This window comes from Sediminitomix flava (assembly GCF_003149185.1).
In the GTDB taxonomy this organism is placed as follows: Bacteria; Bacteroidota; Bacteroidia; order Cytophagales; family Flammeovirgaceae; genus Sediminitomix; species Sediminitomix flava.
Window position 1 is genome coordinate 461,371 of sequence record NZ_QGDO01000001.1, and the last position, 115,343, is coordinate 576,713.

A 115,343-nucleotide genomic window follows, 5' to 3' on the forward strand; every position below is an offset into this window, starting at 1 on the left:
AAACTCAGAGTTAAATCAAGTTGAAGATTTTTTACCTCTGAAAGGTACAGACCACATCGAATTCTATGTAGGTAACGCAAAACAAGCAGCCTACTTTTATCAATCTGCTTTCGGATTTAAGCTCGTTGCGTACGCTGGTCCTGAAACAGGTGTGAGAGATAAAGCTTCTTATGTATTAGAACAAGGGAAATTACGATTTGTATTTACGACAGCTATGCACCCCGAATCAGAAATTTCTGATCATGTAAGAAGACATAGCGATGGTGTGAAAGTTTTAGCACTTTGGGTAGATGATGCTAAAAAGTCTTTCGAAGAAACTGTTAAACGTGGGGCTACCCCTATCTCTGAACCTGAAATCTATACAGATTCAAATGGTGAAGTAGTTATTTCAGCAATTGCTACTTACGGTGAAACAGTTCATAAGTTTGTAGAAAGAGAACAATACGATGGTCCTTTCTTACCTGGTTATGAGGCTAGATCATCCACTTTCGAAACAACTCCTGTAGGTTTCAAATATGTTGATCACTGTGTAGGGAATGTTGAGCTAGGAAGAATGGATGAATGGGTTAAATTCTATGAAGATGTTATGGGATTTAAGCTACTCCTCACTTTTGACGATGAAGACATTTCGACTGAATATACAGCACTAATGTCTAAAGTTGTGACTAATGGCAATGGTTTTGTAAAATTCCCAATCAATGAACCTGCTGAAGGAAAGAGAAAATCTCAGATTGATGAGTATTTAGAATTTTATCACGGAGCTGGTGTGCAACATATTGCTATTGCTACTGACGATATTCTTTTTACTGTGGCTGAACTTCGAAAAAGAGGTATTGAATTCCTTCACGTACCTAATGAATATTATGAAGATTTAAAGGACCGTGTAGGTGCTATTGATGAAGATATTGAAGCTTTAAAAGACTTGAACATCTTGGTTGATAGAGATGAAGAGGGATACCTTCTTCAAATCTTCACAAAACCCGTTGAAGATAGACCAACACTATTCTTCGAGATCATTCAAAGAAAAGGCGCTAACTCTTTTGGTAAAGGAAACTTCAAAGCATTATTTGAAGCAATTGAAAGAGAACAAGCAAGACGAGGAAATCTGTAAATTATTTCGGTTACAGTCTGTAAATACCGAAAAGACTGTGTATGTTTTATATTCATCTGTATTTGAAAAATGGTTCTAGTATCTGCTAGAACCTTTTTTTATTCCCTGTATTCTAATTTCAAATACAAAAAAAAGCGACCCAGAAAGGATCGCTTTCAAAATTATAAGAATTGATATTTCTTACAATTCTTCGTGGTCATGATCGCCATGCTCAATATGAATATCTTTAAATTCGATAGTTTCGTTACCAAACTCATCAAATACGAAAAGAATAGCGTGATACTCTCCTTCTGGAATCTCTACAACAGAACCATCAACTGGTAGATCTGCTTCATCTCCTTCCCAAGCTTTACCAGCCATAGCTCCTGTTTTATAGATATATTCAGGGATATCGAAGTGGTAATGCTCTAAGCTCACACTTGATGAAGGATTATCGAAAGTTCCAATGAAATCCTCATTCCAACCGAAGTTATCCTCATCCTCATCTGTTGAAGCAGCTGATCTATGGTTATGTCCATGGTCATGTCCATCAAAGTTCGGGTGGATGTTCAATTTCCATGATACGATATCAGAGTCATCAATTGCTGAGAACTCTAAGATAGCTTCTTCACCTGCATGTAGCTCTACGTGCTCATGTTCATGGTCTTCAGAACTTGATCTGTGATTATGATCATGTTCTTCATCAGCCATAAAAATCTCGAATTCTGTAACTTCTGGTCCAGTTTTGTCAACACTGTCCTCAGAATCGTCACATGATGTCATAAATGCAGTAAGTGCAAAAGAAGCAGCAAAAATAATCGACTTTTTCATTTGTAAAGATTTGTATACTATTAAGTTAAACTAAAACCAAAGGCGAACACTAGCAGTCACATTACGTCCCTGCTCTGGTAGCCCTAATATTCTATATCTACTCAGATGATCCATGTAATAGGTATCCAAGAGATTATCTATTCTAAAATTGAAAGATCCATGTAAATGCTCACTCACATCAAAGAAACAGCCCAAGTGTAAATTGACTAATTGAAAGCCTTCTGTCATTGGCTCATTTCTGTCTACTCGATCTTGGTCAGCAGTAATTCTGTATTCTAGATTTATAAAAGGTCTATTAAATACACCGACATTACTCTGATACTCATATGAGAGTGTAGTCAAGGTAGAAATAGGAGGAGTAAACGGGAATGCGATAGGTTCTTCCAACCTTCTGTTATATAGATACTCTCCTACATGTTCTATTTTCCAAGATTGATTAAAGTTGAAGAATGTCTCCCATTCAAAACCTGTATGAATACCATCATCTTGTTTATATTGATAGATTTGACCTGCATCAGGTAAATTTGAAGGAGTAGAAGAAGGTGATAAATAAATGTAATTCTTAAATAAGTAGAAGTAAGGACTTAATGTAAGTCCAAATCGCTCATTCTTAAAGGAAGCGACAAACTCAGCTTGATAACCAATCTCCTCATCTAAATCTGCATTACCCTTTTCATGCCTAAATGTACCATGATGCACTCCATTCATAGCCAACTCTGGTACATTAGGAGCTCTAAAAGACTTCGCAAAATTCAACTTAAAATCTAGTTCAGAAATAGGCGTATAATTCAGTCCGATGGCATAAGATAGATTTGAAAAATTCTTCTCCATTGCCTCATTTCTGTACCATGGTTTTTCAGGATCTTCAGGATTTGGGAAAATTTCATCGACATATTCATCCACTTCTATTTGAATCAGATCATATCTAATTCCACCATCCAATTTCAGCTTATCAGAAAATGTATAAGCTCCAACCCAAAATGCACCCAACGCATCTTGACGGTAACTTGGAAGTAGGTGATCAAAACCCATCTCAGTATTTTGCTGATGTTCGCTGCTGATCCCTAAAGACTGTACAAAATTACTCCCCTCTCCGATTACAAGGAGGATGTTAGAGGTATATGTCTCTAAATCTAAACCAAGTGCTAAGTATTCGTACTCTCCAAGAGGTCTTCCGTGCCTAGTAGGGTCTGAAAGTTCTCTTCTTTTATTTTGCTGATAACCTAAGTCTATATGCAAGTGGTTTTCACCAAGTAAAAACTCTGAATTCAGAATCGTTTTAAAGTGATTTACTTCTTGCCTTGGTACTTCTGGTGTTCTACTCTTTAAGTCAAAAGTAGACAACCAATTAGAGGAAGGTATTCCGATAGCTCCAGGGAAAAAGCCCGAAATCTGATTATAATTGTTTACCGTCAGAGCAATATTTCCCCAACTCTTATCGATACCAAATGTTCCTCCAATATTATATTCACTCCCTGAGGTATTTGCCAATGTTCTGTCTTCAATTGGAAATCGATAAGTCAGATAGACAAAATCATCTGCAGGAACACGATAATTCCCATAGTCTTGATATGAAGCATTTAGTTTCAAAAACTGATCATTGTTCATCTTAAGACCAAGGTTAAAAGCCGAACCTATACTTTGGTTATTACTTTTATAAACAGTATTTAGACTTACCTGTAAAGAATCTTCTGGTATTTTCCCTTCTTCCACATTTATAACTCCTCCCATAGCATCTGAGCCATACAAAAGAGAGGATGCTCCTTTAGCAATCTCAATGCCTTCTACACTCTCTTGGCTAATTGCCAATCCGTGATCTGAGCCCCATTGCTGATCCTGTTGCTTAATTCCGTTTGTATTTACAACAATACGGTTAGCCGATAAACCTCGAATAACAGGCTTACTAACTCCCACACCTACTTTTTGAGTATTAATACCAGCTCGTTGAGCCAATGCATGACCAAGAGTGTTGGCTTGTTGCTTATATAGGTATTCGCTATTTAAATACTCGGTTACTTTGGACTGCTTGAAAATATCTTCTTTATGTTCTTCAATACTTACTTCATTCAATTCTACTAAAGAAGACTTGAGATAAATATGATAGGCTTGACTTTCGGATAAATCAACATCAATAGTTTGACTGATAAAGCCCAATGATGATATTTCAAACTGAAACTTTTCCCCAGTTATGTCATAGAAGTCTACAATACCTTCCGCATTTGTAATACCTCCTAACTGATCATCAGCAGATTTTATAGTTGCCCCTATGATTGGCAACATGGTACTTTCCTCTAGTACGTGTAAATGAATATCTTGGGCAAAAGAATTTCTAGCCAAAAAGGCTATAATTAATATTAGTAAGTTTCTAACCATATTTAAATGCAATACAGTTGCAAACTTAGAAACCAAATTCACTATTTGCAACTGTATTGCATTTAAATTGTCTAATAATCACGAACTAAAATGAAAAAAGTTCCTTCTGAATAAGATTTATTTTATATGAAGTTTTAATATTCTAAATCTTTACTTCTTCGAAAAGGATTTATCGTAAGTGTTTATCCAATCTTCTGGAGTAATTTTGCGGACTAGTTCAGCGATCAGATCATATGGAATATGATCGACTTTTTTAAATCGAATACAGCTTTTCCCCATATCCAATTTGTATTTGCTATGCTTCGGAAATTCTGTTACAAACCAATCCAACAGATCTGTATCAGCGTAAATTCCCATATGATAAAAACCAATGAAGTTTTTTTGAGAAGCAATATTTAGAAATGGAAGTGGAAGTTCTGGATTGCAATGGTAGCCTTTAGGGTACAATGAATGAGGCACAACATAACCGATCATTCCATAATTCATTGTTTCTTCAAAGCCTTCTGGTAAGTTTTCAAGAATAACATCTCTTAATTTCTCAAAAAATTCCTTCCGATCAGATGGAACCTGCTCTAGGTATTCTAAAGGAGTAGCTGCTTCAATTTTCATCTGTATGCTTATTTTGTTCTTCCCTCAACTAATTTCTCGTATTCAATATCATTTGGCTCCCAAAGCTGAACCTTACTTCCTTCAGAATCCAAAATATGTACAAACTTACCGTAAGGAAATTCCTGTATTTCATCTAAGACTTGGACTCCTTCAGATTTTAAAACCTCTACCAATTTCTCTAAATTCTCGACTCTGTAATTGATCATAAAGTCCTTCTCTGAAGGTTCAAAATACTTCGAATCTTCTTTAAAGGGGCTCCATTGTGAAAAACCTTTCTTTTCTGGTGTATCGGAATTTCGCCATTCAAAGTTTGTCCCATAAGGATCGGTATCTAAACCAAGATGTGTTTTATACCAATTCTTAGTCTTTTCAGGGTCTTTACACTTGAAAAAAATACCTCCTATACCTGTTACTCTTTTCATAAGTTTTAATGATTATTGAATTACATGTTTCCAATGTAAAAAGGCACATTGTCACGAATAAGGTAATCTCTTCTAAAACCTTGTTTTTTTAGTTTAAGCGTAAGTGAAGAAACTTCTAAATCACCCTTAAACCCATCGTTACAATCAACGATCATATGCAATCGCTTTAGTTTTCCTTTATCCGTAAAAGTAGATTTAGAGAAGTCTAGATCAATGTCCTTATCTTTTTTAAAAATTTCTTTCAACTGCTCTAAATCTGATTTTGAGTTTGAGGAGCTCAACACTAAACTAGCTTCATCATCATTGATTACATATACCAAACTAGATTGAACAGCATCCTTTTCTTCTTCCCCTTTGTTTTTAGCCGATTCGGTAGAACAAGAAGTAATTAGAAGCAAGAATAGAATTAGATTAAAGAATAAATAAGATTTCATCTCGTCATTAATTATATCAAAATTTAGATATGAAAAATACTAATTTTTAGAAGATATAAAAAAGCCCTAGCAGTACAGAGACTGCTAGGGCTGTGTTTATCATGACTTAAACTAAACTATTGTACAAGCTCAATTGAGAAATCATCAAAACGAGCATCAACTGCACTGTTTGTCATATAAATCGCAATATGATCATTGTCTCCAGTTTCAAAATTCACAGTTGCTCTCACATATTCGTTTGCATCTGTCTGGTCATTGAAGTCTGAAGCAGTAATTGTAGCACCTTCTACACCTGCCAAGTCCTCTACGTGACCACCAAGAATAGCGACATTCAAATTACCGCCATCTCCAGCTTTCAAGGTATAATAGAATGTTACATTGTATTCTGAATTTGGTCTAACTTCTACTAGCTGATACGCCATTCTTGAACCATCACCAGGTAGTTTACCTGCTTTGTTACCACTTTTCACAGGGCTAGAAGAACTTTGAATTTTACCACCCAAATTCGGTGACATATGCCATGAAGCATACAATTCGTCATTATCAGCTGACTCGAAACTAGGTAAAGAAATCTCAGCAATTACACCTTCACTTACAGAAACTACCATTTCTTTCATTTCTGTTTCTCCTAGAATATCAGTAGCTGTCAATGTTACTGTATAATCTCCACCTGTAGCGTACTCATGAACTGGTGATTCTTCCGTAGATGTATTTTCATCACCAAAATCCCATGCATATGATACTGCATTTTCTGAAATATTACTGAAAGAAACTTCAAGTGGTTTTGTTTCACTATAAGTAACTGTAAAGTCAGCAATCAACATAATCTCTAAAACAGTTACACTAACGATCTTTGAATTTGATTGATCTGTTTCATCAGCTGCCGTTAATTTCACGTCATAAATCCCTGGATCAGTATACGTATGAACAGGAGATTCATCTGTTGAAGTATTTCCATCACCAAAATCCCATGCATAAGAAGAAGCATCAGAAGAAGCATTTGCGAAAGTTACTTCATATGGAGAATCTGGATTTTCATTTGAAAACGTAAAGTTTGCGATTGGCTTAACAACTCTATCGCTCTCCACTACTTCATTAATACTATCTTCTGTTTCTTCACATGCCGTGAATGAAAGTCCTGAAAGGAATAATGCGGCTATTGAAATCTTCAATAAGTAAGAAGTATTAAATATGTTGCTACTGGTCAATTTCTTTCTCATTGCTATAATCTTAAGTTGAATAATCAGACTGATTAGTCCATTAAAAAATCATTTACATCAAATAATCTTTACGATTAGGTGAGTCGCGAACTCGAAAATAAAGGTAGTTAATACACTTAGTATCAAATACCATTTTCAGCTAGAATAATACCATATTTGAATTTGTCAGTTTAATCTTAAAAAAAAGCCTAAAACAACCCGTTAAGGGCTATTCTAGGCTACAACACATTCATAACATTAACCAAATCTTATAGCTCAAAAAGCTATTTTTTCATTCCGAAACAGACCGTCAACTTAATCCAAATGCTCAGTAACAACTTTATACAAAACTACTTGAGCAGATTTTTCATAATCTTTATTGTATTTAAAATAATTTCCTGTTTTGAAATAATTTTGATAGGCGTATCCATTCCCTACATAGTCATAAAGTTCAGTAAATGGAATATCAATATCTTTAGCTTCACATTCTATTCCGTAATAGAACTTCCCTCCTTCAACCTTCAGTTTCATTGTAAAGATTTCATTATCCACTGTCGCAATTGTGATCTTCTCATCATCATCACTCGTCCAAACACCATCAGAAGGTTTTACATAATATTCCACTACAATATCTCCATCTTTCCATTGTATTTTAATTGTGGCTGGTGAACCTTCCAATCCTTCAGTTTCTTTACCATGAATCTGAGCTACGTAAGTTTGACCAGAACCTTCGCAGTAGTCTACCTTTAGGGTTGTTTCTAACACATGAGTTCCTGTTTGCATATACCAGTTGTCATTAGTATCAGGATTACCTTTCCAAAATTCGCGAAGTTCAGTTCTACAATACTTTCCTCCTCCTAAGTCTGAATAACCAGAAGTTGTATATCCTGTAAACTTGGTATACATCGTATAACTCCCATCTTCATTTTGGTAGAAAAACTCATTCTGCTCATCAGTTAATCCATCAGCAGTAATAATATCTGGGTAGATTGAGGTTGCTTTTCCATTTTCCTTTTCAAGTGGCACAGATAAATACCAATTTTCCCATTTGATATTTACTTCTTCCTCTACAGGATCATCGACAGGAGTCTCAACAGGATCCTTATCATCATCAATTGGCTCAAATTCTTTCGATTCTTCAAAACAAGAAGAAAGCGAGAACACTAATGCAAAAAGTAAAGTCAAAGTCTGTAAGCTATATTTTTTCATACTAAAAATCCGATTGTTCGATGGTCAAAATAGCATGTACCAAAACATCCTCATAATTGAAAAAATGATCTTAACAGAAAATGAACAATTTTGATATTAATAAATCTCGGATTTTCATAAAATAGATGGACACATTAAACGATTGAGCATAAAAAAACTCAAACATTCCTGCTTGAGTTTTCAGTTTCTTAGTTTAATCTGACAGTGACTCCCGATTGTTGGAGTTGCTTTTTTAAGTCAGGAATTAAGACTTCTCCATAATGGAAAATACTTGCAGCAAGTGCGGCATCTGCGCCATTATCTTTGAAGATTTCCTCAAAATGATCTGCATTTCCAGCACCACCAGAGGCGATCACAGGTATATTTAAAGTTTTGGTAAGCTGAGATGTCAATTCTAAAGCAAATCCATTTTTTGTTCCGTCATGATCCATAGATGTTAGAAGGATTTCGCCAGCACCTCTCTCTTGCACCTCATTCGCCCACGGAATTGTACGAACTTCAGTAGCTTCTCTACCTCCTTTCACATGAACAATATGTTCTCCATTTACCCAACGAGTATCTATAGCAACTACGACACATTGAGCACCAAATTCATTAGATAATTCATTGATGAGTTCTGGTCTTCTGATTGCCGAGGAATTGATAGATACTTTATCTGCACCAGCTTTTAAAAGTGCGTAGACATCTTCTTTTGAAGAAATTCCGCCACCCACAGTAAATGGAATATTAATCTTTTGAGCAACCTTTTTAACCAACTCTGTTAGTGTTTTTCGTTTCTCAACCGTTGCGGTGATATCCAAAAACACCAATTCATCTGCACCTTGTTGGCTATACTTCTCTGCAAGCTCTACAGGATCACCAGCCGAACGGAGATTCACAAAGTTGACTCCTTTTACAGTTTCTCCATCCTTTATATCCAAACAAGGAATAATTCTTTTTGTAAGCATAAGTTTTCGGATTAAAAAATTAGCTATTTATTTTCTTAGCAAGCTGATCGATAGTCAATCTTCCCTCGTAGAATGCTTTCCCGACTACAACACCATAAATTCCAGCTTCATCCAATGCAATAAGGTCTTCAATTCCACTCACACCACCACTAGCAATCAGTTCTAGGTCAGGAAATTCAGATTGGATTTCTTTGTAAAGATCAACAGATGTTCCTTGAAGCATTCCATCTTTGCTAATATCTGTACACAAAACAGAATTGACACCAAGCTTTTTATATGATCGGATAAACTCCGTCACTTCTAAATCTGAAGTTTCCATCCAACCATGAATAGCAATTTTACGGTCTTTCGCATCTGCTGCCAGAATAAATTTATCACTTCCAAATTTATTGAGCCAAGACTCAAATGTCGGACGATCTTTAACGGCAATACTTCCACAAGTCAAGAAATGTGCGCCATGGTCAAAAGCTTTTTGTAAATCTTCTTCCGCTTGAATACCTCCACCAAAATCTACGATCAGATTGGTATTGGCCGTAATTTCTTCTAATACTTTATGATTGGTTACTTTCTTGATTTTAGCTCCTTCAAGGTCAACTAAGTGAAGACGTTTGATACCTGCATCTTCAAATTGCTTGGCTAGGTCTAAAGGGCTTGCATCATAAACTTTCTTTGTCCCATAATCCCCTTGTGAAAGGCGAACACACTTGCCTTCTATTAAATCTATGGCTGGAATAACTTCTAATTTCATATTGGAAACCGTACGTAATGAACTGAAAAATAAGTTTAAAGTATTGTTAGTTGATTGGAAACTGGCGCTTCCGAATTAGCAATGATGAATGAAGTTCTCTAGTATTTTACTACCTACAGTACTGCTTTTTTCTGGGTGAAATTGTACTGCATGGAAATTGTCTTTAGACAGAGAAGCACTGAAGTTTGTAGCGTAGTCTGTTTGAGCAATGGTATTATCTGACATTGCAGCATAAAAACTGTGTACAAAATAGACATAGCTATTTTCATCCACATCTTTAAACAATGGACTTTTTAGGTCAAATACTCTATTCCACCCAATTTGAGGTACTTTCAAGTCAGAAGAAGGAAAACGTTTCACTTCTACATCAAAAATACCCAGACATTCTGTATCTCTTTCTTCAGAGTGTTTACACAATAGCTGCAAACCTAAGCAAATCCCTAAAACAGGTTGCGTTAGCTCTTTAATAACAGTATCAAGATTCTTTTCTTTAAGATACTTCATTGCAGAAGCAGCTTCTCCAACACCAGGAAAAATAACTTTATCAGCTGATTTCAACTCATCTGGATCATCCGTTACAATTGGATCAATTCCCAAACGGTTCAAGGCATAAATCACTGACTGTACATTTCCTGCATTGTATTTTACAATAGCAACTTTCATAAATGAATGATTAGAAATGAAAAAACCACGCTCATACCTGAGTGTGGGTAGCTACACAAACTTACAGAATAAGAAGATTATTTAAAAAAAATCCAATTCAATAAAATAATTAAGCACTTACACATTCTTTTTAAAGAAGAATACATAAGTGCTTATCTATTTTCAAAAGTAATCAACTTTAATCTTTGATCTCTCTTACTTTCAGTGAAGTTCCTTCTTGAGAAATTACTTCAACACGAGTTCCTTTTTCTACATAAGTTCCTCTTGTATATGCATCATAAATTTCTCCATCAACTTCAATTTTACCAGATGGTCTAAGTACCGTATCTGCAACTCCTATTCTACCGACCATTTCTTCATCATTGAAAGATGAAGTATAACCATCTGCTCTATCCATGGTTTCTGGCAAACCGACCTTCTTGATAATTGCTGAATCGCCTAAACGGGAAGCGCCATAGAAAAAGAGTGCTATGGTACCTAAAAGCCCGATACCAACTACCATTAGTGCTTCTTGTATTGAAGATGTATCCACGAAAGTAAAATCAAATGAATTATTATTTAACATGACAAGTACCATTCCTGTCAGACTCAAAAAGATTCCTGAAATACCTGCTATTCCAAAACCAGGAATGACAAAGACCTCCAAGCCTATCAAAATAAGACCAATTAAGAAAATCATGATTTCCCAATTGGCTGCGAGTCCATTCAGATAATAAGGAACAAAGTAAAGAATAGCTGCTATAAAAGATGCTGCTATTGGGAAGCCTACACCAGGAGTTTGTAACTCGAAATAGATTCCTCCTAAAATAATAAGAATCAAAATTCCACTTACAAATGGATTTAGGAATAATGAAATAGCTTTCTCTGTTTGAGAAAGTTCAAAGCGTTCTATTGTAATATTTTCATTTCCTTGTCTTTCCAAGATTTCATCTATGCTACTGACCTTGGCATCACAAAATCCATTTTTCTTTGCTTCTTCAACAGAAAATGTCAAAACTTTCCCTTCTTCAGAAACACCTTCAACTACCAAATCTTGGTCCACCATAGCTTCTGCTATTTGAGGATTACGCCCTTTAGCCTCAGCTGTAGATCGCATCATCGATCGCATATAAGATTGGTATTTGTCTGGTGCTGCTTCACCTGTATTACCTGTCACAACTGTAGCAGCCCCAATACTTGATCCTGGTTCCATATAAATAGAGTCGCAAGCAATCGAAATCAGAGCTCCAGCAGATGCTGCATCATGATTGATAAAAACATAAACAGGTTTATCAAATTCTAGGATGGCAGAACGAATCAGATCGGCATCGGTAACTGCTCCACCATACGTATCCATATCAATGATCACAAACTCGTATTTGTCGTTTTCAGCTTCTTCCAAAGCCAAATCAACATATCTACTCATTCTCGGATCAATTTCAGCCCTAATTTCCATCACTAATGCACTTTGAGCAAAAAGTGACATTGGAAGAATAAAGAGAGCGAAAAGAAATATTTTTGAAATTACCTTATGCATAAATCTATGTATTTAGTGTCTAGTCTATTTTATAACAAATAAAAAGTCTTTTTGTGGTCAATTAAAAAATGTAGTTGAATCTCAATTTGAATATACGATTTAAAATGAAAAAAGTGTTCGTTGATAAAGCTTTCAAAGAACGAATGATAGTTTTATTAACTTTACCTTTAATAGATAACGAAGACTTAGATAAATGAATATTTTATTCCAAAACCAAAAAATTGATCAAAATACGATTCTAAATAAAGATTGGGATCAACAACTCCCCTCTTTTTTAAATAGCGCTCTTGAATTTTGCCATGATTGGTATAATGGAAAAAAAGAATTCACCTTACACACTTCTGGTTCTACAGGTACACCAAAGCCAATTCAACTCAAAAGAGAACAGTTAGAAATTTCTGCCACAAATACCGTAAATGTACTCAACCTACAGGCCACTGATCATGCATTATTATGTATGAATACTGATTTTGTGGCTGGAAAAATGATGCTGGTTAGAGCAATGGTTGCAGATATGGATATCACTATTGTTCAACCTACTAAAAATCCTTTTGAGAATCTTTCTGAAGCTATTCATTTTGATTTTACGGCAATGATTCCTATGCAAATAGAAGCTTGCCTGAATGACTCTAAAGCCAGTAAAGCTCTAAATCAGATGAAAGCGATTCTGATTGGAGGAGCACCTCTTACTTATGCTCAAATAGAATTATGTAATGAAAAGCTGACTGCTCCTACTTTCCTAACTTACGGAATGACTGAAACAGTTTCGCATATTGCATTAAAAGTTATCAATGGTGAGGATATTAAGGAAGACTTCAAAGTTTTTGATGATGTAGAAATTGGAGTTGATGAAAGAGAATGCCTTCACATAAAAGCTCCCGTTACTTTAGATCAAAAAATTCAAACCAACGATATTGTAAAACTGACTTCTGATAAATCTTTCATTTGGTTAGGCAGAGCTGACAACATCGTGAACTCTGGAGGAATCAAAATTCAGATAGAGGAAGTAGAAAAAGAAATGGCTGTCATTTTATTTGACCTCGATATTCCGAATCCATTTTTTATTACTGCAATAGAAGATGAAGTGTTAGGAGAGAAAATAATAGGTCTGATTGAAGAAGGAGATCGGGAAATTCATTCAGATCAGCTTTTGGAAAAGCTAAAAACTCGCCTTCCAAAATATCATGCTCCAAAAGAATTATACCTTGTTTCAGCATTTGAACGAACACCGACTCATAAAATCCAAAGAAAACAAACGGTAGATAAACTAATAAAGCCTTCCAACTAATGGAAGGCTTCATTTTCTAATTTCAAAAGTTAATAATTGATTAAGTAAATAGTTAAGCCATTACTAGCGCTTCTTGTTCGCGCTCTTTTTGAGTTTTTACAGGTTTAGCTAAATGGTTTCTTGGTTTTTGTGGTCTTCTCGCACCGAAAGAGCCCTTTTTAATCTTGCCTCGTTTAGTTTTTTTGTCTCCTTTTCCCATAAATCAGAAAAATTTTAAGTAAAACAACGATTAAGAAAAAATTGATTTAGTTCGAATCAATTCATATTTAATTAATATAATAAATTCATTTATAGGCTACAAGGCCAAGTAATAATCTAAATGCATTAATATGTTTGAAAACGATTGCTTATTTCTCCTTTTTCTACAACTCTGAAATTGCTAATTTTGCAGAACTCAATTTTACAAAAAGAGAAAGATGAATAAAGCAGCGCTATTCGAGCAAATTCAAAAGAAAAAATCATTTTTGTGTGTTGGTTTGGATACTGATCCTTCAAAAATCCCTGCACATTTATTAGATACAGAAGATCCGATCTTCGAATTCAACAAAGCTATCATCGATGCTACCAAAGATTATTGTGTGGCTTATAAGCCGAATATCGCTTTCTATGAAGCTCTTGGCGTAAAAGGATGGGAAAGCCTTCAAAAGACTTTAGACTACATTCCTTCTGAGATTTTCACGATTGCCGATGCAAAACGTGGGGATATCGGAAATACTTCAAAAATGTATGCGAAAGCTTTCTTCGAATCTATGAATTTCGATTCGATTACTGTTGCTCCTTACATGGGTGAAGATTCTGTTACTCCTTTCTTAGAGTTTGATAATAAATGGGTAATTCTTCTTGCTGCTACCTCAAACAAAGGTGGACTAGACTTCCAATATCAGAAAATTGAAAACGGTCAGATGGTTTTTGAGAAGGTATTGGAGAAAAGTCTGGAATGGGGAAATGAAAAAAACCTAATGTACGTTGTTGGAGCTACTCGTGCTGATTTCTTGGAAAAAGTAAGAAAGATTGTTCCTAACAGTTTCTTACTTGTGCCTGGTGTTGGTGCTCAAGGAGGAAGTTTAGAAGAAGTTGCAAAGTATGGTATGAATGATACTTGTGGCTTGCTTGTAAACTCTTCAAGAGGAATTATTTATGCTTCAAATAGTGAAGATTTTGCTGAAGTAGCAAGTGCTGAAGCTAAGAAATTGCAAGAACAGATGGCTGTAATGCTAGAAAAATATAGCTAAGAATAGATTTCATATTCTTTTTTAAAAAACACCTTTTTCGCTTCAAGAAAAGGTGTTTTTTATTTTATATCAACCGAACTTACATCAACTTGGGAATTGGGAACTTAGATTGTAGTTTTCATTAAAACATCCGCTGATTATTTTCCCATGTCACAAAGAACTGCTTTCTCACTATTCCTCTTCGTATTAATTCCTTTAGTTTCTTTTGCCCAACATCATGAAGAAACTAAAACAGCATCTCACTCATCACATACAGGTACACACACTCATGGAAGACATCAGTTTGGTGTAACAATAGGGCAAACACATATTCCTGATGGACTAGACTTTGGCTTTAATTTGGTGGATATCGACAAAGATGTGTTTGTTACTACTCTTGGGTTGAATTACTTCTATCTTCTCCCTAAAAATTTTGGTATTGGTATCATTGCAGATATCGAGTTAGAAAAATACTTCATCGACCTCCCTGAAAGAGAATTACTAAGGGAAAATGTTTTCATTATTGCTGCAATTGCATCATACAATATTGTGGGAAGTGGTGTATTTATACGCTTTGGTCCTGGTATTGAGATCGAAAAAAATGAAAATTTCGGATTACTAAAATTTGAAGCCGAATGGGAATTTATAAAAGGGGATAATTGGGGTATTGCCCCTTTCGTTGCATACGATGTAAAGAAAGAATACAATACTTGGGAAGCCGGACTTAGTTTTATCCGCTTTTTTGGAAAATCAAATTAGTCTCAAAAAAGTTAGACCCATCCTAAAAATTAGGACAGGTCTCTTTCATATTTACTTTCTCAAAACAAACAGAATAGTTAAGGAGACATCATAGTTATGGATATCAGACAAAATTAGGAATGCCTCCTTGTTAGTTATAATCGCTAGTATGTTGTATTTATAGACGTTTAAGTCCTTTTAATTCACTCTTATCTTTTACTTCCATGATGCTAATCGCATAACCTCCACCAGGAGCACAGTACTGAGATAATTTAGATTTAGAAGTAACAATCACCTTCTTAATCTCATATGCCTGCGGATTAGTTTCATAATGTGCATCTTTTGCATCGCTATAAATTGTTGCGATATATTTTTTATCGGCATCTAAGAAATCAAATTTGATTTTTGATGTACGTCCAATTTCATCATTCGTACGACCAACAAACCAGTTCTCAGTACCTTTCGCCTTTCTTGCATAAGTGATGAAATCACCTGGCTCGGCTTCTAATACTTTTGTATCATCCCAATCAATGGCCACATCTTTTATGAACTGGAATGCATCCATATGTTGCTCATAATGTTCTGGCAAGTCAGCAGCCATTTGCAGTGGACTATACATTGTAACATAAAGAGCCAATTGTCTTGCTAATGTAGTATGTACAAAAGTATCTCTATCAGGATTGATTTTGCTGATATCCGTTTGGAAAATACCTGGTGTATAATCCATTGGCCCACCAATCAATCTTGTAAATGGAAGGATTGTAGTATGCTCAGCTTTTGTTCCTACAAATGCCTCATACTCTGTTCCTCTTGCAGACTCATTTGCGATCAAGTTAGGGTAAGTTCTGCTCAAACCAGTAGGACGTACTGCTTCGTGAGCATTTACCATAATCTTGTATTCGGCAGCTTTTTCAACAGCGTATTGATAGTGATTTACCAACCACTGACCGTAGTGGTGCTCACCTCTAGGAATGATATTTCCTACATAACCACTTTTCACAGAATTATAGCCATTGTCTACCATAAATTGGTAAGCTTTATCCATGTGACGCTCATAGTTTCTAACTGCTCCTGAAGTTTCGTGGTGCATCATCATTTTCACACCTTTAGCTTTCGCATATTCCCTTACTTCATCTACATCAAAATCAGGGTACGGAGTCAAGAAATCAAATACATAGTCCTTAGACTTACCAATCCAATCTTCCCATCCTTCGTTCCAACCTTCTACCAATACAGCATCAAAACCATGCTCTGCGGCAAAATCAATATATCTTTTTACATTTTCTGTAGTTGCTCCATGACGACCACTAGGTGTTGTTTCTGAAAAATCAGTTTTTCCCAATTGAACCGCAGGAAGGCTCGTATATGCCCAATCACTTTTTCCTGTGATCATTTCCCACCAAACACCAACGTATTTTACAGGCTTAATCCAAGATGTATCGTCATAAGCACAAGGTTCATTCAAGTTCAATGTAATATGAGACATCAAAATATCTCCAGCATTCTTACTTGCAATTACCGTTCTCCAAGGAGTTACTCTAGGAGCTTGCATATATCCTTTATTTCCTACTGCATCTGGTGTCAAATAAGATTCGAAAATCATATTTTCATCATCCAATTCTAAGTGCATACAAGAATACTCAATCAATGCAGCTTCGTGTAGGTTAATAAATGTTCCGTTATCTGTTTTCAACAACAATGACGTTTGTACACCAGTATCTGAGAAAGTAGTTGTAGAAGCATTACCTCTCATAGCGCCAGCCATCAAAGCTCTGATTTCAGACATTTTTGATGTATTGTACTCATATTCCTGTGTATCGAAATCACCCGGAATCCAATAAGCAGTATGATCACCTGTCATCGCGAACTGAGTACGTTCCTCTTTAATTACAAAATAAATTAGGTTATCCTGTTCAGGAAATTCATATCTGAATCCAAGACCGTCATCAAATACACGGAAACGGATAATCATTTTACGAGCTGTCTCTTTTTGATTAAGCGTTACAGCCAACTCATTATAATGGTTTCTGATGTCTTTTACTTCTCCCCATACAGGTTGCCAAGTTTCATCGAAAGTTGACTCTTCTGTATTTTCAATTGTAAAGCCACCCAAAAGTGAAGGGGTATCTTTAAGCTCTAATCCTAGTTTACTTTCTTTTACAATAGGTTCTCCACCCATTGAAAGTTGATAAACTGGAACACCATCTTTTAATTCAAAAGTTAAATTGAAGTTGCCATTCGGAGACTTAATGCTTTGCGCAGATAAGCCTAATGTGAATAGCATGATTGCTAGTGTTAGTATGTTCTTTTTCATCAGAAGTTCGTTTCATTTTTGTTGATGCAAATATGTGTGTTCAATACACCAGAAAAAAGACTTAGTAGCTCAAAAGTAGACAACCAAAAAACATAAACACCTAATAATCAATTCATTTAATGATTTATTTGTAATGTAAAAAGTAGATCTCATTTCATGAGAAAAGCATAATAAATATACTTTTCATGCATAAAAACTAGTCTCATATACTATGAAATGTAAAAAAGAGTAATCAAATACTCTGATTTAATTACTCTTTTTTACTTTCAGATATTATCTGCTTAGAAGAAACTGTAAGTTAATTTTATGCTACATGATAAATTCCCCCCTTTACTTCCATAAGTATAAGAAGAATTAGAAATAGAGGTAACTGTATTTACCGGATGATTAAAGTCAATTGGAATATAATTCTCGGAATCCATCCATTGATAATCAGCTACTGAAATCACACTTAATTTCAACTCTGGACTTAAAAAGTAATTAAAGTTAGCAAATATCCGAGCTTGTACTCCTTCTTCATTAAAATCTAGTCTATTTTTTTCATCTAACTCACTACTTGGAATAAACTTTATATAGTCTGCACTATATCCAAGTTCAAAATAAGCCCTTAGATTAGGATAATAAGCGTATTTTTGAGCAAAATGGAGTGAAATATTGGGTTGGGTTATTTGACTATAATTATCTCCATCAAAAGTAAAATATTCTTTCTTTCCATTAAGAATGGAACCTCGAATTTTGGCTTCGATAATATTTTGCCAATTAAGATTTATTGGATGCTCATAAGTAACTTCAGCCCCGAAATTCAATAATAAATAATTTGCTTTTAGAGTATATGGAGGGCCGTCATATCTGCCTGCTTGGTATTCCTCTTGATAATTGTAACCAGGAGTCACAAATAAGGCATATCCAAGTCCATTTTTTCTTACTGGTAAATTCCCATAAGACCACATATCCTTTAGAATATAGTAATATTTCATTGTATCATTTTTTGAAATATCTTTTGATTCTAAAAAAGAGTCTATTATCTCTAGTTCATCTAATTCATTTTTTCTATGGTTTAGAAGTCTTTTATTCTTTAATCCTGTCAAAAGTGTTGCGAACTCTTGTACATGATTTTCCCCAAAATTGCTAGAAACCCCAACTTCAGATAAAGCTTTAAGAATAAAGGCTGCATGACTCACATCTTGTATTTGTTCTATTCTCCCTTTTCCAATTTTCAAAGGAATATAAATGTAAGTATTAACTTTTCGAATGAAATTTTCATCTTCACTACCTCCATAAATCCACAAATTATCATATATATTTATGTTTGAAGTAAAGTTCAGTTCATAGAATGTTTTGGCATTTAGAAAAAATCTATTGACTAAATAGAGATTGAAATCTGCATTATACAATCGATCTTTATTTATCGACTCCTCAAAATTGCCTTCACTATACTCCCATTTATTATTTAAAAAATCTAATTTTTGGTTGAAAAAAATATCAAGTTGTTGCTGTCTAGAAGATGTATTATGGGAATAGCTGTACTTTGTTTTGTTATCTAATGTAAAACGTCTTAGAGAAAACTCAGTATAGTCCTCACTATCATACTTTTTCAAGTAGCGATTATTAAAGTCAATTTCAGTATCCAACGTCCTTCGTTTCAAGTTAGGATACTGATAATCTGAAAGTTTGAGATTACTCTCTTGAGCAAGAATCACTTCTGAAAGTACTAAGGAAAGAATAATAGTGCCAAGTAAAGTTTTAAGGTTCATTTCGATGAAAAATGTTAAGTAAAAAAAGAACAAATAGAATTGGGTTCGAACTTGAAATGAAACTATATAAATGATTGATATATAAACTTACTGATTAAGATTCTAAAAGAATATTTAACTTAAAAAACTTACTATTTAACTTAAGTTTAAACTTATCTTTGAAGTATTTAAGGTTTATAAAATAGAAATCCTCTCTCAAAATCAGCTAATTACTGAATTGAGAGAGGATTTATTTTATATTAAAAACGAAGATTATCAAACTACAATATTGATAATACGCTTTGGTACTACGATGATTTTCTTAGGTGTTTTTCCTTCAACCCACTTCTGTACAATCTCGTTTTTCAATACGTCTTCAGCAATAGCATCTTTGTCCATATCCAAAGCATAAACTACTTTTGTACGCATTTTACCATTGATCGATACAGGATATTCATGCGTTGATTCTACCAAGTATTTCTCATCATGAACAGGGAACTCAGCCTTAAAGATAGATTCCGTATTTCCGATCTTGTGCCATAATTCTTCAGCAATATGAGGAGCATAAGGAGCCAAAAGAATCAACATTGGTTCTAATACCTCACGCTTGTCACATTTTGCCAACTCACGAGAAGCTACCATAAATTGAGATACTGAAGTGTTGAACGATAAGTTTTCTACATCTTCAGCAGCTTTCTTGATCGTTTGGTGAAGAATCTTCATCTCAGCAGGAGTCGCTTTATCGTCTGAAACAATGCTTTCTCCATTCTCATTGATGTACAATTTCCAGAAACGTTTCAAGAATTTAGCAACACCTTCTATTCCGTCAGTTTTCCAAGGTTTCGCATCTTGAAGTGGCCCTAAGAACATTTCGTACATACGAAGTGTATCTGCACCGTATTTCTCGATGATTACATCAGGATTTACAACATTGTATTTCGATTTAGACATTTTCTCTACCAAGCTACCACAGATGTATTTTCCATCTTCTAAAATGAATTCTGCATCAGCATAGTCTTGTCTCCACTCTTTGAAAGCTTCTGTATCCAAAACATCTTTTTCTACGATATTCACATCTACATAAAGTGTTTGTGTTTCGTAGTTGTCTTTCAAGCCATGAGAAACGAACTGATTCGTTCCTTTTACTTTATAAACCAAGCTAGAACGTCCTTGGATCATTCCTTGGTTTACCAATTTCTTGAATGGCTCTTCATGACCGATGAAGCCCATATCGTACAAGAACATATTCCAGAAACGAGAGTACAATAAGTGACCTGTTGCGTGCTCTGTTCCTCCTAAGTAGAAGTCAACTTCTTTCCAGTATTTTACTGCTTCTTTGCTTGCGAATGCCTCAGCATTGTTCGCATCCATATATCTTAAGAAGTACCAGCTAGACCCTGCCCAACCTGGCATTGTAGTCAATTCGTAGTGGTACTGATCTTCGTATTTCCAATCTGTCGCACGTCCTAGTGGCGGCTCACCTTCAGCAGTTGGTAAATATTCATCTACCGCAGGAAGCTCCAATGGCATTTCAGATTCTTTGATCAAATGAGGGATTTCATTTTCATCAAAATAAACCGGAACTGGCTCACCCCAATAACGTTGACGACTAAATACCGCATCACGAATACGGAAGTTTACTTTTGCATCACCTACGCCCAATTCAACTGCTTTATTGATTGCGGCCAAAATAGCTTCATCTGAGTGCATTCCGTCCAAGAAACCAGAATTGATCATTTTTCCTTTCTTGATTTCTGTTGGATCTTCCAAATCTTCTGTTCCTTCAATCACTCGAATGATTGGTAGATCAAAATGATTTGCAAAACGGAAATCTCTATCATCTGAAGAAGGAACTGCCATAACAACTCCTGTACCGTAGCCTGCCAATACATAATCAGCAATCCAAAGTGGTACATCTTCTCCAGTCAATGGGTTCTTCACGTATGAACCTGTAAATACACCAGAAACGGTTTTAACATCCGCTTGACGTTCTCTTTCCGAACGGTTCTTCGCTTTTTCAACATACTCTTCTACTGCAGCTTTTTGCTCTGGAGTAGTCAATTCTGTGATAGCCTCATGTTCGGGTGCCAAAACAACGTAAGTAACCCCAAAGATTGTATCAGGACGAGTAGTGAAAGCTGTAAGGTGAATATCTTTATCTACTACTTTGAAATCCAACTCACAACCGTTCGATTTACCGATCCAGTTACGTTGCATTTCTTTTACAGAGTCAGACCAATCTAAGTCATCTAAGTTTCTCAAAAGACGATCTGCGTAAGCTGTGATACGCATCATCCATTGTTTCATTTTCTTACGCTCAACAGGATGTCCTCCACGCTCAGAAACACCATCTTTCACTTCGTCATTGGCAAGTACAGTACCCAATGCAGGACACCAGTTTACCATTGCCTCTGACAAGAAAGTCAAACGATACTGCAATAAGATGGTAGCTTTCTCAATTTCTGAGAACCCTTTCCATTCTTCAGCAGTAAACACTGTAGCATCTTCATCTTTTTCAGCATTGATTCCCTCAGAACCATTAGCTTCAAAATGAGCTACAAGATCATTGATATGACGAGCTTTATCCGCATCTTTATCATACCAAGCATCAAATAATTGTGCAAAAATCCATTGTGTCCATTTGTAGAAAGAAGGATCAGAAGTACGAAGCTCACGTCCCCAATCATAACAAAAACCAATCTTGTTCATTTGGCTTTTGAATGTAGCAATGTTTTGCTCTGTAGTGATTGCAGGGTGCTGCCCTGTCTCAATTGCATATTGTTCAGCAGGTAAACCAAAAGAGTCAAAACCCATTGGATGCAGTACATTGAATCCTTTGAGCATCTTATAACGGCTCACGATATCTGAAGCAATATACCCCAGTGGGTGCCCTACGTGAAGACCCGCTCCAGATGGATAAGGGAACATATCCAATGCATAAAATTTCGGTTTCGATTCATCTACTTCTACTTTATAGATGTCGTTTTCGCTCCAATAGCTTTGCCACTTGGCTTCAAACTCTTTGTGATTATACTCAGCCATTTTGCTTATTTATAATTTATCATCTAACGATTACTAATCAAAAGCATATTCTGCTTCAAGTTGGCAAAAGTACTATTTTTTCAAAAAAATCACTATGTAAACAGAAGAGAATCCAGTTCTTTTAAAGAAGGTGACGAATTAAAAGAGGTAGACTGATTTATCATTGTAAAAGTTTTTCAAAAAAAGATACCTAAACAATAAGCTCTTAACATGGCATTACAGTAGCTGTTTCTATTTTAGGTATTGAACCTAGCTTTATACTTTATATATCGCTTATTGACTTTGACTTTTTTTATTCAGAATACTAATATCTCCTACTGTTTGTGCATTTACTTTTTCATGAAAAAGACTTTCTAGAGCAAAACACATATTTTCGTAAACATTGCACCAGCTTATATTAGATTCATTTGATCAAGGCAATTCCAAAAGTATATATAGAAAGTATTTTAGGCGATAGCAGCTTTCCTTTTGAGCATCGTATCCAGAACCTTGCGTTTTTTATAGGTCTTTCTGGGACATTGGTCTTTAACTTTTTACTTTTTTTTATAGAAATAGACCTGCCTTACCGTCTAATGATGATGTTTTTGGGACTTATTTTTGCTGTATGCTTTTACTTTAGTAGGGTACATAGAAAGTATATTCTCACCCTATGTATAGAATCCGCATGTGAAGTTGTTATCATACTCTACGAATGGAAGAATTTAGGCGGATTTGACTCTTCATTAATCTCTTTAATCTTAGTCTTATTTATAATAAAACCCCTTCTAGTCAATTTTAGGTATCATCTATACGTCAGTGGTTTCTATGCTTTAGTTTTATTTGCCATATTTTACCTTGATATCTATTATCAGCATCTACTAGTTATTCCTTATCAACCATCTGATGTAGACCGCTTACAAGTCATCGTCAATTTTGGTATTATAGGTCTAGTTATTTTCTTTTTTAAAAGAGAGTATGAGAAAAGATTAGAGGAAAAGGGAGCAATTCAATCCCAACTTGAAAATGCATTGGTTAAGGAGAAAGAACTGAATCAGATCAAGACAGAGTTTATCCAAATGGTTTCACACCAATTTAGGACACCTCTGACAAGCATTTACAGCTCTACGGAACTTTTGGATTTGTCTCTCCAAAATGAGGGTTTAGCGACAGAAAAGAATAAACTGAAAATTGATAGAATATATGATGCTGTAAACTTATTGACGGGAATGCTAGAGAAACTCTTAGCTTTTGAAAAAGTAGATTCTGAAGCTATTCGAGTTAGAAAAATAAACTCCAACTGTATTCTATTAGTAAAAGACTGTGTTGATAAATTTAACTTCAAAAATGAATCGAAAATCAATGTATCTGTCAGTTACATCAATAGTCCTAAACCTGTATCTGTAGACCCTACATTATTTAAGGAAGTCATACACCAGCTCTTAGAAAATGCTATAAAGTTTTCAGAAAATGACGCTAAAATTAATATAGATTTAGGATTCACTGATACCTATTTTAAACTGAAAATTTCAGATAAAGGGATTGGCATTCCCGAAACAGATATTGAACATATTTTTGACCCATTTTTCAGAAGTCAAAATGCCAAAAATATAAAGGGTAATGGTATCGGACTTGTTTTCGCTAAAAAGTTTGTCAGTTTACACGATGGAATAATATCTGTTGAAAGTAAAGAAGGTATTGGAACTGTATTTAAACTTTCATTTCCTTACTAGCTTAGAACTTTACTTTATTTGGGTTCAAGAATTTTTCTGGCGAATCTCGAAACTCCTTTCCCACATTCAAACCTGCTTGATAATACAATTCCATTCCTTTAAAGTCTAGAGCTCCTACATGTGGCATATTAGGCTCAATGATATAATCACAGTACTGCTTACTGATTTCTGTATTTCCTCTGATGCTCATCATAAATATTTTTTCAGCAAAAACACGGAGACTATGATAGTTTTCAGGGTAATACATCTTATTGATATCCACACCAATGATCTTATCCGTTTGATTTATCAATACATTAGCTGGTAAATTCATTAGAACACCTCCATCCACACATTCTTTTCCTTGAATTTGAACGGGCTTAAAAAGTATTGGGATAGAACATGAGGCAATAACTGCTTCATGAAGATTACCATTATCGATAACTAAAACTTTTTCGGACTCTAGCTCGGTAGCAATTGCTGTAAATGGTTTCTCTAATTCTGAAAAATCTTTGGGTAGATACTTTTCTAAAATCTTTTGTAGCCCACTCATCTCCATCAATCCCACTTGATTAGTAAAACCAGACCAACCAACTATTGAAAATAAAGACTGTTGTTTGAATAGATTTAGCATTTGTTGAGACGTATAACCAGCAGCATAAAAAGCACCAATTATAGAACCTATACTAGTACCTGCTACGGCTGAAATTTGAGGTCTAAACTTTTCAGTAGCTTCTAAAAAGCCAATATGCATCGCCCCTCTAATTCCTCCGCCACTCAAAGCTAAGCCAATATTGTTGCTATCCATTTTGTAATATTTAGTAGTCCCACTTATAGGGTTATACTAAATGCTACAAAAATAGTTTCTAGTCATCCTAATTTTCTATAATTTTCCTTGAGGCTTAAATTCTTTCTTGGTGAATAAGGTAGGATTTTTCACAAAGTCTCGTCCTGTTTTTACTCCTATATGGTAAAGTCTTTCAATCTTATCAAAGTCTAAAACAGAAGTATGTTCTATTTCGGGAGAAACAAAATAATCACAGTACTTGAGGTTTCGCTTTACATTATGACGAACAGACATTAAAAATACTTTTTCTGCCAAGACCAATAAATTATCCTGCTTACTGCTCGGGTAACGCATGTTATTCAAATGCACCCCTATCACTTGATCCACTCTTCCATGAAGTACATCAGCTGGCAAACTATTTAGAACACCTCCATCTACACAAGCTCGGCCGTTTATCTCAACAGTTTGAAAAATGATTGGAATAGAACAAGAAGCTAAAACAGCTTGATGTAAATCCCCCTCTTCAATCACAAGCAACTCCTCCTCATCCAATGCACAAGCGGTGACCGCAAAAGGTTTTTCTAATTCACTGAAATCTTTTGGTATATGCTGTTCTAAAAGTTTCTTCAGACCTGACATTTCCATCAAACCTTTTCGGAATCCATTCCAACTCACGAATGAACGTAAGCTAGTTCCTTTGAATAATGCCATTATTTCTTTCGAGGTAAATCCAGCACAATAAAATGCGCCTACTATTGAACCTGCACTTGTTCCTGCTACAGCCTTTACATTGGGTCTATAACTTTCAAAGGCATCCAGAAAACCTACATGAATTGCCCCTCTAATTCCACCTCCACTTAAAGCCAACCCTATCTCTTTACTTTCAATCATTTACGAACTAATTAGAAGATTTTTATTTCAGCTAATCGAGTATAGCTGTTCTTAGAAGTTAACAAAAAGACAATGAAAAAAAGGGAATTGGCATAAGGTCATTTCATGAAAATATAGACATAAAAAGTGCTTTATTTCTTTAATTAATCTTCTTCTTGAAATCTTAAAATATTTCAAGAAGACACTAAAATTTAATAGCTCAAAAAGACAGCATAAGACACTTTTCTTTATTCTTATTCAGAAAAGTACAAGTACATGAAAAATTAATAGCCGATTGCAACTTTAAGTTTATAACTAGACTTATTTACAAACTATTCATACAGTAAATAAACTCAAACTCGTAAACGCTAAACTAACTATGGACTATAAAAAGCTAAGAAAAAACGCCCACAGAAAAGTGAACAAATTCATCGATCAGCTTGAGACACTTGAAAAGAAAGACAAAAAAGTAGCGAAAGATCTCAAGTCTGATTACAAAAAAAATGTAAAGAACCTTAAAGTTCAGAAAAGTGAACTTGAGAAAAAATTTCAGAAGTTCGAAAAGTCAGTAGAAAACAAGAACAAGGAAAAAAGAGATAAACTGCATCAAGAATTTGAGATTGCATCTAAAAAGTTCAAAAAGAAACTGAACAAGGTAAAAGATCAAGTGAAAAGCGCAGCATAAAGAACTAGAATACACAGTAAATCTGAAGAGAAGTCTTCAGATTTACTGTTTTATTTTAATGCATTTTCACTTTAGTTGACTCATTCCTTTTTCTTAGATATATTCAAAGTTAAATTTGCAGTATTCTAAGGTGTGAAATAAGGATTATGAAGTCACTATTGCTCTGTTTTATTTTAATATCATTTTCAACTTCTATTTTTGCTCAATCTGATTGTGAAAATGGATTTGAATCTAAGCTTAAGTCATATTCTCAAAAAGAACTTGAGCTAAAGATTGATTCTTTAATTGGGGTTTGTCCCGAATGGAGTGAAGCCTACCTTTATAAAGCAAGTACTTTCAGACTTGATTGGAAAAAACAGCTAGAGTTTACGCAATTAGCAATTTCTAAAGACAGTGCGGCTCATGCTTATCTCTACAGAGCATATGTTCGTAAAAAAGGGTACGAAGATAAATTGAGTACGTCATTATTCAATACACTTTACACCGAAGGATATTCTAGTAACTACCAAAATTCTGTACATTCTCGCCAACGTTTTGTACTTGAAAAAAGGCTAGAAAATGAATACAAAATCATGCAATCTGCATTTTCTGATGACCTTAAGAAAGTAGAGACTTTAGAACATCAAAAGACATCATTTTACTACTTCTTAAGTGGTATCAGATATCAATTTGAAGAGAACTTTCAACTTATGGAAGAAGCTTTTCAGACTGGTATTGAGACTTATAATTCAGAAACAAGTCGAAAGAGCTATCAAGATTTCCCTGATTTAGAAGCTCAACTTTATAATGGTCTTTTTCAGTCAAAAGCTAGATTAGCCAAATACGATGAATTAGAAAGCCTTTACGATAAAATTCCAGAATATTTAAAAGAGGAAGAAAGTATAAAAATCAGTGTAGCTGAAGCCTATTTTGTAAAAAATGATTACGAAAAAGTAAATGAAATATTGGAAGAAGGACTTTTCAGTGAAATGACTGAACTGAAAGCTTTCAGATGGCTAAACGATCTTTATAATGGGAATTGGGCTGAAGGAAAGAATCTAGCTCGTTTATTCCGAAATTCCTTTGCCAATTTCATGCTCAGAGATAAACTTATGAATTGGGTTCTACAAAACCCTGAAACTCCTCATAATACAAAAGAGGCTAAGCTCATCTTTGAGACACTTTTTGTAAAGCAAGAAATCTTTCAGCTAGAAGGGCTACAACCTTTTCAACTCGATGTTCCACTCGCTAGAGAAGAGGCTATTGTGTTCTGTGACCGATTCTTATCTAAGAAACCCAATGATATTTATTTCAGAGCTTACCGTCTAAAATACCTTGGTCTTCTTGGTAAAATGGTGAGTCTAGAAGATGAGTTTTCTCCACTTTGGAAACAAATTAAGAATAAGGAAGACCTTCTCTTAAATGTTGGTTATGATCTTTTTGATGCCATGTTCTATGCAGGGAAATACAACAAAGCTTATCTAGTTCATTACAAACTGAAAATCTATGATGAGAAAGCGCTGATCATGCGTTCAAAAGCTAGAGAAGCTCTTTTAAATTACACTAGAAGTGGAAATGTAAAATCTTTTATAGAACCCCTAAATATTGGCTACCAAAAATTATTGAAAGCCAATAATACAATGCTTTGGTACGACAATGGTAGTTTTCTAAAATACCTAACGGCATACCTTTGTCTATACGGATATGATGTAGAAGGACTTACAATGCTGCCGTTCACGCATTCTTTTGATACATTACAGGAAAGTATTCCTGATACAGACTGGTTAACAGCATATTTCTTATCGACTACTTCTGAAGATCGTGCTTTGTATCAACGAAAAATAAAGCAAGTACCTGCCATGCAATATTTTCTGAACAAAGTCTTGAATAAAAACTTATAAGGCTTCTTGCTGTCTGATGGATTCTACAATTTTGACTTTATCTTTTAAAATTGAAAAATCATAGACTGTTCGACCTTCTTGATCGACATTTACATCAGCCTCAAGATCTAATGCGACTTCTTCTACCACATCTTCAATAAAAGATTCAGAGAGGTCTTCTCCTGCTATTTCTGCATTTTTGATTAGGTAAGAACGCTCAATAACTGCATCTGATTCTGTGAAAATGATTTGAAATAGCTCCTTTCTGACAGCATCTTTCTGCTCTTTGTGTTTTTTCTTTTTCATAGACCAATATCGAAGCCCTGGAACTGCAAAAAATACAAAGGAAAAGGCCATTGGAATCCATCCCAAGAAAACTCGAACAGTATTAACCTGCTCTCCTATAGCTTGATATAACTCAGGATCATAACTCGCATTCAGAATATAAACAGATGCTAAAAGGTTAAAAAGATTTATACCAACTATCCATGTATTTGTCGAAGAACTATTTCCTGTCAAGTTCGGAATTTTAGAAGATTGATCCCAAAACCACTGATATGCCTCATCATAAGCTTGAGAAGAACTCAATTTTAATTCTTCAAACTTAGCAAACAAGACTCCTTTATCGTGAATTTGAGGCTCTCCTCCAAATCTCACAATCACATCAGAATAAAAATCAGCAGCCCTTTCCCCTGTAAAACCAGTCAGAGCAGTTGCTTCTGTTTCAATAGCCACTCCTTTATTCTCTCTTATGAAGTTTGCCATTTTTTTATGTTGAAGAAGTGGGTCTTTTGGAGCGGAAGGAGGGCCAAACACAAAATCATAAACGGACTGTAAGAAACTCTTTTTATTCTTTACTTTATGCTCACGATGTGTTTGTTCATAACGATACCTTTCCCCTCTGAACATCGTCATCAAATTAAACCCTCGAAGTAAATCCGTCATAAAAAACATCATTGTTGGGCTGATTGAAACTCCCTGTCCAGACGAACCTCTATCATCATCATCCGAACTACCAGAAAACTGTAATACGATACTTGCAACCAATAATGCTAAAAAAATCACGAAGTAAACAACTAACATTAGGGCTATCCAAACTTTAAAAAACAGGACAAAAAACTCCCATAAGTAGCCTTTTACATCTTCCCATTTTTCTTTCAGAGTTTTACTATTTCTTAGTCGGAGTGCATCTCCAAAATTATAGATTAATCCCCCTTCATCGGTCACTTGCAATTGACAATGATACTTTTCGAGCATTTTATCTAACGCATATTTTGCTTCATCAGTATTATTCCCCGTAAAACTCACCACATCTCCAAGCGTAATTTTTTTAGACTTCCCCTTAGAAATTGACGACTCGATTTTCTTTACGATTTGATTTGTACTTTCCTGATGCGACATAAGCTAGATAATTTGGCCCGAATTTGTATCTAAAAAACGTAGACTCAAACTGAAAAGTTGAAGAATATCAATGCATTAAAAGCTTTTATTACTTAAGTAATATCTTATTCAGACTTATTTCAAAACTAGCTTCAAGTACATCTCCAAATGAGCTTATAAGCGTATTAGTTACGATTTTTTACTTTACATAAGCTAATTGTAGTAAGTAAATGATCACCTAATTTTGCCACTCAAACTTCAAATAGAACAAGAACTAAAGAATGAAATTAAGTCAATCATCACTCATCCTATTATTAAGTGCTATTGTAGCAATTACTCCATTGAGTATTGATATGTACTTACCTGCCATGCCAAGTATTGCTGAGGCATTTGGAGTTAGTTTACATATGGCTGAAGCTACGGTTAGTATCTTTTTTCTAGGCTTTGGTTTAGGACAATTATTTGGTGGATTTATTTCTGACCAATACGGTCGTAAACAAACTACTTTACTTGGACTCATTATTTTTACCTTCGCTACATTAGGCATCTTAAATGTCCCTTCTATTGAAGGAATGCTGATTTGTAGATTTATTGAAGCTTTTGGTGGTGGATTTGTAGCCGTAAATGCTGCGGCTATTGTACGAGATCGCTTTGAACCTAAAGATAGCGCACGTATTTTATCGACTGTAGCAAGTATCATGATGATAGCACCAATGGTTGCACCACTTATCGGTTCATTTATTATAAAATTTGGGGAATGGGATTACATTTTCTATTTCTTATCAGGTTATGCATTATTCCTTTTTGTAGCTGTAGCATCATTACTTGATCAGAAAAAAGTGAAAAGAGAAAAAGTATCCTTCAAACAAGTACTTCAAAGTTATACAACTGTCTTCAAACACAGACAAGGTTTTGGGTATTTGCTTACAGGTTCATTCGCTACAGCAGGAATGTTTACTTTCATAACGAAAGCATCATTTATTTATATGGAACATTTCAAAATTTCTGAATCAATGTTCCCTATTTATTTTGGTGCAAATGTGTGCTTTATGATCGTGTTAAGTAAAACGAGTAGTCATTTGGTAAAGAAATGGCAGCCCAAAAGATTACTTAAAATCGGCTTGCTTCAAATGCTTACGGCAGGAAGTTTACTGTTTTTATACACTGCTTTCGAAAGCCAACCGAACCTCTATGTTATTTTACCTTTAAATGTAATCTATGTAGCATCATTAGGCTTTGTTTTCGGAAATGTAGATGCTTGTTGTTTAGCATTTTTCCCTAAAAACGCAGGTGTTGCAAATGCACTTTTTGGTGTTACAAAGTTTGGGTTTGGAGCAGTAATGGGGCTTATCGTAGGTTTATTTGAAGGCTATGGTTTTGCTGCACCATTTATGGTCATGTTCATTACAAGTGTCTTAGCTAACTTTACATTCACAACGATGACACCAGAACCTAAGAAAGACTTATCTTTTGCTAGCTAAATCATTCAGACATAAAAAGGACAATAGAATTAAAAACTCTATTGTCCTCAGCGATTTCAAGTTATTACAATTATTCTATTATACTTATGCTTTATCAGCGATCAACTGCTTATAAGAGTATTTGACTAAACATTGAGATTTCTCATATACCTTAGCTACTTTACTTGCAGAAAATGCTCCCATCATCAAAACGAAAGGTACTGCAATTGGCTTTATACCAATAAGTACTAGAGAAGAGATTATCGTTATCTTAAATATTGATTTAATCCTATCTAAAGTTTCCCCAAACTCATCTTGGTCTGCCAAGAAGATATCTTTCTGGCAATGTTCACATTCAAAGTTTGTGTTAGTTGTTTTATAGATATCAGTCACTTTAATCAATTTGCTTTCAGAGCCACAATGTGGACATTTTGCCATGAGTTTGTAAAATTAAGTTGTCGTGTGTTTAGAATAACACAAAGGTATTGTACGCTTTACTCTGAAAAACTGACCAATATTCCTCTAAAGAAAAGATCTTACTCAATTCTACGATTTGTTAAAAAATTTCTCATAAAAAGCCCTAAAATATTTATAATGTGAAATAATTTACACTTATTCACGTAATAATCTATTGAAATCAATGATGTTTGTAGACAACTATTTGCTAAATGGCAAATATGCGAACATTTATTAGGCCATTATTCTAATCGGGAAATGAAATGAAAGTTGCACTTTTCCTTTAAGAAACTACAAAACCTTATAGCTAAGGTTGATTTGGATTAGATAAAAAACCAATTCCTTAATTAGAGTCGATATGAATAAAGAAGTACTGTTTGAAAGAGGGGGGATGTCGTTAGTAAGAACTGAAGAACCCGAGCAAGATATAGTAGATTTAGTTTCATCCACGTTATTTGGTACACCAGGCTCTATTCAGTATAAACATCTAGACACTCCTGATTATATTCATCAAGTTGCCAATCCATATTTTCTTGCACTACGAAGAAATGGGAATTTGATGGGAACAATCACCATTTGCGAACGTCCTATTTTACATGCTCCAAGTCCTACTTCAGCTTATCATGTCCGTTATTTTTCTTTTAATGAGAAGTTCAGAAGAAAAGGAAGAGAGTCTCAAAAAAGACAAAAATCGAATGTTTTATTGGACATGATTTTCAACAAACTAGAGCATGACAGTTTCCCTGAAGAAGGAAATGCTGTTTTCTATGCTTATGTTGAAATGGAGAATGTACGTTCAGCTGAAATGTGTGAGCGATTTGGTTTTCAACCTGTAGGCGAATTCACTACCTCTATTTTCAGTAGATTCTATCCTAAAAGAGATAAGAATGTAGATGTTTTAGCAAAAGAAGATGAAGCGCAAATGACAGGCCTTCTTCAAGATTACTATAAGGATTATGGTTTTTATACCCTTGAAAATACCTTTAGAAACAATCAGTATTTTGTTCTAAAAGAAAAAGGAGAAATCATAGCTGGTATTCAAGTAACTCCTGCACATTGGGTTATGGAAGAAATGAATGGATTAACGGGTAAATTTATCCTTAACTTTGGTGCTAAATTGCCTTTTCTTTCAAAATTATTCAATCCAGAAAAATATAGTTTCTTAGCTTCAGACAGTATTTATTGTAAAAAAGGTTATGAAGATCGTTTCTCAACTTTATTAGAATCAGTTTGTGCGATTACTGGATACCACAGTATAAATATGTGGGCAGATATCACTTCTTCATTACATGATTTGATCGATACAATACCAAGTAAAGGCTTACTTGATAAGTTTGCGGGTAATAACAAAGCTACAGTAATCGTCAAAAATTCAGAAGTTGGTGAAGATGTCTATAAAGAAATTGAAAGAAGACCAACCTACATTTCAGGCTTCGATTTAGCTTAAAATTTCGATATAAATAATATGAAGTGTTTATCTCAAATTCTAGTAGGTAAACACTTTTTTTAGCCCCAAAGGTAAACCCGTTAGAATAAGCAAACACAATTAAGAAGGAATAATACTTTCTTCACTTTTTACTTTTTTCAGTTCTTCCCTTACCACATTGTATTCTGGCTCAAAGAGTTTGCAAGACTTCAAGTAATAGAAAAGAATTTCTGAGAGTAATAATTCATCAAATTCAGCTCTGAGCTTCTTAGCCTTGGAAGAAAAATAGACTTCTTTTAGTAATTGACCAATCCATAAAATCTTTGTAGTCTTGATCATTCTTGCCTCTGCAAGATTGCGCAATTGATAAATAGCCACTTCAAAGCATTCATTAGCAATCAGCTTTTTACAATTATCCTTTATAAAAAGAATTGCCTCAGTGTTGTATCCCCCTGCCTTCACTTCCTTTAATCCTTCATTGATTTTATTTAGTCCTTGCTGATGCGAAAAGAGTGTAGACCTCAAATTCCCTTCAGTTATTGCCTCCCGAATTCCAAGTTCAGCAGCTGCTACGGCTTCTCGTATATCCCCCATTCCAAAATAGCAATCACTCAGTAATTCAAAAATCTTAGGTGAATGCTTTTGATCTGCCTTCAAAACATTGATCAAAATTTCTTGGGCTTCTTTATAGTTGTGCTTTCTGATTTTGCTAACAACAGTATTGATCACGATTTAAAAATTTGGGTTCAAAAAAATATTACATTATATAATTTCTAAAAAAATTGTTAATAACTCAATAGTTAAGGCCATTATTATCAATGATTAATGATTGAATATCAGTTTTTTGTAAATGTATTTTTCAAGAAGGTAATTTTGGGCATAATTCCTTTTACTGATTTCTACTAACTTGTATTAGAATTAACAAGCAGTAAAATATCTATGCTTTGTTACAGGAGTGTAGAAGCTTTACAATAAAAGATAAACACAATCTATTCACACATTACTAAGGATGAAGACAGATATTCAAATAGCAAGAGAAACCACATTATTACCTATTTCGGCTATTGCTGAAAAGATCGGGATTCAAAATGATGACCTTATTCCTTACGGAAAATATATAGCTAAAGTACCACATCAATTAGCTGAGAAGAAAGATAAAAAAGGCAAACTAATCTTAGTATCTGCTATCACTCCTACCAAAGCTGGTATTGGCAAAACGACCGTCTCTATTGGGCTTTCGTTAGGGTTAGAAAAGATAGGAAAGAAAACAGTTGTTGCTTTAAGAGAACCATCTTTAGGCCCTTGCTTCGGAATGAAGGGCGGAGCTGCAGGAGGAGGATACGCACAAGTGCTTCCAATGGAAAATATCAATCTTCACTTTACGGGTGATTTCCATGCGATCACTTCTGCACACAATATGATTTCTGCCTTGCTTGACAATTATCAATTTCAAAACAAAGGAACAGATAAACAACTCAAGCAAATTGTATGGAAAAGAGTTTTAGATGTCAATGATCGATCTTTAAGAAACATCGTGACAGGTATGGGAGGTATTTCAAATGGTATTCCTACCGAATCAGGGTTTGACATCACCCCTGCCTCTGAAATCATGGCGATCTTCTGTCTTTCGAAAGATATTGAAGATTTAAGAAACAGAATTGATAACATCTTATTAGGTTATACTCATTCCAATGATGCTTTCTACGTAAAAGACCTCAACATAAGTGGAGCTATCACTGTACTTCTGAAAGATGCCCTTGATCCTAACTTGGTACAAACAACAGAACATTCTGCGGCCTTTGTACACGGAGGGCCTTTCGCCAATATTGCTCATGGTTGTAATTCTGTCATCGCCACAAAAGTAGCTCTCAATCATGGAGACTACGTCATTACTGAAGCTGGTTTTGGTGCTGACCTTGGTGCTGAAAAATTCTTGAATATCAAATGTAGAGCTGCAGGTATTTCTCCATCAGCTTCAGTACTTGTAGCAACATCTCAAGCATTAAAAATGCACGGAGGAGTTGATGAAAAAGAAATTAAACAGCCTAATGCCGAAGGACTAAGAAAAGGTTTGGAGAATGTAAAAGTTCATGTAGAAAACCTTAAGAATTTCGGACAAACAGTTATTCTTACCTTCAATAAATACTATTTCGATACTGAGGAAGAAATCCAACTTGTGAAAGATTGGGCAACTGATATGGGAATCCGTTTTGCCATCAATAATAGTTTTGTAGAAGGTGGAGAAGGAGCCGTTAATCTTGCACAAACTGTTGTAGATGCCATTGAAGAAGATGAGTCTAAACCACTTTCTTTTACATACGAACTAGAAGACAGTATCGAAACTAAAATTGAGAAAGTTGCTAAAAGTATCTATAGAGCAAAGGATATAGAATTGAGCAATACAGCACAGCTTCGCTTGAAACGTATCAAACGTTTAGGATTTGAAAACTTACCGATCTGTATCGCCAAAACTCAGTATTCATTCTCAGACGATGCTAAAGCATACGGCGCTGTGAAAGATCACACACTGCATATCGAAGACTTTGTAATTAATAGTGGAGCAGGCTTCATTGTAGTGATTGCTGGTAATATTATGAGAATGCCAGGTCTCCCAAAAGAACCACAAGCTTTACACATTGACTTAGTAGATGGTCAGATTGAAGGATTGAGCTAACAGCTCCACTCCTATTTATTAAGACTACAATAATGAAAGAGGTGACTTCAAAAGAGGTCACCTCTTTCATTATCATACACCCTCCGTTATTCACAAGCGTTAAAATATTTAACTTAATGACTGCTATTTGTTCACAGCTATTTCCATATAAGCTTTAATGAGCACGAACAAACTTTAAAGGAATCACTTATTTCTCAGTTGAGGCGGTTTTGCTGATGTATTTCAAATCATGAAAATCATGAGAATTTGAAAAATCAAGAAACAAGAATCTGAAATACAACAACAAACAGTCTTATCTATGAGAAATGTACTAAGAAATACAAGAGCGTTGTTTACGAATTCTAAAATTAGAATTGCTGGTATCGGACTCTGTTCTATGTTAGCATTAGCCTCTTGTCAGGACGATGAAGATGAAGCCTTATACGACCAAGTTACTACGAGTGCTTCAACTTCTGTACAGTACGACTATCTCGTACCTGCAGGTACTGCCTCTATTAATGGAGACAGTGAAAATGCAGACAAAAATGATTTTGTAGTTGATGCAAAGCCAGGTACAGTGATAGCACTGGAAGCTGGTGATTATCCCGATTTGAACTTGAAAAACCTTCATGGTAGTTCGGGAAATCCTGTTACAATTATCAACTATGGAGGAAAAGTAAATATTGGTACTAATGCTTACAGTACAGTAGTAAAAGTGATTGACTGTACAAACTTCCGATTTACAGGTAGTGGTAGTGGCGATTCTTATGGTATTTCTATTGACGGTAGTAATGCCAAAACAGGAGAACACACCATGGAAGTTTATGGTGTTTCATCCGACTTTGAAATTGACCACATTGAAGCTTTTAGAAGTACCTTTGCTGGATTGGTAATTAAATCTGACCCTAAATCATTTAACCCAGAAGTTTGGAGAGAAAACTTCGAAATGAAAAATATCTCAGTTCATGATAACTATTTCCATGATACAGGAGGGGAAGGTATTTATATTGGATACACTGGAGACGGTGTTGCTGTTGAAGGTGGAGGAACTGCAATGCCTCACTTGATTTCAGGTCTAAGAGTTTATAATAATAAGGTTGAAAACTCTCAGTGGGATGGTATTCAGATTAACAGAGCACATAGTGATGTAGAAGTTTACAATAACAGTATCTCGAATTATGGTTTGGAGAAAAACTCAAATCAAAATACAGGACTTGATATTGGTTATGAAACAGTGGGTAGATTCTACAATAACAAAGTAGATGGTGGTGATGGTATCGGTATCCAAGTAAAAGGTATTGGTGATGTATTCTTATACAATAACGTTGTCTTGAATGCAGGTTATGATGGTATTTATGCCAATGACTACAATGCAGAAAATGGGCGTCCAGGTTACAAGATTGTCAATAATACTGTCGTAAATTCTGGCCACTTCGGGATTCGTTTAGTGAACTTCAAAAGTACCTACGGAGACGATAATACCAGAGACTGGGTTGTAAATAATGTTGTTGCAAAGGTTGTAGGTGAAGGTTTAGGGGATAGAGACTTTATTCACCTTGCAAATGATGAAACAAAAGCTATGCTTTACAACAACAATAACCTTACATACCAATCTGTTGACGAAGCCAGCTTTACAAATGGCTATGAATTATCTGACGGTGCTGAAGGTGTAGATGGCGGTATGGATGTAGCTTCACTTGGTATTAGGTCTGACTTCAACGGTAATGCAAGACCACAAGGAAATGGTTATGATGTTGGTGCTTATGAGTCTGGTCATAGTGGTAACCCAACTGACCCAGATGATGGAACCACTCCCGACCCTGATAATGGTGTAATTGGTAATCCTGATATTACTCAAACACAACTTACTGCCAATGAGTGTGGACGAATGGACGGTAGTATGGAAGATATGCTTTGGGCTGATGAAGTAGAAGGTGCTACATCGTATGAGTTTTTAGTTTCAAATACAGATGAAGGATATAGTCAATCAAAAGTAACAACTGCAAGGTTTGTAAAACTGAAAGATTTCCAAGGAACTAAGGCTAATGTAGTATACACGATCGTAGTTAGAGCTATTATTGGAGAAGACAGAGGTGTATATGGAAATACTTGTGAGTTCCAAGTGGGTGGTGATGCTGAAAATGATCCAGAAAACGATCCAAACTTAGATACTAGTTTACCAATCACTCAACTTTCAGCAGATGAATGTGGCAGATTAGACGGTAAAATGGAAGATATGCTTTGGGCTGATAAAGTAAAAGATGTAGACAGTTATGAATTTACAATCATTAATCCAGATACAGAAGAGGAAGAGTCTGTAATTTCTGAATCAGCCTTCGTGAAATTGAAAGATTTCAAGACAGCACAAACGAATGTAACCTATGAAATAAAAATAAGAACAGTAAAAGGTGAAAAACATTCGGCTTACGGAGACTCTTGTGAGTTCCAAGCAAATAAATAATTGAATTCTGAAAAAATAAGTATATAGATAAGCTCATTAAAAAGGCTAGCTCCAACTGGAGTTAGCTTTTTTTCTTTTACAGAAATTCTATTCAAATGCACTTTTGAGCTTGAGCTTCCATAATAGCCTCCGAACATACAAACCACTCGTTATTCACAATCATTCAACACATTTATTTAATTTTCACTAGAAATTAACAGCCATTTCTATACAAGATTTAACAGAGGCTAACAAGCATAAATAGATGTATCAATTACGTGAAAGTCCAAGTTTATAGTGGTGTATTCCAAATCTTGAAAACAAGTTAAGCACTCAGAAACAATAGCTTACCTCAATCAAGACACAGTAGACAAAAAGTGATAACTAACAGACATAACATGATATTTAAAACTTTTACCGCAAAAAACTTATTCGCAAATTCAAGGACAAAAATTAGTGCCTTAGGAATCTTAGCTTTATTGTCATTTACTGCATGTGACGATAAAGAAGACGAAAACTTAATTGATACGGTATCAGTAAGTGCATCAACAATAAACTATGATTATTTGGTACCAGCAGGTACTGCTACTATAAACGGAGATGCTGAAACAGCAGGCGATAATGAATTTGTAGTAGATGCAAAAGGTGGAACAGTCATCGCGCTAGAAGCTGGTGATTATCCTGACCTTAACATTAAAAATATCCATGGTAACAGTGGAAACCCTGTTACAATTATCAACTACGGAGGAAAAGTAAATATTGGTACTAACGCTTATAGTACTGTTGTAAAAATTATAGATAGTTCAAACTTCCGCTTTACAGGTAGTGGTAGCGGAGATAATTACGGTATTGCTGTAGATGGTAGCAATGCTAGCCGTGGAGAGCATGCGGTAGAAGTTTATGGTGTTTCTACAGATTTTGAAATAGATCATATCGAAGTATTTAAAAGTACTCACTCGGGTATTGTAATTAAATCTGACCCTAAGACTTTTAACCCAGAAGTTTGGAGAGAGAACTTTGAGATGAAGAATGTTTCTGTACATGATAACTATGTACATGACGTAGGAGGAGAAGGATTGTATATTGGTTATACCGGAGATGGTATCCCTGTAGAGGGTGGAGTGGCTATGCCTCACCTTATAGCTGGACTTAAAGTTTATAACAACAGAGTTGAGAATACACTTTGGGATGGTATCCAAGTGAACAGAGCATACCGCGACGTAGAAGTTTATAACAACACAATTACAAACTACGGTACTGAAAAGAATCCTAACCAAAACTCAGGAATGGATATTGGTTACGAAACGGTAGGTAAATTCTACAACAACCATATCAAAACAGGTGATGGTATCGGTATTCAAGTGAAAGGTGATGGTGATGTAGCTCTTTTCAACAACCTAATTGAAAATCCTGGTTATGATGGTATTTATGTAAATGACTTTAATGCTGATGAAGGACGTACAGGATATCAAATTGTAAATAACACAGTAGTTAACACGGGTCACTTTGGTATTCGTTTAGTAAACTTCAAAAGTACACTAGGTAATGAAGATACTCGTGACTGGGTTGCCAATAACATTGTAGCAAAAGTAGTAGGTGAAGGACTTGGAGATAGAGATTACATTCACTTGGCAAACAATGAAGATGCTGCCATGCTGACAAATAGTAACAACCTTACTTACGAAACAGTAGATCAAGCAGGTTTCTCAAGTGGATACAGACTTTCTGATGGTGCTGAGGCAATTGACGCTGGTTTAGACGTTGCTCATCTTGGTATCAGAACAGACTTAGATGGTAATCCAAGACCTCAAGGTAACGGATATGACGTAGGAGCATTCGAGTCAGGTTATGAAGGTGAAAATCCTCCAACTGATCCAGGAGATGGCGATATCAACCCAGATATTCCATTGACAAAAGTTTCTGATAACGAATGTGGCCGTATGGACGGTAGTATGGAAGACATGATTTGGGCTAATGAAGTAGACGGAGCAACAGCTTATGAATTTAAAGTGGAAAGTTCAGAAACTGGATATTCGGAGACTTTAATTAAAAGTGGAAGATTCATGAAGTTGAAAGACTTTGCTGGGGCTCAAGAAAATGTGGTTTACCAAATCTCAGTTAGAGCAATCATTGGTGATGAAAGAGGTGGATATGGCGAAGTTTGTGAATTCCAAGTTGGAGGAGAAGAATCAAATGATCCGAAAGAAGACCCAAATTTAGATCCAAGTTTACCAACAACTCAAGTATCTAACAACGAATGTGGTCGTATGGACGGTAGCATGGAAGATATGATTTGGGCTGACGCAGCTGATGGAGTTGATAGCTACGAATTTATCATCACAGATGAAGCAAATGATTTTACAGCTACAGTGAAAACAACTTCTAGATTTGTAAAATTGAAGAACTTCCAAGGCGCTCAAACAGATGTTGTTTATAATATTCAAGTAAGAACTGTAAAAGGTGATATGCACTCAAATTATGGCGATACTTGTGAATTCCAAGCAACAAAATAAGGAATTTAAGAACGATAGTTTTAAGTAATCAACAGAATACATTTTCAATGACCACGCCATTTCGGTGTGGTCATTTTATTTTTTAGATAAAATGAAGATTAACTACAATCATTAAAAAAATCAATTGCAAACTATATTCGAGAAACGAAATAGCACTCCTCCACTTCAAGCACATACATTGAGAGTACCATAGCTCAAAAGGATAAAAACTAAGATTCGTAGATGAAAAACTCCAATTCATTGATCTTAATCGTATCCTTAGCTCTAATTTTTTAATTTAGAATCATCAAAATAATACAATAGTTATACTCGTTACTAAAAAGAATTGATCATAACATTATACATTATCAAAAATAACTCAGAGATAGAAAGATTACTGAAAGAAGATAAAAACCAAAGATCATTAACGAACTCAAGTTTATCTTTCTGCTCTTCAAAATTTTTCAACCAAAGCTATACGAGTCAATACATCATCGTTCCGACTCATTCAACTAAAACTATTTACTCAAAATTTTACAAAATGAAGAATTGCTTTAAACTAGTACTATGCTTAGCAATAGGATTTTTTACAAGTTGTGCTACTGAAGAAACAGAACAAGAAGAATCAACTATTTCATATCAAATGTCGATTTCTTCATCAAAATCTAAGATTGAAGAAAATGGCGGCATTGCAAACCTTACTGTAAAACTCGATAAGATTAATCAAGGTGAAGCGATTCCTTTCGAACTGAAAACATCAAGTACTGCTACACTTGATTCTGATTATGAAATATCTGAAACAAGAGTAATAGAAAACGGGCAACAATCAGCATCTATTACACTTTCAGCAATCGATGATAATGAAGTTGAAGGAGAAGAAACTATTGTAATCACGCTTCAAGCTGATCAAGAAAACTTAAGTATTTCTAATGCATCAATCAATTTGAGTATTTTGGATAACGACTCTGAACAAGTTGCAGAATGTTCAACTTCAGATACTTATTCGATAGACTTAGACCCGACCAATTGTACCATAGACATTCAAAATGTATTAGGAGTTGCATCTATTTACGAAGAAGAAGTATCTGGTAAATTTAGAACAATCAACACCAACGCTATCCCAAATCATGATGTTGGGCAATTTCCGAACAAAGGAAACCCACATACGATAACTGAAGTAAACAGTACTTATTCAATCGCAGTCAATCCAGAAGTAAACCAAGATGTAACTCTACTTACAAATGAAAATGGTGCTCCTCAATACAGATTCGGAGTTTTATACAATGGAATATTATTGGCACCGATAGCCGCAGAATTCTTTATCAATACAGAAACAGGCCTAGATAATACTGAGTGGAATGAAAATGCATTAAGTTCTGAGATCAACCTTGGTACTGACTGTAACAATTCACACGTATTTCCTTCGGGGATGTACCACCATCATGCTACTCCATCTGCATTTATTGCAAGTATGAATATTGATGGTTCTAGCCCTGTTCAGATCGGTTGGGCGGCAGATGGTTATCCTATTTATTACAAGTATGCTAATAAAAATGGTGCTGTGGTAGCTTTATCATCAAGTTACAGATTGAAAACTGAGGAAAGAGGTGGAGATGGTATTTCTGCTCCAAATGGTTGTCCAGATGGCACATACACACAAGATTATGAATATGTTTCTTCTTTAGGAGATTTAGATGAATGTAACGGCTATCAAGACCCTGAACTTGGCTACATCTATGTGATGACCGATACTTATCCATCAATACCTAGATGCTTCACCGCTACTCCAAGTAATGATTTCGGGAATAAATAATCAAATGATGAAGATATTCTACGACAAAGTAAAAGCGTTTCCTTTTATTCTGATCATTTCATTGTTCAGTTTATTTGTTTCTACTGAAAGTAAAGCACATACTGTAGTCTTATCTACATATAAACTAAAATATGAAGATCATGCTTGGAAACTATTTTTTAGTCAGAAAACTCGTCCACTCAGAGATGCTATTTATGCTTCAAATCCAGAATTAAAAGGTATCAACTTGAATTCCTTAAAGTTCTTGGAAGAAACAAGTAGACATATAAAAGGTAACTTTGTACTTGAAAATGAAGGAACGCTACTGAACCTTAAAGCCGAAAGATTACAATTTGATGGCTTGCAGTTTGAAGGAAAATTTACAATTGAAAACCTTGATGAACTACCAGAATTTTTAAGCATTAGAAACACTGGTTTTGATACTCATAAACATTCCGTAAAAGTTGTAAGCATCGCATCACAAGGTCAAGAGTATATCCACAACTTTAATCTAACTCAAAAAGAGGCTGTATTCTCATTTGAAACGAATGAATTTATTTCACCAGAAGGAAAACCTTTGAAGAGTTTTAAATGGTATTTCATCGTCGTAGGATCATTTCTTATTCTTATCATCTTAAGATTGATGCTCTCAAGAATAAACAAGCGAAAGTTGAGCTTTGCTTAAAACTATTCTTTCATTTTCATAAATCCCAATTCAGTAAAATGGATTGGGATTTTTTATTTTTTACCGCTCTACATTTTAAGTGAAAAGAACTTCATTTATCCTTATTATAATTAGTGTATAATTAACATTATTATTAAATTATAATACCCACATACCTAATTCATCATTCTCAACCCTTATTTTATGAGTGACTTTGCGACTAACGTCTATATTATCAGTGCACCGATCATTCTCGGATTACTTATACTAGAAATTGTTTATTGTCTTTGGAAAAAAAATGGTTACTACAAATTCCAAGATACTGTTGCTAATATTGGAACAGCTATCGGAAATCAATCTGTAAACCTTGTTGTGGCAGCCGTTATCCTAAAATCATTTGAATGGCTACATTCCAATTACGCTTATTTCAAAATTGAGAACACATGGTGGAGTTTAGCTCTGCTCCTACTTCTGATAGATTTCCTATTTTACTGGTTTCATAGACTCGGACATACCATCAACCTTTTTTGGGCTGCACATATGCCACATCATTCTTCTGAAGAAATGAACTTAGGCGTCGGGCTTAGAGCGAGTGTAACTCAACGTATTTTTGCCTTTACTTTCTTTTGGCCTCTACCACTCATCGGATGGGATGCAAGTACAATTTATGCAATGGTAGGACTTCATCTTTTGGCTTCCTATTGGCATCATACAAGAGTGATCCCAAAACTTGGTTGGTTTGAAAAATGCTTTAATAGCCCTTCCCATCACAGAGTACACCATGGAGTTAATCCTCAATACTTAGATAAAAACTTTGGCGAATTTCTTATTATCTGGGATAAAATGTTCGGAACGTTTGAAGAAGAGAACAAAGAAGTTTGCTACGGAGTCACACATCCTCCAAGAACATGGGATCCTACGAATATTTACTTTCAATATTGGTTACAAATATGGAGAGATGCAGTAGCCGCTCCGCATTGGATAGATAAAATTAAAGTGTGGTTTATGCCTCTCGGGTGGAGACCTAGAGGACTAGATAGCACGAAAGATTATCAAGGAAGCCCAGGTTATACACTTCATGAGCAAGTCAAATTTAGGAGTAAACAATTCAAAGGGACAAAGCCATATCTCGTTTTCCAAGTATTTCTAGGTTTATTCTTCATGTACATTACTGTAAATACCAACATAAAAGGAATTGATGGAGAAGTACTTCTCAGTACACAAGAACGGTGGTTTTATAGTGTTGCCCTCTTTTTAATGATTACAGCTTGGGGTGGAATTTTAGAAGCAAAAAAATGGTCTGTTCCACTTGAAATATTTAGACTACTAATTTGGGGATATCTAGGAGGTTATGTCTTTATTAAAATGGGAATTAGTGAGGATTGGTTTGCGTATCCAAATCTTGGTTTAGGATTACTCGTAGCAGGCTCCATTCTCTATGTTTCTAAATTCTTTAGGGTTCAAAACACTGAAGGCATTCAAACTTCTGGAATGCCGATTAGAAATCAAACCTCAACAGAGAGTTCATAAAGCAAAACGACTATTTCAGCGAATTGATAATTACTTGAGCTAAGCCAAAACGATGATTTTTAGTTTAAGTAATTATCATTTAAATACTACTTTAAATTTCTAAGATTTGATTTCTACAAATGTTTCAAACTATAAAGTAAAAAACTTAACATACGATTAAAACCCTTACAACATCTTAATATCACAAAATAAATCACCCTAAAATATCACATACACAGAATTAACATTCACATAATGCTATAAAAACGAATTCCAACTATTCAATTCCAATGTTAAGTTTTTCATCGGCGCTTCCATATACTTAATACTAAAGTTATATTTGCACACCGAATATGAACAAATAGTAAAGCGCACGACAATTCAACATTTTAAAGACTACTAACAGACTTTTACCAAAAACATTGATTTCTATGAAGACTTTCGAATTACCTAGTCTTGGAACAATTTCCTCTTACGAACACTTTAGAGGTTGGTGGAAAAGCAACAAAACCTTTGTTCCTTTACTACAAAGAGACATTACTTTTAGTTTTATGAATCTGCGCCCAAAAGTAGATACTAACTTTCTTGAAAAGGCTGACCGTGCCATTCATGACTTTTTGAATTTGAATGATCGAACACCTTTAAACACCCAACTCTGTGCTTATTTTAAAGAATACTGTCAAACGATCAATAATGAAAGTATTATAAATAATGCTATTTCAACTAACTGCTCTACTAAACTTTGGGAAGTAATTCACCCTTACAAGGTTTTTGTAAGCCAAAGAACGAAAGACGAAAATGATATCTATATCATTGTATCATGTGAGTGTGATTGGGAAGAGGAAGATGGAATTCAACTTGTATTTAAAAAAGGGACAGAACTAACTCGAATCAGCTTACAAGATGGTTATTTAACTGATAATGATGCCCTTTGTATCCCTGACTCAGATTTCCTGCCAACCACAGAATTAGAATAAAAATAAACCCAAGTAAATTACTTGGGCATATCGTGAACTATTAACCTTATTTACTAAAATTATATTTTAAGACCTTTTTATTTCGTGAATTTAAGGATCGTACTATTCGTTGAATTTCTAAGTTCAACAATGTACATTCCATAGTTTAATCCAGAGACATCAAGTTTTTGAAAGTCTTGATCAAGACTTTGTACCTCTAATAATTTACCTTCTGTATTGTACAGGTAAAGTTCTCCATCTCCCAACAAGAATTTATCTATCTGACTAAAATTCAATACTTCAGAAGCAGGGTTAGGATAAAGAATTGGCTCATCTATTTCTGTGATCTTATTGAAGTATGCTCTAGTTGGAGAATACTCATAACTTCCATCTTTATCTACCTGCTTGATTCTGTAGTACGAGTAACCCGCTAATGGCTCTTCATCTAAAAACTCATAGCGATAAATTCTCTCTGAGTTTCCTAAGGCTTCAATTTCAATTAACTTTTCAAAATTGACTCCATGCTGACTGCGTTGCACTTCAAAATGACTACTATTTATTTCTGATGCTGTTTCCCAACTAATCAATGCATCAGACTGATAGCTGTCCACATCAAAAGACACAAGCTGAACAGGAGTTACGATATCATCACATTCATCATCATAAAATAAACATTCCCAATCACAGCCAATACGTATAAAACCATTGCTATCTCCACTAGATTTAGATTTAATTTTCAGATCAAAATCCTTCCAATATTCTTTAAAATCTAGATTTTCATCGGCATCTACTTCAAGACAAAGTGTTAAGGTCTTCAGCTCTTGTACTCGGTTACATTTCTCATAAATGATATTATCTATAGCTCCAGAGCCTTCAAAAACAACCTCCATTGTTCTCACTGCTGTACTACTCGAATTGATTATCACCTCAGAAACATCACCATCTACACCCGAACCTGTTACTGTCTGATTTAAGATTTCAACATTATCTTTATCCTTTAAAATAATCGTCAGATCATCCTCTTGATCAATCCAAGTCAGTTTTTCAATTTTAACATCACAATCAAAATTAAATATGAGACTACCTGGTCCTGCATTATCATCAGGGTTTGTAGCATCACCATCCTCAGAAATGATCAACACTTTACCATCACCATTAGCCAAATCTCCATCATCACCTGTAGGAGGCACTGCATCCGTATCATAAATCATCGCAACATTTTTGCTTGGAAGATCAAAGCTTGAAGTGATAAAACCGTCTTTAAAATCTATTTGATTTCCGCCCGAATACCCCGCATTATACTCCTCAAAATCAATAGTTATCGATTCACAATCTTCTCCACCTTTTTCAGAACCCGTCAAATAATTGATATTCTCTATTTTATAGCCCTTGTAGTTTGATGATGTTTTTCGGTCTACTGTAAATTGAATATCTGGACATTCTGCACTCATAGCAGCCAAAGTAGTCGGCGTTGTCAGATCATCAGTAATCTTGAGCATTTCTCCAGAGTAAAAATCTTCAATCTCAAAATCTGGATCATCATAACTGATACCTAAAGCTTTTAGGTCATAACTTGAAGGTACTTTAAACTCATAAGATGATAATTCGAGGTCTGCACCGCATTGCATAATATCTAGACAGATCACTCTTTCATTACACTTATTACTACTTGGTATATAAATATCTTTAATTCTTGATTCAATAATTACCCTCTCATCCCCTTCTTTTAAAGTCTGTTTTCTAAACTTTCTCACGAAATTATCCTCCAAAAGATCATCAAGTTCTGCAATTTCAGAGTCTGCAGACTGATAGACTGAAATGATATCTTTATAAGTCGGGTGGATTTCAACAGCTGCAATAACTGTTGATGGAATAAAATCTCCTGGATCATAAATTGAAACACATGTATTTGCAGTATTCGAATTATCAATTAATCCGATTAGAGAAGGGTCGATCACATTAGGCTTTCCAATCAGTTCATCAGAAGTTGGTGTTTTATATTCTTCTACCGAAAAAATCTTTTCTACATTAGAACTATTATCTAAATCTTTTTTGAAGACCGCTTGCTGACATACCACACAAGCAGAACCATCTACGTTAAGACTACCCGAATAAGTCGCCAAACTTGGCGTGATAAACTTAGAACAAGATTGTAGATTTAATGTCGGACCTGAAGGAACGACAGTTAATGCTTGATTTTCTTCTCCTAGCGTGAAATTACAGGCGATAACCGTCCCGTAATTATCAAAGAGTGCAGAATTTCCAGTTAGCACAAAGCTTCCATCAGCAACAAGTGTACAACAATTTTTGACTGTCCCTTGAATACTCGCTGAAGTATGAAAACGCATTCTTCCACAATTGTTGAGCGTTCCTTCTGCGTTTATGATTAATGAATTTTCCGTGGTCAAATCTTCCCCCCCTAATACAGTCCCATCTGTAATTAATGTGGCATCTGAGAGGGATAATGACTTCTCAGATTCTATTCTACACGAGTTGTAAACCAAAGATTCGTTATCAAAAGTCACATCTTTCTTAAAAACCAATTTCCCATCATTGAAAACCTTTACCTCTGCTCCCGAAAAAGGGTCTTCATCTTGGAAAATCAGCTTTGCATCTTTTTTGATGTAAATGGTATAACTGTCATTTGCCCCTCCTTCAAAATTCAAATCACTGAACTTTACAGTTTCAGCATCAATGATCAGTATACTATTTGCTTCAAAAGCGACTCCCTTATACACACCGCTAGTCTGAATTAGACTAGTCTCTGAGCTTTTAAAACGGATTGCTTCAGGACTAGACTGATATACGACAAGCCCTCCCTCTATCTTTATTTCTCCATTATTTTTTATTTTGAGTTGTGCCGTCGGAATGACAGCTCCAGAGATTGATGGTTTACCAGAAGGTTCTTCACAATTACACCTTTCTAGTTTCCTTTGTGCAAAAACGTTAGATTCACTCAACAACAGCAGAAATGCCATCATTGACAAAGTTGTTAGTAAAGGTCGTTTCATTAGGTTGTTTCTTATTAGGTTAATAGATAGTTTGAGAGAGTATTAAGTATGCTCAATGGTTTTAAATTTTTGGCTCTCTCTTAATCAATTAGGTTATATATCAGACTTAGTTGGTTAAATTAAGTCCCTTATTTGTAAGTAGGTTATTGCATTTTTTACTTTCAGCTTAGTTAATCAGCTTTTCTCTCTTTTTCTTACCTACACCTACAAGTAGATAAAATGATTTTTAGTTCTGAAAACTGCTCTAGGCAATCTAAAAAATGAGAATCTCTATAAAACTCCTTTATGAAGTATAATCCATAATCTTGAAACTTTTGATGCTCAATTCCTTTCATTACTTAAAGCTCAAAACCTCACTTAGGTATGAGGAGCATGAAGTAAGACATTGAAAGAAGATTCAAAAGATGATTTTTTATAGTTTTTAGCTATAAAGTATAAATTATAGTTGCTAAGAGTTTGATTTTATGAGCGATTGTAATAGTTTTAGTTCGGTTTATGACTAAAGTATTTCTTTAGTATTTTTTAAAGGCGATTAGCTGAAAAGCCTACAAGAGAGTAAGCAAGTAACCCTATAATTTTTTCTAATGGCAAAAATTTATATTACCGCCATTATCAATACAAAAGTATTGTTAGATGACTATCCTCAAGGGGGCGAGGTACCAGATCATTTGATATCAATGTATGATACTGCACGTAGAACAAAAGAAAATGGCTACGGTACTGCACAATTAACCACAAAAGTTTCACCGGGAGATCACATTGTAAATATTGCAATGTCTACTGAACCACTTGACCGCATTCAGATCATTGATATTCAGTCTGAGGCAACTAAAAAAGGTGGGCTTTTTTCAAAAAATGGAGGTAAGAAACCTAATCTCCAAGATGATGGTACTTGGTTATCTAAGGTTTCCCCTATTTCTTCTGCAGGGGCTGCAGATAAGTACACTGTGCGTTTTACAATAAATGGTAGTGAAATAGAATACTTCTGGGATCCTAAATATGAGGATGATGAAGAAGGTGGTATATAATTATCTTTCCTATTTATTAAAGGTCTCTATAAAATCATAGAGACCCTTTACATAAAAACTAATGAGACTGCAACTTATTATATTTTTTTTAGTCCAATGTTTTTTTTTAAAATCAACTTATGCTCAAATGAAATTTGAGTATATACATCTCTATCATAAATATTACAAAGAAGCAGGAAAAACATCAAACGGTTTAGAGAAGATAAGTTTAGGCCATAAGATTTTGGAACTTTCGAATCATATTAATTCTGATACGACGTTTATATTACAAGGTTATGGTAATCTAGTTATTGGTAGAGGCAATGCCAAACTAGGAAAGTTAGTTGATGCATTTCATTATCATAATGATGCTTTAAAATATTTTAGGGCAGTTAATCATCTAAAAGGACAAGCTAATACCCTTCATTCTTTAAGCTTTATTTATTCTTCTCAAAAAGATTATAAAAAAGCATTGGAATGTGACCTACAGACAAGACGTCTTTATCAAAAACTCAAAGATAAAAAAAGAGAAAGTATTGCGACTAGTAATATTGGTGACAACTTTTACTTATTACTTCAATATGACTCCGCTCTTCATTACTCTCACTTAGGTCTTAAACTTGCACAAGAAGTAGGTAAAGAACGCCTATCTTATTATAACCTAGGCAATATTGGTTTATCTCACCTTAAACTTCAAAACCTAGACTCAGCCTATTTATACCTCAATCAAGCCATAGAAGGCTTAGATAAATACAAAGATAATTATGCCCTTTCCTTTTATACCGTAGGACTAGGGGAATACCATTTGCTCAAAAAGAATTACACTGAAGCTGAAACTTGGACAATCAAAGGTTTGGCTTTAGCAGAAGAATCTAACCTTTTAGAACAAGAACTAGATGCTAGCAAAGCCCTTGCAGAAGTTTACCAACACTTAGGCAATTATGAAAAAGCATTTCAATTTGAAAAGCAAGCCAACCTATTTCAAGACTCCTTACTTAACCTAGAAAAACTTCAAGAACTTGAACGTTTGAAAGTTCAACAAGAGCTCGAACAAAAAGACCACGAAATAGCTCAACTCGAAAAAGAGAAAGAAGAAATTGTAAAAGAAGGTGTATCTGAAGCCATGATAAAAGGCTATGGTTTTACACTCTTCAAAACAGAAGTTTACTTAAGCCTTTTCATCACATCTTTTATCGTCTTTTTTGGCTTTGCATTCACTTGGCGTTTTTGGCAACGAAAATTCCAATTGCAGGAAGAAAGCCAACAACAAGCGGGTGATAAAGTGGTGGAATATGAACAAACTATCAGTTCCATGAGTCAAGCAGGGGATTTCCAACAACAGGTTTTCCCTAGTAAAGAAATTTTGGAAACGGTAGGAAATGGCAGTTTTGTGTTCTTCAAACCACTCGAATACATTTCGGGTGATTTCTACTATGTAGGTGAATGTAAAGACTATAAAATTGCAGTAGTTGGCGATGCCACGGGACATGGCGCACAAGGTGGGCTTATTTCTATGTTAGGTTTTAGTCTTTTGGAAGAAGTAATTGTTCGTCAAGAAATATGTGATCCTGGTGAAATTTTGGAATACTTGGATAAGCAATTCAAAGACCTTTTACGCTCCAATGTTATTGCCGATTTCAATGGAATGAGTATTTCCATTGTCGCTCACAACCCTAAGAAGAACATCTTCAAATTTGCAGGGGCAAAACATGACCTCACTATGGTCAGAAAAGATGAAAAAGGACATCCTCAACTTGAATATATCAGAGGTAATCGTCGTTTTGTTGGAGATTCTTCTACCCATAACCTTAAACCTTTCGATTCTGTCATCTTCTCACTAACTGATGAAGAGACCATGATTTACTTGTACAGTGACGGGTACAAAGACCAGTTGGGAGGAGCTAGAAACAAAAAATACAACTATAAAAAGTTCAGAGATTTCTTATACAAAATTCATCATTACTCTTTGGGTGAACAGCAAGAACTTTTAAAATTTGAAATGGAAAATTGGATGAGTAGAGGTGTTTTCCAAGTTGATGATTTTCTTGTAATGGGAATAAATTTGAGTGCAACAGTAGCCGAAGAAATTGAATATATATAAAGTAAAAAGAAAGCCAATGGTACTAAAACCATTGGCTTTTTATATTTAAAACTGTGACGTCTCGTTTTTCCTTACTTTCACTTCACTCTTATGATAGACAATAGAATAGGGTTCTACACTGTCCGTCAACCACACATTACCTCCAATAATGGTATCATGTCCTACAATGGTTTTTCCTCCTAAGATGGTACTACCCGCATAAATCACAACATTATCTTCAATAGTTGGATGACGTTTCGACTTCGCAAACTTTTTCTCCACACTCAAAGCGCCAAGTGTAACCCCTTGGTAAACTTTAACATTATTACCGATCACAGTCGTTTCTCCAATTACAACTCCAGTACCATGATCTATGCAAAAATAATCTCCAATAGTGGCTCCTGGGTGAATATCAATTCCAGTTTTAGAATGTGCATACTCAGAGAACAATCGAGGAATTAAAGGTACCTCCTGTTTGTAAAGTTGATTTGCAATTCGGTGAACGACAATCGCAAAGAAGCCAGGATAACCCAACACAATTTCTTCAATAGAATAAGCAGCAGGGTCACCTTCCAATATTGCTTTTGCATCGTCTATCAAACGAATGTAGATTTCGGGTAAATCCTCAAAGAAAGCACAGCATACTTGTTTTATATCCAATTTGAAATGATCTCGCATAGGGAGCAATAGCTCTGTCATTTTTCCTTGAAGCTTACTAAGCTCTACTTCTCCTTCCAACTGATCCATTTCAGTTCCTTTGATCACCGGGAAAAGAAAAGAGAATATATCATCTATGAATTCATGAGTCTTGCTCAGTGAAGGCATCTTATTCGGAAAATTGCACTTATTCTTCTTAATGTGGTGAAGAATGATTTGTTCGTTGTTAATATTGCAATCCAAAATATTTGTGTTTAGAAATGAAAATAAAAATGATGGTTATTGAGAATTTGGGTTAACTCAATAACAACAATACGGACAACAATATTTTTTGGACACAAAAATCTGCATTTTCTCTAATGGGATTGTTTTTTAGAATTTATACAAATGTAATCTGTATTTTCTTGTTTAAGCAAATAAAGATAAAGTTTGTTTCACTTCTTCAAAGTAATGTTTGCCAAAAAGGTTTGTATGTACCATCAAAGCGTACATATTATAAATACTCATCCGATCTTCCCAGTTCGATTCCAAAGGGTAAACTTCATGATATGCTTCAAAACAACTCGCATCGAACCCTCCAAATAGTTTCATAAAGGAAAGCTCTATTTCTCTATGTCCATAATAAACGGCAGGATCAATCAAGGCTGCTTTTTCATCAAGGCTGGCTAAGGTATTTCCATACCACAAATCGCCATGTAGCAAAGAAGACTTTTCTTTCGGAAAATAATCTTCCAACTTAAGTTTTAGCCTTTCCAATTGCCCTAAGTATGAACTTGAAATTAACTGGTTTCGAATTGCTAATTCAAACTGAGGCTGTAAACGCTGTTCAAAAAAGAAATCTAACCACAATTCTGTTTCTTTATTTTTCTGAACTAACTCACCGATATAATTATCTTCTTTCCAACCATAATTCTTATTGCTTACCTGATGTAATTCAGCCAATCCTGTACCCAAATGTTCAAAGTACTTTTTTGAAGCTTGTCCTCTTTCTATGAACTCCGAAATAAAGTAAGCATAATTCTCAAACTGACCGACTGTAACTACTTGAGGGATTATCAAGCCTGAATTACTACGAAGTGCATCCAACGAATGTTCTTCTTTTTGGAACATATCAAGTTTATTTTTCTCATTCAACTTGATGAAAAATGCTCCTTGATTGGTACGTACGCTATAAGCCTGATGGATACAACCGCCACTCAAACTTTGAAAACTTTGTACGTTTACATTCTTACCAATTACTTCCGAAAAGATATTTTGAAATAAGGTTTTCATACGAATCATTCCTCAGATCGTGCAAATCCAAAAATTCCTTCTAATTTTGTCTTTTAAAGAAAAAAGAAAGATACATTAGCGATTACTAATGAAAAAACTTCTAATTGTTTTTGGACTATTAATTTCATCATTGAGTGTACAAGCTCAGTTGTATATAGGCGGTAAAGGAACTGTTGTACTTCCTTCAGTCATTTTTTCACCAACTGTTTCCACACAAATTGAAAATACTGTAGGTGGGCAGTTTGCCATTAAATACCTTTACAATGACTTTTCTGGTTTGGTATTGGAAGCGGGGTATGCCGAAAAAGGTTTTACTGAAACTTCAGGTGGTGCCGAGCTTTACAGAAGACAATTGGATTACTTTCAATTGAATGCATTAGGTGATTTGCACACGCACTTAGGCCCTTTAAATGCCTTCTTAAACATAGGAGTTTATGCCGAATTTTTACTTGGAGAAACACTCGATGAAAATGAGACTCCGATTACAAACACAGGAGTTCAACTCCCTCCCGGTCTAGAAGCCCAAGCCTTTGATTATGCCACTCGAAAAGCCAATGATTTTAGATTTGGAATCGTAGGAGGCGGAGGTTTATTCTTCCCAACTAAAATAGGGGCATTTCAATTGGAAGGACGCGTTTATTTTGGAGTAACTAACACCTTGGAACGTGTTGTCCAACAGTCTGCTTACATTTCTAATGACCTTTCTTTCGATATTTCGGTGGGTTATTATATTCCAATTTTTGATCCTGAGAAAAGAAAAAAATAGCTACAATAGCTTCTTAATATTATACAAAGCATTAGTTCTGAATCGGGCTGATGCTTTTTTGTATTAATACGTTACTTAACTTTCAAAAATGCTTACTAAGACTGTTTCCCTTTTCATTAATCAATTAGAATACAACTAAAAGTTGGAGATCACAAACAACTTTTTTTAATAAAAATTGATCTTAAGCACTTTATCAAACGAAAATTATAAATTCCTAATCTAGCGTTTACCAAAACCCTTAGAACCTTTCTTTTTAAGAAAAATGTTCTATTGTCATGAAACTGTAATACAGATGAAAAAGATGTGGATTTATCGGATTTATACGAGTATTGAAGAAATACTCTCTCTTCATATAGAAGATTTGTGGGAAGAATTTCTGACCAATGAAAACCAAATAAAAAGGCACAAAAAGTAGCCTGTCTAGCATTTCATTTTTTATGGTTTGTGATGTTTCCCAAACATTGTGAATAAATGTTTCTTTTAAGATTTGTTTGTAATTTCTAGTTAAGGCGAATTACGAAGTGACTTTAACAGATTTTATATTTGTGGACTAATAACAATTAATCCATCTGTAATAACAAACAAGCTTCATGAGAACAATTAGCCTATTCTATGTAGCGCTTTTTTCTCTGATTCCGACCCTACTTTTTGCAGGAGATCGAGACAAAGACAAAAAGCAGAGTACCAACAAAGTTGAAGAAGCAGATCATCAAGAACACCACTTTGAACTAGAAATGTCTTACAACGATGCAAACCATTTTGAGTTTACTGGTTCAGTTTATTTTGCTCATTTAACGAAGTTTCAAGGTACTGTAGAATTTACAGGACACCACTATGCTGCTGTTCTAGTCCGCGAATTACCATTTAGACATTCTAAGTTTGGGACATTTTTTGGAGTAGGTACGAGCTTTGGTTTTGAGAAAGAACACATGAATTCAGAAATCGGTGTTCACGAAAGTAAAATGGCGCCTTCTGAAGAAGGTGAAAATGAATGGGAAACAAACCTAATTGTTCAGTCTGGTCTGGCTTACTCTATTGATTCGCATTGGAGTACAGGATTTACTGTGTCACCAGGTTACTGTTTTCAAACGCACGACCCTATTGTAGGTATGACCTTAGATTTGGTCTTTGCTTTTTAACTAAAAAAATAGAGGGCTTCCAGAATTTTCAATTCTCTAAGCCCCCTATTCATTTTATAACTTTAAGTAATTTTATAGCCCTAGCTTTTCCATTACTCCTTCCTTATCGATATACCCAAGGTGTTCCCACGTTTTTTCTTTCTTATCATATAATTGCAAAACAGGAAGAGCTGTAATATTAAACTCTTTACAAAGCTCAGGATTTGCATCTGCATCTATTTTTACCACAACAACCTTGTCTGCGTGGTCTTTTTTAATTTCTGCTAAATATGGAGCCATTTTCTTACAAGGTCCACACCACTCCGCATAAAAATCAACAAGAACCAATTTATCGCTGTCAATCATTTTTTGGAAATCAGCCATTGACAAAGCATCTTTTTGGGCTGGTCTTACTACTGGAAAATCTGCAGCCATCCATTTCCCAAGACCTCCATCAAGTTCATAAACTTCCTCAAAACCTAAAGAGACTAAACGTTTGGCAGCCTTTGTACTTCTTGCCCCACTTCTACAATAAAGATACACAGGTTTTGATGTATCTAGTTGTTTAGCTTGTTCGTTGAAGTTATCAAACCAATTGATATTTTTAGCATTCTCAATCGTTCCCTTCGCTACTTCTTCAGGTGTACGAACATCAATCAACTGTGCATCTTTTGCATTTGCTAAAGCTGTTTGAAAAGATTTAGCATCTAAATGTTGAAAATCTGCTTGTGTTTGGGCATCTGAACAACTGCTCAGTAAAAGAAAAATGAGTGAGAATTTTAAAATAAGTAGTTTCATAAAAAATAGTGTATCTATTAAAGTGTTTATTCTTTCCCTCTTTGTGTTACATCACAATTAGAAGAAGCAGATCCACATCCCCATGCTAATAACCCTTTTAAAAAGACATAAGCGCCTACGGGTATTCCGATATAAAACCTATCTACTATTCCTTGAATTAGTATCAATAATCCGACAAGGATAAAGAGTAAACGTGTGATGTTCCATCCGTATCTGATTCTGAAATAAATAGATTGCATCTCGATTTTCATCAACTTCTAATTGTTATCCGCCTTTGATATAATTGAGCAAAGATAATAGTTATAGATTGTTCTTTTGTAATCTATGTTACAAAGCCTACTAAATTGCAGCTACTTTCTTTTCTATCGGAGCTGTACTATTTTCACTTTTCGTCAAGTGATCATAAGCTGCTGATACCACACTTTCATCTCTTACTATTTTGTTATGACCTAAGCCAGAAGTATAAATCACTTTTGCAGAAGGATAACTCTGTTTCATCACTTTCGGATTCTCTTCAGATACTTGATCATCATCTGTATCATAAGCCAAAAGCAAATCTACTCCCTCTATTTTTTCGACTAGTTGTTTCGCTTCAAAAGAATAAAAATCCCTGCCCAATTGATTTTGAACCCAAGAAAGGAAATAAGGATAATTCTTATTTGAAGCATTTACGTTTCTACAAAAGCCATCCAATATTTCATTTGCGATAGCAGGACTTGCGATCATCATCAACTTTTTTGAGAATTTACGTTTCGTGAGCGCCAAAAGTGAAGCTACTCCGCCTAAAGAATGTCCTACTACCATTTCAAAATCACCAAACTGTTTTTGTATTTCAAGAATCAACTCAGAAGCTTCTAAAAGATGCGTTCTGTTTCCTTCAGACTTTCCATGTCCTACCAAATCAAATGAAATACAGGCATAGCCTTCTTGCGTAAATTTTTCTATGAATTTTGAAAACTGACTCACTTTCCCCATCCAGCCATGTACAAGTAAAATCGGCTTTCCTTCTCCCCACACATACACTTGAATATCATAGCCATTAATCTTTAAAGTCTGTTGTTTTGCTTGATCTAAAAGTGCTTTATCTCTTGAATTGATCGGTAATCGGAATACTTTGAAGAAAAAGTAAACGAACATTTTACCTGAAAGGCTAAGCGATATCTTTTCAACCTTTGGAAATAACCATCTTATGATTCTGAAATTCAATGGTATTTTCTTCTTTTCTACTTTTTGCTCTATCTGTGGCATTGTCTGATAAATTTTCATTGATACCGATCGGTATCTTTTTAGGTAAAATTTTTTATTTCTTAAAATCGTATTGGACTAAATAATCAATATGATCCATCATGCTTGTCACATAATCATTACTTTCATGAAGCGTAGCAACAAAAATGCTTCCCTCTATCATAGAGAATAAATTCTGAGCGACAATCTCTACTTCAATACTTTCTCTAAACTCATCTTGCGCTATTCCATCTTCCAATATTTTTCTCAGATCACCTCTCAAGTTTGTTCCTGCTTTCTGAGCCATTCTGAAAAGTTCTGGATTGGTAAAATGAGTATCAATTCCGATATTAATCAAAGGACAACCACCTAAATTATCGGTTTTATCCAGATAGTTTCTGTAATAATCTGTTAGAATTTGAAGCCGTTTAGTTGCAGATTTTTCCTCACTCAAAAGAATTGAAAGTGGAGCTAAGACAAGTTTTATATTGTATTTGAAAGCTTGTACCGCCAAATCTTCTTTACTCTTAAAGTTTCTATAAATCGCTCCTTTGGTCATAGAAGTAGCCTTTTCCAAGTCCGATAAACTTGTAGCTACATAGCCTTTCTTATTGAAAATTGGGGCTACTGTACGCAAAATGTAATCTTTCGTATTTTCTTTTACGGCCTTCAATCGAGTTGATTTAGAGTAATGAATATCCAAATGAAAGAAAAATACCGATCGGTATCAAGTTTTAATCTAAGAATTTGAGTTAAATGAGGAAATAAAGAAAAAGCCTTATTTTTGTGCTCTCAAAAAATAGAATAAATGAAACTGACAGATATAAATAACAATTCGCTAGAACGATTAGCCTTATTTGGCAACTCATCTCCACTCATGCGAATTTTAGAAGAAGAAAAACTGAGCTATTTAGATAGTGGTTTTAAAAAATCAATTTTCAATATTATCCAATTGCATTCTAATGAAGGTTTAGAGCTTTCTAAACTTAAAGAAGCTATGGACTTTAATGAAAATCGTCTTCGAAACTTTGAATTGAGAATTCATGATGAACTAATATCTGATGACTTAACAAAGTTCTTGGAAGAAGAAAACCTGCAAGTCTTAGAAACTAATCACAGTTTTTTGCTTGAAATAAAAGACAACAGCCCAATTGAAGAAGCAAAATATGAGACTAGCGCTGTAGTTGATAAACAAGGAGTCATTGATTTTGCATATGTATTAGCTAGTCAGTTTGAGCCTATGGATGTTGATGTCATCCATTTTTATAATAAAATACATCAAAAACTTTTGGCTAATGAAAACTTTGGAATGCTATCAGTTTATCACGACGGTGCAATTGCTGGAGTTGCCGAATATTTTATAGACAGTCAAAAGAATGCTGTTTTACATCATTTGGCGGTAGTAAACGAAGAACAAGGAAAAGGGATTGGTCAGTCTCTTTTACAGGCTGTTATTGAAGAACTAAAAGTAAAGAAGATTAATACGCTAGCTATTCAGACTGTAAATGATACTGCGCCATATTTTGAAAAACTCTCGTGTCAATTGATTGGAAAAACTACTTGTTTTGGTCGAAAAGCCTAAACCTTCAATAATCTTGGATGTAAGATAACTCCACTCCCATCCGAGATTATTTTTTCATTTTATATTCATCTAAACCTTCTCCAAATCCATCAGGAATCACTGCATACGTATTAAAACCATATTTATTGAAAAGACGCTCCATCAATTGAGTCGTGTTTATGTAAATAGTAAAACCTGTATTTTCAGCTTTAATTCTATTTTCGATTTCTGAGTAAAATGAATCTACAACACGGAAGAATTCTTTATACCCAATTGAGTTGCTTTCGAAAAATGTCCAAGCAATCCCATGCTGTTGAGCTTTTGTGTAATGTCCGCAACACCCTATAATTACTCCATCAGAAAGAGCTACTAGGAAATTTTCATCGGTATAATTCTCTAAAAAATCGACTAACTCTCCTTCGTCATTCGGATCAAAATATTTCGGACAATTCGTTCTGAATATTTCGACTACTCTTTCCTTATCTGTGGATTGATACGATCTGATCTCTAAGTTTCCCATGATGCAACTTTCTTAAAAGTTAATCCCCTTTACAATTTCTGATTTTTGTAAAGGGGAATTCTTAATCCTTAAAAGTAAAAACTAAAACACTAGCAGTGCTTTACTTTTTATCTAATAAATCAAAACTGATGAACATGCTTTATCCAATGTCTGTCTTCTTCCAATTTCAATACTCGAATACCAACAAAAGACACTACAAATGAAGCTGCTAAACCTTCTGCAAAGAGTGCAACAAATACAGAAAGTGGCGTTAGGTAGTCTCCTAGTAGTGCATTTTCCTTGATGTACTGCATAAATCCATAATCAAGGAATTTGAGGTAGCAGAGCATAAATGCTGAAAACATAAACACAGGGAGCATTGAGGTTCGCATACCTACAAAAAAGCTATCGGCATAGCCAAACTCTTTTTCTGAAACAATCCGATCATGTCGCATTGAAAGATAAGTAAGCGAACAGTGAAAGATTACATTGAAAATACGAAGGTCTAAAATGTGGTAATACCCCAGCATTTTCATACTAATGAAGTAGGTGATAAAGCCCAGCAGCATCCATCCACCATAATATAATTCACCTTTTCTCATTATTTATGATTTAACGTGTAACATCAAATATTTTACCGACAGGTACTTGGTTAGCGGCATCATTCACTTCTCTTTCTGAGAAATTGACAAAATGCATACTGAATAATGATTGATTGTTAGGTATATTAATATCTGTAGCCGAAGGTGTACTGCCTTCTTCCACTTGATACATTCCTTTGTAGCCGTCTATTTTTATAGATTTCTGTCCCGACATACCACTCAAAAGCGGATTAGACAAGAAACTACTCACCATAGCCATCATTGGAGAATCATCCATTAGACTTAATTCTATCACTTTAGAATTATCGGGCGATGCATAAGTTCTGGTCACATACACACCAGCAAAACCCGCAGTGGTAGCCACATGCTCATCTTGCCCTTCCACAACCTTTAAGCCCGCAAGCTCGTCGGGAAGCATATCCAATACCATTTTACCTATTTTCACATCGACATCTATCAATGCATTTTGCAACTCAAAACGACAACCTTCAATGTCTTTTTCTGAGTATTTTGAAGATGCTGTTTTTAAATAAACATCTCCAGTCAAGTCTGTACGTCTGTCACTTTCATCATCAATAAGTAGTTCTTCGTAAGCTTTGATATTGAATTCTTCAGCCGCTTGTCTTACTTCATCTTCATTTGCAAAACCACTACACGCTAAGACAAGTACAGAAGATTGAGCAAAAGGAACGACCAAAGTATAGGTACTCTGTTCATCGAAGCTTAGATTTCCACGATACCCTTGAATCGTTATATTTTTAGCTTGAGTACCTCTTGTTGTATAACCAGAATTCATCATCATTCCATACATTCCGCTCATCATGGCATTGTTTCCTACAGTTGCAGCTATCTGCTTATTACTTCCTTCATAATACCTTGAAACCATGAGTCCGACAAAGCCTACTCCAGTACTTACTACTCCATCATTTTCTGGATTAGAAGATAACTGATGCGCAGATTCAGGCATTTGAGCAAGAATTTCATAACCTATTTCTAGCTCTACTCCTTTTAGTGCTTCTTTGATATCAAATCTTGCATTCGAATATTGCTCCTGTGCATAAGCAGACTGGGCAGAAGTGATCAGTTCATTGATATCTGGAGGGGTAAGTTTTTGTCCTTTCTCAAAATTTCCATTATTCGAGTTCTGATTCTGTTGTTGCTGATTATTATTTTCATCCTCTTCTACGCCCAAAACTGAATTGACAGCAGCATTTTTAGCATCCTTAGATTTTTTCTTGATAAACTTATCGAATTGCCCATATACCGTTGTATTGGCTATAAATAGTAGTACAAAACTGAAAGTAAGAATGGATAGTAGCTTTTTCATTTTCTTAATTCTTTCGTTAGAACAATTGGTATCCAATTCTAGAACAAAAAAATAGGAAAGGAGGTCTGAAAGATGTAAGATAGTTGGGCTTGAGAAACTTACAGAAATCAAAATTGACCTTATATTCTTACTTGTGTCACTTTTTTAAGAACATACGATAGAGCTTCCTATAATCTGAACGAATAAGACTGCTTTCACATTGAAGGGATGAAAACATACACTATCTATTACAATTAGCCCTAATTACATCAAAATACAAGTAAAGTACATTAACCTAAAAACCACTTAAACCAAAGTAAAAACCAACACTAACTTTACGCTTCTCTGCACAAAAGAAGCTCTCACTAATTCTATAACCTATTTATTACAATTAACCATGAAACTTCATTTACCATCAGGCTTATTAGTCTGTTGCCTCTTCCTGCTCTCAATCGGACTGAGCACTCCTTCAATTGCTCAAATTCCTGATTGTAGAGATAGCAACGATCCAAACTTGAATACCGTATTTGATGAAGATTATAGAAGTATCGAATTCATCTTTGATGTCAGTATGAATTCCTTTCCAGATATTTCTGACTTTCTCGTAGATTTCCCAGAATTTGAATTAAAAAATGCTGAAGCAAGTGATCCAGACACATTGGTAGGTCTCTGGACGGGTGGAAATGATATTCCAGTACTTTCAAATTATAACTTACATATTTCCTGTTCTGATGATTTCCCTAATGGTTACTCAGAAAATGCAAGCCGATTTCCAAATGAAATGGCTGGACATCCTTCCGTAATTTCTTGGAGAATATTCGAATATGAAATTGATGGAGACGATTGTGAACTTGTCGATGTATGTGATAATCAACCGATCAATTGCCCTGTAGCTGGTGATAACAATACCAACACAACTTTTACTGATGAATACACTAGTGTTGAATTTATCTTTGCAACACCTTTACCAGACATCAGTGCGTTCCTTAATGCTAATCCTACTTTTGAACTGAAAAATGCAGTTCCAAGTGACCCCGATACTTTATTAGGAACTTGGAATGGAGGAAATAATATTCCTGTACTCCCTGATTTCAATATTCACATCTCTTGTTCTGAAGACTTTGAGGGAGGATATGCCAGTGGAGATGATCGTTTTCCAAATGAAGATGCAGGACACCCACAACTTACGATGTACAAAATCTTTGAGTATGAAAGGTCAAATAATGGTATTTGTGAATTGACTGATATTTGTGACAATGCACCTCTAAATTGCCCAGACACTGATGATCCAAATGTTAATACAATCTATTCAGATGAGTATAGAAGTATTGTCTTTATATTTAAAACAGCAGAATTGACATCGGCAATTGAAAATAGCTTCACGTCCAATCTAGATAATGTAATGATTACAAGAGTAGATGGAACAGGCCAACCAAATGCACTAGGAGATTCAGTAGAGGTAAAAGGAATTTGGGGTGGAGATAATAATTTACCAATTAATGATGGCACATCCGATTACAATCTGCACCTATCTTGTTCAGAAGACTTTGAAGATGAAGGATACAGTACAGATAGTGATCGCTTTCCAAATAAGAATGGCGTGAATCATCCTGCCGTAGCGAACTACATGATCTTCAAGTATAAAGAAGATGGTGATGGTTTATGTGAATTAAATAAGGAATGCTCCAACATAACAGACCCTTTAGAGGTATTAAATTGTCCTGTTGATGGCGATAATAATGTCAATACAAGTTTTGTAGATGAGTATTACAGTATTGAATTTATTTTTGACGATTCAGACAGCGAATTCACTCAAGATATACAAGATTCTTTCGAGGCTCAACTTGAAAATGAGATGATCATCAGAATTGATGGAAATGGAAATCAAGACCCTATGGGCGATTCTATTCTCGTCAAAGGAGTTTGGGATGATGGTAATGATTTACCAATTAATGACGGCACATCTGATTACAATCTGCACCTATCTTGCTCTGAAGATTTTGATGGAGGTTTTAGCGATAATGATGATCGTTTCCCACAAGAAGATGAAGATCACCCCCCAGTCCTGATGTATAAAATCTTTAAATATACATCTGACAAAGATGGGAATTGTGAACTAGATAAAACTTGTGACAACGCCCCATTAAATTGTCCTGTAGATGGAGACGAAAACGTAAATACCATTTACACAGAAGAATATTTTAGTATAAAATTCATCTTTGATGATACAAACGGAGAGTTCACAACTGATATAGAAAATTCTTTTTCCAATCAACTAGACAATGTCATGATTACAAGAGTTGATGGTGAAGGTAACCCAGATATAATGGGAGATTCAGTAGAAGTAAAAGGAATTTGGGGAGGTGGAAATGATTTACCGATTAACGACGGTGATGATGACTATAACCTACATTTGTCTTGTTCTGATGACTTCCCTGACGGATATAGTGACTCAGACGGTCGTTTCCCAAATCAAGATGCTGGACACCCAAAAGTGACAATGTATGAAATCTATGAATACCAAAGAGATAAAGATGGAAATTGTGAACTGAAAAAATCTTGCGATAATATTCCATTACTCTGCCCTGAGACCAATGATCCTAACCCCGCACAAAATATAGCAGAAGACAAGTACCTTAGTGTTTTTGTAAAATTCAACACATCACTAGCAAACCTAGATCAAGACATCATCGATAGTTTTACTGCGGAAGGATTTAGTGTAACTCAAGACCCTGGAAATGTCAACCTCACAATCGTTCAAGGAACGACTACAAAGAAAAAGTTTGATGTAGATGGAGAAGAGTTTGAGTATGAATGTGGTAAAGATAATTTCGAAACAGGTTACAGTTTTGATGGAAAGTTCCCTATTCAAGGTACTCATCCCCAAATAAACATCATAAATGTTTGGGAGTATGAAGATAAAGGAGACGGAATTGTTAAAGTCAAACAATGTGAAATTGATTGCTTGACACCAGACGACCTAAATGACCCTAATGATGACCTAAATGATGGTTTTGTAGAAGATTTTCATACCGACGAGTCTATCAATGAATATAGAAGTTATGAAATGGCATTTGAGAATGAATTCGGATTTATAACTCTAGTCACAGGTACAATTCAGAGTGGAAATGATGTAGTTGTTGATGACTCTTTAAGTACTACACCTATTCATATCTCTTGTTCAGACCCATTTACGGACGGCTACGGTACGAAAGGAGGCCCTATTCAAGCTAATGGAGATCAAAAGTTAGTCTATTTCAAGTTCTGGAAATATAAAAGAGAAAGTAATGGAGCTTGTAAAATAGAAGTTTGTCGTGAGTGTGAAGAACAAACACCTCCACCAAGTGGCCCTCCTATGCCTAGCGAACTGATCAGCTTTTATGCAAAAGAAATGGATTTAGGTGTTGTATTAAATTGGGAGACGGCAAGTGAAATCAATAGCTCATACTTTGAAGTTCAGCATAGTCATGATGGTATAAACTTTAAAAATATCGGAATTGAGGAGGCTAGTGGTTCTAGTGAGATAATAAGAGCTTATGACTTCTTACATACAGAACCTGTTATGGGAATCAATTTCTATCGATTAAAGAAAGTTGACTTAGATGGAAGCTATGAATATTCAACTGTTTACGCCTTGAGGGTAAATGAAACTTTTAAAAACTTACTGCTATACCCTGTACCTACTTCTAGTAAAGTTTCGGTTAAAAACCTCAGGCTAAAAACTAAAAGTGAAGTACAAGTCGTCATCTATAACAACTTAGGAATGCCTGTTATGAATGCTATTATTGCGCCTAATTCAAGCGAGATAGATACATCTCTACTTCCTGATGGAACATATTCAATACAATTAAACTATGGACATAAACAGGAAACACTTAGAATGGTTAAACAGGCCTCAATGAAAAAATAAAATAAATTAGAGTGTTTGTTACTTGGCACTGATTAACTTCTAGTTAATCAGTGCTTTTTTATTAGAAAAAGTCAGGTACTTCTCAAAAAGTAGTACCTGACTCGTAAGATTTCACTTGATATGGGTAAGGGTATGAAAATAGATTTTGATTACTATAGATTGAATAAACTAGGTTAATCGTATTTCGATAGATCTAATAAATTAGGTTAAATACTATTTATATTTTTTAGATATATCTATCTGATATTCTTTATGTTTCGATTTCTTGATTACAAATGTATGGGGTAGAATGAGCTTTTAATATTCTAAAAAACGCGAAGAATATCGCAAAATCGTTTTTCAGAAGAAATGAAGTAGATTGATTATCAATAGATTCAAACAAAGGAAAATAAGCTTTAATAATTTAAGGCATAAAATAAAAAAATAGCTGTCAACAGGGTGTTGACAGCTATCTAGTGGAGAGGTGTAATAGACGGTTCTAGCTTATTCGCTAAACTAGTGGGTTATCTGGCTTAAAAGTATTCTTCATCTGGCATCAATAGGCCCATCAAAACATAGATTAATAACGGAGAGCCAAATCCAACGATTAATGCAGCCGCAAAACCGATTCTAATAAGCGTTGCATCCACGTTGAAATACTTTGCTAACCCACCACAAACTCCAAATATTTTTTTATCGGTATAAGATTTAGTAAGTTTTGTCATTTTCAATAATAAAATTAATAAGACTCTGATTTTAAACGATGTATACTCAGTTATACGAGAGCTTTAGAGAAATGTTTATCTACAAAAATATTTTTTTTACTTTTTTTCACAAATCAATCTCAAAAAGCTCTAGAAATCATCCTGTTTTATACAGAAAAAAAGTCCTTTAATTATTACGTAGTCAATTCTTACGAGGGGTTTATCTGTTGTTTGGTTGTACGCATCTTTTCTAAATGCAAAATGATTTTCTACTTATAGAATACTGCGTGAAGACTATCAAACAAACTATATTTCTTGTTTTACTGATCCTATTAAGTACTTCCTGCTTTGAATCTGAGAAAAAAAGGGTTAATCAGTTGAGTGGCTTTTGGATTGAAGAACTTGTACTTGAGACTTTATTGAATACACGTTCTCCCAAACATTCATTAAACTCTGTTCAGAAATATGTAGGATTATACCTTGATTCATTAGATGAAGAAGACTACACTATTCGTTGTACTCTTCTAGATACTTCATACAATCAAGATATTACAGTTTTAAGATTCTTTCCTAACTCAGATTTACTGAGAGGGCTTTCTTCTAGAGCAACGAGAGTTTCAATTACCTTTGACAAAAAAGATCCTTCTAAAATACAAGTCTATAAAAATGGTGATGTGACTAGTTTTACAAAAATTTCATCTAGTCTTGAACATGGTACGTTTCAGATACCTTTAGAATTGGCAAAATTATTTAACTACCACACTATTGTAGGAGAGTATTATAAAAAAGATACGGCTAATATCGCATTTTTTAGAGATGGTCATATTGAGGGTTGGTCTAGATATTCTAATTTCATTTACCCAAGTATTCCCATAAAAAAACTGCCTTCCCAAGATCTTTTATTCTTTTACAATCAAGATCTTGAAGAAAGCAGTTATTTCATTTACACTCAAACTCCCGATTCCCTTTTACTCCGAGAAATTGTACTTAAAGAGTCTGAAAGCTTATGGCAAGGTTTCCATTATCAGTTTACTCTTACAAATCAGAAATTTACCTTTTATAAGAATAATCCTCAGATAAATCAGGATAGCCTTTTTTCTATTGACAATGTTCACTAAAATCATCCGCAGCTAAAGGATATCCCATTTCTGCAGCAGTTTTTAGTAAACTACAGACCTCATCATCAGCATTTCCTGATAAAGCGGTCTTACAACCTGCTAAGAAATAGTATACCTCAGGATTGGTTTTATCCAAATTTAGGTAAGCATCAAAGCTATTGATAGCCTCTTTAAATTGCATCAAAGCCATTTGTGTTTTTCCCTTATAGTATAATACTCTTAGATCTTTAGGGTTAAGCACTTGAGCTTGATTAAAGTCTATAATTGCTTGCTTGTTCTCTCCTAAATCAACGGCAGATAAAGCTCTATTCAGATAAATATCTGAAACTTCTGAATTTAGTTGAATGGCTTTTGTATAGGCATCAAATGCTGCTTTAGGATTATTATTTACTCTGTGGATATTTCCAATATTAAAGAATGGCTTGTAGTTCGTACTATCCAAAGCTAAAGCTTTATCAAAACAGCCTAAGGCTTTATTGTATTCATGAAGACTAAAAAGAGATGCTCCTTTCGCTAAATAGTATTTAGGTTCCGAGCTGTCAATTTTGATGGCTTCATCTAATAAAGAATTAGCTTCTTTAAAGGCTCCATTGTTTAGTTTAGCTTGTGCTTGCTTGAAGTAATCTTCAGATGAAGGACCACATGAAAATAAAACAATTCCTAAAAGCACGAATACACTATAAATCTTTCTCATTATTGATAATACTGTTAAATCTTATAGAAGAACCCAAATATATCAACAATGTTAGACTAGACCCGAAAATTATTGTAATAAATCTAGAAGTGAAATTCTAAAAATCAGAAAGCCATACTCCAAAATGTAAGTCGTACAGAAGCTTAAAGAAAATAGCCAAGTTTCCTCATAATCTTACATCCTATCCTCATATAACTTCAATACAACTCTATTATGGAACTAAAAGGGGCTAGAATATAATATTATTTGAAGAATGTAAATCTTTAAAAATAAAATTGATAGGGATTTTAGGCAATTGAAGAAGATATTTTGTTCACTTATAAAGAGATATGAAAATATGGGTATATGATTTCAAGTTCTGGTCAAATTACGATTGTATTATAAGATATGTTATAGTCAGCTATAAAGGCTTAAAATGTCTAACCTCCTAAAATATCTCGCGTACAACTAACTCATTTTAATTACTGCTTGCCATGAAAACAATAGAAAAGTTTAGTCTTAAAAATATAGTTATTATAGATCAATACTTGAGCAATCGATTAGATGCGTCTGAAGAAAAACTATTCCTCAAAAAACTGCAATCTGACATTGAACTCAAGCAAGATTTTCAGATGGTAATTGATTTGGTCGCAAGCAGCAGATATAAACCTACAGGTACCAGCAGAAAATGGAAAATGAATAAGTCTTCTAGCTTTAACAGTTCTGATCCTAAACTTCATTCAACTATTAAAGATGTTATAGGATATGGTATCTTCGCTATACTTGCAGCAGGATTACTTGTTTTTATTTGCAGCTTAGCAATTGATTTCTTTAGTTAATCTTTAAGTGATTTTCTTAGTATCTCACTATATATAACTGATAAATAAAATCTCGATCAAGATGACTTCTCTTTTTGATCGAGATTTTTTGAACCCAATCCCCAAACTTAAACCCTAAAGCTAAAACTATGAGTGACCAAAAAACACTATACGGAAAAATCACCTTTACAATGATCAAACCTGGTGAACGAAATCAAGAAAACATAGGACCTATTCTTACTAAGATCACAGAAAATGGCTTTAGAATTGAAGCTATGAAGCTAGTTAAATTAAGAACCAAACAAGCAGAAGTTTTTTACAGCCATCTTTCCGACAAACCTTTCTACAATGATCTTGTCAAATACATGACATCTGGACCTGTACTCGCTATGATTTTAGAAAAAGAAAATGCCGTTTCAGATTTCAGAGTTCTTATTGGTGACACCGACCCTACTAAAGCTAAAGAAGGTACTATCCGTAATCTTTATGCTGAGTCTTTACAAAAAAATGCAATCCATGGGTCAGACTCTGATGAAAATGCTGCTTTAGAAGCTGGATTCTTCTTTTCTACAAGCGAACGATACAATAAAAATGGTGAGTGTTTCCTGAAAGATACATGGGTTGTTCGTTAGCGCATTTCGTTAGCCGATATTTATGAGCGAATTTTCGCATTTTATATAGGAATCTTTTTAGTTGCGAAAAATCGTACTTCCACGATTTTACACTTTACAGCACCAATGTTAACAAATTATAAAATTTAAAAAACTTCAAATAAATAGACCTGAAGCCTCAAAACACCTATCCCATTACATATCAATACATTAAATACTTAACAGATAAGAATCATTAAGAAAATTCGCCAACTTTTTATGATGAATATCACTTTTTAGTCAGTGTACCACATCTACATTTGTAGTACACAACAAGAACATCTAACTAGCAAAAATCATATTTTATCAAAAATCAGTAATGGGATACTATTCTCCAAAAGAAGTCGTAGAGGCGATTAGAAAAGCAGCTTACGGAAAAGACAGTTTTTCTTTACCAAAGCTCATTGTTTTAGGAATTATGGGGGGAGCTTATGTAGCATTCGGAGGAATCACTGCTATTATGGCTACCGGAGGAATCGAGACTATCGGATTACAAAAGTTTATGTTCGGTGCAGTCTTCCCTGTAGGTCTTATCCTAGTAATTTTAGCTGGAGCTGAGTTGTTCACTTCAAGTTGTGCTATCATGACTATTCCTGTTTTAAATAAAGAAAAAGGAATCAAGTCATTATTAAAAGTTTGGACAGTTGGCTACTTCGCAAACTTTGTAGGAGCATTATTAGTCGCCTACTTATTTGTCTACATCGCCGGAGTACTTAAAGCTCCTGTTTTTGCAGATAGCTTAGAGTCTATTGCAATTGGTAAAACGTCAAATCCTTTCTTTAAGACTTTTGTAAAAGGTATTGGCGCTAACTGGCTAGTATGTTTAGCTGTATGGGCAGCTTATGCAGCCAAAGATGTTGGAGGAAAAATCTTAGCAATGTGGTTCCCAATCATGGCTTTCGTAGTTATCGGTTTTGAACACAGTATTGCAAACCAATTTTTGATCCCTGCCGCAATGATTCAAGGGGCAGATATCTCAATCGGTCAATTCATTTTCAACAACCTTATTCCTGCAACACTAGGTAATATAGTGGGAGGTTCTGTTTTCGTAGGAGTAGCTTATTGGTTTATTTTCATGCGAGATGAAACCAAAGCCTCTGAAGAAGAAGTTGAATTAGTAAAGAAAGAATTGGCTTCCTAATTGATTTAAAATATTAAAAATACATATAGAAAACGAATAATATCATGGCTGAAGTAACTTTAAAACCTTTCAAAGAAGGGAAATGGAATACCGCAATTGATGTCTATGACTTTGTCATCAAAAACGTAACACCATACACAGGAGATGCATCTTTCCTTGCAGGACCAACTGAAGCAACTAAAAAGCTTTGGGACATCTGTCTTGAAGGAATGAAGGAAGAAAGACAAAATGATGGCTGTCGTGCTATTGATACTGATACTATTTCTACAGTAACTAGTCACGCTCCTGGTTACATTGATAAAGATCTAGAGAAAATTGTAGGTCTACAGACTGATATGCTTCTTAAGCGTGCAATGAAACCATTTGGTGGATACAGAGTGGTTCAAAACGCAGTTGAGGAGAAAGGACAAAAGGTTAATCCTTCTGTTACTAATGTTTTCAATTATGCTCAAGATCATAACAATGCTGTATTTGCAGCTTATGATCAAGAAATTAGAACTTACCGTTCAAAGGGTATCTTGACAGGTCTTCCTGATAACTACGCTCGTGGTCGTGTAATTGGTGATTACCGTCGTTTGGCTCTTTATGGTACAGATCGTTTGATTGAAGCTAAATTGGCTGATAAAGCAGCTATTGAAGGCGAATTAGACGAAAACAAAATTAGACTTAGAGAAGAGGTACAATACCAAATCAATGCTTTGAACGACATCAAAGAAATGGCTGCTAGCTATGGTGTTGATGTTTCACGTCCTTCAGAAAATGCTCGTGAAGCTGTTCAAGCTGTATATTTGGCATACCTTGCTGCTGTAAAAGAGCAAGATGGAGCTGCAATGTCTTTGGGTAACGTATCTTCTTTCCTTGATATTTATATTCAAAGAGACTTAGAAGCTGGTTTGATCTCTGAAGTTGAAGGTCAAGAGTACATTGACCACTTCGTAATGAAGCTTCGTATGGTTCGTCACCTTCGTCCTGGTGCTTACGATGAGATCTTCGGTGGAGACCCAACTTGGGTAACTGAAGCTATCGGTGGTACTTTCAACGATGGAAGAACTAAAGTTACTAAGACTTCATTCCGTTTCTTACAAACACTTTACAACTTAGGCCCTTCACCAGAACCAAACTTAACAGTTCTTTGGTCTCAAGAACTTCCTGAAGGATTCAAAAGATTCTGTTCTCAAGTATCTATTGATACTTCTTCAGTTCAATATGAGAACGATGACTTGATGCGTCCAAACAGAGGTTCTGATGATTATGGTATCGCATGTTGTGTATCTTACCAACAAATTGGTAAGCGTATCCAATTCTTTGGTGCTCGTACTAACCTTCCTAAAGCACTTCTTTTGGCTGTAAACGGAGGAAAAGAAGAATTCTCAGGAGCTCAGATTTTGAAAAATATTCCTGAGATGGCTGACGAAGTATTGGATTATGATACAGTATTCGAAAACTTCAAAGTGGCTATGAAAGATATCGCTAGAGTTTACTCTAAGACGATGAACATCATCCACTACATGCACGATAAATATTACTACGAAAAAGCTCAATTCGCATTCTTAGATACTGATCCAGGTATCGATATGGCTTATGGTGCTGCTGGTATCTCTATCATTGCCGATTCACTTTCTGCAATTAAATATGCAAAAGTAAAACCTATCCGTAACGAAGAAGGTCTTACTACTGACTTTGAAATTGAAGGTGATTACCCTAAATACGGTAATGATGATGACCGTGTGGATAGCATCGCTCAAGAAGTTACTCACATCTTCTTCCAAGAGCTTACTAAACACAAGACATATAGAAATGCAGTTCCTACAATGTCGCTTCTTACAATTACTTCTAACGTAATGTATGGTAAGAAAACTGGTGCTACTCCTGACGGACGTAAAGCTGGTGAGGCATTTGCACCGGGTGCGAACCCTATGCATGGTCGTGATACTCACGGAGCTATTGCTTCATTGAACTCTGTTGCGAAATTAGACTACAATGATGCTCAAGATGGTATTTCAAATACTTTCTCAATCGTTCCTAAATCGCTAGGTTCTGATAAGCCTGAGCAAATTGGAAACTTAGTAACTATGATGGACGGTTACTTCGGAAGAAATGCACAGCACTTGAACGTAAACGTATTGAATCGTGAAACTTTGATGGATGCTTACAATAATCCTGAGAACTATCCACAGTTGACAATCCGTGTATCTGGATATGCTGTTAACTTCATCCGTTTATCTAAAGCACACCAGTTAGAAGTTATTGCGAGAACGTTCCACGAGAGCATGTAATCAAACTTCTATTATTAAATAAATTAAACGCCTCAGCTTGTTTTAAAGCTGAGGCGTTTTTTGTTTAAGCAACAAACTATTTATAAGCGTACTATAAACATCTCTTAACACTGTTAAATACCTAATTATCAAGTCAAAAAAATTAGATATAGATAAACATTTTTAAGTAATATTTGTAGTTTTACAGTACTAACACCGCATTTACTTATTAAATACTTAGGTACATTTGTATCTGTTAAACTGAGACTTTTACTATTTATTTATGAGACATCTATTTTTTGTGATGGCATTTTTGTACGCCATCAACTTTTCTGCTAGTGCGCAGACCATTACTACTGAACTATTTAAAGGGGAAAAAAGATCAATGATTGTCACCATCACCGATTCCATTGATTCAAAAATCACTTTTATCGACCTAGGTAGTGATGAATATGAAATACTCATAGAAGCTCCTGATAAAAATGGAGGCTATTCTAGTATTCGTAATGATCTAAAAATCACTGATCTTTCTGGTAAAACCTATTTGAGTAGAATATTTAAAAGTAGATACTCTACTTCAAGAGGTGTGAGAGTAGCAAACCAATGGTGGTATCCTCATTATGTGAAAGCTTACATTAGCAAAGATGAAGCTGAGAGCATTTTTAAAAATGGGCTTGGCCTTGTTTCAATTGAGACTAAGAAGGGTACTATTTCTTGCGACTTTTCAGGAGGTGAGAAAACGAAAGAAGAGTGGGAAAAAGCTTTAGCTGAATTTTCTAAACTGGAAACTAAAAGCACTAGTTATTATTAATCAAATGAAAAGAGGAGTCTAAAAACTATTAGACTCCTCATTCTTTATTCAACAACAACTTCTTGTTTCAATGTCTCAAACTCTCGCGATTCATCATCATAAGATTTTGAATCAACAACAATAGTCTCACAAATTTTATCATGAGTAGTCATGTGATTTCGCTCCCAAAAATACTGAAGGAAGCCCAGAAAGAAGGTTGAAGCAGATGATGCATAACCTGATACTCTTTCTAAACTATCCCAAAGTTTAATATGCTTGCCATTTATTTTTACTACTCTTAATCCCAATAACCTTTTACCTGGTGTCTGACCTTTCCATTTCCATGTAAATAAAGTAAAGTAAAATAAAGCTCCAAAGGTACTAAATACCACACTTAAGACTTTATGAAGGATTGTAAAAGGAGTTGTAAGCTCTTCTTGATTGAAGAATTCTAATATGAATTGATCATCTTTAGTCACAAAAGAATAGACTAAAACTGCAAACAGTGTTAGCGATATAAAAACAGTAAATCCTATTATGGAGTAAATGTAAAGCTGTCCATACAAAATAAAGTTTCGTCGTAGCCTTGTACTAAACTTTCTTTTCCCTAATCTTTGATCGATCCTATTTACAAATTTAATAAGCTCTGATTTTATAAAGCTTCCTACTTCAGCCCATTTATTCTTGTAAATCAAATAAATTACACCTAAAAAAATAAAGCCTTCAAAGAAATTAGCTGCAAAAAGAATCAAAGACCAATCAATCAGAAAGGCTATAGAACGTCTTCCAAAAGAACCAAGATGTGTATTTTCTAATTTGGGAGATATATAATAGTGTGAAAAGTCAAATTTCTTCTTCATAGAAATTTAGTAAGAGTGAGTAAATTCCGTCTTGGAGGTAAAATAGTTAAAACACAAAATAGTAAAATACTTCCAATAAATAATCTTACTTGTAGATTTGCATATATACCAGATTATATTTTAACACTTATGGAGCAACTCAGTAGAAATATTCCTAATCAGTTAGCCGTAAACTTAGCTCATAAACTTACTTCAAGTGATGATTTTCCATTTGAATATGATCACGAAAAACACCGATTAATCTTCAATGAAGATCTTAGCTTTAGGCTACCTATTGGTACAACTTTAGGTAATGAAAAGAAACTTAAATATGTATTTATTTTGATTCAGACTGAAAGCTGTTCTATTGGCTATTACGAAGGGGCTGATTTGGTTTCACATAAAGTGTATGGTACATACGGTGTGAGAAAAAAACAAGGTAAAAGTCAGATTAAATACTTAAAAACAAGAGGAAAGTCCAAAGCTGGTTCAAGGGTTAGGCTAGGTAATACCATAAGTTTTTTTGAAAAAATCAATACTAGATTACAAGAGCATTTCAAAGAAAATCAGATTGATCGAATTGTATTTAGTTGTTCTAAGATTTTACTACCCTATTTATTCGGATCAAAAGTTAATTGTCCATTTGACAAAAAAGATGAGAGAATCTATAAAATCCCCAAACACATTAATCATGCAAATCACGAGGAAATGATCAAACTTCACAAGGAATTACAAAGAGGTGAATTTATATATAAATCTGATCAAGAAGAATTTGTAGAATCTTTAATACAGTTGGGGAGTTAATAAGCTTTACTAAAGAATGAAGTCCATCTAAACTTAGACAAAGAAAGCTGTTGTATTTTCTTTAATTTGCATTAAGATTGAGTAGATAACACAAGGTTAGAAGAGTGAGATATGAAAAGAAAAAAGAATACACCTACCGCTGAAAAGAAAGAACTTCACCCAAGAAGTCTACATCATCACAAATATGATTTTGATAAATTAAGTCTTACTTGTACAGAGCTATCTAATTTTGTTTTTACCAATAAATATGGAAATAAAACTATTGATTTCAGTGATCAAGATGCTGTAAAAACTCTAAACAAAGCATTACTAATCCATTTCTATGATATTTCATTTTGGGATATTCCTGAAGGATATCTGTGCCCACCAATCCCTGGTAGAGCTGATTACATTCATAATTTAGCAGATGTTTTAGCATCAAGCTACAATGGAAAAATCCCTAAAGGTCGACAAATAGTTGGGTTAGATATCGGAGTTGGAGCAAATTGTATTTATCCTATTATTGGAAATAAGAGTTATGGATGGGATTTTGTAGGTAGCGATGTGAACTCTGATGCAATCCTAAATGCTCAACATATTATCGACAATAATAAAGGATTGAAATATGCAATTAAACTTCGCAAGCAAGAAAATTCTACTTCTATTTTTCAAGGAATAATAAAGACTAATGAAGTTTTTGATTTCACGATGTGCAATCCTCCTTTCCACACTTCTGAGTCTGAAGCTTTAGAAGGCACAAGGAGAAAGTGGTCTAATTTAGGCAAAAAAGAAAATGAAAAGCTAAATTTTGGTGGTCAGACCCAAGAACTTTGGACAGAAGGTGGAGAACTTCAATTTATATCTCAAATGATTGAGGAAAGCTCCCAACTAAAAACAAAATGCTTTTGGTTTACTTCACTGATCTCAAAAAAGGAGAATCTTCTTCCTCTTAAAAAGCTACTACAAAAATATGAGGCCACGAAAGTAGTTGTGAAAGATATGGCTCAAGGTCAGAAAGTTAGCCGATTTATCGCCTGGACTTTCTTAGATAATAATCAGCAAGAGAAATGGGCTAAGTTGAGATGGAAGAAAAGATAAAAAAACGGCCTTTCTTTTATTTAAAGAAAGGCCGTTTTTTAGGTTTATATTTCTTGCTACTACATAGCTAAATCTGTCCCATCATCTTCTAACTCGATATTATCTAATTGTTGTATCATTGGTGCTTTTATAGAATCATAAGCAACCTTCAACTCCTTTTCAATTGGTTTTGATGATGGAAACTTCTCTCTGAGAGGGTCTACTTGTTTTCCGTTTTTCCAGAAACGATAACACAAATGTGGACCAGTAGCCAAACCTGTACTTCCAACATATCCAATTACTTCTCCTTGTTTCACATGTTTCCCTGGTACCATTCCTTTTGCACGTTTTGACATATGAAGATATTGGGTTGTGTAAACAGAATTATGTCTAATTTTCACATAATTACCATTTGCCCTTGTATACGTAGAGTGTGTAACTACACCATCTCCTACAGCATAAATTGGTGTTCCTGTTGGAGCTGCATAGTCTGTACCTAAATGAGGCTTTGTTCTTTTAAGAACAGGGTGAAACCTTCTTGGGTTGTATCTAGAACTAATTCTACTAAACTTAAGAGGTGCTTTTAAAAATGCTTTTCTAAGACTCTTTCCTTGCTCATCAAAATATTCTTGATTCCCATCATGTTCAAATAAAATTGCATAAAAATCTTCTCCTGCATGTTTAAAATAAGCAGCCTTGATATCTCCAATACCAACGGTATCCCCTTCTACAATTTTCTGATCATAAATCACTTTAAAACGGTCACCTTTTTGAATATGAAAGAAGTCTACTTGCCAAGCAAATACATTTTCCAACATACCTGAGAGCATTGGCGAGCCTCCAGCATCTCTCATCGCATTATATAATGAAGAAGATATCTCTCCACTCAATTCACTTTCAACGAGAGTAACATCTTTTTCCTTCTTATAAATACCTAGCGTATCCGTAAGTTCGTAAACAACATAATCTATAGGTGATTGCTCATAGATAAAATATTTACCATGTTTCACACTATCTCCTTCTGAAAGGACTGTATACTTTTTTCCTTTTCTAAGTTTACGAACATCAAAAACTTCTTTCGAATTTTGAGCAATTTGGTGAATTGTCTGATAAGAAATTTGATAAGGAGATAATATATCTGATAGACTTTGCCCATTTTTAATTACACTTTCATGGACCTCTAAGCTATCAATATTTATATCATATAGTAAGTTGGGTTCAACTTCTTCAACAGCAGCAAGAGTATCTATTGCTATTGTTTCCTCAGTTTGTTCTTGATTATTTGTACCACTTCCTTTCTCGCAACTAGTGAAGGCTATTCCTGCTAAAAGCCCTCCGATTAACGTGAAATATTTTTTCATCTGCTCATTTAGTTTAAAACACCTCTCTCACCCAAACCCTAGATAGTATAGTCTCGTTCTTAGGCTCTTTTAATGAAACTTAATAGTTAAGAACTAATAACAAAGGCATCATAAATACACCATCTGCTAATGCTCTCAGTAGATTAATTTGACGATTCCTCTCTCTTAATAAAAACACTCCCCACAGCATAGCTTGCATAACAAGTACTAACATGAACTCAATTGTGATTTTTTCAGAAAAGAATATACTTATCAATGTTACAATTAATAAAATTGATAAGAGAAAGCCTATCAAGATTGAGATTTTAAATTTTCCTAACAATTCAACGATTGAAGCTTGTGTGTCTTTAGAATCTGTTTCAGAATCCATGTAAGAGAATAAAAGTAAATTCACTATAGCCATACCCCAAAAAAGGCTTAAAAATAACCATAAAAATGAATCACTATGAAAATCATTATATGTAAATACAGATAATGATATACCTAGTATATAAATACTTGCAATACTGAATTCTTTGAGGTAAGGAATTGCTCCTTTGAAAAATTGCAACATTAAAAAATATCCCCCCACTAAGCCACCAAGCACTAAACCATTAAATATAAGATCAGTTGGTAAATAAAAGACGATAAATGATTCTATGAAGGTCAAAAGAGCTATGCAAACACTTAAGAAACGGAAATTTCGCTGATGAAAAGCATGTCTATCAGTATGTGCAGAATGAGGTATTGCTCTAGCATCTAACAAATGATCAAATGTATAAATGATCCAAACTGCAAAAGCTAGACTTAGCACATCTAAAACACCTAAGTTCACTCCAACTAGCTTAGCTAAAAATAAATTACTTGCACATGCCCCCAACACAACATCTATACTCAGTACTTGAATATAGAAATACACCTTTTTACCCATCTTAATCATTTATTGAAAATAGATTTGCATAAAAGCAAATAACTCCATCATTAGGGCTACACCCGCATGAACTACAATTCCTCCGTTTATATTTTTTGTTCTCAATGCAACTATTCCTAGAATATATCCACCAAGAACGGAACTCAATGTCTCTGGCAATGGCTTACCAAAGTGTAAAACAGCATAAACTGTAGCCATTGGCAAGACAACATGCTCTCCTAACAGTCTTGAAAATGAAAAGATAAGAAACCCTCTAAAAAAAAGCTCTACAGCTATAAACCCAAAACCATAAGGAATTTCAAACATCAATATTACCCAATGCTCCGCAATATTATTTCGAGTAGCAAAAAGATGTCCTCCACTTCTTTTATACATAGGGTAATATTCTGATACACTATCTATAAATGACGCACCAAACAAGATGACAGCCATTCCGAGCAACATATATAAGTAAGGTTCAATGCTTTTCTTCTGTAAAGATATACCATAAAACCCTTGAGATTTTTCTCTATCAAAGAAATAATAAAAAGGTAAAATACAGACTATAACAAGGCATACTTTAACTACTCTTCTCAAAACCTTGTATAGAAAAAAGCAATCATTAGAGTCTAGCCAACTACAAAAGTCAGTACGAAAGGAAAAACCTCTGTAAACACCAAGAATAATAAAGGCTACTATAAACTTAAACCAAAATTCTCGACTACTCAGAAATGACTTTCGGTCAGAGGTAACAGAAATGATAAGAACTGGTACTATGAAAGCAAGTCCTTGAAATAATGTAAAAGCACCAATTCTTGAAAACAGGGGCAAAACATCAATATATGAATCTTCAAAGTCAAGGTAATAGTTAAAAGAAACTAATACTGCAATCCATATTAGAATAGGTATATATGTTCGAGATGAAAAATTACATTGAATATAATCTTTGATTGAAAAAAATAAATCCCTCATTATTTAGTAACTCTGTTTGTTTAGTTAGATACAATCGGTTTGGAAGAGTCTTTCTGTTTTTCTAAACGTTGATCAAAAGGCAATATCCATTGATAAGGTTGAACTCCTCTTTCTTCGCTTGCCAAATTAACTTCTCTATCAATTAGCCATCTGGATTCATGGCCATTTAAACTCATTTTACAATTTGCAAAAACTTCTACAGTTTCATACCCATAATCCAAGTAAAATTCTTCAAGATAGTGAGCAAAACCAATAATCATTTCAGGTCTACCTTTCATCTTTCTAGCTTGTTCCTGAAGTAAATAATCCTTAGGTGCTACAAAAATAGTTTTTCTTTTACCATCCTTATAAGTAACGACCTTGTAATTCAAATAGCCTTGCTTACTTCTTAACATCATATGCCATGAAAACCTATGCCCCTCTTCAGTCCACATGGAATTTCCATTATAGAGAAATGGGCGCAAAGGTAACACAAGTTGAATTATTATAAAAAACACAAAAAAGGAATTGAGCGTAAATGATAAATTGACTCTTGAAAATTCAGCTTTATCACTTATTCTAAGAAATTTAGTAAGGGGCTTCAAGTCTTCTAAACTCAAAAACAAAGAGGACATACAGATAGAGAACCATGGAAAAGAAGCCAAACCGAAAATCATTACATTACTTAAATGAAATAATAAGCACATTAAAAAAGCGACTCTTCTAGTAGGTCGGAATAACAAGAAAAAAGTTATCGTAAGGTCAAACGTAACACCAACATAGCTCATCACGAAAGCCCATGCTTTGTGAGATATTATAGGTCCAATCATAAAATATTCGGACTTATAACCTAACCAAATTTGAAGTGGCATTGCCTGAAACCAGTCTAGGTTTACTTTAGCTATACCTGCATAGAAATAGACAATTCCCATCTGAAATAATAATACATTCCTATATAGTTTAGGAACTTGGGTTACGACAGCTACTCTTTTAAAATAAACATCTAAGGAGAAGCTTTTATTGGCAGGAAAGAAACAGCTTACAAAAGAGATTAAAACATATAAATAACTGTGATTTACATACTCAGATTGATCGATCTGAAAGAGTAGTAACCAGACTAAAAATTGCACTTTACTTACAATTTTATAGAAATAACCCGCACTAAAAAAAATACTAGAAGCTAGACCTAAAATAAAAAGTACAAGTACGGTATAAGTACTAAAAAGTGGGACATTTATAAACCACTGATAATTAAAATGAAAGCCTTGATATGCATATATATTAAGGTCAGTAGTAAACATCTGGGCGAGAAGCTCAATTACAGAACAAATCCCAAAAAAAATCCTAAACCACACTAAATAAAAGATGCTGTCTTTGGATGATTCATTTTTAACTTTTCCAATATAATTTTGCATTATTTAATGTTTGTAGATATTTCACTTTATTTAGTATTAATTCTATATATTAAAATTTCTTAACTTTCGATTTAACATTTTAGTAGTTTAACTAAAACCAATTACCAACGTGCTAAGAATTAATAATCTATTTATTCGATTTATTATCGGGTTAAGTCTGATTGGGCTATACTCTTGTGACGTTTTAGAAGAAGATCTTCCGAACTCACTTTCTGATGAACCTATTCCTCTTCCGAGTGAATGGACAATTGGTATACCTTTCTTAAATGGAGACTTAAGACTCGGTGAATTCATTGATATTGAAGAAACTGAAAATCTAACATTTACAGAAGATAGTACATATGCCTTAGAACTTTCTGAGGAACAACAAATTGGTAGTTTCGAAGATTTTGCTTCTGCTATGGGTATTTCTAGCACAGAAAACCTATTTACAATTAAGCAATTCGATCTTGGTGATGGTATTAGCCAATCAAACACTATTCTGTCTCAATTAAGTGGTCTACCAATACCTATTGAGGCTTATCCCAATATCGAAGTTATTTTTACAAATGAAGAAATGGACTTTGAAGGAGATTTGAATAGTCCTACACTTTCTTTCCCTGTTGCATTAACACTTCCAGAACCTGAAGTAGGTGAAACACTTCCGGATGTAAGTTTTAGTAATATTAGTTTCAATAGAGGTGAATTAGTAGTAGAAGCAGAAGTGGAGGATCTCACTACACCAATCTCTATGAGCTTCAAAAACCTATATGATAATAATGCCCAAGAATATGTTGACGTAAGCTTCAATACTAACTTTAGTGGATTTGGCTCAGGAGATACTTACGATTATAAAGTATCTTTTTCATTAGACTTGTCGGGCTATGCAATTGACCTTTGGGATGAAGAAGCAAATAATGGTCTAGGGGCTGTACCTGAAAACCTTCCAACAATTTTTGTGGATTGCGACGATCCTTACCTTATTCAAGACCTTAGAATTAGTAATGACAACAATGCAGAAAGCTTAAGCTTCCTATTCAATGAAGAAACAAACCTTGACGGTGACGAGATTGAAGAAGAAGAATTAGAATTAGACCTTGATAACGAATTATTTGACACTGGTTCAATTGAATTCAATAGTGCAAATGAGGACTTCTTGACTGCTATTACGCTTCAAAATAGACTTGGACTTAACTTTAACATTAGTCCTACTATCAATGCAGTATTTGAAGATGAGATGGGGCTAACAACTACTGAAACTATTGAACTTACTGATGAAAATGGCAATGACATTACTTCAGGTGGTCTAAACGTTAGTACTGAAGCGGCTTCTACATCAATTATGATTAAAGACCCTGCATCATTATTCTCAGTAACTCCATCTAAAAAGCTTGTCGCTCTTTCTTATGGTGGCTCTATCAACTTCAGCTTCGCCCAAGGAGAGCAAATCACAGTTACTAGCGATATCAGTTTAGGTTCTCAATTTGATGTATTCCTTCCTTTCGATGTAAAAATTAACGGTTTAGAACTTGCTATTGAGTCAGATGGAGGAATTGATGATATCGGATATGATCTAGGTACAAATAGCCAAGGAGTACTAACTATTTTTGGTGAGAATGAACTTCCTTTCGGAATTGATATTCAAATCAGAGTTCAAACATCTTCGTTCCAATGGGAAACTATCCCTAGCGATGGAGGATTCCTTTCAATCCCAGTAGGTACTATTTCAGCTGAAAATCCTGTATCAGAAGAGATTAATTATGAAGAATTGAGAAGCTTGACAGATAATCAAAGCTTAGAAATCATCATAAGAGCGAATTCTGAAAACTACGAAAAGCTAAATGCTTCAGATAAGCTAAACATTAAAGCAGGTATTCTTGCAACTCTTGAACTTGAAAGCTCAGAAGACTAATCACTTGAAATTTGACTACAATAATGAAAACTATAAATAGATTTTTTCTAACGTTTATTTTGTGTGCAATTGCAGGTATTAGTTTTGCACAAGATAATATGTTGTACTACATGGGGTCACTACCTCAGTCAACGCATTTGAACCCTGCGCGAAGAACTAATTATGGTACTACAATAGTTTTACCAGGTTCTAACTTTGGTTTTTCTGCACAAAGTTTAGCCAGTTTCAATGAGATGTTCACTAAAAGTGAAATCACTGGTGAATATGCAATGGACTATGAAAAATTCCTTAATTCGTTAGAAGACGGTGTAAACCCAATGGTTTTTAACGCTTCTACTGAATTGTTAGGGATTTATACAAAATCTAAAAATGGTACTTTCAATCTAAGTCTTTCAACTGGTATCAACTCTTTTACTGGTTTTGAAAAAGACATGATTGGAATGTTAGCAAAAGGACTTGGTGACGAAGATTATATCGGAAGACCTATCGAAATTGCTCCAGTTATTGACTTCATGCATTATCACAAATTAATGATTGGTGGTTCTCGCAAAATCAATGACAAGCTTAATATTGGAGTAAATTTCAACCTTCTTATGGGACAGGCTGCATTTAGCATGAATCAGGCTTCTTTAAAAGTAAGACAAGGTTTAGCTTCAGAAAACTATGCGATCAGTACAGAATCGAATGCTTCTGCATACACTGCTGGTTATGCGAATACAGTAGATTTAACAGAAGGCTCTGTATCAGCTGATGATTTCATTGATTCATTCATGGAAGACCCTGTAGGTTCAGCATTCTCTACAAGTAATATGGGCTTCACAGTTGATCTTGGAGCTACTTATCAGTTCACTGAAAAATTATTCTTTGAAGCAAGTGTTAGAAACTTAGGAAAGCAAATTACATTCAAGAAAGATCTTCAGAAGTACTCTGTTGAGCTGAACGATGAAAGTCTTGCTTTTGATGGTATTGATCCTGCTGAGTTGACTTCAGGTGGCGAGTTAAGCTTCATTGATACTGATGATCTTTACTCTTTCGAGAATGATGGAGAAACTGGCGAATTTACAATTGCATTGCCTACTACTTACATGGCTGGGGCTAGATACGAACTAACTCGTACTACAACAACTGGAGCAATGTTATCAGGAACTTCTTATAGAGATGATTTCTTCACTACATTTGCGATGTCTATTGACCAAGAAGTAGGCGATTTCATTGGCTTAGGCTTTAATTATGCAATTAACAAATTCGGACACCAAGTTGGTACAGCTGTTACAGTAGGTTTACCAGGTATCAAAGTGTATCTAGCAACTGACAATGCTTTAGCTGCAGTCAAAGCACTTGATGCTAAAACTGTGAATTTAAGAGCAGGTGTAACTCTTAACTTCGGAAGAAAATTAGAATCTGAAAGAAGTAAAACAGATAGAAAGGCTAGAAAAAAATCTCAACAATCTTTGATTCTTGAGTAATCAATCTAGCATATTAAAACAAAGGCTCTACCCTATGGTAGGGCCTTTGTTTTTTATAGAAATAAAAAAAATCATGAAGAGATGAATAAAAAATTAAACTGAGTAATTATTCATTCATTTTCTGTCATTCATGAGTATTTAATCCTTTTTTGTTAAAAAAATGTTCAATTTTAAAGTCATTTTTTTTGTATTTAGAATTTTATACATAGATTAAATATTTGTAAATATTACACTATTACTAATTCATATTAAGAGAGGTTCTTTACTAATTACTGAAATGAGTTTTTTCTTATCTAAAAGATATTGTTTTTACTCTTCATCTAATTATGTAATCAATCATACTCATCCATCTCAAACTCTACAAAAATGAACGCAATGAATACCAATGAAGTGGAAACTCCATGGTTGGACCTTTACCCAAAAGGGGTAAATCCAGAAATCAATGCTGATCACTATCACTCATTATTAGAACTTTTTGAAGAAGCATTTCAAAAGTATAAAAACCTTGTAGCTTATGAATGTATGGGAGCTACACTGACTTATCACGAATTAGATCAGTACTCAACTCACTTTGCAGCATACCTTCAAAAAGAACTAGGGCTTAAAAAAGGAGATCGTATTGCCATTCAAATGCCAAACCTTCTCCAATATCCAATAGCTATGATTGGATCTATTAAAGCAGGATTGATCGTTGTAAATACTAATCCGCTTTACACTGAAAGAGAAATGGAACATCAGTTCAAAGACTCTGGAGCTAAAGCTATTGTTGTTCTTTCTAACTTTGCATCAAAACTTGAGGATGTAATTGACAATACATCCATCGAACATATCATTTTGACAAGTATTGGCGAATTCCTTCCTTTCCCAAAAGGAGCGATAGTTAATACTGTAGTTAAACACATCAAGAAAATGGTACCTTCATACAATCTACCTAAAGGGGTATTTATGAAGAAGGCCATTAAACTTGGTAAAAAACAGACTTTAACTCCTCAAGAGTTAAGTAGTGATGATATTGCATTTTTGCAATATACAGGAGGTACAACAGGTGTTTCTAAAGGTGCAATGCTAACACATAGAAATATGGTTGCTAACCTTGAGCAAAACACAGAATGGATGACTTCTTTACTTAAAGAAAAAGAAGAAATTGCAATCACCGCCCTACCACTATACCACATCTTTTCACTCACAGTCAATTGCTTGACAATGATGAAAATAGGGGCAAGAAACATTCTAATTACAAATCCGAGAGACATCCCTGCTTTCGTTAAAGAATTAAAAAGACATCCTTTTAGTATTATTACAGGTGTAAATACACTTTTCAATGCTCTTTTAAATAATGAAGACTTCCAAAAGCTAAACTTTAGCAAGGTTAAAGTTGCAATTGGTGGTGGTATGGCTGTACAAAAAGCTGTTGCTATTCGTTGGAAAGAAATTACAGGTTCTACGCTTACTGAAGGCTACGGATTAACTGAATCAGCTCCTGTATTATGCTGCAACCCTCTTCAAGAAGGAGCTAGAATTGGCTCAATTGGTCTTCCTTTCCCTAGTACAATGGTTGCGATTAGAGATGATGAAGGTAACTTCCTTAATCAAGGAGAAAGAGGTGAGCTTTGCGCGCTAGGGCCACAAGTCATGAAAGGCTATTGGAAAAGAGAAGAAGAAACAGCAAAAGTCTTCCATAAAGATGACTGGTTACGTACTGGAGATATCGCTGTTATGGATGAAGATGGGTACTTCAGAATTGTTGATAGGAAAAAGGATATGATTAATGTATCTGGTTTTAATGTCTATCCTAATGAAATCGAAGATGTTGTTGCATTACATCCTAACGTCCTTGAAGTAGCTGCAATTGGAATACCTGATGAAAAATCTAGTGAGGCTGTAAAACTTTTTGTAGTTAAAAAAGAAGACTATCTCACTACTGAGGAATTAAAAGCATACTGTAAAGAAAACTTGACAGGTTATAAGGTTCCTAAACATTACGAGTTTACAGAAGAACTACCAAAAACTAATGTTGGTAAAATTCTAAGAAGAAAACTTAAAGAAAGAGAGCTAAAGAAAATGGCTTCTGTTTAATGAAAAAAAGGCTGTATCAGAATACTGATACAGCCTTTTATTTATGCTAATGGTGTAACTTCTATAGTTTTCTTTTCTAAGAAACTGTTATACAAAGGCGATCTAAAACTAATTGGCCTCCCCTCCTTTTTTAACACATACGCCCATTCCATTACTCGTTTAGAATGAATTCGTAAACTCTCATCACTTAGAGCATCCATTTTTTCAACATCAATTGACTCTTTTTCAAAAAGTTTATGCTCTTTCAGTAGAAAATCATCTTGAATCTTTCTGATCAGAGGTCCAAATGTTTTTTGAGTCTTATGATATCTAAGGTTTGCTTCTCTGATAAAATTTTCTGCTTTCCACCACAGTGAATCATCTAAAAACCTTGAAGGCTCTGCATATAAGCCTTGATATATATTTTTCCCAGGAATAAAAAATGGTTTAAATATAGATACACAAGGCGATGATGTTCCCGTCATCCAACAAGTAGAGCGACTATTCTTTCGTAAAACCACTAACATTGATGATGCTGTTTGCCAAGCATTTTTTGTTCCTGAGGCATGTAAGCAAAAATCTTTATTAGACGATCGAGCAGGGTGAAAATTTGATTCCTTAAAATGACATTTCAAAAGTTCAATTCCTGTACGGGGAGTGAGCGCTTCACTTAGTTTATTTGATAATAATTCTTCTTTGATTTTAGCATTGTCCTTTTCAAGGAAATTTAATTTTCTATTAAAAGATTCTTTAAAAGAAAAATTATCATCAATTTGTACATTAAGTTTCTTCGCTAAACTGATAAGGTTTTCAGAATGCTTTTCATAATCTTTCCCTATGACATAAGTATCAGAAATTACTTGAAACTGATTTATTCTTTTATAAATCCATTCGTGTCCTACCGTTTCAATTATCCAAGCTTCTTCTGCATTTGAAATCACAAAAGTAGCATTACCATAAACGGGAAAAGCTTCAGAACCTTGATTTACATCCTGTCCATATTTTTCTAGTAATTCAATAACTAATGCGATAGCTTCTTGAGGATTTGAACACCTTTCTAAAATCAGTCTGCTAATATCTTGAGCTGTCAGTCCATCATTTTTTTGAAGAAATTTATTTTTACCTTCAACAACAGAACAAGCTACAGCTAAATCAAACTCATTCATACCCATCTCTGCACCCCATAATTTATAAGGCTTACTGATTATAATCTCGTAAGTTGAACTAACTTGAGGTATAGATATAAAACTACACTCAACTTCTTTATCAAAATGATCAACTCTTGGAATTCGGATTAAAGCTTGCCCCTCATTGATTGGACGATTAGCATTTTTCCCAATCATGACATGTCCTTCAGAAACTTCCTTCCCTAATGCTACAAAAATATTTCCCATAAACGGTTCCTAAAAAATGATGATATGATTAAGTCTTAAAATAACTCACTGTATTTTATATGAACTATCAAGCCTCAAGCTCTATAAATAAAAGCCTACTAAAACTTCTAAAAGTCTAACGAACTTCACCTTTCTAGAACAAAAAAGCACTATTTAGATAAATAATATTTACATTTTTCACACATGTAAACAAATCCTAATTATTTATCACTAAATTACCCCCATAAACGTGTGCATGAATGTAATTTACCCAAGAATGAAGCACCTAATACTTTTACTACTTTTAATAATATTTTTTCATTCTACGAAAACAAAGGCCCAAGAAGGGACTTCATATGCTATTAGTGGTCGTGGTGGAGTAGCTACGACTTTTGCTACAGATTATCAAAGTTTAGGCATAAATCCTGCCAATCTAGGTATAAGAAAAAGTTTTCGAGATCCTAAAATCACTATTGGTTCTATGGAAACGAGTCTTACTTTTTTTGCGGAAGCATTAAATAGACAAGACTTGTATAATTCTGTTTTTAAACCTGCAAACAGTCAATTCACTTATGAGGATAAAGTAAAAGCAGTTGATGCTTTCTCTAACACTGATTATTCAGTAAATGCAAACATATTACTTTTTGGTACGAGTATAAGTTTACCAAAAAAATGGGGAGGAATAGGTTTTGGTATTAAAGACCGAATCACGACTTATATTAATATCTCTGAAAATGCTACAGAATTAGCTTTCCTAGGTGCAGCCGCTCAATTTTTCCCAGAGTTAGAATTATCATCTGGTGAAGTGATTGATAACCCAAGATTTTCAGGAAACTCCTCAGCCCCGCAACTTACAAATGAACAATTTGAAAGTATAGTCAGATCAGGTTATGGTTTAACCAATAATAATAGTCCTATAACCCCCTTGACTTATGGCGAAGTCTTAGATGGGAGTCATATTTCAGCAAATTGGTATAGAGAATTCAACTTAAGTTATGGTGTTCAGTTAATTGACTCATATGATTTTGAATTATATATAGGATCAGGAGTTCGTTATTTAATGGGACTAATGATGTTGGATATAAAAGCTGAAAACAATGAGTTAACTAGAAATTACATGGCTTTTTCGCCTTCTTTTGGTATCCAATTTGGAAACGATTCTGGCAATGTAACTGGTATTGCTCTAAATCCTGAGGAAAATAAAACAATACCTCAACTTCTCGCAAACCCAACTCCAATTGGAGGAGGCATTGGCCTTGATTTTGGGATTCAAATGAGAATTTTTAGAAATCTTTCATTGGGTGCCTCTATCACTAATTTAGGAGAAATTACATGGGATGCAGATGTTAGACAATTTAATGCAAGTGGTACACTGCAGCAGTTTATTGGCCTAGGTTATAATAACTATAATTTATTAGTAACAGACGGAGATTTTGGTTTTGGAGGTGATTCAGAGTCTTTTGAAACTCAACCTTTTGATCAAAAAACACTAACTATTCAGCTTCCTACCATGTTAAGATTTGGTCTAAGCTATGAGTTCTTTAGACTTTATCATATTGGAATGGATGTCATTCTACCACAAAATGATGCACCTGGTAATCTTGCAGCTCCATATTATGCAATTGGAGGTGATTTTAGGCCTTCAAAAATATGGAAGCTATCTACAGGAGTTAATTGGGGAGGTAATAACGGAGCAAAAATAAATTTACCTCTGGGTATCACCTATATTGGTCGAAAAGGTTTATATGAAGCTGGTATAGCTACACAAGATATTAGTACATACATAGCTGACTTAGGAAATGGTAGTACATTTTCACTTGCCTTCGGATTCTTTAGATTAAAGCTTTAAAAAAATTTAGTTTATATAAGATTAGATTAAGGATTCGAATTAAAATTAATTCGAATCCTATTTTTTTGAGTAAGTAAAGTTGTTAGGAGAAGGAAGTAAAATATCTTAACTTTGTTGAACGGTAATTATTACCCCTTAACGATATTTTGGATTATGGAAAGAGAAGAAGATAAAACATACAACTATAATACAAGTCGTCCTCATTTGATCCTTAAAGAATATGGACGTAATGTTCAAATGTTGGCTGAATATATTTCAAATCTTGAAACAACTGAAGAGCGTACAAAATATGCATACACTTTGATCGAATTGATGAAACAATTAAATCCGAGTGTAAAAGATAATCAAGATAACCAACAACGAATTTGGGATCATCTTCATGTAATGTCTGATTTCGATCTTGAAATTGAGGGACCTTTCCCAAAGCCTTCTCCAGAAATAATCCATAAGAAACCTGAGAAAATGGTTTACAACCAAAATCGTCTTAAATTCAGACATTATGGTCGTAACATTGAGATAATGATAGATTCTGTTGTTGAGGAAGAAGATCTTGAAAATCAGAAAGAAGGCTTATATCAAATCTATAGTTTGATGAGATCTTTCTATTCATCTTTCCATAAGGAAAATATGGAAGCAGAGACAATCATCAAAAATATTGAAGTATTAGCAAATGGGCGTCTAAATGTACGTGAGATTATAGAAGAAGACCCTGATTACTTTAATCAGAAAAGACCAAATACGAAGTCTAACTCTGATAATAAGTCTTCATCTCGTCAATCATCTAGACAAGGGAATAATAACTCTAGAAGAGCACAACTTCAGCCAAGACATACTCAAAGAAAAGGAAGTAATCCTCGAAATAAAGACAATAGAAAGCAGCAGTCTGGACAAAGTTCACAACAAAGACAAAGTCCTTCTTCATCTGTACAAAAGAATCCTAGGTCTAGATCGAATACCAACATGAGACCTTCGACTGCGCCAAAACCAATACCTCAAAAGGCAGCTACACCTCCTGCACCAAAAGTAGTCACACCGTCTCCACAACCAACACCTCAACCATCTTCGGGTTCGGGTAAAGTAGAGGATAAAGAATTAATGAGGCTCAAACAAGAAATTCTTGAAAGAAGAAAAAGAGAAGCTGAAAACCCTGATGAATATTAGGACTCAATTTTCCCAGAATAAAAAAAAGTACAGTTTGAATATATTCAAACTGTACTTTTTTTATTTTAACTTATTATCATTAGAGTCATTTGTTCTTTCTAAAATATTATTAATCTCTTTCAGAAGATCAGGATTTGTCAAATCATTATGTTGCCATAAATTCATTTCATTTCTGATCAATTCAGACTCTTGAAGAGTATCAATATTACTTATATTTTCAGTAAGTTGTTCTAATTGATGAAGGAACTCACTACTTGACTCTAACATTTCTAAATCTTGTTTTCTATTGATATTTCTTTTCTGGAGCAGATTTAGTTTTTCGGTAGCTTTCTGTAATTTTTGACGTTGCTCGTGAGTGCTTTTAATCACTCTCATTTTTGCTAAAATTTGTTCGTAAGTCACTATCCTTGACTTTACAACTTTTATATTTTCTTTAGTAGATAGTATTAAATTTTTAGCAGCTTCAATCATATCTTCCGTAACACCTTCCAAAAATTCTTCATTCATACAGTATAAGAAGCGTCCATCCTCTTGTTGCCTTTGGTAAATCACTCCTTCACTGTAGGCATCCTTTCTAAAGATACTAAGGTGTTTTCTATAGATAGATAAATGTATATCTTGAAGGTTACGTTCTAAATCTCTTATGAGAACCTTATCACTTAAGATTAACTTTTCCGTTTGTGAAGTGATCTTTTTGACTTTCTCTTGAATAGTTGCTGTTGCCTCTGAAAAGCTTAACTTAAATTCTTTCAAAAAGAAAATAAAATCATCAGCTTCATATTCATATGCCTTAATATCAATTCTAGTATTTAACTTCGAATAAAGAGTTAACCCAACAGGTTTATGTTCCCTCAATATTTCTTGAAGATTACATAATTTCAATTTTCTTCTCTGATTTACCTCTTTTCCATCCTTAAATCTTTTCTTATAAGTAAATTCAGCTTCAGCTATTTCTGAAAGAGGTATGATTTGAGTTTTAGATATAATTCCCTTTTTTATCCTCACATTCCCATTATGAACTGAAATCATTCGCTTACTGAAAAACAAGATATCAGCTGAAAGCACTAAGAAAAAGGAAGAAAATAAGCCTAAAACTATATTAATTAACACTGTCCAGTCTAATGAGATCGCAAAGTAGCCACATAACATTCCAATGATAGAAAAGAAGAAAAATAATCCTCTTTGCGTACCACTTCCATTTAACATGATCTCGTTCGAAATATCCAATTTATCTTCTTTCATTACAATCCTATAGTCCTCAATTTGTGATTGATCTATATCAATATACAAAGGATTCAAAACAGGTAATTACCATTCAAGAAAAGGTACAAGTAATTCATCTTTATTGAATTAATTGACTTTGAACTCATGTAAATTATTATGATTTTCTAAGAACATAATAGAATAACCTGTTCTCCCTCCCTCTATATATTTACAATTAAAATGAAATCTTAGTTTATGATTCATAAAAATAAGCCACTTCACATTACACGATTAAAACAAGGATTTAGCTAGGCAACTAATTTTAGTAAGTCAATCTGAGAATCTATTTCTATGATTCAGGTTTCCGAATTCACTTTTAGATTCAATCTTGAACTAGGTTATCATTATATCCAGAAACAATGTTAACAATACCCAACATTCATTTCATTTCTTCAGTCAAATGGGTCTTATATTAATGCTCTAAATTATATTTTGGGGCTAACCTCCTAACTATAACAAGAGAAAATAACAATCACATTTACAAGCAAATTCACATACCAAATAAGATGAACGATCAACAAAAAAGTAAGGAAAATAAGTCTCAAAATGAAGATGAAATTGACTTGATGGAAGTATTTTCATCTATTGGAAGAGGGATACAAGGGCTATCTAGTAGTATCGGAAATTTCTTCTTAGCAATTTTGATTTACTTTAGAAAGTTTTGCCTCAACTGGTATAAGTTTATTATACCAGCAATGCTAGTTGGGTTAGGTATAGGGATCTCATTTAACTTTATCACTTACACTTCATATGAAAGTGAAGCAACTATAAAATCAACATTTCTAAAAGGTGCTAATTTTCTTAATGAAATTGACAAACTAGACAAACTATGTTCAGACCCGATTTCTTTAGCAAAGGTTCTAAATTTAGAAGATAGTGAAGCGATAAGTCTTAAATCTATAACAGCTCAAGGTTTTAATTCTGCCAACAACATATACGAACAATATGGAGCCAATGAAGAAACACTAATCATTAAAGACTCATTGATTAGATACGATTTAGTTAATGAAGAAATCTTTAAAGTAAATATTTCTACTTATAATGAATTGTTAGAACCTACTAAAATTCAGTCTGCATTAAAGACTTACTTAGAAAACAATGAATATTTAGTTAAAGAGTTTGAGATCAATAAAAATGGTTTGCTCAAAGAGAAAGCACTGATTGAAAATCAACTTGTAGAAATCAATAAACTTAGAGGAACTTTAAGTGAAGCTATAAAAGTTCGTATTGAAAAAGAAAAAGCAGGTGAAATTGATGACTCTGCAGTTCGTATAATGATGGACAATGGTAAGTCATCTTTAAAAAATGAAGATATACCAGTTATTTTATTAGATAAAGATTTAGCGCTTACACAACAATTGAATGAAATTTCATCAGAACTTTACCTTACTGAAAAAATTCAGTTTATAACACCTTTTAATGCCTTTTACAGCAAATCATATTCAAGACCTACTTATGGTATTCTTGGTGCGAGTATAGGGTTTGGGATTATTTTTCTAATTGCAATTCTTTTAGATATAAACTCATTCCTTGAAAAGAAATCTAAAGAAAGTAACTACAAAAAATACTAATTGACTTCTTATACATCCTTGAGTTTCTCGTAGTCCAGCCTATTCAATAATTCCACATTTCTTGAAAAGAAATAATTGGGGATTATTTTCTAATTTTAAAAGTTCATAGCTTAAAGAATAGAAGATTCAATGTAATATGGGACGTAAAAAAGATAAAACAGATCAAGGTGATTGGAAAGATAGATTAGGGATGGTTTTTTCTACTAATCCAGATTTTGAATATGAGTATGATGATGAAGAATCCATAGAAACACTACCTCCTCAACAGCAAAATTTAAAAGTAATGCTTGACTCAAAGGGAAGGAAAGGTAAAGCAGTTACTCTTGTTACTGGTTTTATAGGACAAGACGAAGATCTAAAGTCCTTAGGTAAAACCCTCAAAACTAAATGTGGTGTTGGAGGTAATACAAAAGATGGTGAAATTCTTATTCAAGGTGATTTCAGAGAAAAGATCTTCTTGATTCTAAAAGAGGATGGGTATAAAGTAAAAAAAGTAGGGGGCTAAATCCTTATCTAGTGCTCTTAATTATATCAATAAAGGAGAAAAAAAAAGGTAGTGTAATTTATGAATTACACTACCTTTTATTCTTTGTTATTTTACTACTTCTTTCACTAGAAATTTCTCTAGCTTCGGTAAGCTTGGCGTATCATTTACATGCCATTTTTTAATTACCTCAGCATCTTTTAATAATATCAAGCCTGGATTTGAACGAATCATAGCTTTTAGTAAAGTACCGTCTGCAATATAATATTTCACTTTAAGTGAATGATCGTTTAAATAAGCCTCAATATGATCAGGGTCTGCTGTATATACAATGGCCTCAACCTCCTTAGGTAATTTATCTAATAAATCAACTAAAGGAGCTAGTGTTTTCTCAGACTCTTTAGCCTTAGCTACACTTTCAATTATTATCAACAACTTTTGTCCTTCAAAGGTATCTCTAGTTACATCATTACCTTCTCTATCAGAGATATAATAATCTGTAATCTTAGGCATACAATCCTCTTCATTGATTGTTTTCATGTCCACAAAGATATATGAAGAATCTTGATAAGGATATTCTTTCATTTGGACTTCCTCACCATCTTTCTCCATAATATAAACATGCTCACACGGTACACTTCCAGACATCTGCTTTTCAATGTTTAAACCTACCGCATAAGGTCTAAAATCCCTGAATGGTAAATGTTGTAAACTGTAAAGAGCAGAACCAACACATGCAGAAAGACAAATCAACATCAGTGAAGTAGTTGTCACATTCTGATAATTAGAACGTTCTCTTTTTTGAAATAGTAAATAGCCAGTAAGTACTAACAATGCCAAATCTTTAAAGAACGATTCCCATGGCGTGAGCGGAATTGCATCACCAAAACACCCACAATCTGTCACTTTATCAAATTGGGCTGAATAAAAAGTCAGAAAACCAAAGAATAATAAAATCAGAAATAAGCCCCAAAGGGTAAAAACTTTCCTGTATTGAATAATCAATGCTAAACCCAAACAAACTTCCAGAGTAGAAAGGAAGATTGACATCTGCATTGAATAAGGTACAAAGTGTTCAAAAAATGGAGAAAAGTCAGTACTAAAAACTTCAAAATATTCCTCCAACTTTATAGCAGTACCTGTAGGGTCATTTAGCTTTATAATACCAGAGAGTATAAATGTTGCTCCAACAACCCAAGATATAACTGTATTTATGATACGTGACAACATAATTTAATAACGTACGATGTACCAATTTTTTTATATCCTTTTGTATAAAGGATTTCTATTCATCTAAAAAACCATCTAAAATCAACGCAAACACAGCATAATTGATCATATCTTGATAGTTTGCATCAATTCCTTCCGAAACAAGTGTCTTTCCACTATTATCTTCTATCTGTTTGACACGAAGTAGCTTCATCAAAATAATATCTGTGATACTACTTACTCGCATACTTCTCCATGCTTCACCATAATCATGATTCTTCTGAGACATCAAATCAAGCGTCTGTTTTGCATGTTTGTCATAATATTTCATGACTTCCTCAGCTCCTAATTCAAGCCTTTCATCATCTTTAAGCTCTAATTGGGTCAAAGCCATCAGACAATAATTAATAATACCAATAAATTCCCCTCTGATATCATCTTCGACAAGTTGTGTTCCTTTGTCTTGAATAGATCTAATTCTTTGTGCTTTAATAAAAATTTGATCTGTGATAGAAGGCAATCTTAAAATTCTCCAAGCAGTCCCATAATCAATGGTCTTTTTCTCAAATAACGTTCTACAATGCCCAACTACTTGATGGAATTGTTCCTTGGTTGTTGTATTCAAAGTTTCGAAGTATTTAAATGTTTGTTTTTAAAATATTTTTCAATCAAAAAATTCAAACTACAAGTCTATGAAAAAATGTGCATGAATAAAATGATTTGATCTATTGCTGAATTTTCAGTTAGAAGTATCTAAATTTACAAGTCCTTTTTTAAAAAGGAAACCCTTAGAGGACTTGTTCGCATTATATAATTCAATTCCTCAAAATTTAGTCTAAAATCATATTTTTACCGTGAAAATTCATTCTCCTAATTCACAGGATTTTATAAATATTAGAGGGCAACTTTTCTCTTTAAAAGAACCTGTTGTCATGGGTATATTAAATATTACTCCCGATTCTTTTTTTTCTGGAAGTCGACTGAACAATGAAAAAGTGATACTAGAGAAAGCAGAAAAGATGATTAATGATGGAGCTAAAATTCTTGATATAGGAGGATACTCATCTAGACCTGGCGCAAAAGAAGTACCAGTTGAAGAGGAAATAGAAAGGGTTATTTCAGCTCTCAAAAGTATAAAAACGCATTTTCCCAATACTATTTGTTCTATTGATACTTTCAGGTCAATTGTTGCCAAAAGAGCTTCAGAATATGGTGCAGATATTATTAATGACATCTCAGGAGGCACACTTGACAAAGATATGTTTTCAACTGTCTCTTCTTTAGGATTACCTTATATCATGATGCATATGAAGGGAAATCCACAAAATATGATGCAAAAGACTGATTATAACAACTTGGTTTTTGACATCTTGGACTTCTTTAAAAGTCAATCTGAGAAGTTCTATTTAGCTGGAGGAAAAGATCTCATCTTAGATCCTGGTTTTGGTTTTGCCAAAAATATTGAACAAAACTATCAACTGCTGGATCAAATGGAGGCTCTACAAATTTTTAACCTTCCTATCTTAGCTGGGGTAAGTAGAAAGTCTATGATATGGAAAAAATTAGGTATTACTGCTGATGAAGCTTTAAATGGAACTACCGTCCTGAATACCAAAGCTATTTTGAATGGAGCCAAAATTTTAAGAGTTCATGATGTAAAAGAAGCGAAACAAGTGATTGACCTTTTACACTAATTCTTTTGCTAATTTTATTAATTATAGAAGTAATTTGGAGTCAAACCCCAAATTAAATACTACATTTGTAAGACATAGAAGTAGATATTTTTGGTAGCTGATGCTGTTGTTTTCAATTGGATTCTTAGAAGTCAATATCATTGATATAATTGATATTCTTTTAGTGACCATCTTGTTGTTTAATCTATACAAGTTGATCCGTAAGAGTATTGCATTAAAAATTTTCGTTGGTTTCTTATCTGTATATTTAATTTATTTAGTTGTACGCGCTACAAACATGGGCCTTTTGACTGAAATTCTCGGTCAGTTCATGGAAGTTGGGGTGTTAGCTGCTATCATATTATTTCAGCAAGAAATTCGAAAGTTTTTACTGTTTATTGGCCGACATACTGAATTTGATAACCTTCCCCTTATAAGGTCTCTAAGGTTTGGTGGAAAATCTGATAAAAAGCTTTTTGAAGCAACTCCTATAGTTGATGCTATGAGAGAGATGGGAAAGACAAATACAGGAGCATTAATTGTATTAAGCAAAGAAGATGATTTACCATCAGTCACAGAGACAGGAGACTTATTAGATGCTCAATTATCAAAAAGATTACTACTTTCTGTCTTTTTCAAGAATAGCCCACTACATGATGGAGGTGCTGTTATTTACAACAATAGACTAGTCGCTGCTCGTTGTATTTTACCTGTATCTGAAAATCCGAATATCTCTGCTACTCTTGGCCTTAGACACAGAGCTGCAATTGGACTAACCGAAACCTCTAGTGCTGTAGTATTAGTTGTTTCAGAAGAAACAGGCCAATTATCTTTTGTCAAGAATGGAAAAATCTTCCAAAACCTCTCTGGTATGGAAGTCAGAAAACACATCAAAGACTATTTACTTGACACTTACGAAGTTAATTAACTAGATAAAATCAAGTCCTTCAAAATTCTTTTGATCAATACACTTCAAAATCATTTCCACAATTTCTTCAGGATAAACAGAGTCACAAATCAATTCATCTTCTTCAAAGTCCACGAAATACGATAAACTGTAAAAGCCTTCATTCGTATCATAACCTACTCTGAAATCATTATACTTCCCAGCGAACTCTAAATAAAGGAAGTTTCTTATAGAAGTTGTATCTGCTTGTAAAAATAACTCTGACGAGAACTCACCTTCATGTTGTAGAAGAGTTTCTATTGCCTGTAATGCAAAAACACTAATTTCCTCTTCACGCTCAACAGTTTGAATAACCTTTATCAGTTCTTTACCAACATCAGTTTTATCCTTTGAAACAAAATGATCTTCACCATCACTGTGTGGAGAAAGAAGGAATACATCTTTAGTTGATAAATATTCTACCGAAATACGGTGCCCCCACTTAGTTTTCTTTTCTAAGTAAATAGGACTCTTAATCACATTTGCTATATGGAATGAATTGTGCCATACATGTGAAAAAAATGCAGGATTATCCTTTTGTCTAAGTCTTAAATGATATGATTCTAGTAAAAAGTCTTGAATGGATGATAATTCGCTAATTAACTTTTCACGTATAGTTTCTTTGTGAGGCAAGTCTTCAATTTTATGCCACCCTCCTCTCCAATCATAGAAATATAGGTTTTTCAATCTTTTTTTATAATCAAAAATAGAAGGTTGATCAAAAATATATCCGGGATAATAAAATTTCAATCCCTTAGATTCCGCATATTGAAGTTCTAAAAAGATGGTATACATCCCTAAACTATATTGTCCATAGTCAGGATGAAATACAGCAAGAATACTACAAATTGACTCTTTTCCTAAGTCTACAAAACTGGCTGCTATTAGTTTATCACCATCATAAACACAAAACTCCCATGTATCAAAAACAGCTTTATGTACTTCATCAAAAAAGTAACGGTATAATGTTGGAGGGGAAGCTTCATCGAAGCGGTTTTTATGCATTTGGTATAGTTCCTCTTTTTCAGCCGAAAGTGAAAAAGGGCGAATTACCGTTCTAAATTTTCTATTATTTTTTTGAAGCAATTTTCTTTGCCCTTTAGAAAATTGATAATCATCCAAATCAACTCGCAAAGGTACAACTGCATTTACTTTTCTTTTGAAGTAAATTAGCTCATACCTTGAAAGCATATTTCCGTCTCTAAACCAACCATTCGCTAGACTTTCATCTAGCTTATCACCCATAAAATATTCGGATAACTCAAACTCAAAAATCATAGAAATACTTAGATTGAAGAACTAAGATATAAATTTAAAGGTAGAATTCCTTTAAGAATAAATTTCATTAAGGTAAAAAAAGCTCAATCTCTATTCTTTGATTCTCCTTATGCTTTTCATTAGAGCACCTTATCCCATTACTACATTCATTTACAAGCTCTTGCTCTCCTTTTCCGAATGCAATAATACGATTTGCTGTGATTCCTTTTTTGATTAAATATGAGGAAACAGCTTCTGCTCTTTTTGTTGATAACCATAGGTTATAATCATCATCACCTCTAGCATCTTCATGACACACAATCTGAACATTGAGTGAAGGGTTTTCTAACAGCTGATCGATCAGTTTAGTTAGTTCATAAACTCGATCTAATTGTAACTCCCATTTATTTACGGCAAAGAAAAATTCTTTTAACCTAAGTTTTTCTGAACGACTTTTCAAACTAACTTCAATGGGGGTATTATCATCTTCTGAAATTTTCAATTCAGTTTTCTTAGATGAATGAGAGGAGTGACTAAACTCAAATTCGTAATCTATAGCAGGTTCAAGTAAAATAGGATTAAGACTATCTAGTTTTAAATACAATTTTTCATTAGAAATCTTATTTAGAACACGAACAGTAGTCTCTTTACTGATGTCTTGACCTTCTTCACTTTTAATGATAAAATGTTGCTTTATGAGATTTTTTGGTTCCAAAAACACATTTAACATCACTTGATCATCAGTTGAAGATGATGATGGAAGATAGATTATGCTTGGAGTAGTGTAATATTGGTTCTTATAAAAACGAAAAGCATAGGTACATCCTTTATCTAAAGAGAACTCAAACATTGAATTTTTCAATAGTTTGATCTGTTTGTGTATTTGAAATTCAAGCTTTTGATCTTCGGATACTTTAAATATATCAAGCTCTACCTTTCGAAGTGATTTGTTTTGAGCTGTAAGAATAGCCCCTTTCACCTTTACTCTTTGTTGTCCTAGTAATGGCGAAAAGTGGTTTGAAGTAAGTAAAAAAAAGAAAACAAGAAATATATTCCTGTCAATCATAATTTAGTTTCAGATATTTAAGTTTGCGCTAACATTGATTGACAAATAATGTAAGTTTTCACTTATAGATTCCTCGATTGTAAATATTTAATCTCATGTATCCTTCCAATAAAAATTTAATAGAGATACATTGATTTTATTTGTAATTTAGTTTTTGTCAGTTAATACTAAATTGAAATTATTAATCAGATAATGAGCTGTTTCAGAAATCTACTAGGTAATCATTTACTCTTATTTATCTTTCTGATTCTTCTCCCTTCATTTGCCCTAAATGCGAGTAATCGAGCCAATAAATTCATTGTAAAAGGTGTTTTTATTGACAAAGACACAGGCAAAAGGGTGCAGGGTGTATCAGTGCTAATCTTAAATACCAAAGATCAATCCAAAATCTCTCTTGTTACAGGAAAAAATGGAGATTTTAAGGTAACTTTAAATGATCTCGCCGAATACAAAATTCAAGGCAGTAAACCTATGCACCTTTTCTCATTAGAGAAATCTGTTCTCACCTACGATTTAACTCCAAATACAAATATTGACTTGGAATTTAAAATAGAGCGCATTCACTTTAATACACCTTACCTTTTACCTAATTTCAAATTTCATCTTAACGATAAAGAAATTGCAAATACTGATGCTAGATATATCACTCTTTTAAAAGAAATACTGGATGATCACCCAGACATGAGTATTGAAATTAGAAATCACACAGACTCAAGAGGCAGCGATGATTATAACTTAACTCTATCACAAAAAAGAGCTGATGAAATAAAAAAATTATTGATCAAAAAAGGGCTTCCTGCTCAAAATATCTTAGCATTGGGCATAGGTGAAAAAGAGCTTTTAAATGAATGCGAAAACAATATAAAGTGTTCAAGCACTGCACACCTAATAAATAGAAGATCTGAATTTGTATTAACTACTCCGTAAACTAAAAAAGCAAGGGATTATGCTCCCTTGCTTTTTTAGTTTACGATATATCTTGTATAACTTTTTAAACTCATCGCTAAAACTAATACCCTCCTTGCACCTTCCGAGTAAACCACTCCATTGTAGCCAACAAAACGATAACAGCCAACAACCATTCAAGGCCGATGATTTCCATAAAATCCTCATGTGTATGGATAATATCGGCAGGTTTATTTTGAATTAGATAAGTCTTAAGTTGTTCTATATCTTTCACCTCGTGAAACTCCCCATTATTTTGGAGTGAGATATTTTTGAGCGCATTGAAATTAGCTGAGGTTTGTGATGCCTCCAAGTTAATAGACTTAACAGTGAATTGACCTCTTGCAATTTCAGTTTTACCATTCAAATTACTATTCGCTGTAAAAGTATAAATCCCTTGAGGTAAATCTTTTACAGTAAATCGATTACTTCCTTTCGAGTTTACATAAGAATAACTATAGTTTTGTTCATTTTCATCTGCAATGTTTAATTCTATAGTTTGTCCATATACCCTTTCATAAATATCATTGTATACTTCTGTATCAAAATGAACATCATCAGAATCTAGGTATTCAGCTTCTTGAGTAAAAACTCTAAACTTGCGCTTATCTTCTTTAGTAGAAAGATATTGTACGGTTTTACTAATCAGATTATCAAAAGCTTTATGTTTTTGAGTCAATGAATACTCATGGAGTCTCCACATCCAAAGTCCTTCTCCTAGCATTACTGCAGATTTTTCTGCTTGTACTTCATTGACTACTAAAAGAGGTTTTTTAGTCACGATATTTCCAACTCTTTGGTATAAAAGCACATTACTTCCTTTATCTACTTCAATATTTCCAAAAGGCACATTTACAGGGGGTAACTTCCCTAAAAGCACTTTATTTTCTTCATCCATACTAAAAGATGAAAAGTTACTATTCACACTCGGAGTTACTTTATCAAAATTGCGATTAGCAGTTCTAAGATGAATAGGAGTTCCACTTTTCTGGAAATAAGTAAAATCTGATTGGCTACCAAGTATGTACCAGCAAGGAATATTTTTCTTCTTAATTTTATCGAGAATATCTCGTCCCTTCCCACCAATAGAAGGTACTTGATGTAGAATTGCCAAGTCAAACTTCTCTTTATCAAAAAAATCAGGTTTTAAAGCTTTCATTCCAGGAATCCATACAATCAATTCCAAGTTTTTATCTTTTTCGATTGCACTTTTTAAAGCTTTAATATCTGGATGTGGAGCTGATGCAACCAACAATATCTTTTCCCTTCCTTCTAAAATATCGATGTAAAGGTCTTTTGAATTATTTTCAGCAGTAAATTCTTCATCCAATGCACTAATCCTCACTTTGAAATGCTGTGTCCCTTTTTCTGTCGCATTCGCCAAAAACTCAAACTGTTGGATATCCTCATCTTTAGAAAATTTGACAACTTTCTTATCTAATACTTTTCCTTTATGAATCAGTTCTATTTTGGTACTCTGATTTTCGAAGCCTTTATTCTCCACTTCTGCAACAATAGGAAATTTGTTGTCTTTATAAGCTACTCTATTAGATAGAATTGACTTTACTTTTATATCCGCTTTTGACATTGTATCTCCTATTGCCAAGGTGTGGATATTCATTCGATAAGGTGAGTATTCAGGAGAAAAGCCTTGATTATAAATCCCATCAGACAAAAGGACCGTTCCTGCTAAATTTCTATTTTCATATACATTTTGTACTTTTTCTAACAGGTCATGTAAATTCGTCTGTTGCTTATCAAAAGAGATTTCTTTCGCACTTTCTAGCTCCTCATCCCATTCAAGGTTTTTAAACTGAATATCATAACCTTCATCTTTTAATTCTTCAACTATTTCATCCAGACTATTTAAACTTTCAGATATTTTTACAGAGTCGACAACTAGGGGTATTGAAGTTGAATTATCTACAGCAAAAACTAATACAGGCTTTTCATAATCCTGTGTTTCTAGCTTAACAAAAGGCCCCAACATTAAAAAAAACAGCGCTGTAAATAGTAATGTACGTACTCCCATTAAAGAATAATTCACTTTTTTACTCCAAGGAGAATTTTTCCGATACAACAGATAAGATAATGCAAAGCCCATCAGAAAACATAAAGGAATAAACCAAATAGAGTATTCAGTAAGTAAATTGTTCATTGTATTTATTAATGTTGAATGTTGAAGAAATATAGGATTGGCTATTAACAAAATTCCAACTACCTTATATTAGCAGAAAAATAGGAAAATTCATTGAGACCTTAGCCTGAACCTAAAAAATATAGAGGTTTATACCTTGATAAAACAAATAAATTGTGCGAAGATTAAAACCAACATTAAACTATTACTTACGTAAGCTTAGAGATCTTATCTTTCTTAATCTCACAAAAATCTTCTTTTTAGTGAGTACACTGCTTATTGTTAGTGTTACTGTAGACCTTGTTAGTCATAAATACTACAAACCATCTTCGATAGATATTTTTTTCGAACGCTTTTTCCATGAGTACTGTGAGCTATTTCCAGAAATCGAAACTGATTTTAGGTTAAAAGATCGAGTAGAACGATATGCTATTGAAGGAAGGTTGGATGATGCTTCTTCAACACAATTCAATAAACTGCTCAAATCTTCCGAAAAAAATATTGAAATATTAAATAGCTACAAACAACACAAATTAGATAAAGAAGAACAGCTTTCAGCCCAAATATTGAGATACATTCTTGATGAGAGTATCACTTTTGGATACCTCTACCCTCAGTATGCATTAAAATTTGATCACATAAATGGTGAACATATTAAATTCATGCTGTTCATGATAAATTCTCACCAAATTGAAAATATTGCTGATGCTGACAACTACCTCAAAAGACTTTACGCCTACGAAAACAAGATTTCTCAAATCTTAACAGGCTATACTCTTCACACAACTTCAGAAACGAACGAGAGTCATTCTGGTGTTTTACATCGTGAGATAGATCAAAGTTTATCAGAGGCTATTTCAGAAGGTATTTTAAACGAAACCTTTATCATCCCTCACCCTGAAGTTCTTAGAACAATGCATAAGCAGATTGAGCTTTTAATCTGTGAGCCTAAAGTGCATTTTTTATATCATGACTTCAGAATAAAGATTGATAAACTTCAGAATATTTCTGATGCTGAGAAAGCTAAACTTCTTCTAGAAGTAGAAGAGGCAATACAAGAAAGTATTATACCTAGTAATCTTGCTTACCGAGATGTCATTCGTTTATTGCAAAGTTTACCAGCTTCTCAAGGAACTGTACCTGAAGATTTTTTCAAGTTTAGTTTGGTTAGAAATCTTGCAGAAGAACAAAGTGAGCTTTTCGGAAAACTGTCTACAGATTCATTGGTAGATAAAATTGACAACGAGATCAAATATTGGCAAAATGCTTTAGAAGAATGCGAAATCTCTACCAAAAATAAAGAACTACATTACGCCGATACTTATATAGAAAAGATGGCATCTGATAAATCTTTCTATTATAATTCGACAGATAGTCTCATTCATGACATCCTATCAAATATCCAAAAGCTAAGTTTAGGAGAAAAACCAATTTTATACTGGAATCAGAATGATCAGAATATAGATATTGTACCCATACCTACAGACCTACCGATTGGTATCATTCAACCTTATTACTATCCTTCGAGTTTAAATAACACTCGAAATGGTCGTTTATACATCCCTGCTGCTGATGGTTACAAAATACCTATCTACAAAGGAGTTGTATGGACACTGATGTATTTTTATGGTGATCATATCAGAAATATCCGTATTATGAATAGCGACCTTCCCTCCTTCCGCCGAATCTGGAATACTACAGGTTTTCAAAAAGGATGGCGTTATTTTCTTCTCAAAGAATTTCACCGTTTGAATCTGTATGAAAGGTACGAGATGGAGGAATGGATGATTGTATATGAAGCGCTCCAAAATGCCGTAGCTATGAGAGTTGACATTGGATTACAGTTACAATCGTGGAGTAGAAAAGAAGCTATTGATTACACGTCAAAAAATGCCTTACTATCTGAAATAGAGAGTAAATACATTGTAGATCAAGTCCTTGTTGAACCTGCAAACTTCTGTGTTACTTACAGTGCTTATGAACGTATTGACTTTTGGAGACATCAATTACAAAATAAACGTGGACGTAGCTTTTCCTTAAAAGACTTCCTCCATAACTTACTCACACACTACCCTATTCCTAGAAAATGGGAAGCTTCTTACTGGGGCTTCAAAATTGAAAATGAATAATTTAGCTGATCAAGGTCACTAAAATTGTTATATAATCTCAATCTTGGCCCAGAATCCTGTTATTTAATAGAATGTTATTGTTCGTATTTGTAAAGAATTGAATTTTATCCTTACTTTTGCGGAGTTAGGATTGGATGTAACTAATATTTTTTTTCATGGATTTGGAGATTAAAGAAAGGAACGGGTTTAAGTACATTGACGAAGGCGAAGGAGAAGTGCTATTATTATTGCACGGATTATTCGGCGCCTTGAGTAACTGGGAGCATGTGACAGAGCATTTTTCAAAAAAATATCGTGTCGTAATCCCAATGTTACCGTTATACACACTCCCGCTCAAAGATGCCGGGTTAAAAGGACTTAATAAATTCGTTGAGAAATTTGTTAAGGAATTTGGGTTTGAAAAGGTCAATATCGTTGGTAATTCCCTTGGAGGGCATGTGGGGTTGATCTACACCTTGAAAAACCAAGAGAAAGTAAATCGCCTAATTTTGACAGGAAGTTCAGGTTTGTATGAAAATACAATGGGTACTTCTTTCCCAAAAAGAGGTGATTATCAATTTGTAAAAGAAAAGACTGAGTACACATTCTATGACCCGAAAGTAGCTACTAAAGAGCTAATCGACGAGGTGTATGAAACGACTAAAGACAATGGTAAATGTATTCGTATCGTTTACTTGGCAAGGTCGGCTCAGAAAAACAATTTAAGAGATGATCTTAAAGATATTAAAGTAAAAACGTGTTTGATTTGGGGATCTAATGATACCATTACTCCACCAGAGGTTGCACATGAGTTTAATGAGAAGATTCCTGATACAGAGTTACACTTCATAGATAAGTGTTGTCATGCTCCAATGATGGAACATCCTAAGACTTTTAATACCCTTTTGGAGGACTTCTTGGAGAGAACAAAAAATTAAACTATCTTTCTTAGGATCACGTTTAATAACCAAGATAAAGCTAGCTTTATCTTGGTTATCTTTTTTTAAAGTATTTCTGCTAAATTCCTTCATACACATGTACGCAAAAGAATATATCAGCTCAGAGATTCCTGTTGTAAAAATGTCAGATCCTATAGAGAGGATTTATGAATGGATGGAGGAGTTACAACTCGACCAACTTCCAGTTGTTGAGGGGAATAAATTTCTTGGCGTTATCACAGAAGAATGTCTGCTAGACCTAGACCTATCTCAAGGGGTTAATAGTGGGAAGCACGCACTACAGCACCAAAAAGCATTTATCTATCAATATGACCATTTCTACAGAATTCTTGATATAGCAGGGGAACACTCAGTAGAATTAGTAGCTGTACTCAATGCCGAAGATGAATATATTGGCTGTATTTCACTCAGAGATACAGTAGCATCGCTATCAGATATGTTTGCCTCTCAAGTTGAAGGAAGTATCCTTGTTTTGAAAGTAGATGCAATCAATTATTCTTTAGCAGAGATAAGCCGCCATATAGAAACAAATAATGCACGAATCTTGAGTAGTTTTGTAGAAGTTGGTGAAGATAAAAACTCTCTACAATTGACACTCAAACTGAACACAAAAGACCTTACAAGTATCATTGCAACCTTGGAAAGATTCCAATACAAGATAGTTGCAAAATTCCAAGACGAGGAAACAATAGATACAAGCAAAGACCGAATAGGTCTATTACTTAAATATCTTGATATTTAATCACCTAATGACCATCAGTAAGATAAGATAAAGCCTTTCAAGTATGAGAGGCTTTTTTTTGTTTGCCTTATAACAAAAAGTATAAGATTATATAGGAAGTATTCTAAGAATTGATTTTCTTAGTTCTAATCTAACAAGGTGAGTAACAAACCATTTTTTTTTCATAGATGAAACATTTTTTATTACTAGCATTTCTTTTCAGCTTTTCTTCAATTAGTATCGCTAAAGACAAATTCAAATTTGGAAAAGTAAGTACTGAGCTATTAGAAATGACTAGCTACGCGCTAGACTCTACAGCAGAAGCTGTAATTATGTACGACAATGGAAACTCTAGAGTAGATTACTACTACGGTCAGGGTTTCATGATGAAGTTCAAAAGGACTGTTCGTATCAAAATTTTGACTGAGGATGGACTTGATCAAGCAAATCAAGAAATCTACTTCTCTACCAAACTTGATAAAATCACTGGACTTAAAGCTTACACACACAATCTGGTAGATGGTAAAATAGTCTCTACCAAACTAGATAAAGATAACGTATCTAGTGAAGAGGTAAGCAAGTACAGATCTGTTAGAAAATTTACACTTCCGCAAGTAAAAGTTGGCTCTGTTGTAGAATTCACTTACAATATTTCTAGTGAGTCTTTTGGGGTCGATACATGGTACTTCCAAGATGATATTCCAACAGTTAAATCAGAGTATTCATTTACTATTCCAGAATTTCTTGAATACAAATTTTTACCCGGAGGTTATCTTTACCCGAAATATGAAAAGGTTAATTCTACTGATCCTAAACTAGGAACTATTTTCAGGCATGAATGGAGTATGGAAAATGTCCCGGCATTTAAAGATGAATCGTTCATAGCTTCTTATGAAGATTACATCACTAAAATGGACTTTCAACTTCAAGCAATAAAAGATAGTTATGGTGTTGTAAGAGAGAGTTACCAAAGTTCTTGGGAAAAACTTGCTAAAGAACTTTTATTTGACTCTGAATTTGGAGGCTATCTGAATAAAACAAGTCGTTTAAAAAATGAAGTAGCACTTCTGTCTGCAAATGCTACCACAGATGCTGAGAAAATTGGTGCTATCTATAATTATGTAAACCAAAACTTCACTTGGAATAACAGCTACGGAATCATCCCTGGTGATGCATTCAATGAAGTAGTTAAAACAAAAACTGGTAATACAGCTGCACTTAACCTAATTTTAGTTGGAATGCTTCAAGAAGCGGGTATTAAAGCCGAGCCAGTTATCATTAGTACTAGACGTAATGGACTTATCAATCCTTCATATCCAATGCTAACTAGAATGAATTCTATTTTAGCTGTAGCCTTTGTTGAAGGTGGTCAAATTGTTATGAACGCAACTAATCCACTACGTACACCTAATACCATTGCTATAAATGATAGAAGTATGGGGAGTGGTATAACAGTCTCTAAAATGCCTCAGTGGGTCAATCTTAAAACTAATGTAAAAAGTCTTGAGATGACATATGTACAAGGTAGTATTTCCCCAGAAGGAGAAGTGAGTGCGAATATCATGCAATCTAAATCAGGGTACTATGCACTAAATGCTAGAAAGAAAATCCTTGCAAAAGGTGAAATGAAATACATTGAAGAAGTTCTTTCTGAAGATGATGCTGATGAAGAGGTTTCGGAAGCAGAAGGTGAAGATTTTGGCGTACAAGAAGCGTCTGTTGAGAACTTAAAAGAAATAGGAAAACCTTTAAAAGTAAAATTCCATAGAACAATTGAAGGTGAAGGTAATATGGGAGACCGTATCTACGTCCCTATGTTCTTAGGCCTTGGCTGGAAATCAAATCCTTTTCAGAAAGAGAAAAGGATTTACCCAGTAGATTTACCTTATAGCATGGCTGAAAACATGAGCATTTCCTTAAAAATCCCAGAAGGATATGAGTTAGAGTCTATTCCAAAACCAATCAGAATTGTTCTACCAAATAAAGCGGCATCTTTTACTTACAATGTTTCAAGTACAGGTAATATCATTCAAATTATGTCAAGAATGAACCTCAAAAAAGACAGCTTTATGCCTGAAGAATATCCAACATTGAGAGAGTTCTTCACCCAAGTATTCTCTAAACATCAAGAACAACTTGTTTTGGTCAAAAAAGCTCAATAATTAGAAATTTCAATAATTAAGAGTGATTTGTAAAACTACAAGTCACTCTTATTTTTTCAATTCAAATACAAATGAAAAGTTATTTTATACTGTTCATCGCTTGTTTCCTAGCCGTTCAGAGTATTGCTCAAGAAAAATTTGCCTACCCTGTAAAAGATATTCCTACAGAACTTGTTGAAAATGCAGAGGTAGTCACTAGAGAGGAAAAAGAAGTTTTCAATATCAAAGCTTTAGATAATATAGAAGAAAAGGTTACGAAGGCTTATACCATTTTCACTAAAAGGCAAGAAGATTACGCCTACATTGTTATTGGTTACGACAGCTTCACCGATATTGACTATATCAAAGCTGCGATCTATGATAAAAATGGAAAGCTCGTCAAAAAACTAAAAAAGTCAGATATTCAAGATTTAAGTGCATCTGGCTCTGCTTTCAAAACGGATAATCGAGTTAAAATAGCTGATATGAGATATGGTGTGTATCCATATACGATATGGATACAGCATAAAACTATTCAAAAACAATCATTTAATGCACCTAGGTGGTCTCCTATTTATTCAGAAAAGCATAGTGTTCAACAATCCTCATTAGAAGTTCATTCTTTTTCTAAAGAGCTTATTAATTATTTTGAACGCAATTTAAAAGAAAATCAAAAACTCAATCTAACTCAAATAGAAGATACATTTACCTTTAAATGGGAAATGAATAATCAACCTTGTATTGAAAGAGAGCGATTATCACGTTTTGAAGATATTTTCCCTTCTGTTAGTCTTTCATTTACTGAATTTAAAATGCAAGGAACTCAAGGAAAGCAAGATTCGTGGCAAAATTTTGGAAAATGGAAATACAACCTCTTGCTAGATAGGAATGAACTTCCTGAAAGTGTAAAACAAGAGGTTCATGAAATTGCTGACAAGCATAACAATGATTATGATAAAGCAAAGGCTCTTTATGAATACATGCAAAACAAAGTTCGCTATGTAAATGTATCTTTAGGAATAGGTGGATGGCAACCTCAGCAACCTGCGTGGGTAGAAGAAAATGGTTTTGGAGACTGTAAAGCTCTAACAAATTACCTTAGGGTAGCCCTAAAAGAAATAGGCATAGAATCTTTGTACACTTCTGTAAGGGCTGGTGAAGGAAAGTCTGATATCAATGAAGAAATGCCTTCTCAACAGTTTAATCATGTCTTTTTATGTATCCCTCTTGAAAGTGATACAGTTTGGGCTGAATGTACATCTCAAAAAGGCCCATTTAATTATCATGGTACCTTTACAAATGATCGACAGGTACTTATACATAATCAAGATGGTGGCAAGCTTGTTAGAACTCCAAAATATAAATCAACTGATAACCAAACAATCATTTCTGCGGAAGTTGACTTGTTTGCCAACGGAAATGCTGATGCTCAATTCAAACTTGATCTTAAAGGTGTGCCATATGAAGATATCGAGTATATCTATAAAGAAAGTACTGATAAACAAAAAGAATACTTAAAAGAAGACCTTTCGATTGGTGCATTTGAAGTCACTGAAATAGAAACAAAGTCTAAAATTGATGGAGAAGCTAAAGCACAACTTCAAAGCAAACTCAAGATTAGGAATCTTGCTTCAAAAAGCGGACAACGTCTATTTATACCTTCAAATATTTTCTACCGTACAACTTACAAACTAAGAAAGGATAAGAATAGAGAATACAATTTTGAAGTAGGGAGTTATGACAATGAATTCATTGAAAAAACAGTCATTAACTTACCAAAAAATGTAAGCATTGAGTTTATTCCTGAAGAGAATAATATCGAAACTATTTTCGGTTCTTATCATTCAAAAATAACTCAAGAAGAAGGTAAGCTGATTTTTGAGAAAAAAGAGATTTGGAAGAAAGGCTATCACGACAAATCATTGTACAATGATTATGTTTCTTTTATGAATGAAGTCCGAAAGGCTGATAAACAGAAAATTGTTTTGGTTGTTAACGATACTCCTGAAGCGAAAGCTCAATAGACTGCTTCGTACTGAAATAGCATTACAGTTTTACAAACATAAAATCCTCAATACAAATGATTGTATTGAGGATTTTTTCCTTAGAATATTTAGATTCAATTTACAAAACTAGGCATTCAATTTTAAGAAGTCTACTAGCTGAGTTATTTCATCATTCGTAATGGCAGGAAAGTTCGCAATTCTGAAGGTATTTTCTTTCCAATCACCATATCCATTTCCTAAAACAAAGCCTTCTTTTTTCGCCTTCTTCTTAATCTCAGTTATTCGCGAGGCGTTATCTTTAATTGCTAAAACCGTATCTGAGCGAAGTCTTGTATAAGGGATTAAAGGTTCGTAACCATTCTTTTGCAATACGTTTTGCATGGATTGCATACGTGTTTTAGTCTGATTTGAAATACGCTTAATTGGATCACGCATTTGCATTACCTTATTCAGCAAAAAGATATTCAGAACATTAGGCGTATGTGTTGTCTGGAAACGTTCCATCTGCTTTATCATCGCTACCATACTGTTATAATGCTTATTTTCATTCAACTCTAAAGCTTTCTCTATAGCCCTAGGAGAACAAATCATAAGTGCCATTCCTGCAGGAAGTCCTAAACACTTTTGGACTGAAGCATACCAAATATCAGCACTCAACCAATCTAAATCTACTCCTCCTAAACTTGAAGTCACATCAGTCATAATCAAAGATTTCTTAAATCTTTGACGGACTTTGTGCATCATATTTTTACTTACTTTGGTAGCATTGGAAGTTTCATTGGGAGTCAGACAAATAGCCTCTGTATAGCTACTGTTTAGCTTCGATAATTTGTTTACTGAGATTTCCCTATGAATTGGATATTCAAATGCCATAGCATTCGCATCTAACTTCTTTTTATTTAAATACCATTTTTCACCAAATGCACCATTATAAATATGTGTACTGAATAAAGGTTTGTACGACTCTGAGAGTACCTCCCAACATTCTGTTGCTGAAGAGAGAAAAAAGATGGTGTAGTTTTTAGGAATATCAAGCTTCTTTTTCAAAAGCTTTATGGTCTCTTTGGACAAATCTACAAACTCTGGACTTCTGTGATTACAACTTAGAATACCAGTATCCATTGCCTCCATCATATACTCCTTCACTTGTGGATACACTTTAGAAGGTCCAGGGTAAAATGAAATCATTCCTATTATTTTTATAATTTAAATCTTGTCCAAAATTATCCAATCTGTTGTAAAAAACGTTGGATTTGTTGCTCATGCCAATAAATATCTTCTCCAAACAACGGGAAACCTACGTGCCCACCATATTTTGTAAGAATCAATTTCACATTTTCATTAGCTTCAGCTTCTTTTACAGGGTGGCATTCTTCTGTATAAAATGGATCATTTTGAGCTGAAATGATCAATGTCTTTTGGCGAATATTATCAATAAATTGTTTACTGCTACAGGTTTTCCAATAGTCTAAAGCATCTTTAAAACCATGAGCAGGTGCTGTATACATATTATCTATTTCCAAAAAACCTGTTGCTCTATCTAGCTCTTCAGCCGAGTAAGTACATTCTTCAAATTGACGTTTCTGATGAAGTTTCTTTTTTAGAGAATTCATGAAACGTTTTTGATAAAGAATATTTCCTGTTGTAGATATTTTGTTAGAGGCTGCATGCAAATCACAAGGAGCAGAAACCGCAACTAATCCTGCTACATTAGGATGAAGATTAGCACCTACTTCTCCTCCATACTTCAGTACTATATTTCCTCCCATACTAAATCCTACAAGTACGATTGCCTTATAATTATAGTGCGAAGCTACATGATCTATTGTCAGTCCTAAATCCTCTGTAAAACCACTGTGGTATGATCGATAAAGCAAATTAGGCTCACCGCTACATCCTCTAGAATTAGTGACAATTACATCCCAGCCTATGGCATTATAAGCCTTTGCAGAACCTAGAGCATATGTCGATTGTGAACTTCCTTCCAATCCATGAGCCAAAATAACACAATACTCACCACCTACTAAACTTCGATCAAGATCTATAAAATCACCATCTTGTGTTTTGATTCGTTCTCTATCATATTTGATATCAACTTGTCTGAAAAGATAGGGATAGATAGTACTAAAATGCCCTGATTTAAAAAGAAAATTTGGCTCGTAATCACTAAAAACTGGCATCGGTTCTGTCATAATATTTTAAGGATTTGGGTCAAATATAAATACATTTATAGAGAAAACACCTTTGAGTACAAATTGTGTTCTCAAAGGTGTTTTTTAATCTATTAGAAAGACTAAATATCATTTTCTATCTACCAGCAAGAAGGTAAAGTACAGCCATACGGACTGCTACTCCATTTTCTACTTGATCTAGAATAATTGCTTGCTCACTATCAGCCACGTCAGTTGTAATCTCCACTCCTCTATTGATTGGACCTGGGTGCATGATCACGATTTCCTTATCCAAAGAATCGATCAACTCTTTATTTACACCATAATACATCGAGTATTCTCTTGTAGAAGGGAAATTTTTCACAAGCTGACGTTCCATTTGGATACGTAAAATATTTGCTACATCACACCATTTAAGAGCCTTACGAATGTCATTTTCTACTTTAACTCCTAATTGATCGATATATTTTGGAATTAAAGTATTGGGCCCACAAACCATCACTTCCGCCCCTAACTTTTGAAGCGCAAAGATATTTGAAAGAGCAACTCGTGAATGAAGAATATCTCCAACGATAACTACTTTTTTCCCTGCAACATCACCCAATCTTTCTCTGATTGAAAAAGTGTCTAAAAGAGCTTGTGTTGGATGTTCATGAGTTCCATCGCCAGCATTTACAATATTTGCATTAATGTGTTTAGACAAGAAGTGTGGAGCTCCAGGGAAAGAGTGACGCATCACAATCATATCTACTTTCATAGATAGGATATTATTAACTGTATCTAATAATGTTTCTCCTTTCTTCACTGAACTACCCGAAGCAGAAAAGTTAATTACATCTGCCGAAAGTCTTTTTTCTGCTAATTCAAATGAAAGTTTTGTACGAGTAGAATTTTCAAAAAAGACATTAGCTATTGTCACATCTCTTAAAGAAGGAACCTTTTTAATTGGTCTATTAATCACTTCTTTGAAAGAATCAGCTGTCTCAAAAATAGTGTGTATATCTTTTTCTGTAAGATCTTTAATTCCAAGAAGGTGTCTAGTGCTTAACATAGCTCAGAATCTGTTGAAGTAAAATAATGATTAGTTTGTTAGTTAATTTTAGTCCTCTAAAGAAAGCCAAACACTCTCTTCTTCAGCTCCTGTTTCTTTCCATTCTACAGTTACTCGCTGAGACTGGATTGAATTTACGCTTTTACCAATGTAAGTAGGTTCGATAGGTACATCCCTACTATACTTTCGGTCTACCAATACTAACAATTCTACTTGTTTCGGTCTACCAAAGGTCAACATAGCACCCATAGCAGCACGAACAGTTCTACCTGTAAAAAGAACATCATCAACTAAGATTACTCTTTTGTCCTCGATAAGAAATGGGATCTCAGTTTTACTTGGCATCAATGGAGCTTCCCTTCTACCAAAATCGTCTCTATGGAATGTAATATCAAGTTTCCCAACAGACACATCTGTTCCATCCAATTCTTTAATTCTTTTTGCTATTCGATCTGCTAGAAGTACTCCTCTAGGTTGAAGACCTAGAATTAAGGAGTCTTTAAAATCTCCGTGATTTTCGATTAATTGCTGACATAAACGACTGATAGTTATGTCTAGCAATGCTTCGTTCATTATCTTGACCTTCGCCATACTAGATATTTATAAGGCTATATTTACTTTATATAATGGTAAATTCCATCTAATTGCTCCAAATCCGATAGACTTTCACACTTACTTATTGCTTGGTGAACTGTTCCACTTGGAAACTCTTTCAGCTCTTCAAAAGGAACAAATCTTATTTCCTTTATGATCTGTTCATTCTCTTCCAACTCAGGGTCAATACCTTGTTCTAGTTCACCTCCAAGAATATTTACACGAAAAAAAAACTCAACTGCATGTAAAGGTTTCTCTAAATATTCATGAGCGAATAAAAACCTTTCCACTTCTACAGTTAAGCCTGTCTCTTCTAAAAACTCTCTTTTTAATGCTGATTTAAGATCTTCTCCATAATCAACTCCACCTCCAGGAGGAACCCAAAGAAAGCCTTTATCTCCTAAAGAGCTATGTTTAATTAATAAGAGTTGGTTATCATCAATACACAAACCACAAACCCTTACTCGGAGTCTGTTTCCAAATTTCTCTTTGATTGCATTCGTTTGTG

95 protein-coding genes (2 of these 95 only partly in view) are annotated in these 115,343 nt (G+C 34.3%); 46 read left to right on the plus strand and 49 right to left on the minus strand.

Annotated elements, in window-relative coordinates; translation table 11 throughout:
- A protein-coding gene (gene hppD / locus BC781_RS01715; RefSeq protein WP_109615519.1) for a 4-hydroxyphenylpyruvate dioxygenase crosses the window boundary here: on the plus strand, window positions 1-1,111 show its 3' portion. 20 nt of this gene lie to the left of the window's left edge; the window shows 1,111 of its 1,131 coding nt (coding positions 21-1,131); the start codon falls outside the window, past its left edge; it ends in the stop codon at window positions 1,109-1,111.
- Between the two features lie 180 nt (window positions 1,112-1,291).
- Here hppD and BC781_RS01720 read toward each other — a convergent pair whose 3' ends face one another.
- The 11 genes from BC781_RS01720 to BC781_RS01770 form a co-directional block, all read right to left on the minus strand.
- Window positions 1,292-1,921: a DUF4625 domain-containing protein gene (locus BC781_RS01720; RefSeq protein WP_109615520.1), complete on the minus strand. Its 630-nt coding sequence runs from the start codon at window positions 1,919-1,921 to the stop codon at window positions 1,292-1,294.
- A 30-nt stretch (window positions 1,922-1,951) separates the two neighbouring features.
- Window positions 1,952-4,294: a TonB-dependent receptor gene (locus BC781_RS01725; RefSeq protein WP_146201594.1), complete on the minus strand. Its 2,343-nt coding sequence runs from the start codon at window positions 4,292-4,294 to the stop codon at window positions 1,952-1,954.
- 150 nt (window positions 4,295-4,444) lie between these two features.
- Window positions 4,445-4,903, minus strand: a complete 459-nt coding sequence (locus BC781_RS01730) for a DUF1801 domain-containing protein (RefSeq protein WP_109615522.1) — start codon at window positions 4,901-4,903, stop codon at window positions 4,445-4,447.
- Window positions 4,904-4,911: 8 nt separating this feature from the next.
- Window positions 4,912-5,325: a VOC family protein gene (locus BC781_RS01735; RefSeq protein WP_109615523.1), complete on the minus strand. Its 414-nt coding sequence runs from the start codon at window positions 5,323-5,325 to the stop codon at window positions 4,912-4,914.
- Between the two features lie 20 nt (window positions 5,326-5,345).
- Window positions 5,346-5,759 (minus strand): hypothetical protein, encoded by a 414-nt coding sequence (locus BC781_RS01740; RefSeq protein WP_109615524.1) that lies wholly within the window; start codon window positions 5,757-5,759, stop codon window positions 5,346-5,348.
- 116 nt (window positions 5,760-5,875) lie between these two features.
- Complete coding sequence (locus BC781_RS01745) at window positions 5,876-6,979, minus strand: PKD domain-containing protein (RefSeq protein ID WP_109615525.1); 1,104 nt, start codon at window positions 6,977-6,979, stop codon at window positions 5,876-5,878.
- Window positions 6,980-7,273: 294 nt separating this feature from the next.
- Window positions 7,274-8,167: a polysaccharide lyase family 7 protein gene (locus BC781_RS01750; RefSeq protein ID WP_109615526.1), complete on the minus strand. Its 894-nt coding sequence runs from the start codon at window positions 8,165-8,167 to the stop codon at window positions 7,274-7,276.
- Window positions 8,168-8,355: 188 nt separating this feature from the next.
- The gene (gene hisF, locus BC781_RS01755) at window positions 8,356-9,114 is read right to left on the minus strand and encodes an imidazole glycerol phosphate synthase subunit HisF (protein ID WP_109615527.1); all 759 of its coding nucleotides are present in this window, start codon (window positions 9,112-9,114) and stop codon (window positions 8,356-8,358) included.
- Window positions 9,115-9,133: 19 nt separating this feature from the next.
- Complete coding sequence (hisA, locus tag BC781_RS01760; RefSeq protein WP_109615528.1) at window positions 9,134-9,862, minus strand: 1-(5-phosphoribosyl)-5-[(5-phosphoribosylamino)methylideneamino]imidazole-4-carboxamide isomerase; 729 nt, start codon at window positions 9,860-9,862, stop codon at window positions 9,134-9,136.
- A gap of 75 nt (window positions 9,863-9,937) precedes the next feature.
- Entirely contained in the window at window positions 9,938-10,525 is a 588-nt protein-coding gene (gene hisH / locus BC781_RS01765; RefSeq protein ID WP_109615529.1) for an imidazole glycerol phosphate synthase subunit HisH, read from the minus strand.
- A 178-nt stretch (window positions 10,526-10,703) separates the two neighbouring features.
- Entirely contained in the window at window positions 10,704-12,041 is a 1,338-nt protein-coding gene (locus tag BC781_RS01770; protein ID WP_109615530.1) for an NfeD family protein, read from the minus strand.
- Window positions 12,042-12,234: 193 nt separating this feature from the next.
- Here BC781_RS01770 and BC781_RS01775 point away from each other — a divergent pair, with 193 nt between their 5' ends.
- Entirely contained in the window at window positions 12,235-13,329 is a 1,095-nt protein-coding gene (locus BC781_RS01775) for an AMP-binding protein (protein WP_109615531.1), read from the plus strand.
- Window positions 13,330-13,381: 52 nt separating this feature from the next.
- Here BC781_RS01775 and BC781_RS01780 read toward each other — a convergent pair whose 3' ends face one another.
- Window positions 13,382-13,528 carry a 30S ribosomal protein THX gene (locus tag BC781_RS01780; protein ID WP_109615532.1) on the minus strand — a complete coding sequence of 49 codons (147 nt, stop codon included), beginning with the start codon at window positions 13,526-13,528 and terminating at the stop codon, window positions 13,382-13,384.
- A 217-nt stretch (window positions 13,529-13,745) separates the two neighbouring features.
- Between BC781_RS01780 and pyrF the strand changes: the two genes are divergently transcribed.
- Together pyrF and BC781_RS01790 are read left to right on the plus strand one after the other, a co-directional pair.
- Window positions 13,746-14,561 (plus strand): orotidine-5'-phosphate decarboxylase, encoded by an 816-nt coding sequence (gene pyrF / locus BC781_RS01785; protein ID WP_109615533.1) that lies wholly within the window; start codon window positions 13,746-13,748, stop codon window positions 14,559-14,561.
- Between the two features lie 147 nt (window positions 14,562-14,708).
- Complete coding sequence (locus BC781_RS01790) at window positions 14,709-15,299, plus strand: hypothetical protein (RefSeq protein WP_109615534.1); 591 nt, start codon at window positions 14,709-14,711, stop codon at window positions 15,297-15,299.
- Window positions 15,300-15,456: 157 nt separating this feature from the next.
- Here the strand turns inward: BC781_RS01790 and BC781_RS01795 are convergent, their stop codons facing one another.
- The 3 genes from BC781_RS01795 to leuS all read right to left on the minus strand — a co-directional run bounded on the left by BC781_RS01795 (window position 15,457) and on the right by leuS (window position 22,367).
- Window positions 15,457-17,592: a glycoside hydrolase family 97 protein gene (locus BC781_RS01795; protein ID WP_109615535.1), complete on the minus strand. Its 2,136-nt coding sequence runs from the start codon at window positions 17,590-17,592 to the stop codon at window positions 15,457-15,459.
- A gap of 281 nt (window positions 17,593-17,873) precedes the next feature.
- Entirely contained in the window at window positions 17,874-19,346 is a 1,473-nt protein-coding gene (locus tag BC781_RS01800) for a hypothetical protein (protein ID WP_146201595.1), read from the minus strand.
- A 255-nt stretch (window positions 19,347-19,601) separates the two neighbouring features.
- On the minus strand, window positions 19,602-22,367 hold the full coding sequence (leuS, locus tag BC781_RS01805; RefSeq protein WP_109615537.1) for a leucine--tRNA ligase: 2,766 nt from the start codon (window positions 22,365-22,367) through the stop codon (window positions 19,602-19,604).
- Between the two features lie 407 nt (window positions 22,368-22,774).
- Between leuS and BC781_RS01810 the strand changes: the two genes are divergently transcribed.
- A complete protein-coding gene (locus BC781_RS01810; protein WP_109615538.1) occupies window positions 22,775-24,076 on the plus strand; it encodes a sensor histidine kinase in 1,302 nt (433 codons plus the stop codon).
- 1 nt (window position 24,077) lies between these two features.
- On the opposite strand, the gene BC781_RS01815 is transcribed toward BC781_RS01810, so the two are convergent.
- Both BC781_RS01815 and BC781_RS01820 read right to left on the minus strand, forming a co-directional pair.
- Complete coding sequence (locus BC781_RS01815; RefSeq protein ID WP_109615539.1) at window positions 24,078-24,863, minus strand: patatin-like phospholipase family protein; 786 nt, start codon at window positions 24,861-24,863, stop codon at window positions 24,078-24,080.
- A 75-nt stretch (window positions 24,864-24,938) separates the two neighbouring features.
- Entirely contained in the window at window positions 24,939-25,733 is a 795-nt protein-coding gene (locus BC781_RS01820) for a patatin-like phospholipase family protein (RefSeq protein WP_109615540.1), read from the minus strand.
- Window positions 25,734-26,091: 358 nt separating this feature from the next.
- Here BC781_RS01820 and BC781_RS01825 point away from each other — a divergent pair, with 358 nt between their 5' ends.
- Entirely contained in the window at window positions 26,092-26,397 is a 306-nt protein-coding gene (locus tag BC781_RS01825) for a hypothetical protein (protein WP_109615541.1), read from the plus strand.
- A gap of 146 nt (window positions 26,398-26,543) precedes the next feature.
- Window positions 26,544-28,277, plus strand: a complete 1,734-nt coding sequence (locus BC781_RS01830; RefSeq protein ID WP_109615542.1) for a hypothetical protein — start codon at window positions 26,544-26,546, stop codon at window positions 28,275-28,277.
- Here the strand turns inward: BC781_RS01830 and BC781_RS01835 are convergent.
- Window positions 28,272-29,657, minus strand: a complete 1,386-nt coding sequence (locus tag BC781_RS01835) for a hypothetical protein (RefSeq protein ID WP_109615543.1) — start codon at window positions 29,655-29,657, stop codon at window positions 28,272-28,274. The two genes, BC781_RS01830 and BC781_RS01835, sit on opposite strands and share 6 nt — an antisense overlap.
- A gap of 260 nt (window positions 29,658-29,917) precedes the next feature.
- On the opposite strand from BC781_RS01835, the gene BC781_RS01840 reads away from it, so the two are divergent.
- Window positions 29,918-31,117, plus strand: coding sequence for a multidrug effflux MFS transporter (locus BC781_RS01840; protein ID WP_109615544.1), 1,200 nt, complete (start codon window positions 29,918-29,920; stop codon window positions 31,115-31,117).
- An 84-nt stretch (window positions 31,118-31,201) separates the two neighbouring features.
- On the opposite strand, the gene BC781_RS01845 is transcribed toward BC781_RS01840, so the two are convergent.
- Window positions 31,202-31,534, minus strand: a complete 333-nt coding sequence (locus BC781_RS01845) for a transposase (RefSeq protein WP_109615545.1) — start codon at window positions 31,532-31,534, stop codon at window positions 31,202-31,204.
- 376 nt (window positions 31,535-31,910) lie between these two features.
- Here BC781_RS01845 and BC781_RS01850 point away from each other — a divergent pair, with 376 nt between their 5' ends.
- On the plus strand, window positions 31,911-32,999 hold the full coding sequence (locus BC781_RS01850) for a GNAT family N-acetyltransferase (RefSeq protein WP_109615546.1): 1,089 nt from the start codon (window positions 31,911-31,913) through the stop codon (window positions 32,997-32,999).
- A 99-nt stretch (window positions 33,000-33,098) separates the two neighbouring features.
- Here the strand turns inward: BC781_RS01850 and BC781_RS01855 are convergent, their stop codons facing one another.
- Window positions 33,099-33,707 (minus strand): hypothetical protein, encoded by a 609-nt coding sequence (locus tag BC781_RS01855; RefSeq protein WP_109615547.1) that lies wholly within the window; start codon window positions 33,705-33,707, stop codon window positions 33,099-33,101.
- A 280-nt stretch (window positions 33,708-33,987) separates the two neighbouring features.
- On the opposite strand from BC781_RS01855, the gene BC781_RS01860 reads away from it, so the two are divergent.
- The 7 genes from BC781_RS01860 to BC781_RS01890 all read left to right on the plus strand — a co-directional run bounded on the left by BC781_RS01860 (window position 33,988) and on the right by BC781_RS01890 (window position 45,505).
- Window positions 33,988-35,652 carry a formate--tetrahydrofolate ligase gene (locus BC781_RS01860; protein WP_109615548.1) on the plus strand — a complete coding sequence of 555 codons (1,665 nt, stop codon included), beginning with the start codon at window positions 33,988-33,990 and terminating at the stop codon, window positions 35,650-35,652.
- A gap of 298 nt (window positions 35,653-35,950) precedes the next feature.
- Entirely contained in the window at window positions 35,951-38,092 is a 2,142-nt protein-coding gene (locus BC781_RS01865; RefSeq protein WP_109615549.1) for a right-handed parallel beta-helix repeat-containing protein, read from the plus strand.
- Window positions 38,093-38,469: 377 nt separating this feature from the next.
- Window positions 38,470-40,584 (plus strand): right-handed parallel beta-helix repeat-containing protein, encoded by a 2,115-nt coding sequence (locus BC781_RS01870; RefSeq protein WP_109615550.1) that lies wholly within the window; start codon window positions 38,470-38,472, stop codon window positions 40,582-40,584.
- A gap of 520 nt (window positions 40,585-41,104) precedes the next feature.
- Complete coding sequence (locus tag BC781_RS01875; protein WP_146201596.1) at window positions 41,105-42,376, plus strand: YHYH protein; 1,272 nt, start codon at window positions 41,105-41,107, stop codon at window positions 42,374-42,376.
- A gap of 4 nt (window positions 42,377-42,380) precedes the next feature.
- Window positions 42,381-43,040: a hypothetical protein gene (locus BC781_RS01880; protein ID WP_146201597.1), complete on the plus strand. Its 660-nt coding sequence runs from the start codon at window positions 42,381-42,383 to the stop codon at window positions 43,038-43,040.
- 183 nt (window positions 43,041-43,223) lie between these two features.
- Complete coding sequence (locus BC781_RS01885) at window positions 43,224-44,549, plus strand: sterol desaturase family protein (protein ID WP_109615553.1); 1,326 nt, start codon at window positions 43,224-43,226, stop codon at window positions 44,547-44,549.
- 410 nt (window positions 44,550-44,959) lie between these two features.
- Window positions 44,960-45,505, plus strand: coding sequence for a DUF6985 domain-containing protein (locus BC781_RS01890; protein WP_109615554.1), 546 nt, complete (start codon window positions 44,960-44,962; stop codon window positions 45,503-45,505).
- 77 nt (window positions 45,506-45,582) lie between these two features.
- Here the strand turns inward: BC781_RS01890 and BC781_RS01895 are convergent, their stop codons facing one another.
- Complete coding sequence (locus BC781_RS01895) at window positions 45,583-48,495, minus strand: T9SS type A sorting domain-containing protein (RefSeq protein ID WP_109615555.1); 2,913 nt, start codon at window positions 48,493-48,495, stop codon at window positions 45,583-45,585.
- 584 nt (window positions 48,496-49,079) lie between these two features.
- Between BC781_RS01895 and BC781_RS01900 the strand changes: the two genes are divergently transcribed.
- Both BC781_RS01900 and BC781_RS01905 read left to right on the plus strand, forming a co-directional pair.
- Entirely contained in the window at window positions 49,080-49,523 is a 444-nt protein-coding gene (locus tag BC781_RS01900; protein WP_109615556.1) for a hypothetical protein, read from the plus strand.
- A 127-nt stretch (window positions 49,524-49,650) separates the two neighbouring features.
- The gene (locus tag BC781_RS01905) at window positions 49,651-51,603 is read left to right on the plus strand and encodes a SpoIIE family protein phosphatase (RefSeq protein ID WP_158281371.1); all 1,953 of its coding nucleotides are present in this window, start codon (window positions 49,651-49,653) and stop codon (window positions 51,601-51,603) included.
- Between the two features lie 45 nt (window positions 51,604-51,648).
- Here BC781_RS01905 and epsC read toward each other — a convergent pair whose 3' ends face one another.
- Together epsC and BC781_RS01915 are read right to left on the minus strand one after the other, a co-directional pair.
- Window positions 51,649-52,482, minus strand: coding sequence for a serine O-acetyltransferase EpsC (epsC, locus tag BC781_RS01910; RefSeq protein WP_245935563.1), 834 nt, complete (start codon window positions 52,480-52,482; stop codon window positions 51,649-51,651).
- Between the two features lie 165 nt (window positions 52,483-52,647).
- A complete protein-coding gene (locus BC781_RS01915; RefSeq protein WP_158281372.1) occupies window positions 52,648-53,511 on the minus strand; it encodes a fructosamine kinase family protein in 864 nt (287 codons plus the stop codon).
- Between the two features lie 88 nt (window positions 53,512-53,599).
- Between BC781_RS01915 and BC781_RS01920 the strand changes: the two genes are divergently transcribed.
- The 3 genes from BC781_RS01920 to BC781_RS01925 all read left to right on the plus strand — a co-directional run bounded on the left by BC781_RS01920 (window position 53,600) and on the right by BC781_RS01925 (window position 55,416).
- Complete coding sequence (locus tag BC781_RS01920; RefSeq protein WP_109615560.1) at window positions 53,600-54,277, plus strand: porin family protein; 678 nt, start codon at window positions 53,600-53,602, stop codon at window positions 54,275-54,277.
- 292 nt (window positions 54,278-54,569) lie between these two features.
- Window positions 54,570-54,692: a hypothetical protein gene (locus tag BC781_RS25790; protein ID WP_262510252.1), complete on the plus strand. Its 123-nt coding sequence runs from the start codon at window positions 54,570-54,572 to the stop codon at window positions 54,690-54,692.
- 175 nt (window positions 54,693-54,867) lie between these two features.
- Window positions 54,868-55,416 (plus strand): hypothetical protein, encoded by a 549-nt coding sequence (locus BC781_RS01925; RefSeq protein ID WP_109615561.1) that lies wholly within the window; start codon window positions 54,868-54,870, stop codon window positions 55,414-55,416.
- A 72-nt stretch (window positions 55,417-55,488) separates the two neighbouring features.
- Here BC781_RS01925 and BC781_RS01930 read toward each other — a convergent pair whose 3' ends face one another.
- From BC781_RS01930 to BC781_RS01945, 4 genes are all read right to left on the minus strand, one after another.
- The gene (locus BC781_RS01930) at window positions 55,489-56,193 is read right to left on the minus strand and encodes a thioredoxin domain-containing protein (RefSeq protein WP_109615562.1); all 705 of its coding nucleotides are present in this window, start codon (window positions 56,191-56,193) and stop codon (window positions 55,489-55,491) included.
- A gap of 26 nt (window positions 56,194-56,219) precedes the next feature.
- On the minus strand, window positions 56,220-56,444 hold the full coding sequence (locus tag BC781_RS01935) for a hypothetical protein (protein WP_109615563.1): 225 nt from the start codon (window positions 56,442-56,444) through the stop codon (window positions 56,220-56,222).
- A gap of 88 nt (window positions 56,445-56,532) precedes the next feature.
- A complete protein-coding gene (locus BC781_RS01940) occupies window positions 56,533-57,459 on the minus strand; it encodes an alpha/beta fold hydrolase (protein WP_109615564.1) in 927 nt (308 codons plus the stop codon).
- Window positions 57,460-57,493: 34 nt separating this feature from the next.
- Window positions 57,494-58,090 (minus strand): TetR/AcrR family transcriptional regulator, encoded by a 597-nt coding sequence (locus tag BC781_RS01945; protein WP_158281373.1) that lies wholly within the window; start codon window positions 58,088-58,090, stop codon window positions 57,494-57,496.
- A 135-nt stretch (window positions 58,091-58,225) separates the two neighbouring features.
- On the opposite strand from BC781_RS01945, the gene BC781_RS01950 reads away from it, so the two are divergent.
- Complete coding sequence (locus tag BC781_RS01950) at window positions 58,226-58,999, plus strand: GNAT family N-acetyltransferase (protein WP_109615566.1); 774 nt, start codon at window positions 58,226-58,228, stop codon at window positions 58,997-58,999.
- 46 nt (window positions 59,000-59,045) lie between these two features.
- Here BC781_RS01950 and BC781_RS01955 read toward each other — a convergent pair whose 3' ends face one another.
- The 3 genes from BC781_RS01955 to BC781_RS01965 all read right to left on the minus strand — a co-directional run bounded on the left by BC781_RS01955 (window position 59,046) and on the right by BC781_RS01965 (window position 61,406).
- Window positions 59,046-59,498, minus strand: coding sequence for an N-acetyltransferase (locus tag BC781_RS01955; RefSeq protein ID WP_109615567.1), 453 nt, complete (start codon window positions 59,496-59,498; stop codon window positions 59,046-59,048).
- A 119-nt stretch (window positions 59,499-59,617) separates the two neighbouring features.
- On the minus strand, window positions 59,618-60,079 hold the full coding sequence (locus BC781_RS01960; protein WP_109615568.1) for a hypothetical protein: 462 nt from the start codon (window positions 60,077-60,079) through the stop codon (window positions 59,618-59,620).
- 10 nt (window positions 60,080-60,089) lie between these two features.
- The gene (locus tag BC781_RS01965) at window positions 60,090-61,406 is read right to left on the minus strand and encodes a hypothetical protein (RefSeq protein ID WP_146201598.1); all 1,317 of its coding nucleotides are present in this window, start codon (window positions 61,404-61,406) and stop codon (window positions 60,090-60,092) included.
- Between the two features lie 376 nt (window positions 61,407-61,782).
- Here BC781_RS01965 and BC781_RS01970 point away from each other — a divergent pair, with 376 nt between their 5' ends.
- Window positions 61,783-65,295 (plus strand): T9SS type A sorting domain-containing protein, encoded by a 3,513-nt coding sequence (locus tag BC781_RS01970; RefSeq protein WP_109615570.1) that lies wholly within the window; start codon window positions 61,783-61,785, stop codon window positions 65,293-65,295.
- 512 nt (window positions 65,296-65,807) lie between these two features.
- On the opposite strand, the gene BC781_RS01975 is transcribed toward BC781_RS01970, so the two are convergent.
- A complete protein-coding gene (locus tag BC781_RS01975) occupies window positions 65,808-65,999 on the minus strand; it encodes a PspC domain-containing protein (protein ID WP_109615571.1) in 192 nt (63 codons plus the stop codon).
- A gap of 356 nt (window positions 66,000-66,355) precedes the next feature.
- Here BC781_RS01975 and BC781_RS01980 point away from each other — a divergent pair, with 356 nt between their 5' ends.
- Window positions 66,356-67,096, plus strand: a complete 741-nt coding sequence (locus BC781_RS01980; protein WP_146201599.1) for a hypothetical protein — start codon at window positions 66,356-66,358, stop codon at window positions 67,094-67,096.
- Here BC781_RS01980 and BC781_RS01985 read toward each other — a convergent pair.
- Window positions 67,077-67,790 carry a tetratricopeptide repeat protein gene (locus BC781_RS01985; protein ID WP_109615573.1) on the minus strand — a complete coding sequence of 238 codons (714 nt, stop codon included), beginning with the start codon at window positions 67,788-67,790 and terminating at the stop codon, window positions 67,077-67,079. The two genes, BC781_RS01980 and BC781_RS01985, sit on opposite strands and share 20 nt — an antisense overlap.
- A gap of 473 nt (window positions 67,791-68,263) precedes the next feature.
- Here BC781_RS01985 and BC781_RS01990 point away from each other — a divergent pair, with 473 nt between their 5' ends.
- The 5 genes from BC781_RS01990 (at window position 68,264) to BC781_RS02010 (ending at window position 73,444) form a co-directional block, all read left to right on the plus strand.
- Complete coding sequence (locus tag BC781_RS01990) at window positions 68,264-68,608, plus strand: hypothetical protein (protein WP_109615574.1); 345 nt, start codon at window positions 68,264-68,266, stop codon at window positions 68,606-68,608.
- A gap of 128 nt (window positions 68,609-68,736) precedes the next feature.
- Window positions 68,737-69,219, plus strand: a complete 483-nt coding sequence (gene ndk / locus BC781_RS01995) for a nucleoside-diphosphate kinase (RefSeq protein WP_109615575.1) — start codon at window positions 68,737-68,739, stop codon at window positions 69,217-69,219.
- Between the two features lie 337 nt (window positions 69,220-69,556).
- Window positions 69,557-70,378 (plus strand): formate/nitrite transporter family protein, encoded by an 822-nt coding sequence (locus tag BC781_RS02000; protein ID WP_109615576.1) that lies wholly within the window; start codon window positions 69,557-69,559, stop codon window positions 70,376-70,378.
- Between the two features lie 44 nt (window positions 70,379-70,422).
- Window positions 70,423-72,654 carry a formate C-acetyltransferase gene (gene pflB / locus BC781_RS02005; RefSeq protein ID WP_109615577.1) on the plus strand — a complete coding sequence of 744 codons (2,232 nt, stop codon included), beginning with the start codon at window positions 70,423-70,425 and terminating at the stop codon, window positions 72,652-72,654.
- 262 nt (window positions 72,655-72,916) lie between these two features.
- Window positions 72,917-73,444, plus strand: a complete 528-nt coding sequence (locus BC781_RS02010; protein ID WP_146201600.1) for a hypothetical protein — start codon at window positions 72,917-72,919, stop codon at window positions 73,442-73,444.
- 44 nt (window positions 73,445-73,488) lie between these two features.
- On the opposite strand, the gene BC781_RS02015 is transcribed toward BC781_RS02010, so the two are convergent.
- Complete coding sequence (locus BC781_RS02015; protein ID WP_109615579.1) at window positions 73,489-74,283, minus strand: RDD family protein; 795 nt, start codon at window positions 74,281-74,283, stop codon at window positions 73,489-73,491.
- A gap of 129 nt (window positions 74,284-74,412) precedes the next feature.
- On the opposite strand from BC781_RS02015, the gene BC781_RS02020 reads away from it, so the two are divergent.
- Together BC781_RS02020 and rlmF are read left to right on the plus strand one after the other, a co-directional pair.
- On the plus strand, window positions 74,413-75,066 hold the full coding sequence (locus tag BC781_RS02020; protein ID WP_109615580.1) for a hypothetical protein: 654 nt from the start codon (window positions 74,413-74,415) through the stop codon (window positions 75,064-75,066).
- 111 nt (window positions 75,067-75,177) lie between these two features.
- The gene (rlmF, locus tag BC781_RS02025) at window positions 75,178-76,143 is read left to right on the plus strand and encodes a 23S rRNA (adenine(1618)-N(6))-methyltransferase RlmF (RefSeq protein ID WP_109615581.1); all 966 of its coding nucleotides are present in this window, start codon (window positions 75,178-75,180) and stop codon (window positions 76,141-76,143) included.
- 59 nt (window positions 76,144-76,202) lie between these two features.
- Here rlmF and BC781_RS02030 read toward each other — a convergent pair whose 3' ends face one another.
- The 4 genes from BC781_RS02030 to BC781_RS02045 form a co-directional block, all read right to left on the minus strand.
- Window positions 76,203-77,483 carry a peptidoglycan DD-metalloendopeptidase family protein gene (locus BC781_RS02030; RefSeq protein WP_109615582.1) on the minus strand — a complete coding sequence of 427 codons (1,281 nt, stop codon included), beginning with the start codon at window positions 77,481-77,483 and terminating at the stop codon, window positions 76,203-76,205.
- A gap of 79 nt (window positions 77,484-77,562) precedes the next feature.
- Window positions 77,563-78,393, minus strand: a complete 831-nt coding sequence (locus BC781_RS02035) for a hypothetical protein (protein WP_146201601.1) — start codon at window positions 78,391-78,393, stop codon at window positions 77,563-77,565.
- Between the two features lie 9 nt (window positions 78,394-78,402).
- On the minus strand, window positions 78,403-79,344 hold the full coding sequence (locus tag BC781_RS02040; protein ID WP_109615584.1) for a CPBP family intramembrane glutamic endopeptidase: 942 nt from the start codon (window positions 79,342-79,344) through the stop codon (window positions 78,403-78,405).
- A 20-nt stretch (window positions 79,345-79,364) separates the two neighbouring features.
- The gene (locus BC781_RS02045) at window positions 79,365-80,738 is read right to left on the minus strand and encodes an HTTM domain-containing protein (RefSeq protein ID WP_109615585.1); all 1,374 of its coding nucleotides are present in this window, start codon (window positions 80,736-80,738) and stop codon (window positions 79,365-79,367) included.
- 109 nt (window positions 80,739-80,847) lie between these two features.
- Here BC781_RS02045 and BC781_RS02050 point away from each other — a divergent pair, with 109 nt between their 5' ends.
- From BC781_RS02050 to BC781_RS02060, 3 genes are all read left to right on the plus strand, one after another.
- Window positions 80,848-82,629, plus strand: a complete 1,782-nt coding sequence (locus BC781_RS02050) for a hypothetical protein (protein ID WP_109615586.1) — start codon at window positions 80,848-80,850, stop codon at window positions 82,627-82,629.
- A gap of 23 nt (window positions 82,630-82,652) precedes the next feature.
- Window positions 82,653-84,095, plus strand: coding sequence for a DUF5723 family protein (locus BC781_RS02055; RefSeq protein WP_109615587.1), 1,443 nt, complete (start codon window positions 82,653-82,655; stop codon window positions 84,093-84,095).
- Between the two features lie 366 nt (window positions 84,096-84,461).
- Window positions 84,462-86,171, plus strand: coding sequence for an AMP-binding protein (locus BC781_RS02060; RefSeq protein WP_394342320.1), 1,710 nt, complete (start codon window positions 84,462-84,464; stop codon window positions 86,169-86,171).
- A 41-nt stretch (window positions 86,172-86,212) separates the two neighbouring features.
- Here BC781_RS02060 and BC781_RS02065 read toward each other — a convergent pair whose 3' ends face one another.
- The gene (locus tag BC781_RS02065; RefSeq protein ID WP_109615588.1) at window positions 86,213-87,544 is read right to left on the minus strand and encodes a C69 family dipeptidase; all 1,332 of its coding nucleotides are present in this window, start codon (window positions 87,542-87,544) and stop codon (window positions 86,213-86,215) included.
- Between the two features lie 256 nt (window positions 87,545-87,800).
- Here BC781_RS02065 and BC781_RS02070 point away from each other — a divergent pair, with 256 nt between their 5' ends.
- Together BC781_RS02070 and BC781_RS02075 are read left to right on the plus strand one after the other, a co-directional pair.
- On the plus strand, window positions 87,801-89,372 hold the full coding sequence (locus BC781_RS02070; RefSeq protein WP_146201602.1) for a DUF5723 family protein: 1,572 nt from the start codon (window positions 87,801-87,803) through the stop codon (window positions 89,370-89,372).
- Between the two features lie 153 nt (window positions 89,373-89,525).
- The gene (locus BC781_RS02075) at window positions 89,526-90,533 is read left to right on the plus strand and encodes a DUF4290 domain-containing protein (RefSeq protein ID WP_109615590.1); all 1,008 of its coding nucleotides are present in this window, start codon (window positions 89,526-89,528) and stop codon (window positions 90,531-90,533) included.
- Between the two features lie 60 nt (window positions 90,534-90,593).
- Here the strand turns inward: BC781_RS02075 and BC781_RS02080 are convergent, their stop codons facing one another.
- Window positions 90,594-91,739 (minus strand): hypothetical protein, encoded by a 1,146-nt coding sequence (locus BC781_RS02080; protein WP_146201603.1) that lies wholly within the window; start codon window positions 91,737-91,739, stop codon window positions 90,594-90,596.
- Between the two features lie 623 nt (window positions 91,740-92,362).
- Here BC781_RS02080 and BC781_RS02085 point away from each other — a divergent pair.
- Window positions 92,363-93,367, plus strand: coding sequence for a hypothetical protein (locus BC781_RS02085; RefSeq protein WP_146201604.1), 1,005 nt, complete (start codon window positions 92,363-92,365; stop codon window positions 93,365-93,367).
- A gap of 136 nt (window positions 93,368-93,503) precedes the next feature.
- Complete coding sequence (locus tag BC781_RS02090) at window positions 93,504-93,872, plus strand: translation initiation factor (protein WP_109615593.1); 369 nt, start codon at window positions 93,504-93,506, stop codon at window positions 93,870-93,872.
- Window positions 93,873-93,959: 87 nt separating this feature from the next.
- On the opposite strand, the gene BC781_RS02095 is transcribed toward BC781_RS02090, so the two are convergent.
- Both BC781_RS02095 and BC781_RS02100 read right to left on the minus strand, forming a co-directional pair.
- A complete protein-coding gene (locus tag BC781_RS02095; protein WP_109615594.1) occupies window positions 93,960-95,081 on the minus strand; it encodes a BT_3928 family protein in 1,122 nt (373 codons plus the stop codon).
- A 55-nt stretch (window positions 95,082-95,136) separates the two neighbouring features.
- Complete coding sequence (locus BC781_RS02100) at window positions 95,137-95,685, minus strand: DUF1599 domain-containing protein (protein ID WP_109615595.1); 549 nt, start codon at window positions 95,683-95,685, stop codon at window positions 95,137-95,139.
- 307 nt (window positions 95,686-95,992) lie between these two features.
- Between BC781_RS02100 and folP the strand changes: the two genes are divergently transcribed.
- Window positions 95,993-96,754 carry a dihydropteroate synthase gene (folP, locus tag BC781_RS02105; protein WP_109616561.1) on the plus strand — a complete coding sequence of 254 codons (762 nt, stop codon included), beginning with the start codon at window positions 95,993-95,995 and terminating at the stop codon, window positions 96,752-96,754.
- Between the two features lie 100 nt (window positions 96,755-96,854).
- Window positions 96,855-97,661, plus strand: a complete 807-nt coding sequence (cdaA, locus tag BC781_RS02110) for a diadenylate cyclase CdaA (RefSeq protein ID WP_109615596.1) — start codon at window positions 96,855-96,857, stop codon at window positions 97,659-97,661.
- Here cdaA and BC781_RS02115 read toward each other — a convergent pair whose 3' ends face one another.
- Window positions 97,662-98,957: a GNAT family N-acetyltransferase gene (locus BC781_RS02115; protein ID WP_109615597.1), complete on the minus strand. Its 1,296-nt coding sequence runs from the start codon at window positions 98,955-98,957 to the stop codon at window positions 97,662-97,664.
- 67 nt (window positions 98,958-99,024) lie between these two features.
- A complete protein-coding gene (locus BC781_RS02120) occupies window positions 99,025-100,002 on the minus strand; it encodes an OmpA family protein (protein WP_109615598.1) in 978 nt (325 codons plus the stop codon).
- A gap of 192 nt (window positions 100,003-100,194) precedes the next feature.
- Here BC781_RS02120 and BC781_RS02125 point away from each other — a divergent pair, with 192 nt between their 5' ends.
- On the plus strand, window positions 100,195-100,929 hold the full coding sequence (locus BC781_RS02125; RefSeq protein ID WP_109615599.1) for an OmpA family protein: 735 nt from the start codon (window positions 100,195-100,197) through the stop codon (window positions 100,927-100,929).
- An 82-nt stretch (window positions 100,930-101,011) separates the two neighbouring features.
- Here BC781_RS02125 and BC781_RS02130 read toward each other — a convergent pair whose 3' ends face one another.
- Window positions 101,012-103,105 (minus strand): VWA domain-containing protein, encoded by a 2,094-nt coding sequence (locus BC781_RS02130; protein WP_146201605.1) that lies wholly within the window; start codon window positions 103,103-103,105, stop codon window positions 101,012-101,014.
- Between the two features lie 155 nt (window positions 103,106-103,260).
- On the opposite strand from BC781_RS02130, the gene BC781_RS02135 reads away from it, so the two are divergent.
- The 5 genes from BC781_RS02135 (at window position 103,261) to BC781_RS02155 (ending at window position 111,037) form a co-directional block, all read left to right on the plus strand.
- Window positions 103,261-105,213 (plus strand): DUF885 family protein, encoded by a 1,953-nt coding sequence (locus tag BC781_RS02135; protein WP_158281374.1) that lies wholly within the window; start codon window positions 103,261-103,263, stop codon window positions 105,211-105,213.
- Between the two features lie 155 nt (window positions 105,214-105,368).
- Complete coding sequence (locus BC781_RS02140) at window positions 105,369-106,130, plus strand: alpha/beta fold hydrolase (protein ID WP_109615602.1); 762 nt, start codon at window positions 105,369-105,371, stop codon at window positions 106,128-106,130.
- A 97-nt stretch (window positions 106,131-106,227) separates the two neighbouring features.
- Window positions 106,228-106,893: a CBS domain-containing protein gene (locus BC781_RS02145; protein WP_109615603.1), complete on the plus strand. Its 666-nt coding sequence runs from the start codon at window positions 106,228-106,230 to the stop codon at window positions 106,891-106,893.
- A 167-nt stretch (window positions 106,894-107,060) separates the two neighbouring features.
- Complete coding sequence (locus tag BC781_RS02150) at window positions 107,061-109,034, plus strand: DUF3857 domain-containing protein (protein WP_109615604.1); 1,974 nt, start codon at window positions 107,061-107,063, stop codon at window positions 109,032-109,034.
- 71 nt (window positions 109,035-109,105) lie between these two features.
- The gene (locus BC781_RS02155) at window positions 109,106-111,037 is read left to right on the plus strand and encodes a DUF3857 domain-containing protein (RefSeq protein ID WP_109615605.1); all 1,932 of its coding nucleotides are present in this window, start codon (window positions 109,106-109,108) and stop codon (window positions 111,035-111,037) included.
- 108 nt (window positions 111,038-111,145) lie between these two features.
- Here the strand turns inward: BC781_RS02155 and BC781_RS02160 are convergent, their stop codons facing one another.
- The 5 genes from BC781_RS02160 to BC781_RS02180 all read right to left on the minus strand — a co-directional run.
- Window positions 111,146-112,207: an aminotransferase class V-fold PLP-dependent enzyme gene (locus tag BC781_RS02160; protein ID WP_109615606.1), complete on the minus strand. Its 1,062-nt coding sequence runs from the start codon at window positions 112,205-112,207 to the stop codon at window positions 111,146-111,148.
- A gap of 35 nt (window positions 112,208-112,242) precedes the next feature.
- Window positions 112,243-113,211, minus strand: coding sequence for a YheT family hydrolase (locus BC781_RS02165; RefSeq protein ID WP_109615607.1), 969 nt, complete (start codon window positions 113,209-113,211; stop codon window positions 112,243-112,245).
- Between the two features lie 115 nt (window positions 113,212-113,326).
- Window positions 113,327-114,241, minus strand: coding sequence for an aspartate carbamoyltransferase catalytic subunit (locus BC781_RS02170; protein WP_109615608.1), 915 nt, complete (start codon window positions 114,239-114,241; stop codon window positions 113,327-113,329).
- Between the two features lie 48 nt (window positions 114,242-114,289).
- On the minus strand, window positions 114,290-114,832 hold the full coding sequence (pyrR, locus tag BC781_RS02175; protein ID WP_109615609.1) for a bifunctional pyr operon transcriptional regulator/uracil phosphoribosyltransferase PyrR: 543 nt from the start codon (window positions 114,830-114,832) through the stop codon (window positions 114,290-114,292).
- 23 nt (window positions 114,833-114,855) lie between these two features.
- Window positions 114,856-115,343: the 3' portion of an NUDIX domain-containing protein gene (locus tag BC781_RS02180; RefSeq protein ID WP_109616562.1), read on the minus strand. It continues 7 nt past the right edge of the window; the window shows 488 of its 495 coding nt (coding positions 8-495); its start codon lies off the right edge, out of view — the gene reads right to left on this strand; it ends in the stop codon at window positions 114,856-114,858.

Coding starts and splice junctions, on each gene's coding strand:
- BC781_RS01880 (WP_146201597.1), top strand. CDS start 42,381: ATGATGAAGATATTCTACGACAAAGTAAAAGCGTTTCCTTTTATTCTG.
- BC781_RS02055 (WP_109615587.1), top strand. CDS start 82,653: ATGAAAACTATAAATAGATTTTTTCTAACGTTTATTTTGTGTGCAATT.
- BC781_RS01780 (WP_109615532.1), bottom strand. CDS start 13,528: ATGGGAAAAGGAGACAAAAAAACTAAACGAGGCAAGATTAAAAAGGGC.
- BC781_RS01965 (WP_146201598.1), bottom strand. CDS start 61,406: ATGAAAAAGCTACTATCCATTCTTACTTTCAGTTTTGTACTACTATTT.
- BC781_RS02070 (WP_146201602.1), top strand. CDS start 87,801: ATGAAGCACCTAATACTTTTACTACTTTTAATAATATTTTTTCATTCT.
- BC781_RS01745 (WP_109615525.1), bottom strand. CDS start 6,979: ATGAGAAAGAAATTGACCAGTAGCAACATATTTAATACTTCTTACTTA.
- BC781_RS01740 (WP_109615524.1), bottom strand. CDS start 5,759: ATGAAATCTTATTTATTCTTTAATCTAATTCTATTCTTGCTTCTAATT.
- BC781_RS01770 (WP_109615530.1), bottom strand. CDS start 12,041: ATGCATAAGGTAATTTCAAAAATATTTCTTTTCGCTCTCTTTATTCTT.
- BC781_RS01775 (WP_109615531.1), top strand. CDS start 12,235: ATGAATATTTTATTCCAAAACCAAAAAATTGATCAAAATACGATTCTA.
- hisF (WP_109615527.1), bottom strand. CDS start 9,114: ATGCTTACAAAAAGAATTATTCCTTGTTTGGATATAAAGGATGGAGAA.
- pyrF (WP_109615533.1), top strand. CDS start 13,746: ATGAATAAAGCAGCGCTATTCGAGCAAATTCAAAAGAAAAAATCATTT.
- BC781_RS02145 (WP_109615603.1), top strand. CDS start 106,228: ATGTACGCAAAAGAATATATCAGCTCAGAGATTCCTGTTGTAAAAATG.
- BC781_RS02085 (WP_146201604.1), top strand. CDS start 92,363: ATGGAAGTATTTTCATCTATTGGAAGAGGGATACAAGGGCTATCTAGT.
- rlmF (WP_109615581.1), top strand. CDS start 75,178: ATGAAAAGAAAAAAGAATACACCTACCGCTGAAAAGAAAGAACTTCAC.
- BC781_RS01840 (WP_109615544.1), top strand. CDS start 29,918: ATGAAATTAAGTCAATCATCACTCATCCTATTATTAAGTGCTATTGTA.
- BC781_RS01720 (WP_109615520.1), bottom strand. CDS start 1,921: ATGAAAAAGTCGATTATTTTTGCTGCTTCTTTTGCACTTACTGCATTT.
- BC781_RS25790 (WP_262510252.1), top strand. CDS start 54,570: ATGAAAAAGATGTGGATTTATCGGATTTATACGAGTATTGAAGAAATA.
- BC781_RS02015 (WP_109615579.1), bottom strand. CDS start 74,283: ATGAAGAAGAAATTTGACTTTTCACACTATTATATATCTCCCAAATTA.
- BC781_RS02000 (WP_109615576.1), top strand. CDS start 69,557: ATGGGATACTATTCTCCAAAAGAAGTCGTAGAGGCGATTAGAAAAGCA.
- BC781_RS02120 (WP_109615598.1), bottom strand. CDS start 100,002: ATGATTGACAGGAATATATTTCTTGTTTTCTTTTTTTTACTTACTTCA.
- BC781_RS01985 (WP_109615573.1), bottom strand. CDS start 67,790: ATGAGAAAGATTTATAGTGTATTCGTGCTTTTAGGAATTGTTTTATTT.
- BC781_RS02060 (WP_394342320.1), top strand. CDS start 84,462: ATGAACGCAATGAATACCAATGAAGTGGAAACTCCATGGTTGGACCTT.
- BC781_RS01830 (WP_109615542.1), top strand. CDS start 26,544: ATGAAGTCACTATTGCTCTGTTTTATTTTAATATCATTTTCAACTTCT.
- BC781_RS01990 (WP_109615574.1), top strand. CDS start 68,264: ATGAAAACAATAGAAAAGTTTAGTCTTAAAAATATAGTTATTATAGAT.
- BC781_RS01795 (WP_109615535.1), bottom strand. CDS start 17,592: ATGAAAAAGAACATACTAACACTAGCAATCATGCTATTCACATTAGGC.
- BC781_RS02030 (WP_109615582.1), bottom strand. CDS start 77,483: ATGAAAAAATATTTCACGTTAATCGGAGGGCTTTTAGCAGGAATAGCC.
- BC781_RS01915 (WP_158281372.1), bottom strand. CDS start 53,511: ATGAAAACCTTATTTCAAAATATCTTTTCGGAAGTAATTGGTAAGAAT.
- ndk (WP_109615575.1), top strand. CDS start 68,737: ATGAGTGACCAAAAAACACTATACGGAAAAATCACCTTTACAATGATC.
- BC781_RS01955 (WP_109615567.1), bottom strand. CDS start 59,498: ATGGGAAACTTAGAGATCAGATCGTATCAATCCACAGATAAGGAAAGA.
- BC781_RS02040 (WP_109615584.1), bottom strand. CDS start 79,344: ATGAGGGATTTATTTTTTTCAATCAAAGATTATATTCAATGTAATTTT.
- BC781_RS02165 (WP_109615607.1), bottom strand. CDS start 113,211: ATGACAGAACCGATGCCAGTTTTTAGTGATTACGAGCCAAATTTTCTT.
- BC781_RS01850 (WP_109615546.1), top strand. CDS start 31,911: ATGAATAAAGAAGTACTGTTTGAAAGAGGGGGGATGTCGTTAGTAAGA.
- BC781_RS02170 (WP_109615608.1), bottom strand. CDS start 114,241: ATGTTAAGCACTAGACACCTTCTTGGAATTAAAGATCTTACAGAAAAA.
- BC781_RS02045 (WP_109615585.1), bottom strand. CDS start 80,738: ATGCAAAATTATATTGGAAAAGTTAAAAATGAATCATCCAAAGACAGC.
- BC781_RS01865 (WP_109615549.1), top strand. CDS start 35,951: ATGAGAAATGTACTAAGAAATACAAGAGCGTTGTTTACGAATTCTAAA.
- BC781_RS02080 (WP_146201603.1), bottom strand. CDS start 91,739: ATGTTAAATGGAAGTGGTACGCAAAGAGGATTATTTTTCTTCTTTTCT.
- BC781_RS02115 (WP_109615597.1), bottom strand. CDS start 98,957: ATGATTTTTGAGTTTGAGTTATCCGAATATTTTATGGGTGATAAGCTA.
- folP (WP_109616561.1), top strand. CDS start 95,993: ATGGGTATATTAAATATTACTCCCGATTCTTTTTTTTCTGGAAGTCGA.
- BC781_RS01870 (WP_109615550.1), top strand. CDS start 38,470: ATGATATTTAAAACTTTTACCGCAAAAAACTTATTCGCAAATTCAAGG.
- BC781_RS01950 (WP_109615566.1), top strand. CDS start 58,226: ATGAAACTGACAGATATAAATAACAATTCGCTAGAACGATTAGCCTTA.
- BC781_RS01925 (WP_109615561.1), top strand. CDS start 54,868: ATGAGAACAATTAGCCTATTCTATGTAGCGCTTTTTTCTCTGATTCCG.
- pflB (WP_109615577.1), top strand. CDS start 70,423: ATGGCTGAAGTAACTTTAAAACCTTTCAAAGAAGGGAAATGGAATACC.
- BC781_RS01930 (WP_109615562.1), bottom strand. CDS start 56,193: ATGAAACTACTTATTTTAAAATTCTCACTCATTTTTCTTTTACTGAGC.
- BC781_RS02140 (WP_109615602.1), top strand. CDS start 105,369: ATGGATTTGGAGATTAAAGAAAGGAACGGGTTTAAGTACATTGACGAA.
- BC781_RS02090 (WP_109615593.1), top strand. CDS start 93,504: ATGGGACGTAAAAAAGATAAAACAGATCAAGGTGATTGGAAAGATAGA.
- BC781_RS01735 (WP_109615523.1), bottom strand. CDS start 5,325: ATGAAAAGAGTAACAGGTATAGGAGGTATTTTTTTCAAGTGTAAAGAC.
- BC781_RS02035 (WP_146201601.1), bottom strand. CDS start 78,393: ATGGGTAAAAAGGTGTATTTCTATATTCAAGTACTGAGTATAGATGTT.
- BC781_RS02130 (WP_146201605.1), bottom strand. CDS start 103,105: ATGAACAATTTACTTACTGAATACTCTATTTGGTTTATTCCTTTATGT.
- BC781_RS01750 (WP_109615526.1), bottom strand. CDS start 8,167: ATGAAAAAATATAGCTTACAGACTTTGACTTTACTTTTTGCATTAGTG.
- BC781_RS01725 (WP_146201594.1), bottom strand. CDS start 4,294: ATGGTTAGAAACTTACTAATATTAATTATAGCCTTTTTGGCTAGAAAT.
- BC781_RS01835 (WP_109615543.1), bottom strand. CDS start 29,657: ATGTCGCATCAGGAAAGTACAAATCAAATCGTAAAGAAAATCGAGTCG.
- BC781_RS01890 (WP_109615554.1), top strand. CDS start 44,960: ATGAAGACTTTCGAATTACCTAGTCTTGGAACAATTTCCTCTTACGAA.
- BC781_RS01895 (WP_109615555.1), bottom strand. CDS start 48,495: ATGAAACGACCTTTACTAACAACTTTGTCAATGATGGCATTTCTGCTG.
- BC781_RS01970 (WP_109615570.1), top strand. CDS start 61,783: ATGAAACTTCATTTACCATCAGGCTTATTAGTCTGTTGCCTCTTCCTG.
- BC781_RS02065 (WP_109615588.1), bottom strand. CDS start 87,544: ATGGGAAATATTTTTGTAGCATTAGGGAAGGAAGTTTCTGAAGGACAT.
- BC781_RS02125 (WP_109615599.1), top strand. CDS start 100,195: ATGAGCTGTTTCAGAAATCTACTAGGTAATCATTTACTCTTATTTATC.
- BC781_RS01825 (WP_109615541.1), top strand. CDS start 26,092: ATGGACTATAAAAAGCTAAGAAAAAACGCCCACAGAAAAGTGAACAAA.
- BC781_RS02020 (WP_109615580.1), top strand. CDS start 74,413: ATGGAGCAACTCAGTAGAAATATTCCTAATCAGTTAGCCGTAAACTTA.
- leuS (WP_109615537.1), bottom strand. CDS start 22,367: ATGGCTGAGTATAATCACAAAGAGTTTGAAGCCAAGTGGCAAAGCTAT.
- BC781_RS01960 (WP_109615568.1), bottom strand. CDS start 60,079: ATGAGAAAAGGTGAATTATATTATGGTGGATGGATGCTGCTGGGCTTT.
- BC781_RS01940 (WP_109615564.1), bottom strand. CDS start 57,459: ATGAAAATTTATCAGACAATGCCACAGATAGAGCAAAAAGTAGAAAAG.
- BC781_RS01935 (WP_109615563.1), bottom strand. CDS start 56,444: ATGAAAATCGAGATGCAATCTATTTATTTCAGAATCAGATACGGATGG.
- BC781_RS01800 (WP_146201595.1), bottom strand. CDS start 19,346: ATGAACCTTAAAACTTTACTTGGCACTATTATTCTTTCCTTAGTACTT.
- BC781_RS02150 (WP_109615604.1), top strand. CDS start 107,061: ATGAAACATTTTTTATTACTAGCATTTCTTTTCAGCTTTTCTTCAATT.
- pyrR (WP_109615609.1), bottom strand. CDS start 114,832: ATGGCGAAGGTCAAGATAATGAACGAAGCATTGCTAGACATAACTATC.
- BC781_RS01900 (WP_109615556.1), top strand. CDS start 49,080: ATGGCAAAAATTTATATTACCGCCATTATCAATACAAAAGTATTGTTA.
- BC781_RS02095 (WP_109615594.1), bottom strand. CDS start 95,081: ATGTTGTCACGTATCATAAATACAGTTATATCTTGGGTTGTTGGAGCA.
- BC781_RS01860 (WP_109615548.1), top strand. CDS start 33,988: ATGAAGACAGATATTCAAATAGCAAGAGAAACCACATTATTACCTATT.
- BC781_RS01730 (WP_109615522.1), bottom strand. CDS start 4,903: ATGAAAATTGAAGCAGCTACTCCTTTAGAATACCTAGAGCAGGTTCCA.
- BC781_RS01820 (WP_109615540.1), bottom strand. CDS start 25,733: ATGATTGAAAGTAAAGAGATAGGGTTGGCTTTAAGTGGAGGTGGAATT.
- cdaA (WP_109615596.1), top strand. CDS start 96,855: ATGCTGTTGTTTTCAATTGGATTCTTAGAAGTCAATATCATTGATATA.
- BC781_RS02160 (WP_109615606.1), bottom strand. CDS start 112,207: ATGATTTCATTTTACCCTGGACCTTCTAAAGTGTATCCACAAGTGAAG.
- BC781_RS01920 (WP_109615560.1), top strand. CDS start 53,600: ATGAAAAAACTTCTAATTGTTTTTGGACTATTAATTTCATCATTGAGT.
- BC781_RS01815 (WP_109615539.1), bottom strand. CDS start 24,863: ATGGATAGCAACAATATTGGCTTAGCTTTGAGTGGCGGAGGAATTAGA.
- BC781_RS02010 (WP_146201600.1), top strand. CDS start 72,917: ATGAGACATCTATTTTTTGTGATGGCATTTTTGTACGCCATCAACTTT.
- BC781_RS01885 (WP_109615553.1), top strand. CDS start 43,224: ATGAGTGACTTTGCGACTAACGTCTATATTATCAGTGCACCGATCATT.
- BC781_RS01975 (WP_109615571.1), bottom strand. CDS start 65,999: ATGACAAAACTTACTAAATCTTATACCGATAAAAAAATATTTGGAGTT.
- BC781_RS01905 (WP_158281371.1), top strand. CDS start 49,651: ATGAAATTTGAGTATATACATCTCTATCATAAATATTACAAAGAAGCA.
- BC781_RS01845 (WP_109615545.1), bottom strand. CDS start 31,534: ATGGCAAAATGTCCACATTGTGGCTCTGAAAGCAAATTGATTAAAGTG.
- hisH (WP_109615529.1), bottom strand. CDS start 10,525: ATGAAAGTTGCTATTGTAAAATACAATGCAGGAAATGTACAGTCAGTG.
- BC781_RS01875 (WP_146201596.1), top strand. CDS start 41,105: ATGAAGAATTGCTTTAAACTAGTACTATGCTTAGCAATAGGATTTTTT.
- BC781_RS02155 (WP_109615605.1), top strand. CDS start 109,106: ATGAAAAGTTATTTTATACTGTTCATCGCTTGTTTCCTAGCCGTTCAG.
- hisA (WP_109615528.1), bottom strand. CDS start 9,862: ATGAAATTAGAAGTTATTCCAGCCATAGATTTAATAGAAGGCAAGTGT.
- BC781_RS02075 (WP_109615590.1), top strand. CDS start 89,526: ATGGAAAGAGAAGAAGATAAAACATACAACTATAATACAAGTCGTCCT.
- BC781_RS01790 (WP_109615534.1), top strand. CDS start 14,709: ATGTCACAAAGAACTGCTTTCTCACTATTCCTCTTCGTATTAATTCCT.